The 115,343-nt window shown below is 62.1% G+C and carries 95 protein-coding genes, 1 pseudogene and 1 riboswitch (2 of these 97 cut by a window edge); of the genes and pseudogenes, 51 read left to right on the forward strand and 45 right to left on the reverse strand.

Annotation, left to right across the window (positions count from 1 at the left end):
- From PLD_RS04320 to PLD_RS04360, 9 genes are all read left to right on the forward strand, one after another.
- A protein-coding gene (locus PLD_RS04320; RefSeq protein WP_159890158.1) for an alkane 1-monooxygenase crosses the window boundary here: on the forward strand, positions 1–1,272 show its 3' portion. It extends 21 nt beyond the left edge of the window; only the last 1,272 of its 1,293 coding nucleotides appear in the window; the start codon falls outside the window, past its left edge; the stop codon is at positions 1,270–1,272.
- Between the two features lie 140 nt (positions 1,273–1,412).
- Positions 1,413–1,904: an alkane oxidation protein activator PraA gene (praA, locus tag PLD_RS04325; RefSeq protein ID WP_159890160.1), complete on the forward strand. Its 492-nt coding sequence runs from the start codon at positions 1,413–1,415 to the stop codon at positions 1,902–1,904.
- A gap of 133 nt (positions 1,905–2,037) precedes the next feature.
- Positions 2,038–2,544, forward strand: a complete 507-nt coding sequence (gene praB / locus PLD_RS04330) for an alkane oxidation protein activator PraB (RefSeq protein WP_159890162.1) — start codon at positions 2,038–2,040, stop codon at positions 2,542–2,544.
- Between the two features lie 122 nt (positions 2,545–2,666).
- A complete protein-coding gene (locus PLD_RS04335; protein ID WP_159890164.1) occupies positions 2,667–4,115 on the forward strand; it encodes an outer membrane protein transport protein in 1,449 nt (482 codons plus the stop codon).
- A gap of 279 nt (positions 4,116–4,394) precedes the next feature.
- On the forward strand, positions 4,395–6,944 hold the full coding sequence (locus PLD_RS04340) for an acyl-CoA dehydrogenase (protein WP_159890166.1): 2,550 nt from the start codon (positions 4,395–4,397) through the stop codon (positions 6,942–6,944).
- Positions 6,945–6,974: 30 nt separating this feature from the next.
- On the forward strand, positions 6,975–8,327 hold the full coding sequence (locus PLD_RS04345; protein WP_159890168.1) for a 3-oxoacyl-ACP reductase: 1,353 nt from the start codon (positions 6,975–6,977) through the stop codon (positions 8,325–8,327).
- Between the two features lie 3 nt (positions 8,328–8,330).
- Positions 8,331–9,224: a MaoC/PaaZ C-terminal domain-containing protein gene (locus PLD_RS04350; RefSeq protein ID WP_159890170.1), complete on the forward strand. Its 894-nt coding sequence runs from the start codon at positions 8,331–8,333 to the stop codon at positions 9,222–9,224.
- The gene (locus tag PLD_RS04355; protein WP_159890172.1) at positions 9,221–10,519 is read left to right on the forward strand and encodes an acetyl-CoA C-acetyltransferase; all 1,299 of its coding nucleotides are present in this window, start codon (positions 9,221–9,223) and stop codon (positions 10,517–10,519) included. Before PLD_RS04350 ends, PLD_RS04355 begins: the two co-directional genes overlap by 4 nt.
- A 19-nt stretch (positions 10,520–10,538) precedes the next feature.
- The gene (locus tag PLD_RS04360) at positions 10,539–12,242 is read left to right on the forward strand and encodes an AMP-binding protein (RefSeq protein WP_159890174.1); all 1,704 of its coding nucleotides are present in this window, start codon (positions 10,539–10,541) and stop codon (positions 12,240–12,242) included.
- 71 nt (positions 12,243–12,313) lie between these two features.
- On the opposite strand, the gene PLD_RS04365 is transcribed toward PLD_RS04360, so the two are convergent.
- Genes PLD_RS04365 through PLD_RS04380 form a run of 4 tightly spaced genes read right to left on the reverse strand, consistent with a single transcriptional unit; the run spans position 12,314 to position 16,982 of the window.
- Positions 12,314–13,609 (reverse strand): efflux RND transporter periplasmic adaptor subunit, encoded by a 1,296-nt coding sequence (locus PLD_RS04365; RefSeq protein WP_159890176.1) that lies wholly within the window; start codon positions 13,607–13,609, stop codon positions 12,314–12,316.
- Positions 13,599–15,089, reverse strand: coding sequence for a TolC family protein (locus PLD_RS04370; RefSeq protein WP_159890178.1), 1,491 nt, complete (start codon positions 15,087–15,089; stop codon positions 13,599–13,601). The genes PLD_RS04365 and PLD_RS04370 overlap by 11 nt, the downstream gene beginning before the upstream one ends.
- Positions 15,082–16,281 carry an ABC transporter permease gene (locus PLD_RS04375; RefSeq protein WP_159890180.1) on the reverse strand — a complete coding sequence of 400 codons (1,200 nt, stop codon included), beginning with the start codon at positions 16,279–16,281 and terminating at the stop codon, positions 15,082–15,084. The genes PLD_RS04370 and PLD_RS04375 overlap by 8 nt, the downstream gene beginning before the upstream one ends.
- Positions 16,278–16,982 carry an ABC transporter ATP-binding protein gene (locus PLD_RS04380; RefSeq protein WP_159890182.1) on the reverse strand — a complete coding sequence of 235 codons (705 nt, stop codon included), beginning with the start codon at positions 16,980–16,982 and terminating at the stop codon, positions 16,278–16,280. Before PLD_RS04380 ends, PLD_RS04375 begins: the two co-directional genes overlap by 4 nt.
- Positions 16,983–17,335: 353 nt before the next feature.
- Between PLD_RS04380 and PLD_RS04385 the strand changes: the two genes are divergently transcribed.
- Positions 17,336–18,070 (forward strand): TetR/AcrR family transcriptional regulator, encoded by a 735-nt coding sequence (locus tag PLD_RS04385; protein WP_159890184.1) that lies wholly within the window; start codon positions 17,336–17,338, stop codon positions 18,068–18,070.
- A gap of 224 nt (positions 18,071–18,294) precedes the next feature.
- Here PLD_RS04385 and PLD_RS04390 read toward each other — a convergent pair whose 3' ends face one another.
- Genes PLD_RS04390 through PLD_RS04400 form a run of 3 tightly spaced genes read right to left on the reverse strand, consistent with a single transcriptional unit; the run spans position 18,295 to position 22,099 of the window.
- Complete coding sequence (locus tag PLD_RS04390; RefSeq protein WP_159890186.1) at positions 18,295–19,608, reverse strand: FAD-binding oxidoreductase; 1,314 nt, start codon at positions 19,606–19,608, stop codon at positions 18,295–18,297.
- Positions 19,605–20,693: a polyamine ABC transporter substrate-binding protein gene (locus PLD_RS04395; RefSeq protein WP_159890188.1), complete on the reverse strand. Its 1,089-nt coding sequence runs from the start codon at positions 20,691–20,693 to the stop codon at positions 19,605–19,607. The genes PLD_RS04390 and PLD_RS04395 overlap by 4 nt, the downstream gene beginning before the upstream one ends.
- Positions 20,694–20,740: 47 nt before the next feature.
- Positions 20,741–22,099, reverse strand: coding sequence for a glutamine synthetase family protein (locus tag PLD_RS04400; protein WP_159890190.1), 1,359 nt, complete (start codon positions 22,097–22,099; stop codon positions 20,741–20,743).
- Between the two features lie 163 nt (positions 22,100–22,262).
- On the opposite strand from PLD_RS04400, the gene PLD_RS04405 reads away from it, so the two are divergent.
- From PLD_RS04405 to PLD_RS04415, 3 genes are all read left to right on the forward strand, one after another.
- A complete protein-coding gene (locus PLD_RS04405) occupies positions 22,263–23,168 on the forward strand; it encodes a helix-turn-helix domain-containing protein (RefSeq protein ID WP_159890192.1) in 906 nt (301 codons plus the stop codon).
- 100 nt (positions 23,169–23,268) lie between these two features.
- Complete coding sequence (locus PLD_RS04410) at positions 23,269–24,507, forward strand: DUF4010 domain-containing protein (protein WP_159890194.1); 1,239 nt, start codon at positions 23,269–23,271, stop codon at positions 24,505–24,507.
- Between the two features lie 121 nt (positions 24,508–24,628).
- A complete protein-coding gene (locus PLD_RS04415; protein WP_159890196.1) occupies positions 24,629–25,552 on the forward strand; it encodes a universal stress protein in 924 nt (307 codons plus the stop codon).
- Between the two features lie 45 nt (positions 25,553–25,597).
- Here the strand turns inward: PLD_RS04415 and PLD_RS04420 are convergent, their stop codons facing one another.
- Positions 25,598–26,161 (reverse strand): GNAT family N-acetyltransferase, encoded by a 564-nt coding sequence (locus tag PLD_RS04420; protein ID WP_159890198.1) that lies wholly within the window; start codon positions 26,159–26,161, stop codon positions 25,598–25,600.
- 256 nt (positions 26,162–26,417) lie between these two features.
- Here PLD_RS04420 and PLD_RS04425 point away from each other — a divergent pair, with 256 nt between their 5' ends.
- Positions 26,418–27,329 (forward strand): universal stress protein, encoded by a 912-nt coding sequence (locus PLD_RS04425; RefSeq protein WP_159890200.1) that lies wholly within the window; start codon positions 26,418–26,420, stop codon positions 27,327–27,329.
- Positions 27,330–27,375: 46 nt separating this feature from the next.
- The gene (locus PLD_RS04430; protein ID WP_159890202.1) at positions 27,376–28,737 is read left to right on the forward strand and encodes an MBL fold metallo-hydrolase RNA specificity domain-containing protein; all 1,362 of its coding nucleotides are present in this window, start codon (positions 27,376–27,378) and stop codon (positions 28,735–28,737) included.
- A 17-nt stretch (positions 28,738–28,754) separates the two neighbouring features.
- Here the strand turns inward: PLD_RS04430 and fnr are convergent, their stop codons facing one another.
- A complete protein-coding gene (gene fnr / locus PLD_RS04435) occupies positions 28,755–29,507 on the reverse strand; it encodes a fumarate/nitrate reduction transcriptional regulator Fnr (RefSeq protein ID WP_159890204.1) in 753 nt (250 codons plus the stop codon).
- Between the two features lie 389 nt (positions 29,508–29,896).
- Between fnr and PLD_RS04440 the strand changes: the two genes are divergently transcribed.
- Entirely contained in the window at positions 29,897–30,337 is a 441-nt protein-coding gene (locus tag PLD_RS04440) for a response regulator transcription factor (protein WP_159890206.1), read from the forward strand.
- Positions 30,338–30,711: 374 nt separating this feature from the next.
- Positions 30,712–31,461: an SDR family NAD(P)-dependent oxidoreductase gene (locus PLD_RS04445; RefSeq protein WP_159890208.1), complete on the forward strand. Its 750-nt coding sequence runs from the start codon at positions 30,712–30,714 to the stop codon at positions 31,459–31,461.
- Here the strand turns inward: PLD_RS04445 and PLD_RS04450 are convergent.
- On the reverse strand, positions 31,458–32,375 hold the full coding sequence (locus tag PLD_RS04450; RefSeq protein ID WP_159890210.1) for an AraC family transcriptional regulator: 918 nt from the start codon (positions 32,373–32,375) through the stop codon (positions 31,458–31,460). The genes PLD_RS04445 and PLD_RS04450 overlap by 4 nt on opposite strands.
- 133 nt (positions 32,376–32,508) lie before the next feature.
- On the opposite strand from PLD_RS04450, the gene PLD_RS04455 reads away from it, so the two are divergent.
- Positions 32,509–33,981, forward strand: coding sequence for an aldehyde dehydrogenase (locus PLD_RS04455; protein WP_159890212.1), 1,473 nt, complete (start codon positions 32,509–32,511; stop codon positions 33,979–33,981).
- Positions 33,982–34,346: 365 nt separating this feature from the next.
- On the forward strand, positions 34,347–35,444 hold the full coding sequence (locus PLD_RS04460) for a P1 family peptidase (protein WP_159890214.1): 1,098 nt from the start codon (positions 34,347–34,349) through the stop codon (positions 35,442–35,444).
- A 106-nt stretch (positions 35,445–35,550) separates the two neighbouring features.
- Here the strand turns inward: PLD_RS04460 and PLD_RS04465 are convergent, their stop codons facing one another.
- Positions 35,551–36,360, reverse strand: coding sequence for a helix-turn-helix transcriptional regulator (locus tag PLD_RS04465; RefSeq protein WP_159890216.1), 810 nt, complete (start codon positions 36,358–36,360; stop codon positions 35,551–35,553).
- A 115-nt stretch (positions 36,361–36,475) separates the two neighbouring features.
- On the opposite strand from PLD_RS04465, the gene PLD_RS04470 reads away from it, so the two are divergent.
- Positions 36,476–37,291: a carbon-nitrogen hydrolase family protein gene (locus tag PLD_RS04470; RefSeq protein WP_159890218.1), complete on the forward strand. Its 816-nt coding sequence runs from the start codon at positions 36,476–36,478 to the stop codon at positions 37,289–37,291.
- A 99-nt stretch (positions 37,292–37,390) separates the two neighbouring features.
- Positions 37,391–38,491, forward strand: a complete 1,101-nt coding sequence (locus PLD_RS04475) for a polyamine ABC transporter substrate-binding protein (RefSeq protein WP_159890220.1) — start codon at positions 37,391–37,393, stop codon at positions 38,489–38,491.
- A 30-nt stretch (positions 38,492–38,521) separates the two neighbouring features.
- On the opposite strand, the gene PLD_RS04480 is transcribed toward PLD_RS04475, so the two are convergent.
- The 5 genes from PLD_RS04480 to PLD_RS04500 all read right to left on the reverse strand — a co-directional run bounded on the left by PLD_RS04480 (position 38,522) and on the right by PLD_RS04500 (position 45,389).
- Positions 38,522–39,748 (reverse strand): MFS transporter, encoded by a 1,227-nt coding sequence (locus PLD_RS04480; protein ID WP_159890222.1) that lies wholly within the window; start codon positions 39,746–39,748, stop codon positions 38,522–38,524.
- Between the two features lie 304 nt (positions 39,749–40,052).
- Entirely contained in the window at positions 40,053–40,751 is a 699-nt protein-coding gene (locus PLD_RS04485; RefSeq protein WP_178116121.1) for a peptidoglycan DD-metalloendopeptidase family protein, read from the reverse strand.
- A 182-nt stretch (positions 40,752–40,933) separates the two neighbouring features.
- Positions 40,934–42,703: a sensor domain-containing phosphodiesterase gene (locus PLD_RS04490; RefSeq protein WP_159890224.1), complete on the reverse strand. Its 1,770-nt coding sequence runs from the start codon at positions 42,701–42,703 to the stop codon at positions 40,934–40,936.
- Between the two features lie 178 nt (positions 42,704–42,881).
- A complete protein-coding gene (locus PLD_RS04495; protein ID WP_159890226.1) occupies positions 42,882–44,885 on the reverse strand; it encodes a U32 family peptidase in 2,004 nt (667 codons plus the stop codon).
- Positions 44,886–45,008: 123 nt separating this feature from the next.
- Complete coding sequence (locus PLD_RS04500; RefSeq protein WP_159890228.1) at positions 45,009–45,389, reverse strand: RidA family protein; 381 nt, start codon at positions 45,387–45,389, stop codon at positions 45,009–45,011.
- Positions 45,390–45,628: 239 nt separating this feature from the next.
- Here PLD_RS04500 and PLD_RS04505 point away from each other — a divergent pair, with 239 nt between their 5' ends.
- Together PLD_RS04505 and PLD_RS04510 are read left to right on the forward strand one after the other, a co-directional pair.
- Entirely contained in the window at positions 45,629–47,752 is a 2,124-nt protein-coding gene (locus PLD_RS04505) for a hypothetical protein (RefSeq protein ID WP_159890230.1), read from the forward strand.
- Positions 47,753–47,848: 96 nt separating this feature from the next.
- The gene (locus PLD_RS04510) at positions 47,849–49,057 is read left to right on the forward strand and encodes a hypothetical protein (RefSeq protein ID WP_159890231.1); all 1,209 of its coding nucleotides are present in this window, start codon (positions 47,849–47,851) and stop codon (positions 49,055–49,057) included.
- Positions 49,058–49,085: 28 nt separating this feature from the next.
- Here PLD_RS04510 and PLD_RS04515 read toward each other — a convergent pair whose 3' ends face one another.
- Positions 49,086–49,349 carry a hypothetical protein gene (locus tag PLD_RS04515; protein WP_159890233.1) on the reverse strand — a complete coding sequence of 88 codons (264 nt, stop codon included), beginning with the start codon at positions 49,347–49,349 and terminating at the stop codon, positions 49,086–49,088.
- 193 nt (positions 49,350–49,542) lie between these two features.
- Between PLD_RS04515 and PLD_RS04520 the strand changes: the two genes are divergently transcribed.
- Positions 49,543–49,884 carry a hypothetical protein gene (locus PLD_RS04520; RefSeq protein WP_159890235.1) on the forward strand — a complete coding sequence of 114 codons (342 nt, stop codon included), beginning with the start codon at positions 49,543–49,545 and terminating at the stop codon, positions 49,882–49,884.
- Between the two features lie 12 nt (positions 49,885–49,896).
- Here PLD_RS04520 and PLD_RS04525 read toward each other — a convergent pair whose 3' ends face one another.
- The 4 genes from PLD_RS04525 to PLD_RS04540 all read right to left on the reverse strand — a co-directional run bounded on the left by PLD_RS04525 (position 49,897) and on the right by PLD_RS04540 (position 55,327).
- Positions 49,897–50,040, reverse strand: coding sequence for a DUF2256 domain-containing protein (locus PLD_RS04525; protein ID WP_159890237.1), 144 nt, complete (start codon positions 50,038–50,040; stop codon positions 49,897–49,899).
- Positions 50,037–51,584, reverse strand: coding sequence for a cryptochrome/photolyase family protein (locus PLD_RS04530; protein WP_159890239.1), 1,548 nt, complete (start codon positions 51,582–51,584; stop codon positions 50,037–50,039). Before PLD_RS04530 ends, PLD_RS04525 begins: the two co-directional genes overlap by 4 nt.
- Complete coding sequence (locus tag PLD_RS04535) at positions 51,578–52,288, reverse strand: SDR family NAD(P)-dependent oxidoreductase (RefSeq protein WP_159890241.1); 711 nt, start codon at positions 52,286–52,288, stop codon at positions 51,578–51,580. Before PLD_RS04535 ends, PLD_RS04530 begins: the two co-directional genes overlap by 7 nt.
- Before the next feature lie 774 nt (positions 52,289–53,062).
- A complete protein-coding gene (locus tag PLD_RS04540; RefSeq protein ID WP_256674542.1) occupies positions 53,063–55,327 on the reverse strand; it encodes a response regulator in 2,265 nt (754 codons plus the stop codon).
- 646 nt (positions 55,328–55,973) lie between these two features.
- Between PLD_RS04540 and PLD_RS04545 the strand changes: the two genes are divergently transcribed.
- From PLD_RS04545 to PLD_RS04590, 10 genes are all read left to right on the forward strand, one after another.
- Positions 55,974–57,461 carry an NAD(P)H-hydrate dehydratase gene (locus PLD_RS04545; protein ID WP_159890245.1) on the forward strand — a complete coding sequence of 496 codons (1,488 nt, stop codon included), beginning with the start codon at positions 55,974–55,976 and terminating at the stop codon, positions 57,459–57,461.
- Positions 57,462–57,497: 36 nt separating this feature from the next.
- On the forward strand, positions 57,498–58,526 hold the full coding sequence (locus PLD_RS04550; protein ID WP_159890247.1) for a zinc-dependent alcohol dehydrogenase family protein: 1,029 nt from the start codon (positions 57,498–57,500) through the stop codon (positions 58,524–58,526).
- The gene (locus tag PLD_RS04555) at positions 58,516–59,097 is read left to right on the forward strand and encodes a GNAT family N-acetyltransferase (RefSeq protein ID WP_159890249.1); all 582 of its coding nucleotides are present in this window, start codon (positions 58,516–58,518) and stop codon (positions 59,095–59,097) included. Before PLD_RS04550 ends, PLD_RS04555 begins: the two co-directional genes overlap by 11 nt.
- A gap of 187 nt (positions 59,098–59,284) precedes the next feature.
- Complete coding sequence (locus tag PLD_RS04560; RefSeq protein WP_256674543.1) at positions 59,285–59,905, forward strand: helix-turn-helix domain-containing protein; 621 nt, start codon at positions 59,285–59,287, stop codon at positions 59,903–59,905.
- A gap of 118 nt (positions 59,906–60,023) precedes the next feature.
- Positions 60,024–60,170 (forward strand): hypothetical protein, encoded by a 147-nt coding sequence (locus PLD_RS04565; RefSeq protein ID WP_159890253.1) that lies wholly within the window; start codon positions 60,024–60,026, stop codon positions 60,168–60,170.
- 42 nt (positions 60,171–60,212) lie between these two features.
- Entirely contained in the window at positions 60,213–60,395 is a 183-nt protein-coding gene (locus tag PLD_RS31005) for an ATP-binding protein (protein ID WP_371928930.1), read from the forward strand.
- 202 nt (positions 60,396–60,597) lie between these two features.
- Positions 60,598–60,794, forward strand: a riboswitch (cobalamin riboswitch).
- A gap of 41 nt (positions 60,795–60,835) precedes the next feature.
- A complete protein-coding gene (locus tag PLD_RS04575) occupies positions 60,836–61,483 on the forward strand; it encodes an energy-coupling factor ABC transporter permease (protein ID WP_159890255.1) in 648 nt (215 codons plus the stop codon).
- A gap of 98 nt (positions 61,484–61,581) precedes the next feature.
- On the forward strand, positions 61,582–61,965 hold the full coding sequence (locus PLD_RS04580; RefSeq protein WP_159890257.1) for a DUF2946 domain-containing protein: 384 nt from the start codon (positions 61,582–61,584) through the stop codon (positions 61,963–61,965).
- Positions 61,966–62,162: 197 nt separating this feature from the next.
- On the forward strand, positions 62,163–62,546 hold the full coding sequence (locus PLD_RS04585) for a DUF2946 family protein (RefSeq protein ID WP_256674544.1): 384 nt from the start codon (positions 62,163–62,165) through the stop codon (positions 62,544–62,546).
- A 172-nt stretch (positions 62,547–62,718) separates the two neighbouring features.
- Positions 62,719–63,294 (forward strand): putative natural product biosynthesis protein, encoded by a 576-nt coding sequence (locus tag PLD_RS04590; protein WP_159890261.1) that lies wholly within the window; start codon positions 62,719–62,721, stop codon positions 63,292–63,294.
- A gap of 812 nt (positions 63,295–64,106) precedes the next feature.
- Here the strand turns inward: PLD_RS04590 and PLD_RS04595 are convergent.
- Positions 64,107–64,397 (reverse strand): cytochrome c5 family protein, encoded by a 291-nt coding sequence (locus PLD_RS04595; protein WP_371928931.1) that lies wholly within the window; start codon positions 64,395–64,397, stop codon positions 64,107–64,109.
- 400 nt (positions 64,398–64,797) lie between these two features.
- Between PLD_RS04595 and PLD_RS04600 the strand changes: the two genes are divergently transcribed.
- From PLD_RS04600 to mbnM, 8 genes are all read left to right on the forward strand, one after another.
- Positions 64,798–65,217, forward strand: coding sequence for a DUF2946 family protein (locus PLD_RS04600; RefSeq protein ID WP_159890265.1), 420 nt, complete (start codon positions 64,798–64,800; stop codon positions 65,215–65,217).
- A gap of 182 nt (positions 65,218–65,399) precedes the next feature.
- Entirely contained in the window at positions 65,400–67,421 is a 2,022-nt protein-coding gene (locus PLD_RS04605) for a TonB-dependent hemoglobin/transferrin/lactoferrin family receptor (protein ID WP_256674545.1), read from the forward strand.
- 16 nt (positions 67,422–67,437) lie between these two features.
- Positions 67,438–68,325, forward strand: coding sequence for an MbnP family copper-binding protein (locus tag PLD_RS04610; RefSeq protein ID WP_159890269.1), 888 nt, complete (start codon positions 67,438–67,440; stop codon positions 68,323–68,325).
- Entirely contained in the window at positions 68,322–69,458 is a 1,137-nt protein-coding gene (locus tag PLD_RS04615; protein WP_159890271.1) for a methanobactin export MATE transporter MbnM, read from the forward strand. The genes PLD_RS04610 and PLD_RS04615 overlap by 4 nt, the downstream gene beginning before the upstream one ends.
- 144 nt (positions 69,459–69,602) lie before the next feature.
- Positions 69,603–69,698 (forward strand): methanobactin, encoded by a 96-nt coding sequence (gene mbnA, locus PLD_RS04620; RefSeq protein WP_016963189.1) that lies wholly within the window; start codon positions 69,603–69,605, stop codon positions 69,696–69,698.
- A gap of 62 nt (positions 69,699–69,760) precedes the next feature.
- Positions 69,761–70,573 carry a methanobactin biosynthesis protein MbnB gene (mbnB, locus tag PLD_RS04625; protein WP_159890275.1) on the forward strand — a complete coding sequence of 271 codons (813 nt, stop codon included), beginning with the start codon at positions 69,761–69,763 and terminating at the stop codon, positions 70,571–70,573.
- Positions 70,570–71,148: a methanobactin biosynthesis protein MbnC gene (gene mbnC, locus PLD_RS04630; RefSeq protein WP_159890277.1), complete on the forward strand. Its 579-nt coding sequence runs from the start codon at positions 70,570–70,572 to the stop codon at positions 71,146–71,148. The genes mbnB and mbnC overlap by 4 nt, the downstream gene beginning before the upstream one ends.
- On the forward strand, positions 71,135–72,508 hold the full coding sequence (gene mbnM, locus PLD_RS04635; RefSeq protein ID WP_159890279.1) for a multi antimicrobial extrusion protein MatE: 1,374 nt from the start codon (positions 71,135–71,137) through the stop codon (positions 72,506–72,508). Before mbnC ends, mbnM begins: the two co-directional genes overlap by 14 nt.
- Here the strand turns inward: mbnM and copC are convergent.
- The 4 genes from copC to PLD_RS04655 form a co-directional block, all read right to left on the reverse strand.
- Positions 72,484–72,858 (reverse strand): copper homeostasis periplasmic binding protein CopC, encoded by a 375-nt coding sequence (gene copC / locus PLD_RS04640; protein ID WP_159890281.1) that lies wholly within the window; start codon positions 72,856–72,858, stop codon positions 72,484–72,486. The genes mbnM and copC overlap by 25 nt on opposite strands.
- Before the next feature lie 77 nt (positions 72,859–72,935).
- Complete coding sequence (locus tag PLD_RS04645) at positions 72,936–75,026, reverse strand: TonB-dependent receptor (RefSeq protein ID WP_159890283.1); 2,091 nt, start codon at positions 75,024–75,026, stop codon at positions 72,936–72,938.
- Positions 75,027–75,136: 110 nt separating this feature from the next.
- Entirely contained in the window at positions 75,137–75,529 is a 393-nt protein-coding gene (locus PLD_RS04650) for a DUF2946 family protein (protein WP_159890285.1), read from the reverse strand.
- 119 nt (positions 75,530–75,648) lie between these two features.
- Positions 75,649–77,103, reverse strand: a complete 1,455-nt coding sequence (locus PLD_RS04655) for a TrkH family potassium uptake protein (RefSeq protein WP_159890287.1) — start codon at positions 77,101–77,103, stop codon at positions 75,649–75,651.
- A 221-nt stretch (positions 77,104–77,324) separates the two neighbouring features.
- On the opposite strand from PLD_RS04655, the gene PLD_RS04660 reads away from it, so the two are divergent.
- Positions 77,325–77,657: a hypothetical protein gene (locus PLD_RS04660; protein WP_218575851.1), complete on the forward strand. Its 333-nt coding sequence runs from the start codon at positions 77,325–77,327 to the stop codon at positions 77,655–77,657.
- A 15-nt stretch (positions 77,658–77,672) separates the two neighbouring features.
- On the opposite strand, the gene PLD_RS04665 is transcribed toward PLD_RS04660, so the two are convergent.
- From PLD_RS04665 to PLD_RS04685, 5 genes are all read right to left on the reverse strand, one after another.
- On the reverse strand, positions 77,673–83,126 hold the full coding sequence (locus tag PLD_RS04665; protein ID WP_159890289.1) for an AAA domain-containing protein: 5,454 nt from the start codon (positions 83,124–83,126) through the stop codon (positions 77,673–77,675).
- Positions 83,114–84,316, reverse strand: coding sequence for a M48 family metalloprotease (locus PLD_RS04670; protein ID WP_159890840.1), 1,203 nt, complete (start codon positions 84,314–84,316; stop codon positions 83,114–83,116). Before PLD_RS04670 ends, PLD_RS04665 begins: the two co-directional genes overlap by 13 nt.
- 303 nt (positions 84,317–84,619) lie before the next feature.
- Positions 84,620–85,372: an ABC transporter substrate-binding protein gene (locus tag PLD_RS04675; protein WP_159890291.1), complete on the reverse strand. Its 753-nt coding sequence runs from the start codon at positions 85,370–85,372 to the stop codon at positions 84,620–84,622.
- A gap of 753 nt (positions 85,373–86,125) precedes the next feature.
- Positions 86,126–86,920, reverse strand: a complete 795-nt coding sequence (locus PLD_RS04680; protein ID WP_159890293.1) for a nitrilase-related carbon-nitrogen hydrolase — start codon at positions 86,918–86,920, stop codon at positions 86,126–86,128.
- A 364-nt stretch (positions 86,921–87,284) separates the two neighbouring features.
- Positions 87,285–91,178, reverse strand: a complete 3,894-nt coding sequence (locus PLD_RS04685) for a non-ribosomal peptide synthetase (RefSeq protein ID WP_159890295.1) — start codon at positions 91,176–91,178, stop codon at positions 87,285–87,287.
- 369 nt (positions 91,179–91,547) lie between these two features.
- On the opposite strand from PLD_RS04685, the pseudogene PLD_RS30580 reads away from it, so the two are divergent.
- Positions 91,548–91,857: pseudogene (locus tag PLD_RS30580) on the forward strand (Lrp/AsnC family transcriptional regulator); the annotation flags it as partial.
- Between the two features lie 111 nt (positions 91,858–91,968).
- Here PLD_RS30580 and PLD_RS04695 read toward each other — a convergent pair.
- Positions 91,969–94,032: a bifunctional diguanylate cyclase/phosphodiesterase gene (locus tag PLD_RS04695; protein WP_159890297.1), complete on the reverse strand. Its 2,064-nt coding sequence runs from the start codon at positions 94,030–94,032 to the stop codon at positions 91,969–91,971.
- Between the two features lie 705 nt (positions 94,033–94,737).
- On the opposite strand from PLD_RS04695, the gene PLD_RS04700 reads away from it, so the two are divergent.
- Positions 94,738–96,273, forward strand: coding sequence for a diguanylate cyclase (locus tag PLD_RS04700; protein WP_159890299.1), 1,536 nt, complete (start codon positions 94,738–94,740; stop codon positions 96,271–96,273).
- 334 nt (positions 96,274–96,607) lie between these two features.
- Here the strand turns inward: PLD_RS04700 and PLD_RS04705 are convergent, their stop codons facing one another.
- The 4 genes from PLD_RS04705 to PLD_RS04720 are packed head-to-tail and all read right to left on the reverse strand — an operon-like array spanning position 96,608 to position 100,878.
- Positions 96,608–97,753, reverse strand: coding sequence for an ABC transporter ATP-binding protein (locus tag PLD_RS04705; RefSeq protein WP_159890301.1), 1,146 nt, complete (start codon positions 97,751–97,753; stop codon positions 96,608–96,610).
- A 27-nt stretch (positions 97,754–97,780) separates the two neighbouring features.
- Positions 97,781–98,623 carry a carbohydrate ABC transporter permease gene (locus PLD_RS04710; protein WP_159890303.1) on the reverse strand — a complete coding sequence of 281 codons (843 nt, stop codon included), beginning with the start codon at positions 98,621–98,623 and terminating at the stop codon, positions 97,781–97,783.
- Positions 98,620–99,582: a carbohydrate ABC transporter permease gene (locus PLD_RS04715; protein WP_159890305.1), complete on the reverse strand. Its 963-nt coding sequence runs from the start codon at positions 99,580–99,582 to the stop codon at positions 98,620–98,622. The genes PLD_RS04710 and PLD_RS04715 overlap by 4 nt, the downstream gene beginning before the upstream one ends.
- A gap of 21 nt (positions 99,583–99,603) precedes the next feature.
- Entirely contained in the window at positions 99,604–100,878 is a 1,275-nt protein-coding gene (locus PLD_RS04720; protein WP_159890307.1) for an ABC transporter substrate-binding protein, read from the reverse strand.
- Positions 100,879–101,046: 168 nt separating this feature from the next.
- Between PLD_RS04720 and PLD_RS04725 the strand changes: the two genes are divergently transcribed.
- From PLD_RS04725 to PLD_RS04745, 5 genes are all read left to right on the forward strand, one after another.
- Positions 101,047–102,612 carry a carbohydrate porin gene (locus tag PLD_RS04725; RefSeq protein WP_159890309.1) on the forward strand — a complete coding sequence of 522 codons (1,566 nt, stop codon included), beginning with the start codon at positions 101,047–101,049 and terminating at the stop codon, positions 102,610–102,612.
- A gap of 122 nt (positions 102,613–102,734) precedes the next feature.
- The gene (locus PLD_RS04730) at positions 102,735–103,643 is read left to right on the forward strand and encodes a carbohydrate kinase (protein ID WP_159890311.1); all 909 of its coding nucleotides are present in this window, start codon (positions 102,735–102,737) and stop codon (positions 103,641–103,643) included.
- Positions 103,644–104,210: 567 nt separating this feature from the next.
- Positions 104,211–104,525 carry a cytochrome c gene (locus PLD_RS04735; RefSeq protein WP_256674547.1) on the forward strand — a complete coding sequence of 105 codons (315 nt, stop codon included), beginning with the start codon at positions 104,211–104,213 and terminating at the stop codon, positions 104,523–104,525.
- A gap of 19 nt (positions 104,526–104,544) precedes the next feature.
- On the forward strand, positions 104,545–104,766 hold the full coding sequence (locus PLD_RS04740; protein WP_159890313.1) for a hypothetical protein: 222 nt from the start codon (positions 104,545–104,547) through the stop codon (positions 104,764–104,766).
- A 20-nt stretch (positions 104,767–104,786) separates the two neighbouring features.
- Entirely contained in the window at positions 104,787–105,422 is a 636-nt protein-coding gene (locus tag PLD_RS04745) for a hypothetical protein (RefSeq protein WP_159890842.1), read from the forward strand.
- Positions 105,423–105,548: 126 nt separating this feature from the next.
- On the opposite strand, the gene nhaA is transcribed toward PLD_RS04745, so the two are convergent.
- On the reverse strand, positions 105,549–106,883 hold the full coding sequence (nhaA, locus tag PLD_RS04750) for a Na+/H+ antiporter NhaA (RefSeq protein ID WP_159890315.1): 1,335 nt from the start codon (positions 106,881–106,883) through the stop codon (positions 105,549–105,551).
- 191 nt (positions 106,884–107,074) lie between these two features.
- Between nhaA and PLD_RS04755 the strand changes: the two genes are divergently transcribed.
- Entirely contained in the window at positions 107,075–108,361 is a 1,287-nt protein-coding gene (locus PLD_RS04755) for a DUF2254 domain-containing protein (protein WP_159890317.1), read from the forward strand.
- A 1-nt stretch (position 108,362) separates the two neighbouring features.
- Here PLD_RS04755 and PLD_RS04760 read toward each other — a convergent pair whose 3' ends face one another.
- The 8 genes from PLD_RS04760 to PLD_RS04795 all read right to left on the reverse strand — a co-directional run.
- Positions 108,363–109,685: a chloride channel protein gene (locus tag PLD_RS04760; protein ID WP_159890319.1), complete on the reverse strand. Its 1,323-nt coding sequence runs from the start codon at positions 109,683–109,685 to the stop codon at positions 108,363–108,365.
- A 122-nt stretch (positions 109,686–109,807) separates the two neighbouring features.
- Entirely contained in the window at positions 109,808–110,737 is a 930-nt protein-coding gene (gene arcC, locus PLD_RS04765) for a carbamate kinase (RefSeq protein ID WP_159890321.1), read from the reverse strand.
- A gap of 36 nt (positions 110,738–110,773) precedes the next feature.
- Positions 110,774–111,034 (reverse strand): hypothetical protein, encoded by a 261-nt coding sequence (locus PLD_RS04770; protein WP_159890323.1) that lies wholly within the window; start codon positions 111,032–111,034, stop codon positions 110,774–110,776.
- A 128-nt stretch (positions 111,035–111,162) separates the two neighbouring features.
- Entirely contained in the window at positions 111,163–112,074 is a 912-nt protein-coding gene (locus PLD_RS04775; RefSeq protein WP_159890325.1) for a F0F1 ATP synthase subunit gamma, read from the reverse strand.
- Positions 112,074–113,651: an alternate F1F0 ATPase, F1 subunit alpha gene (locus tag PLD_RS04780; RefSeq protein WP_159890327.1), complete on the reverse strand. Its 1,578-nt coding sequence runs from the start codon at positions 113,649–113,651 to the stop codon at positions 112,074–112,076. Before PLD_RS04780 ends, PLD_RS04775 begins: the two co-directional genes overlap by 1 nt.
- Positions 113,648–114,421: a F0F1 ATP synthase subunit B gene (locus tag PLD_RS04785; RefSeq protein ID WP_159890329.1), complete on the reverse strand. Its 774-nt coding sequence runs from the start codon at positions 114,419–114,421 to the stop codon at positions 113,648–113,650. Before PLD_RS04785 ends, PLD_RS04780 begins: the two co-directional genes overlap by 4 nt.
- A 3-nt stretch (positions 114,422–114,424) precedes the next feature.
- The gene (locus PLD_RS04790; RefSeq protein ID WP_159890331.1) at positions 114,425–114,715 is read right to left on the reverse strand and encodes a F0F1 ATP synthase subunit C; all 291 of its coding nucleotides are present in this window, start codon (positions 114,713–114,715) and stop codon (positions 114,425–114,427) included.
- Between the two features lie 42 nt (positions 114,716–114,757).
- On the reverse strand, positions 114,758–115,343 hold the 3' portion of the coding sequence (locus PLD_RS04795) for a F0F1 ATP synthase subunit A (RefSeq protein ID WP_159890333.1). It continues 116 nt past the right edge of the window; 586 of the gene's 702 nt are visible here — the last part of the coding sequence; its start codon lies off the right edge, out of view; it ends in the stop codon at positions 114,758–114,760.

The following is a 115,343-nucleotide window of genomic DNA, read 5'->3' on the forward strand; positions in this document are numbered from 1 at the left end:
CCCGGCGTTTGGACCGACAGCAAGCGTCACTTGTGGTGGCTCGGCACCTTGCCGATGATCACGCCTTTGCTGGCCGGGCTGTTCGCGCTCACCACCGGTGTCCAAGTGTTCTGGTGGAGCGGGGTGGTGGTGATTTTCGGCCTGATTCCCCTGATCGACGGCCTGCTGGGGGAGGACGCCAGCAACCCGCCGGAGTCCGCCGTACCCGATCTGGAAAAGCAACCCTACTACCGTTTTATCGTCTACACCTGCGCCATGCTGTCCGTGCTGTCGCTGGTGGTGACTGCGTGGATGGCCATCGATGGCGTCGACTGGATCATCGCCGGTGGTCTGTTGCGCCTGAGTGAGCAACTGCACCTGCAAGGCAGTCTGGCGAGTTTTGCCGCCTTTCTTACCGAGCGCGGGCAGGTGCATGGCAGCGTGGGCGGGTTCACCTACCTGGGCATGGCCATGTCCACTGGCGCGGCCACCGGCATCGCCATCAACATCGCCCATGAACTGGGGCACAAGAACCGTGGGATGGCCAAGTTCCTGGCCAAGCTGGCGTTGGCCTCGACCTGCTACGGGCACTTTTTTGTCGAACACAATCGTGGCCATCACGTTCGCGTGGCGACGCCGGAAGACCCTGCCAGTTCGCGTCTGGGCGAGTCGTTCTGGCGTTTCCTGCCGCGCACCGTGTGGTTCAGTCTGCGTTCAGCCTGGCACTTGGAAAGCGCGCGGCTACACAAGCTCGGCCTGCCAACCCTGCACTGGAAGAACGCGGTACTCAGCGCCTGGCTGTACAGCGTGGTGGTGTGGGGTGCACTGATTGTCTGGCTGGGCGCGGCGGTGATTCCGTTCCTGCTGATCCAGGCCGTCTACGGTTTCTCGCTGTTGGAAGTGGTGAACTACGTCGAGCACTACGGCTTGCTGCGCCAGAAACTGCCCAATGGCCGCTACGAGCGTTGCTCGCCACGCCACTCCTGGAACAGCAACCGCATCGTCACCAATATCTTTCTGTTCCAACTGCAGCGCCATTCCGACCATCACGCCAACCCGACTCGTTCCTACCAGGCTTTGCGGCACTTCGACGAATCGCCACAGTTGCCTTACGGCTACGCCACCATGATTGTCTGGGCCTATGTGCCGGCGCTTTGGCGGCGGATGATGGACCACCGGGTCCTGGCCCACTACTCCGGAGATGTCCGACTGGCCAACCTGCATCCGGCCAAACGCGCGGAACTGCTCAAGCAATACGGTTTTACCGACAGCCATTCAGACACCGTTCTTTAGTTGTACTGCTCACCCCTTCAAATGGCGGTGAAGCCTGCGCTCGCCTGCGATTTGCCTGCTTGAACGCTGAGCAGGGCAAGACAGAAGTCCTTGAACACGTTGACCGACAACAACAATAAGCAACTGTAAGGAAGTCTCGGATGACTATTTCACCTCTGTTTGCTGTGCGTCTGTTTGTACCCCTGGTGGGTGTGGCGTTGATGGGCGCAGCGCAAGCGGCGCGCATCGAACCGGCGAATACCGCGTTCACCGCCAAGGGCCCCATCAGCTTTGCCAAAAGCATCATCAATGCCGACTGCACCATCGAGGTCAGCGGCAAGGTCAGCCCCGATGGCAGCTTTGCCAGCGTCGAAAAAGTCGACTTCAGCGGCGGCCTCAAGTGCGGTCAGGTGGAGGCCACGCACCTGCCCTGGACGCTAACCGCCAAGGATCAAACCAGCGGTGCCATGGCAGGTATTCAAGTCACCGTGCACGCCCCCTTTGTGGGCGGCGATTGCGGGCCGAGTACCGCCGAAGGCCGCTGGAACAACAGCACCGGAAAACTCGAAGCGACCCAGGTCAGCCTCGACGGTGGGTGCACCATCAAGACCGTATCGATCCAGATGCCGCCGACCTTCCGGGTCGAGCCCTGAAACGACACGTATCCGCTCATTGGCTAGCAGATTTGGCTGGAAAGGGAAGCTCGGTCGCAGTTCTCCGTGTTGTCTCACACAAGGCCATTACCCCCGGCGAAATGAATCGCCATACATGTGAGGAAAAACAACAATGAAAGGCATCAAAACTCTCGTGTCCGCCACCGCCATCGTTGCCTGCCTGGGCGCCGCTTCCATGGCCAGTGCTGCAACCATCGCGATCGACGGCGCCAATCCAAATGGCCCATTCACCACGCCAGGCGGCACCATCACCGTGCGTTCGCCTTCGTCGTTCAACCAGCCGGTGACGTGCAATATCAACTTCAGCGGGAACATCGCCGGTGGCGTGGCCACCATCACCGGGGCGACCGTCAGTGGCAGTAATGCCCTGTGCAACCTGCCGAAGATCACCGGTTTGCCATGGGTGCTGAGCGCCTCCAGCACCACCGCCGGTACCGTGACCAACGTCGGCTACACCATTTCCTTCTTCCCTGCCACCAACTGCGGTCCGACCACCATCAACGTGGCCTGGAGCAACGCGACTCACTCCCTCAGCCTGAGCTCGCCTCAGTCGCTGGCAGGGGGCTGCTCCGTGGATGTTCTGAACGCCAAACCGTCGCCACAGGTCAGCGTGATTTAAGCCGCACCAGGAACCAAGGGCTGATCACCCGCTGAAGGACGCCGCCTCGCAAGGGGCGGTGGTCTGCGGGCAAGGACTGCCCTGCTGTGCAGGTTGCTATGAATAATAATAAGGAGTGGGGCATGAATAATAAGAAACAACAGCTACAGGTCGCGGTTGCACTGGCTATTTTGGGGAGCTTCAGCGCGATCGGTACGGTACAGGCAGGTGGCTTTAGCACGCCGACCTACGGTGCCCCCGGATGGGGGCGGGCCTTTGGTGGTGGTTCATTGTTCAAGAATGACCCCAGTGCGGCCTACAACAACCCGGCGGCGATGGCGTTCATCGATCAGAACGTGGCACAGATGACGGTCGACTATGCCCGCATCAAGATGAAGTACAAAGGCGACGCCTACGACTATCAAGGCAATCCCGCGACCACCTTGCCCGTGGACGCGTCCGGCACCCCCACCGGTGGTCCGGTTCCCCTGGACGGCAATGGTGGCCAGGGTGGTTTCACCGCGTGGCTGCCCACCGGTTTCATGGTGATACCGATCAACGATCGGTTCGCCTTCGGCCTGAGTCAGGTGGTGCCCATGGGCATGCGCAGTACCTGGGACAACGACAACTCCAAATTCCGTGATTTTTCGGTCGACACCAAGATTGAGACCGTGGGCCTGACCGGCTCGCTGTCGTTCAAGGTCACTGACGACTTTTCCCTCGGGGCCGGGCTGATCGTCCAGCACAGCAAGGGTTTCGTCAGCCAGAACCTCAACCTTACCGGCGCCGCCGCAGTCTCCCCTGGCCTGGGTGGGATTCCTCTGCCATCGGGGGTAGGGGCGAACCTGATGCGGGTCAAGGTGGACAATACCTCGGTGGGCTGGTTCACCGGCGTGGTCTGGAAACCCACCGACCGCGATACCCTGGGCTTGAACTATCACGCCAAGATCAAGAACAAGATGGAGGGCAAGTACAGCATCCGCGCCGACGCGGTAGGGCGCCAGTACATGACCCAGCCGGCCGGGCCCAATGGTGAAAGCCTGGTGGAACTGGCCTATCCCGGCCTCAAGCTGAACCCGGATGGGGCCAACGCCAGCACTCAATTGGACATTCCGGCCTCCGTCGGGCTGGACTGGGTGCACGTGTTCAATGACCGCTTTACCCTGGGCGCCAGCGTGCTCTGGACGCAATGGTCCTCGTTCAAGGACCTGACCTTGAAGTCCGATGGCAACACCCTGGTGTCCATCCCGTACAACTACAAAGACACCATGATGTATTCCCTGGGCGGCGATTACCGATTCACCGATCAGTTGACCCTGCGCGCCGGTGTCGCCTTCGACGAGACCCCAACACGCAATGCCACCCGCGACCCGCGGATTCCGGACAACGATCGCTGGTTCACCTCCCTGGGCTTTGGTTATGACATCAAGGCGATTCCGGGCTTGACCATTGACGGTGCCTATTCCCGGCAGTTCGTCAAGCAAGCCAGGATCAAGACCCAGAACGTCGATCGCCTCGGTGCCTCACGCCTGGATGGCAAGGTCGATGCCAAAGGCGAGGTGGTCAGTCTCTCCGCGACCTATCACTTCTAAGGGTAAAAGCTTTACCCACGCCTCGAAGCGACGACAGTACGAAGGGATTTCGCCACTGTCGTTGGAAGGCCGGGTCGCCTCAGGCCCTGTCTTGACTTGCCTTTCTTCCTCACCCTGGCTGACCGCGTTTCAGCCGTTGTGCGTTGCTGAAAGGGGTCAAAAAAATATTTAAAAATAAAATTTGAAACGTCTTTGTTTCCTTTGTAGGGTGATCGTCAAGGGGCCGGCATAACGCCCAGGTACCCGGAGGTTGTCTGGTTAGAACAAGAGAGGTTTTCCATGATTGTCTGGTTATTGGTGGGATTGGCCGCAGCGCTCGCACTGGCCTACAGACAGGCTCCGGCGTCCTGGTGGCTGGGCTCGGCGCTGGTCTGGTCGGGTGCGGCGTATCTGTTGAGTCTGCTGGGTTCCTTTGGCCTGAGCCTGGTTGCGCTACTGGTGCTGCTGCCGGCCGTGTTGCTCGGCATCAAGCCGCTGCGCCGCGCCTTGCTCACCCGCAGGGCCCTGGCGATGTTTCGCAAGATCATGCCGGCCATGTCCGACACCGAGCGTGCGGCCATCGAGTCCGGCACGGTCTGGTGGGACGCCGAGCTGTTCAGCGGCAAGCCGGACTGGCCGCGCCTGCTGCAGGCCGCCCCGGCCAGCCTGAGCGCCGAAGAGCAGGCGTTCATGGATCACGAAGTGGAAACCCTGTGCGACATGGCCAACGACTGGGAAACCACGCAGATCTGGCAGGACCTGTCGCCCAAGGCCTGGCAATACACCAAGGACGCCGGGTTCCTGGGGATGATCATTCCCAAGCAGTACGGCGGCAAAGGCTTCTCTCATTACGCCCACTCGCAAGTGGTGATGAAGCTCTCGACCCGCTGCTCGGCGGCGGCGATCTCGGTGATGGTGCCCAACTCCCTGGGCCCGGCCGAGCTGTTGCTGCACTACGGCACCGAGGCCCAGCGCCAGCACTACCTGCCGCGCCTGGCCCGGGGCGAAGACATTCCCTGCTTCGCCCTGACCAGCCCCTATGCCGGTTCCGACGCCGGGGCCATTCCCGACGTCGGGGTGGTCTGCAAGGGCCAGTTCGAAGGCCAGCAAGTGCTGGGCTTTCGCGTCACCTGGGACAAGCGCTACATCACCCTGGGCCCGATCGCCACGGTGCTGGGCCTGGCCTTTCGCGCCGAAGACCCGGACGGCCTGCTGGGCAGCAAAGGCAGCCTGGGGATTACCTGCGCACTGATTCCCACCACCCATCCGGGGGTCAATACCGGGCGTCGCCACTGGCCGCTGAACGCGGTGTTCCAGAACGGCCCGACCACCGGCAAGGATGTGTTCATTCCCCTGGAATGGGTGATCGGCGGTGGCGCCCAGGTGGGTAATGGCTGGCGCATGCTGATGGAATGCCTGGCCGCCGGGCGCGCTATTTCCCTGCCGTCGGCCAACGTCGGCCTGGGCAAGGTGGCGGTGCGCGGCACCACCGCCTACGCGGCGATGCGCAAGCAGTTTGGCCTGCCCATCGGCAAGTTCGAAGGGGTGCAGGCACCCCTGGCGCGCATGGCCGGGCATCTGTATGCCTGCGACGCGGTGCGCAAGGTGTCGGTGGCCTCCCTGGATGCCGGGGAGAAGCCTTCAGTGATCTCGGCCATCGCCAAGTACCACGTCACCGAGCGCGCCCGGGCCATCGTCAACGACGGCATGGACATCGTCGCCGGCAAGGGCATCTGCATGGGCCCCAACAACTTCCTGGCCCGGGCCTACCAGCAAAGCCCGATCGCCATCACCGTGGAAGGCGCGAACATCATGACCCGTTGCCTGATCATCTACGGTCAGGGCCTGATCCGTTGTCATCCTTACGTGTTCCGCGAAATGGAAGCGGCCCGGGACAGCGGGCGCAAGGGCCTGGAAGCATTCGACAGCGCGATGTTCGGCCATATCAGCTTCGTCTTTGCCAACACCGTGCGTGCCGCCGTGCATGCGCTGACCGGCGGCCGCCTGATCAAGGCCCCGGCCAATACCGACAAGGCCCTGGCTGGCTATTACCGGCAGATCCAGCGCCTGTCGGTGGTGCTAGCCCTGGCTTCGGACATTTCCATGGGCGTGCTGGGCGGTGCCCTCAAGCGCAAGGAAAGCATCACCGGACGCCTGGGGGACATTCTGTCCCAGCTGTACATCCTGTCCTGCGTGTTGAAGCGCTTCGAGGACGATGGCCAGCCCCAGGCCGATCTGCCCCTGGTGCACTGGGCGGCTCAAGACTCGCTGCTGCGGGCCCATGAAGCCCTGGCCGAGGTGCTGGACAACTATCCGTCCAGAGCGGCTGCGCGGATTATTCGTGGCCTGAGCTTCCCCCTGGGCATTGCCCAGCACAAACCCAGCGATCGCCTGCTCAGGCAAGTGGCCGAGCTGGTGCAGACCCCGGGGCCGACCCGCGACCGCCTGCTGGCCGACTCCTACATTCCCCAGCCGGACATCGACAAGCTGGCCTATGGCGAGCTGGCTTTGCGCCTGCAACCGCAAGTGGAACTGATCGAGGCCCGGCTCAAGCCGGCGATCAAGCAGGGCCTGCTGGCGCCGCTGCCGATTGCCCGCGAGGCCTTCGCCCTCTGGCGAGTCCAGGCCCTGGAGCAGCAATTGATCAGCCATGACGAGGACCAGTTGCTCGGGCGCTATGTGGAATACGCCGACCACGCGATCCAGGTCGACGACTTCCCTCAGGACTTCGGTCTGCTCGAAGCCCTGCAACAGCGTCAGGCGCACTTCGATCAAGGCGCCAGGCCGGCCTCGCGCAAACGTGCGGCCAGCAGCGAAGACGCGGTGGTCGGCAGCGATTCGGCCTATTGACCCTCTACTGGATTGGATCGGGATCTCTTTATGTCTGACGGTTATCTTGCGTTCGTCAATTCCACCTGGGGCCGCTGGCTGGCCCAACGCACCGGCCTGCCGCAACCGGTGCCGTTGCAACGCCACCGCGAGGGGCAGGGCGGCAACCTGATCAACCCGGTGATCCTCGCCGCAGCGCCCGAAGGGCGTCTGTTGGGCGAGCTGCAACGGATCTTCGCCGCCACCGACACCGTGGCGGCCCAGGCCGCGAGCATCACCGCGCCCTCGACGGTGAAGGTCCAGGGCCTGGTGTTCGACGCCAGCGGGCTGGCGGACATCGCCCAGCTCGATGAGTTGTACCGCTGTTTTCACGCCAATGTCCGGCGCCTGGGGGCCCATGGTCGGGTGCTGGTGCTGGGCACGCCACCGGAGCACTGCAAGGCACTGGAGCAGGCCGTGGCACAGCGGGCCCTGGAAGGTTTCGTGCGTTCCCTGGGCAAGGAGCTACGCCGAGCCATCACCGTACAGTTGCTGTATGTCGAGCCCGGCGCCGAAGCGGAACTGGACAGCAGCCTGCGGTTTTTCCTGTCCCGGCGCTCGGCCTACGTTTCAGGTCAGGTGGTGCGCATCGGCGAGCCGGTGGACGTGCCCCGGCACATCGACTGGGAGCGGCCCTTGAGCGGACGGCGAGCGCTGATCACGGGGGCCTGTCGCGGCATCGGTCTGGCGATTGCCCAGGTCCTGGCCCGGGACGGCGCCCAGGTGGTGTGCCTGGACATTCCCCAGGTCGAGGCTGAGTTGCAGCAGGCGGCAGCGGACCTCAAGGGCGACGCCCTGGCCCTGGACATCACCGCTGCCGGGGCCGGACAACGCTTGCTGGAGTTCGTCGGTGAGCACGGCGCCTTCGATATCGTCGTGCACAACGCCGGCATCACCCAGGACAAGACCCTGGCCAAGATGTCCGAGGCGGCATGGCGCAAGGTCATGGCGGTCAACCTGGAAGCGCCGCTGCTGCTCAGTCAGGCGTTGCTGGCGGGCCAGGGCCTGAACCCTGGAGGGCGGATCGTCTGCGTGTCGTCGATTTCCGGGATCGCCGGCAACCTTGGGCAAAGCAACTACGCCACCTCCAAGGCCGGGATCATTGGCCTGGTGCAGAGCCTGGCGCCCCTGGCGGCGCGCCAGCAGATCACCGTCAACGGCGTGGCCCCGGGCTTCATCGAAACCCAGATGACCGCGAAGATTCCGCTGCTGATCCGCGAGGCGGGACGGCGCATGAACGCCATGAACCAGGGCGGGCAGGCCGTGGACGTGGCACAAACCATCGCCTGGCTGGCGCACCCGGCGTCCGGCGGGATCAATGGGCAGGTGGTCCGCGTCTGCGGGCAAAGCCTGCTGGGGGCCTGAGCCATGAATGCCGACGCCGCCATTCGCATCATCGAACCGCCACCGTCCCGGGGCCAACTGCTCTATGACGGCATCCGCAGCCTGCGCAAGCCCAAGCCGGACGCCGCGCCAGCGCTGCCTGCCGAGCGCCTGGTGCGCCCGGCGGTGGAGTTGCAGGCCGCCGAAATCACCCGTTACGCCCAGGCCTGCGGCTTTCGCCGGGAACACGGGGTGCCGCTGGCCTTTCCCCATACCCTGGCGTTTCCCTTGCACCTGTTGCTGCTGACCGACCGCCAGTTTCCCTATCCGGCCAGCGGCATGGTCCACCTGGCTAATCGCATTCGCCAGTACCAGAGGCTGGAGGAGGGCCAGGCCCTGCGCCTGGAAGTGTTCGCCGAACGTTGGCTGGCCCATCCCAAGGGCCAGGCGCTGTCCATTGCCACCCGGGCCCACAGTGGTGGCAGCCTGGTCTGGGAAAGCCACAGCCTGTACCTGCGCCGGGGCGTGTCCAGCCCCATCGGCGAGCCTTGGGAGGGCGCGCTGAAGCAGGATGAAGCGCCGCTGATTCGCACCCAGCGCTGGACCCTGGGAGGCGACCTGGGACGGCGTTTCGCCCAGGTCAGCGGCGACTTCAACCCGATTCACACCTCCTGGCTCGGCGCCCGCCTGTTCGGTTTTCGCCGGCCCATCGCCCACGGCATGTGGACCCTGGGGCGGGCCCTGGCAGCCCAGCAACCGCCTCATCCACTGGCGGCGGCGGAGCTGGACTGCGAGTTCAAGCTGCCGATCCTGCTGCCGGCGGCAGTGACCCTGTGGAACCGTCCGCCCGACGGTCCACGCCATGCGTTCGAAGTGCGCAACAACGCGGGGGACAAACCCCACATGCGCGGCCTATTTACCTGGGGAGCTGGGCAATGACTGAATACAGTTTCAATCCGGCGCCGGTGCGCCGGGTGGCGATCATCGGCGGCAACCGGATTCCCTTCGCCCGTTCCAACACGGTGTATGCCAACGACAGCAACCAGGACCTGCTGGTGGCGGCGTTACAGGGGCTGGTGGATCGCTACGGCCTGTCCGGCCAGCGCCTGGGGGAGTTCGCCGCGGGGGCGGTGATCAAGCATTCCCGGGATTTCAACCTGGCCCGCGAGAGCCTGCTGTCCACCACGTTGTCGCCACAGACCCCGGCCTATGACGTGCAGCAGGCTTGTGGCACCGGGCTGGAGGCAGCGTTGCTGGTGGCCAACAAGATCGCCCTGGGGCAGATCGAGGTGGGCATTGCCGGTGGCGCCGACACCACCTCCGACGCACCGATCGGCATCAACGAAGGCCTGCGCCGGATCTTGCTCCAGGCCAACCGCGCCAAGGGCGCCGGCAACAAACTGCGCAGCCTGCTCAAGGTGCGCCCGGGGATGTTGTTCAAGCCGCTGCTGCCACGCAACGGCGAGCCACGCACCGGGCTGTCCATGGGCGAGCACTGTGAAGAAATGGCCAAGCGCTGGCACATCAAGCGTCTGGCCCAGGATGAGCTGGCCCTTTCCAGCCACCAGCAATTGCAGGCCGCCTATCAGCGCGGCTTCTTCGACGACCTGATCACCGCGTATCGGGGGCTGACCCGGGACAACAACCTGCGGGCCGATGCCAGCCTGGAGAAGCTCGCCGGCCTGGGCCCGGCCTACGACCGGCACAGCGGCACCCTGACCGCCGGCAACTCAACCCCGCTCACCGACGGCGCCTCGGTGGTGCTGCTGGCCAGCGAAGACTGGGCCGCGGCCAACAACCTGCCGGTGCTGGCCTATCTGCGCACCGGGGAAACCGCGGCGGTGAACTTCGTCGATGGCACCGAAGGGCTGCTGATGGCGCCGGCCTACGCGGTGCCGCGCATGCTGGCCCGGGAAGGCCTGGGCTTGCAGGATTTCGACTTCTACGAGATTCACGAGGCGTTTGCCGCCCAGGTGCTGTGCACCCTCAAGGCCTGGGAAGACCCCGACTACTGCAAGGACAAACTCGGCCTCGACGGCGCCCTGGGCAGCATCGAACGCAGCAAACTCAACGTCAACGGCGGCTCCCTGGGCTGCGGGCATCCCTTTGCCGCCACCGGCGGGCGCCTGCTGGCGACCCTGGCCAAGGCGATCCATCAGCGCGGTTCCGGCCGCGGGCTGATTTCCGTTTGTGCAGCCGGCGGGCTGGGTATCACCGCCATCGTCGAAAAATAAAATAACCAGGAGACTGCCAATGAGTGTCGTGAGCCTGCAACCCGCCGAGCGTATCTGGCTGAACGCTTACCTGCCGGGTGTGCCCAGCGATATCGAAGCCGACATCGACCGCTACCCGTCGCTGCGGGAGGTGTTCCTTGAACACGTGGACAAGTACCGCCAGCGGGTGGCCTACGTCAGCATTGGCACCGAGATGGGCTACGACCTGTGGGAGAAGCGGGTGTTTGCCTTCGCTGCCTGGCTGCAATCCAAAGGGGTGAAGAAGGGCGACCGGGTGGCCCTGATGATGCCCAACTGCCTGCAATACCCGATCTGCCTGTTCGGCACCCTGTTGGTGGGAGCGGTGGTGGTCAACGTCAACCCGCTGTACACCGCCCATGAACTGCGGCACCTGCTCAAGGACAGCGGCGCCGAAACCGTGGTGATCTTCGAGAACTTCGCCCATACCCTGGAACAGGCGATGCCAGGCAGCCGCCTGAAGAACATCGTGGTGGCCGCCATCGGCGACCTGTTGGGGACCTTCAAGGGCGCGGCGCTGAACTTCGCCCTGCGCCATGTGCAGAAGCAAGTGCCCAAGTTCAACCTGCCGGGCTCGATCCGCTTTCCGGCGCTGATGAAGCTGGCCAGCGTGCTGGAACACCGCCCGGTGGAGCTCAAGCAGGACGACATCGCCTTTTTGCAATACACCGGTGGCACCACCGGCGATGCCAAGGGCGCGATGCTCAGCCACCGCAACATCCTCGCCAACCTGATGCAGGCCAAGGCCTGGGTCGGCGATCAATTGGACGAGAACCAGCAGGAAACCAACGTCACCTTGCTGCCGCTGTATCACGTGCTGTCGCTGACGGTGAACTGCCTGATGTTCATGTGCCTGGGCGGGCGCAACATCCTGATCGCCAACCCGCGGGACGTGAAGCGGGTGCAGATGATCCTGCGCAAGGAGAAGTTCAGCGGCATCGTCGGGGTCAACACCCTGTTCAATGGCCTGCTGGAAAACGAAGAGTTTCGTGGCCGGGACTTCTCCGACCTGAAACTGGCCATCGCCGGCGGCATGGCCACCCACACCGCCGTGGCCCGGCGCTGGAAGGAAGTCACCGGGGTGCCGATCATCGAAGGCTACGGCCTCACCGAGTGCTCGCCGGTGGTGAGCATCAGCCCGATCGACATCGCGCGCATGCGCGAGGGCGATTTCACCGGGACCATCGGCGTGCCGCTGCCGTCGACCTGGGTGCGCTTCGTGCGTGAAGACGGCGAGCTGGCGGAACTGGGCGAGGAGGGCGAGCTGCAGGTCCGGGGGCCCCAGGTGATGAAGGGCTACTGGCAGCGCCCGGAAGAAACCGCCAAGGTCCTGGACCGCCACGGCTGGTTGTCCACCGGGGATATCGGGGTGATGAACGAGCAGGGCTTCATCCGCCTGGTGGACCGCAAGAAGGACATGATCCTGGTCTCTGGTTTCAACGTGTACCCCAACGAGATCGAGGACGTGGTGGCCCTGCATCCGGGCGTCGCCGAGGTGGCGGCGATTGGTGTCGAGGATGGGGTGACCGGGGAGAAGGTGAAGATCTTCGTAGTGCGCAAGGACCCGAACTTGACCCAGGAGCAGTTGCTGGCCCACTGCCGCGAGTACCTGACCGGCTACAAGGTGCCGCGCTATGTGGAGTTCCGCACCGAGGAGTTGCCCAAAACCACTGTCGGCAAGGTGCTGCGCCGGGCGTTGCGCTGAGCTGGAGCGGTTAGCGGCCGGTTGCTGGCAACGGCGCCGGCCTTTGACGCCCCTACGTTGGCAAGCCGCTGCTACAGGGCGTTGGGCAGGCGTACCTGGCCAGGTTGCAGCCCGAACACTTCCACCCCTTCAGGGGTCGATTGGCCCACCGTCACCTTCAGGTACTGGCTCGGCTGGTCGGGCGCCGCCCGGTACTCCACATGCATGCCATCGGTTCGGCGCTGGATCGCCGCCGCCGGCAGCACGATGGCCTGCTCGTTGCGGTAGGTGATGATGGTCAGGCGCGCGCTCATGCCCAGGCGGATCCGTTGCCGTTGTTCACGGCTCATCTTGGGCACCGACAGGGTCACGGGGAACTGTGCACCGGCGCCCAGAGAGTCGTTGGGCAGGGCCAGGCTGCTGACGATATCCACCACGCCTTCCAGGCGCTCACCGTCGAAGCCATCACCGAGGATTTCCACGTGCTGGCCCGGGTGCAACTGGTTGATGTCCAGTTCCGAGACCCGGCTGACGATCTTCAACTGCTCGATGTTGGCCAAGCCGAACAGCACTTGCCCCTGGCTCAGGCGTGAGCCGGTCTGCACCGGCCCGCTGGAGGCCCTGGTGGTATTCGCGCCAGGGCCTCCGCCGGTGGCCGGCACGACGATACCGGCAAAAGGCGCGCGCACCTCTTTGCCGTCCAGCAGTTTGCGCAAAGCTTCGTACTTGACCGTGGCGTTGGTCAGTTCCATCTCGGCAATCTGTCGGTACTCCCCGGTTCCTTGATTCAGTGCCTGTTGCAATTCACTCTGGGCCGCCGCCAGATCCAGGCGTTGCATCTGCGCTTGCTGTTTCTGATCGTTGAGTTCGTTGCGCGGGATGATGCCCCGCTCAAACAAGCTCTGGCTTTCGCGCAGCTTGCGCTCGGTGTTGGCCAGGGACATTTGTGAATTGCGCAAGGCACGACGGGCCCGGCTGACCATGGCGCCGTTGTTCCAGTCCTGCAGTTCCTGGACGTTGCGGCGCGCCTTGAGCAAGGTCGAGAGTGCTTCTCGCCGTTGAATTTCCACCAGCTCCGGGTCCATCTGTAACAGTACCTGGCCGGCCTCGACGCGCTGCCCCTGTTCCACCAGGGTGGCTTGCACATTGCCTTCAAACGGCGCGGTGAGGATCACCGTCTCCTGCGGTTCGATCTTGCCCACCAGACCGATCTGATGAGTCAGCAACGTGCGCTGAACCGGCACCCAGCGGGCATCGCCTGGCGGGGCGTCGGCGGAGGACTGGTAATTGACCAGGGCCGCGCCGCCCAGGGCAATCCCGACGGCCAGGGCAAGCGCTTGCAGGACAGGGCGACGGCGCTTGTCCGCCGGTGGTTTTTCAGAAGTCATTGAGCGCAATGTCCCAGCTCTCCAAAGTCATGCCCAGGGTCAGGTCCAGTTGCGTCTGGGCGTTCAGGTAGGCGATCAGTGCGTTGAGCCGGGCATTTTCGGCATTGCGCAGATCACCTTCGAAACTCAGCACCTGGAAGTTGCTGGAGCGACCGGCACTGAGCTTGTCCCGTTCGATCTGCAGCTTGCGTTTCGACAGTTCGCTGGCCCGCTGGGCGATCTCGTATTGGCGCCAGCGGGTGCCCAGGTCTCGTACCACGTTATTGACATCACGCTCCAGGACCTGCCGCGCGTCGGCGAGGATGATTTCCTGGTTCTGCACGTTGACCCGGGCATGCACCTCGGCCTGACGAGTGCTCAAGTCGCCAATGGGGATCTGCACCTGCACCCCGGCGTAGCTGTCCCAGCGCCGCTGCGAACCGTTACTGGTTTCGTTGGCATATCGGCTGCGAGTCTGGTTGGCCCCGGCGATCAGGGAGACGTCCCAGCGCCCCTGATCCTCGGCCATCACCAGGTTCAGGTCGGCTTGCTGACTGCCCAGCAGGGTGGCCAGGTATTCGGGTTGCTGGGTTTGCGCCAGGCGCAGGGCTTCGCGCTGATCGATGCTGATCTTCGATGCCTGCAAGGCTTCGCTGGCGTGAATCTGGGTGGACATGTCCAGGGCCAGCAGGCGCAGCAATGACAGGCGGTTGAGGTCCACCTGGTTGCGCGCTTCCTCGACCCCCAGTTCCTGGCTGGCGATGTCCGCCTCGGTCTGCACGATTTCGAATTCGGCCATGCGCCCGGCGGCGATCAGCGCGCGGTTGACCTCAAGCAGGGCCTTGGCGCGTTTCAGCGCATCCTGGGCAATGTTCAATTGCTCCTGGGAGCGCAACAGCTCCCGGTAGCTGGTGATGATCAAGGTGATGGTCTGAGCCACCCCGGCCTTGAGGGTCAGGCGGTTGCTCTGTTCATTGATTCGCGCCAATCGCAGTGGTGCGGTGGTCACGTCCCAACCGGCACCGCGCAGCAACGGCTGGATAATCGCCAGGTCCAGGCCGTCGCTGCGGTTGCGCCCAAGCCGATCGCCCTTGTTCAGGTCCTGGGTCCAGGCCATGCTCAGGCGCGTGCCGTATTTGCTCAGCAAGCTGGTGGCAGGCACCAGGTTGGTGTTCTGCGTGGTATCTGTGCTGCCCCTGGTGCTGCGATAGTTGCCGGAGATCAGCAGCTTGGGATTGAACACGTCCTCGGCCACCCGCAGGTCGAATTTCTGCGTTATCCGCTGCAGGTAGGCGCTGCGGATGCTGCGGTTGTTGCGCAGCCCCAGGTAGACCGCGTCGCCCAGGGTCAGGTCGGTCATTTGCTGACTCAGCAGGACACTGCGCTCCTGGTGGCTGCGTAGGCTGGGGGCTGAGGGAGGGCTCAGCAGTTCCCTGGCACTGAGCGCGGGCAGGTGCAACAGGCACAGCCCCGCCAGTATCGCCATGCGCCAGTCATTCATCGCGCAGGGCCTCCACCGGTTGCAGCCTGGAAGCCGAGATCGCCGGGTACAGCCCAAAAAACAGCCCCACCAGCAAGGTACTGCCAATGCCCAGGGGCAATGAGGCGGCCGCGAGGGAGAAATGCCAGCCGGACATCTTGGCGTAGATATAGGCCGAGGTGACTCCCAGTATCGCGCCCGACAAGGCGCCGACCGCGGTCAGGGTCACGGCTTCGAGCAGGAACAGGTTACGGATGTCCCGTTGCCGCGCGCCCAGTGCCATACGGATGCCGATTTCGCGACGGCGCTCGGCGACATTCATCAGCATCACATTCATGACCCCGACCCCGCCGCCCACCAGTGAGATCCCGCCCAGGGCCATCAGCAGATAGCCGAAGGTCCGGCTTTGCCGGGTCATGCCGTCGATGATCTGTTGCGGTACCTGAACCTCTACTTCGCGCCCGCGCAATAGCGTTTTCAGGGCCTCGGCCAGTGCCGTGGCGATCCGCTCCATGTCCTCACCGCCGGCGACTCGGGTGACCACGTTGTCGATGTGTGGCGAAGGGAAAATACGCCGCATGCTGCTTTGGGGCAGGAACAGCGAATCGTTGGCCTGGATCGGCACCAGCACCGCGCTGGGCTGGCTCTGCAGAATCCCGATGACCAGAAACAGGTAGTCGTTGATTTGCACCCGGTCGCCGATGCTCAAGGGGGCCCCCGGCACGCCCAGGGCCTCAGCAACCTGATGGCCGACCACCGCGTAGATTTCGTTCTGGTCGAAGTCCGAAAGAAAACGCCCTTCGCGCAGTTGCAGGCGCATGGCCGATGCCAGTTCGGCGGTGGCGCCCACCACGCTGGCATTGGCGGCGCGGCCATTGCGCGTGACCGTTGCACTGAGCAACGCCGTAGGGGCAATGTCGATCAGGCTGGGCACGGCCTGGCTCAGGGCCTTGGTGTCAAGGGTCGTCGGCATGGGCATGCGGCTGTCGGCGCTGGCGGGAAAACGCGCCACCAGGGTGTCGGTGCCCATGTTCTGGAAGATCGCCGCGGCGTCCTCGGCGGCGTTGTGACCGATGTTGATCAGGGCCACCACTGACGAGCTGCCGATGATGATCCCCAATAGCGCCAGGATCGAGCGCTTGCCCAGGGTGCGCAGGCTGACGAAGGCCTCGTGCAGCAATTGACTGGCGTTTTGCTCGACCTTGAGGCTCATGCCGGGCAGACCTCCTGGACCACACCGTTGCTGACGTGTATTTGCCGCTCCAGGCGCTGGGCGATATTCGGGTCGTGGGTGACGATGACCAGCGTCACCTGGCGTTCACGGTTCAGCGACAGCAGCAGGTCCATGATGTCCTGGGCGGTGTGGCTGTCGAGGTTGCCAGTGGGTTCGTCGGCGAGGATCAGCGAAGGCTCGCCCACCAGCGCCCGGGCAATCGCCACCCTCTGCCGTTGGCCGCCGGACAGATCCGCCGGACGGTGGTCGGCCCGTTGGCCCAGGCCCACCTGATCAAGCAGACGCATGGCCCGCTCCAGAGCTTCACGTCGGGCCACGCCGCGATAGCTCAAGGGCAGGGCGACGTTGTCCAGGGCGCTGAGGCGCGGCAACAGGTTGAAACTCTGGAACACGAAGCCGATCTGCTGGTTGCGGATCGCCGCCAACTGGTCGGGGCTGGCGCGGAAGATATCGTGGCCGGCGAAGCGATACTCGCCACAGTCGGGCAGGTCCAGCAGGCCGAGGATGTTCAGCAAGGTGCTCTTGCCGGAGCCGGAAGCACCGAGAATGGCGCAGCTCTCACCGGCGTTGAGAGTCAGGGATACGTGCTTGAGGATGTGGAGCGCTTGCTCCGCCAGTCGATAGCGCTTGCCTATGCCTTGCAGGGAGATAAAACCTGGGTCGATTATCGTCGCTGTCATCGCTTACCGCGCCGGCTGGCTTGGCGGGCCATCGGCAAAACCGCGCCGCAATGATCGGTGGGCGGGTTTCTCCGGGGCAACGTCAAGCTCTGGTTTTATTTATTATTTTTAAAAAATTGTTTGAATAGTAACTGCGTTCATCCTGGTGCGCCACCCGCCTGAAGTGGCTGATGGCGGGCTTTTTTCGTGAGTTTTTTGACAGGAACCCACTGGTCACAAAAGGGCCTTGGACTGCGCGGGAAGTCCCTCAAACGCTTGCTTTTAGGGAGTCTCGCGAGTATAAAAAATCAAATTTTTTTTTAAAACACTGTTCAAACGGTCAGATTTTTCATCTGCGCAAAGGTTAGTCCTACATGGTCGCCAAGAAACTCAGTGCACCCAATGTCACCAAGACCCGATTGCTGGAAGCCACCGAGGCATTGTTCATCAAGTACGGTTACGACGCGGTGCTGCTGCGGCAAATTACCGAGCGCGCCCAGGTCAACCTGGCGGCGGTCAACTATCACTTCGGCGACAAGGACTCGCTGATGAAAGCCCTGCTGATGCAGCGTCTGGGGCCACTCAACGATCAACGTCTGGAACTGTTGGCCCAGTGCGAAGCGCAGGCCGACGAGCCGCTCGATTGCGAGACGCTGCTGGGGGTGTTGTTTGCCCCGGCCATGGGCCTGGAACGCAGCGATGAAAATGGCGGTTTGGAAGGACGCTCGTTCATTCGTTTTCTCGGCCGGGTGTACAGCGACACCTCGCCGTTCATTCAGGAATACCTCAAGGAACACTACCAGCCGGTGTTCGAACGCTTCTTCAAGGCATTCGCCCTGGCCTTGCCGGACTTGCCGCGCAACGAACTGGGGGTGCGTTTGCAGTTTGCCCTCAAGGCGATTTCCGGGGTGATGGCCGGCACCGAACTGCGCCTGCTGATGCAGGCCATGAGTTTGGGCCGTCCGGCCACCGACGCGGAAGTCATGGCCAAGTTGATCAGCCTGGTATCGGCGGCGATTCGCGCCCCCATGCAAGACCCTGACGCCGAACAGGCCCTGGAAAAAGTCTTGAACACCCAGCGCCTGATTCGCCAGCAATCCCAATCCTGAGCGCCCTGATTTCAGGCCGCCGCTTGCACCAGTCTCCAGCCCCGGCGTTTTGAGGCTGGTGCAAGCGGCGCCAGCGCTCCGAGAACAGCAGGGTCATTCGATTGATCAACGGTTCTCAGTTCCGTCGCTGACAGCCGCCAGGTTCTGCTCCTGCATCTGCTTTGGGGCGTGCGCCATGACTTACGACACCCCCGCATCCTCTGGCCGTCAATGGCATTACCGGTTCAGGCCAGGATTTCGCGCATCCGGTGCCAGAGCATCCCCAGGGCCAGCAGCGGCGCGCGCAGTGCCGGGCCGCCGGGGAAGGTCATGTGCGGTACGCCGCTGAACACGTCCAGCCCCCGGCTGTGACCGGTGTGGATGGCTTCGGCCAGCAGCCGCGCGGCCCAGTGGGTGACGTTCAGGCCATGACCGGAATAGCCCTGGGCGTAGTACACGTTGGGGAACTGGCGCAGCCGTCCCACTTGGGGGAAGCGATTGGCGGTGATGCCAATCTGGCCGCCCCACTGGTGGTCGATGGCCACGTCCTGCAACTGCGGGAACACCTTGAGCAGCTTCGGCCGCATGTAGGCGCCAATGTCCGCCGGATCGCGCCCTGAATAGTGGCAGGCACCGCCGAACAGCAGGCGTCGATCCGCCGTCAGTCGGTAGTAGTCAAGGCCCACTTTCTGGTCGCACAGTGCCAGGTTCTGCGGGATCAACTGTGTCGCCAGTGTCTCAGGCAATGGCTCGGTGGTGATGATGTAGCTGCCGGCCGGCAGCACCTTGCCACTGAGGCGCGGTTCCAGTTCATCCAAGTGGGCGTTGCATCCGAGCACCAGGCTGGCGGCGCGCACAGTGCCTGTGGCGCAACGCACTTCGACGCAGTTGCCATGCACCAGCTCCAGCACCGGGCTCTGTTCGAAGAGCCTCACCCCCAGGGAGGCCGCGGCCCGCGCTTCCCCCAGCACCAGCTTGAGCGGATGCAGGTGCCCGGACCCCATGTCCAGCAGCCCTCCGGCGTACACCTCGGAGGCCACTATCTGGTGCATGTCCTTGGGCCCCACCCGGCGGGTCGGGTGCTCATAGCCCAGGTCGGCCAGGCGCGCTTGTTCGCTCTTAAAGGCGGCGAACTGCGCCGGGGTATTGGCCAGCTCGCAGAACCCCCAGCGCAGGTCGCAGTCGATGGCGTGTTCGGCGATACGCTGGCGTACCACGTCCACCGACTCGATTCCGGCGCGTTCCAGGTATTTCACGCCTTCTTCACCGACATGGCGGGCGAAGCCACTGACGTCATGGCCGATGCCACGAATCAGTTGCCCGCCATTGCGGCCGCTGGCGCCCCAACCGATTCGCCGGGCCTCCAGGAGGATCACCGACAGCCCGCGCTGGGCCAGTTCAAGGGCGGTGTTGACCCCGGTAAAGCCGCCGCCGATGACACACACATCGGCGTCCAGATCAGCATTGAGGATCGGATAGCCGGGCAGGGGGCCGGCGGAGGCAGCGTAGTAGGAGCGGGCATGCTCGCTGGCGCTGCCCGACGGTTTTGCTTGAGTCATTGGTTGGACTTCACTTTGCTCCAGGAGCGGGTCATCAAACGCATGATGGCCGGCGGCTGGGTGGTGGAAATGTACAGCTTGTCGAGGACCGCCTGGGGCGGGTAGACCTCGGGGTTGTTCACCAGTTCGGCGTCCATGTACTGCTCAGACGCCGGATTGGGGTTGGCGTAGCCGACGTAGGCGCTGATCTTGGCGATCACCTGTGGGTCCAGCAGGTAGTTGATAAAGGCATGGGCCTGCTTGACGTTACCGGCGTCGGCGGGGATCGCCAGCAGGTCGAACCACAGGTTGCTGCCTTCCTTGGGAATCGAGTAGGCGATGTTCACCCCATTCTTGGCTTCCTTGGCCCGGTTGGCGGCCTGGAACACATCCCCGGAGTAGCCGAAGGCGATGCAGATATTGCCGTTGGCCAAGTCCGAAATGTACTTGGAGGAGTGGAAGTAGGTGATGTACGGGCGCAGGGTCAACAGCTTGGCCTCGGCCTTCTTGTAGTCCTCGGGCTTTTCGCTGCGCGGGTCCAGGCCCAGGTAGTTGAGCACCGCCGGAAACACCTCATCGGGCGAGTCCATCATCGACACCCCGCATTGCTGGAGCTTCTTCAGGTTCGCAGGCTCCAGCAGCACCGCCCAGGAGTCGATGTGGTCGATGCCCAGCGCCTGTTTGACCTTGTCGACGTTATAGCCAATGCCGTTGGTGCCCCACAGGTAGGGCACCGAGTACTGGTTGCCGGGGTCGTTCTGCTCCAGCAGGGCCAGCAGCTTGGGGTCCAGGTGCTTCCAGTTGGGCAACTGCGAGCGGTCCAGCTTGAGAAACGCCCCAGCCTTTACCTGGCGCGCCAGGAAGTGATTGGAGGGCACCACCACGTCGTAGCCGGTACGTCCGGCCAGCAACTTGCCCTCCAGGGTTTCGTTGGAGTCGAACACATCGTAGATCACCTTGACCCCGGTCTTGCCCTGGAAGTCGGCGAGGGTGGTCTGGCCGATGTAGTCGGTCCAGTTGTACACGCTGACACTGGGTTGTGCCTGGACGGCGGTGCTCATCAAGGCCGCCAGTGCTACCGGGATCACTGCTTGCAAAAGACGCATATCGACACCTCTTCGAGTTGTTTTTATTGATTGCAAACGCTGGGGAATCAGACGCTGAGCAGCAGGAACTCGCGTTCCCAGGAACTGATCACGCGCTTGAAGTTTTCATGCTCGGCGCGCTTGACCGCCACGTAGCCGCGGACGAACTTGCGCCCCAGGTACTGCTCGATGGTCGGGCAATCCTCCATGTGCGCCAGGGCGTCCTCGATGGTGATCGGCAGTCGCAGGTTGCGGCGCTCATAGGCCCGGCCTTCCACCGCGGCACTGGGCTCGATGCCCTCGACCATGCCCAGGTAGCCACACAGCAGGCTGGCGGCAATCGCCAGGTAGGGGTTGGCGTCGGCGCCGGGCAGGCGGTTTTCCACGCGCATGGCGTCCGGGCTGGCGGTCGGTACGCGCAGGCCGACGGTGCGGTTTTCCTCGCCCCATTCGACATTCACCGGGGCCGAGGTGTCCGGCAAAAAGCGGCGGAACGAGTTGACGTTGGGGGCGAACATCGGCAGCACCTTGGGGATGTACTTCTGCAGGCCGCCAATGTGGTGCAGGAACAGCTGGCTCTTGTGCCCGTGTTCGTCGACGAAGATCGGCTTGCCGGTACTGATGTCCACCACGCTCTGGTGCAGGTGCATGGCGCTGCCGGGTTCGTCGGCCACCGGCTTGGCCATGAAGGTGGCGGTGACGTTGTGCTTGAGCGCCGCCTCGCGCAGGGTGCGCTTGAACACGGTGATCTGGTCCGCCAGGTCCAGGGCGTCGCCGTGGCGGAAGTTGATTTCCATCTGCGCCGGGCCGTCTTCGTGGATCAACGTGTCCAGGTCCAGGCCCTGGGCTTCGCACCAGTCATAGACGTCTTCGAACAGCGGATCGAACTCGTTGGCAGCGTCGATGGAGAACGACTGGCGGCCGCTTTCCGCGCGACCGGAGCGGCCCAGCGGGGCCTTGAGCGGCAGGTCCGGGTCGTCGCAGCGCTGGGTCAGGTAGAACTCCATTTCCGGGGCGACGATCGGCTGCCAGCCTTTGTCGGTGTACAGCTGCAAGACTTTTTTCAACACGTTGCGTGGCGACAGCTCGACCGGGTTGCCGAACTTGTCGAAGGTGTCGTGGATAACGATGGCGGTGGGCTCGATGGCCCAGGGCACCAGGTAGATCGACGACGCGTCCGGGCGGCAGACCATGTCGATGTCGGCCGGGTCCAGCAGTTCGTAGTACAGGTCGTCGTCGACAAAATCCCCGGTTACCGTTTGCAGCAGAACACTTTCCGGCAGGCGCATGCCGCGCTCGTGGAGGAACTTGTTGGTCGGTGCGATCTTGCCGCGGGCGATGCCGGTCAGGTCGCTGACCACGCACTCGACTTCGGTAATCTTGTGATCTTTCAGCCAGGAGGAAAGCTGATCGAAAGGGGCGTTCATAAAAACCTCGATGATTGTTTTTATCTGCTCCGAGGTGAGCGGGAGTATCCCGGCAAGGCTTCCCCTGCGGCGCATTGGCGACTATCTTGGGCCAGCCTTGTTGTTCCATCTATCCACTTTAAGCAGCACCAAAACGCACCAAAAGAGTGCGTAAGGTCCCCCGATGACAGCGTCCAATCCGCTTCAGGTTCAAGCGTTCAATACCTCCGATGTCGCCGAACAGATCCGTGCCACCCCCGGCTGGGTCCAGCACTACCAGCAGATGTCCCCCGGGCATTTCAACGGTCTGGTGCGCTACCTGGACTTGCAGGGCGTGGAGATCTACGAGGAATGCATGAACACCCGGGTCGAGCAGAACTTCAGCGCCCCGCAAGGCGCCCTGGCGTTCTGTTTCGACCGCAGCGACAACGCCCTCTACGTGCTCAACGGCGAGAGCCGCAACATCTGGATCACCCCGGAGAACTACCAGGAAGTGGCGGTGGTGTTCGGCCCCGAGTTCGTCCAGGGCCAGGGACTTGGGGTGGAGCGCCTGGACGGCCTGTTCATGGCGCCCTTGACCTGTCAGCAGAACGCTTTGTTCTGCGGATGGTTAAGCAGCACCCTGACTCGCCTGTCCCAGACCCTGGACCCGCCCAGTCGCGAGGCCCTGACCCAGCAACTGCTGGACGATTGCCTGTACATCCTCGACAACGCTTGTACGCGCCTGGATCGTGGCGGCCTGCAACGACGCAGCGAGGAGCGGGTGATCATGCAGCGGGTGGCGCAATGGGCCGCTGATGTGCCTGAAGAAACCCTCAACCTGCTGGAGCTGTCGCAGGTGGCCGGGGTGTCTTTGCGCCAGTTGCAGAGCGCGTTCAAGGCCTTCACCGGCATGCCCCCCAGCCAATGGCTGCGCCTGCGTCGGCTCAACAGCGCTCACCGCGAACTGCTCAGCCGCCAGCCTTGGCAAACCACCGTGGCCGAAGTGGCGATGCGCTGGTCGTTCTGGCACCTGGGGCGGTTTTCCAGCAGTTACCGGGCGCTGTTCAAGGAACTGCCCAGCCAGACCTTGAAGCGCCGCCCGCGCTGATCAAGTCGGGCTACGGCGCCGGGGCGCGCGCCGCGCTTGATTCGCCAAAGCCGCAGCGGGGCTCTATTCTCGCAGGGGTATTTTTCCTTGGGGCTCGACCATGATTGAAACCATCCACCTGACCAACGCGGCGGCCGCCCTGGGCGTCGGCATGCTGGTGGGCCTGGAACGCGAGCGACGCAAGGGAGAAGGGCGCCAGCGCAGTTGTGCCGGCCTGCGCACCTTCGCCATTACCGCGCTGCTGGGGTTCGTCAGCCAGAAGGTCGGCGGTCCGTTGCTGTTGGCGACGGTGGCGATTGCCATTGCCGCGTTGTTGATCGTGGCCTATTGGCGCACTCGGGATGATGACCCGGGGGTGACCAGCGAAGTGGCGTTGATCACGGTGCTGGTGCTCGGTGCGCTGTGTGACACGGCGCCTCAATTGGCGATCGCGGTCGCGGTGATCATGACCGGCTTGTTGGCTTATCGGCAGAAACTCCACGACTTTGTCCGCGGCCAGCTGAGCGACCGGGAAATCGCCGACGGCCTGACGCTGCTGGTGGCGGCGCTGGTGATCCTGCCCTTGGTGCCTGATCGTTTTATCGGCCCCTTTGCTGCGCTCAACCTGCGCACCATTGGTGCTTTGACGGTGCTGTTGATGGCGGTAGGGGCGTTGGGGCACGTGGCTGTACGGGCCTTGGGTGCACATTACGGTTATGCCCTGAGCGCGGTGGCGTCGGGGTTTGTGTCGAGCACCTTGACCATCGCCTCCATGGGCCAGCGGGTCGCCAATGCGCCCCAGCGCGTCAAGGCCCTTGGGGCCGCGGCGATACTCTCCAACCTGGCCACCGTGGCGCAGATCGGCCTGATTCTGACGACCGTGGATTCGACCCTGCTGGATGTCATGTGGCAGCCATTGCTCCTGGGCGGCGTCTGCACGGTGTTGTATGCGCTGTGCCTGATGTTCCCCCGCAGTGCGCCAGACACCGCCGAGCCGGTCATCGACAGAGGCGCCTTTAATCCGAAGCTGGCGTTGGTCGTCGCGTTGACCATGACCGCCATTACCGTGGCCTCGTCGGCCATGCTCAATTACTTCGGCCAGGTGGGGGTGATGTTGACCGCCGTGGTGGGCGGCTTTGCCGACGCTCACGCCTCCACAGCGTCCATTGCCTCGCTGGTCACCGCCGGGCAAATGCCGGCCTCGGAGCTTGGCAGTGCGGTGATGCTGGCCGTGAGCAGCAACTCGTTGAGCAAATGCGTGTTTGCGGCCCTCAGTGGGGGGCGTCGCTTCGCCTTGTACGTAATTCCCGGGCAGCTGTTGCTGACGCTGGCGATGTGGGGCGGTGTCTGGCTGCAGTAGCCGGTCAGGGCGCCGCGCAAAACATCGCCCGCGACTGACCCAGATCAATTCGCAGGCCTGGATAGCGCTCAGTCTTGAATCCCGCTTCCGCTGTTTTCAAGGCCAAGTGCCGAGGTGAGCCATGTACCAGACGCCGCGTTTACTCTTGATCGCGCCTCAGCAGATGCAACGCTCAGCGGCTTTCGAACGCACCACCGAACTGGCCAAGGTCTTGCAACTGCCGGTGCATATCGTCGCCCTGGATCATCTGCAACCGTTGACGCTGGTGGAGCTGTTCGAGAGCCGCCAGGCCGAGCAGTTGCAGGCGGCGTACCTGGAGCTGCACCGCCAATGGCTTGAATCACAGGCGCAACTGATGCGCGAGCAGGGCGTGCAGGTGACCTGCGAGGCCCGTTGGGTGAAACACCCTTATCAGGAAATCCAGCAGTTCGCCCGCGAGATGCCAGTGGCCCTGATCATCAAGGACGCTCATGCTGAACCTGCGATGCGACGGATCTTCTACACCCCGCTGGACTGGCGACTGCTGCGCGACTGCGCGCTGGCGGTGCATCTGGTGACCGAGGCCCGGCATCCGCGGCCGCGGCGGGTGTTGGCGATCATCGATGTCTTGCGCAGCGAAGACCAGGACCTGCAATTCAATGACGAAATCGTCGAGGCCGCGTTGAAACTGGCGCAGCAATGCGATGCCGAGTTGGATTTACTGCATGTGTACGACTGGGTGGCGGTGTACGCCAAGGACACTGGGGCAGGAGCGCTGTCCCTGGCCAGCGGTATGTACGAAGCCTTGGGGGAGGCGCAACGCGACGTCTATCGCGCTGTGGCGGAGCGCCACGGTGTACCCCCGCAACGCAGCCACTTCATCGAGGGCATGCCGTTGCAGCAAATCTGTCGTTTCGCCGAGGAGCACCAGAGCGACGTGATCGTCATGGGTACTACCCAGCACCGCGGCCTGCACAAGCGGCTGGGCAGCACCGCCGAACATCTGCTGTTGCAGGCGCCTTGCAGCATCTGGGCGGTCAAGCCACCGCGTGATCCCTTGCCATGAACCGCACCAGGCCACGCCGGCTCCGGTCCGGCGTGGCGCCGCCGGTCAGAGACGCAGGCGATGCACCACCTGATGGGCGTCGTCCGGGTCGGTGTGGGTAGTGAAACCCAGGTGCGCGGCCAGTTCGCGCATGGCCTGGTTGTTCCCGCTGTCCACCGAATACATCTGCACAAACCCATGCTGGCGGGCGGCGCGAATCAGATGAGTCATCAGCAATGATCCCAGCCCCAGATGCTGCCATTGATCGGCCACGGTGACCGCGCATTCGCATTCATCGCTGGACGTGGCGGCATAGCGGCTGACACCGATCTCGATCAACTGGCCCTGTTCATGCACCAGGGCGATATAAGCCAGGCGGTGTTTGCCGTCGACATCCATCAACTGGTCGAGCATGGCGGCGTCGGGCTCCTTGATCTGCGCCAGAAACCGCATGTGCCGCGATTGTGGGGACAAGCGCTTGATGAAGTTGTACTCGCGCTCACGGTCTTTCTCGGTCAAGGGCCGTATCAGCACATGGCGGCCGTCGTTAAGCGCCTCGATCCAGTGCAGGCCGGTCACGGCGCCATAGGCAGCGGCGGCCTGATCGTTGTGTTCCTTGATGCTGAACATGGGGCGATCCTCTGGGGACGATGAAAGGGGGGGGCCGCGACTCAGGGCCGCGTGCAGACTATCCTTTACCCCTGTTGCCCGGGGCACGCTCTGATCTGGATCAGATGCGGGCCACAGCCGCGGATATTGATGTCGACGCGGCCTTAACCCGAGGCTTTGTGACTTTTGTCAAATCGGCGGCCCGAGTGGCGCGCATCATCGGCGCATCGGTTCGGGTTGCCGGGCCGTTGCCCAGTGCGCCGATCGGGAGGTGCCCATGCCCACACTGCAACGCGTGTTGTTGATCGCACCTACGGCCCTGTCCCGCACGCCGGCTTTCGACCGAGCCAGTGCCCTGGCCCGGGCCATGGGCGCCAGTTTGCACATCGTCGCCTTCGACTTCAGCGAAGTGCTGGAGGTCGCCGGGCTGTTCGATCATCAGGCCATGGCCCAGGCCCGGGAAGGCTATCTGCAGGTGCATCGCCAGTGGCTGGAGCAACAGGCCAGCGTCGAACAGGCCAATGGCCTGCGAGTGACCACCGAAGTGCTGTGGGCCAAGGCCCCGTTGCAGGACATCCTCGATTATGTGACCGACTATCACCCGGACCTGGTGATCAAGGACGCCCAGCCAGTGCCCGTCCTGCGACGCATTTTCTACAGGCCCCTGGATTGGCTGCTGCTGCGTGACCTGCACCCGCCGCTGCACCTGGTGACCGACAGTCGGCATCCCTTGCCGTTGAAGGTACTGGCGGCCCTGGATCTGTCTCACCTGGAATACCTGAACCACGGCCTGAACCAGCGCATTTTGGAGATGGGCGCGGCCCTGTCCAGACACTGCGGCGCCTTGGTGCACCTGCTGAACGTGGTGGACTGGGCCACTGAGAGCGCCAGCGACCTGCCCATCTACAGCCCTGACAACAACCTCAGCATGCGCGATGCGGTGAACGACGCGCAGCAAGAAGCGTTCGAGACGCTGGCCGAACGCTACGCCATAGCCCCGGAGCACTGTCATCGCCTGGAGGGCGTGCCGCATCAGGTCATCACGCGCTTTGCCGCCGACAACGACTTCGACCTGATGATCCTCGGGCGCGTGCATCGCCGGGGCCTGCAACGCTTTGTCGGCGGCAGCGCCGAGCAACTGCTGTATCACGCCCCCTGCAGCCTGATGCTGGTGGAGCCCCAGGAGTGAGGAGCGGCCATGCCCCGTAACCTTGCCCGATACAAAGGAGATGGAGATGCGCCTGAGCTTTCTCGGTGCCGCCGGCACCGTCACCGGCAGCAAATACCTGTTGCAGCATGAGGACCGGCATGTGCTGGTGGACTGCGGGCTGTTCCAGGGCTACAAGCAACTGCGCCAGCACAACTGGGAAGCCTTCGGCCTGCCGCTGCGTGAACTGGATGCCATTGTCCTGACCCATGCCCACCTGGATCACAGCGGTTACCTGCCGGTGCTGGTGCGCAATGGCTATCGCGGGCCGGTGTATGCCACGGCGGCCACCTGCGAGCTGGCCAAGATTCTGCTGCGCGACAGTGCGCGCCTGCAGGAAGAGGAGGCGGCCTACGCCAACCGCCATGGCTTCTCCAAGCACTCTCCGGCATTGCCGCTGTACACCGAGCGCGATGCCGAACGGGCCCTGAAACTCATGCATCCACTGCAATTGCAGCATCGGGTGGAAGTGCTGCCGGGGCTGCACATCCAATTGCGTGGCGCCGGGCACATTCTCGGCGCCGCCACGGTTCAGGTGGACGCCGCGGGCATGAGCCTGGTGTTTTCCGGTGACCTGGGCCGCATGCAGGACCCGCTGATGTTCGCCCCCGATAGCATCGAGCAAGCCGATTACCTGCTGGTGGAGTCGACCTACGGCGACCGCCTGCATCCCCGGGACGACCCCGAGCAGCAGTTGGCCGATGTCATCAACCGCACCGCCGCGCGTGGCGGCATCACCTTGGTGCCGTCCTTTGCCGTGGGGCGCGCGCAGTTGCTGATGTACCACCTGTATCGCCTGCGCCAGCGCCAGGCGATTCCCGACCTGCCGATCTACCTCAACAGCCCCATGGCCACCGACACCACCCACCTGTACCAGCGCTTTCGCAGTGACCACCGGTTGTCCCGGGAAGAGTGCGAAGGCATGTGCCATGTCGCGCACATCGTGCGCAGCACCCAGGAGTCCATGGCCCTGGACTCGCTCAAGACCCCGGCGGTGATCATCGCCGCCAGCGGCATGGCCACCGGCGGTCGGGTGCTGTACCACCTCAAGGTACTGGCGCCCGACCCGGCCAACAGCCTGTTGTTTCCCGGGTTCCAGGCCGGCGGCACCCGTGGCGCACAGATCATCGCCGGCGCCGAGTCGGTGCGTATCCATGGCCGGGAAGTGCCGATCCGCGCCGAGGTCACGGCCATGCAGAGCCTCTCGGCCCATGCCGATGCCGACGAGATCATGCAATGGCTGCGAGGCTTCAAGCGTGCGCCGAAACACACGTATGTGGTTCACGGCGAGGCCAACGCCGCCGATACCCTGCGCCGGCGCATCAGCCTGGAACTGGGCTGGTCGGTGTCGGTACCGGAATACCGGGACAGTGTGGAGTTGCAGCCTTGAGGGGCGGGGGGGGGGGGCTATTCCCTGGCGGCGTTATGACAACCCGCTACCCACTGCTTCAGGCCTTCCAGGTCGAGGATCTGGACCTGCTTGCCGTTGATGGTCACCAAGCCCAGATCCCGCAGATGGGCGATGCCCCGGCAAATGGTTTCCAGGCGCAGGCCCAGGTAGGAGCCGATCTCCTCGCGGCGCATCCGCAGGACAAAGGCCCGCGACGAATAGCCCCGCAGGCTCAGGCGTTGCGACAGGTTGAGCAGAAAGGCCGCCAGGCGCTCGTCGGCGTTCATGTTGCCCATCTGCAGCAACATGCTGTGATCACGCACGATCTCCCGACTGAGGATCTTGTTCAGGTTGTGTTGCAGCGAAGGCAGGGCCTGGGACAGCTGTTCCAGTTGGGCAAAGGGAATCGGGCACACCTCGCCATCCTCCAGGGCAAAGGCGCTGCAGGCGTGCTGGTTGCTGCTGATGGCATCCAGCCCGAGAATCTCCCCGGCCATCTGAAACCCGGTGACTTGCTCACGGCCGTCCACCGACAGCACGCGGGTCTTGAAGAATCCCAGGCGCACCGCGTACAGCGAGTGCAAGGGGGTGCCGGCGTGATACAGCGCGTGGCCTTTCTTTACCCTTACCCGTTGCAGAATCAAGGTGTCCAAGCGTTCCACTTCGTGGTGGCTGAGTCCGATGGGCAAACACAACTCCAGAACGCTGCAATTTGAACAGGCAGCTTTGAGGTACTGCACCTGGATAGGGCGTGTCTCGAATGGCGGCATGGGGGCTCGCTGCAGTTGAGCGGACAGTCTGCTCTGTGGGCTAACTGTAGACCGATACCCGATGGTGCGTCGGGTTTGGCGTCTGCTGTTGACGCTTGTAGTAGTTTCCAGTTCCTGGCGGTCATCAATGATGATCTTGTCGAGCCTGCGCTTTGTGCATTTCAAGACAACTCCTAAAGCCCGATTCAGTCGGGTTATCTTTTCTGGCGGTGGAACGAGGAGAGCATCACCTCGGATGATGAGGTCGCTCATGATGACCCTGGCGGCCAGGTGCCGCGATGCTGGAAATTCAAGAAGACTCTGGCTGTTCGTAGAGACGCTTCTTATATATGGCCGGCGATACATCTCATTAGAGTGGTACGCACAGAATCAAACGCCTCGGAGGAACTATGTCGCGCCCCCAGAATCGGCCAATACGCATCGCGGTGCTGGACGACCACGCGCTGGTTCGCATGGCATTGCAGATGCACATGGAGGACCTGGCGGACCTGACCGTGATAGTTCTTTATGCCAGTAGCGCTGAGTTGATATCAGCCTTGCGTTACACCGAACCGGATCTATTGATACTCGACTATCAACTCGGTGAAGGTGACCTCGATGGCTTGCGCTTGATCCGGCTGCTACGTCACAAATATCCGCAATTGCAGATCCTGGTTTCATCGGCTACCGAGACGCCGTTTTTTGTCAAACAGATCATCGATACCGAAGCCAACGGTTTTCTGGGCAAGTCACAGCCCCTGGAAGACCTGGTCCCGGCCATTCGCGCAGTGATGTGCAAAGGCGTCGACCTGTCGTCGTTGATGGCTTTTGAAATGGGCGGGGCGGCGTGAAATTAACCCGTGAAACGCCCAGCTCAGGCCCAGCGCAAGGGACGGCCCCGTCAGTGCTTTCGCCTAAGGAGAGCGAAGTGCTGATGTAACGGCTGCCCGCGTGGTGGAATGGCCGGGAGGGCGACATTCGGCACCCACTGCAAAGCCTGTTGTGATCCGCAACTTTCGATCAGCCTTGTGTAGCTGCCATCATGCCGTCGCTTCACAGTGTTCCTGACGCACGCGGCGAGCGAGCCTTCCACTGCCCTGGACGCTGGAGCATGTTTCCCGGCTTTTCAGCCATTAACACGTCCGGACCTCAGGCTTAAGCTCAATCCATCGCCCGCTACCACTGGGCGAACGGATCACTGACGAGCACAGCGCAAGGTTCAAACATGAAAAGACTGGAAAAGAAAATCGCCCTGGTCACCGGCTCCTCCAAGGGCATCGGCGCCGAAATTGCACGGCAACTGGCCGCAGAGGGAGCTACGGTCATCGTCAACTACACCCGTAGCCAGGCCGACGCCGACCGGCTGGTGACGCAGATTGTCGAGCAGGGCGGCAGGGCTTTTGCGGTCCAGGCCGATGTGTCCAATGGCCTTGAGGTCAAGACGCTGTTCAAGACCATCGGCCATCAGTACGGACACCTCGATATCCTGGTGAACAATGCCGGGGTCTATTCCACCGGGGCCCTGGCCGAGGTCACCGAAGAAGCGTTTCACCGGCACTTCGACTTGAACGTGCTGGGCCTGATTCTCTGTTCCCAGGCCGCCCTTGAATACTTCAACCCGGCCGGGGGCAGCATCGTCAACATCAGCTCTAGCGTCACTTCGTTTACCCCGGCCAACTCCACGGTCTACACCGCGTCCAAAGGGGCGGTGGATGCCATTACCCGCACCCTGGCCAATGAACTGGGGGCGAGGAAGATCCGGGTCAACTCGGTGAACCCGGGGCTGGTTGAAACCGAGGGTGTGCATGCCAGTGGTTTCTTCGCCGATGAGTTCCGCAGCCAGATCGAGTCCATCACCCCACTGGGGCGGATTGGTGCACCTCGGGACATCGCGCCGGCGGTGGCCTTCCTGGCCTCGGACGATGCCGGCTGGATCACCGGTGAGACCCTGATTATCGGCGGCGGTTTGCGCTAGAGGGTTTGCTGGGCGCGCTGATAGTGCCTCGGCGCTTCACTCATGACCCGCTTGAACGCGGTACTGAAAGCGCTTTCCGACTCGTAGCCCAGGGAGAAGGCGATGCTGGAGATACTGTCCTCGCTATTGCGCAAGCGGTCGCTGGCCAACAGCATCCGCCAGCGCGTCAGGTACTCCATGGGGGCGACCCCGACAATGGTTTTGAAGCGCTGGGCGAAGGCCGAGCGCGACATGTTGGCCAGCCGCGCCAGCTCTTCCACGCTCCAGCGCCGTGCCGGCTCGCCATGCAGGGCGCTGATCGCGGCGCTCAGATGACGGTCGGCAAGGCCGGCAAACCAGCCGGTGCCTTCGCTGTCGAGGGTGTCCAAGTGCGCCCGCAGCACTTCCACGAGCATGATGTGGGCCAGGTGTTCCGTCATTAATGAGCGCCCCGGCTTGTGCTGGTGCAGCTCCGAGGTAAAGCGCTCCAGGGCCCAGCGCAGGATCGACGCCTGGGCTGAAATGCCGGTCAGGTGGACCAGGGACGGCAAGGTACTGAGCAGAACCTGCGCCGGAACCCCGGTGAACTCGAAGCGGCCGCCCACCAGCTGGGTCTCCTGGCCACCGTAGTCGAGGGTGATCTCATCCTCGGCGATGCGCCGGAAGTACTGCTCGGAATCGAGCGGAACCTGGTTCAGGTCACTGTAGAGGGCAAAGGGCGCGCCCCGGGTCATCAGGAAACAATCGCCTTGTTGCAAGCGTTGTGGCTGTTGTTCGCCCTCAACCCATAACCAGCCGCCGCCCTGAACCACGGTGGTGAACTTGATCCCGGCATTCTCGGGAAAGCTGAACGCCCAATCGCCCGCCAACTTCAAAGTTGCAGAGTGATAGTTGCGAACTCGCAATAAGGAAAGAACACCCGAAAGTGGGTCCATGGATAAGCCTTTTTTAAATATTGAGAAGCAGGAGGGGACTCTAACATCGAGATTGTTGTGCTGGATATATGAAACTTATCTCGAAGGGCATCGGCAATATGGCCTTCAATCTTTAACTTGTAGAGGCATTGATATGACTATCTTGTTTGACCCTGTTTACGGTCCGTTGATTAACGGCGCATTTGAAAACAACGACAATGCTCCCGTTCCCGCCCTCGATCCGGCCACGGGCCAATGCCTGGCACACATCCATTACTGCAACGCGGCCGATGTAGAACGTGCGGTTGACGCCGCCCAGGCGGCCTTTGCCGGCTGGAAGGCACTGGGGCAGCAGGAGCGGGGCCGGTTGATCAATGCCCTGGCCGACGCGGTGGAGGCCGACAGTGAGCGTCTGGCGCGGATCGATGCCCACGATGTCGGGCGTTGCATCAGTGAAGTGCGCAAGGACTATCAAACTGCTGTGCGTCACTACCGCTACTTTGCGGCGGTGATCATGGCCCACGAAGATCAGGGCCGGGAAATCGCCGGCGGGTACGCCTTGGGCAAGCGGGAACCCTTGGGTGTGTGCGGACAGATCATTCCCTGGAATGCGCCGGCCATCATGGCCTCGTTCAAGCTGGCACCGGCCCTGGCGGCAGGCAACACCGTGGTCCTGAAACCCGATGAAAATGCTTCGCTGTCAACCCTGGAGCTGGGCAAGCATATCGCGCGGATCTTCCCCGCCGGGGTGGTCAATATCGTGACCGGTCTGGGGGACGTGGTGGGTGCGGCCCTGAGTCATCACCCCAAGGTGCGCAAGCTGTCTTTCACCGGCAGCACTGAAGTCGGCCGGATCGTCGCCGGGGTCGCAGCCCAGCGGCTGGTGCCGGTCACACTGGAGCTGGGGGGCAAGAGTGCCAATATCGTCTTCCCGGATATCCAGGACCTGGATGCCGTGGTGGACAATGCCACCTTTGCCGCCATCCACAACAATGGCCAGTCGTGCCTGGCCGGCACGCGGTTGTTTGTCCATCGGGACATCTTCGAAGCCTTCAAGCAGAAGCTGATCGAATCCTTTCAGCGGGTCAGGGTCGGCTCGCCCCAGGACGAAAGATCGCGAGTCAGTTGCCTGGTGTCCGCCAGTCAGGGCGAAAAGGTCCTGGGGTACATCGCCGCCGGTATCGAGGAAGGGGCCGAACTGCTGGTGGGAGGCGCACGGGTCGAAGTAGCGGGTTGCGAGGCCGGCTATTTCATCCAGCCCACGGTGCTGGTGGCCCGCAACGCGATGCGCATCTGCCAGCAAGAGATCTTCGGCCCGGTGCTGTCGTTGATCCAGTGGAGCGACTACGAGGAAATGATTGCCCAGGCCAACGACACTGAGTACGGCCTGGCTGCCGGGATCTACACCAGCAACCTGAAGCACGCCATGAGCACCGCCAATCGCCTGGAAGCCGGCTCGGTCTGGATCAACCGCTACTCCAATATCAGTGACGGCACGGCCTTTGGCGGCTACAAGAACAGCGGTATCGGTCGTGAATTCTGTCGTGAAACCCTGAATGCCTACACCCAGATCAAGACGATTACGGTGCAGGCTGAAGTGCCGGCACCCTGGTTTGCTCCCTGCTAATTCCAAGCTGTTTTCGGAACGCCTGAAGATGATCTTTTTAGGGCTGATTTTGTTCGATTGAATGTCATCTCTAATACGTAAAGAGGCTGTTCGTGATGATTGAATGGTTTGTTCGAGTTGAGCGGTCTGGCTCTTTCTAAGATCAGGTCAGGCACACCAACTTGTGCTGTTCAAGGATATTGCCGGGTCTGTTTTCATGAGCTTTGTTTCGGAGGTGGTATCAACTTATTCGGCGAGGGCAGCTCGCTTTAGTTGCCCTCGTCAGGCATTACCCTGCTGGGGGTAACAAATGAGGGTTATCGTCAATGGCGTTGCAGGTTTCTACACTTCGAGCCCTTAATCGATCGAATGTGGAGAGTGCAGCAATGCGTTTACGCGACCTTGGCATCACCTTGGGTTCGGGTACCCCAGGCGTCTACAACGCTATTACCGATGTGCCCGGCGTGCGTGTCGGCCATCACACCCTCAGCCTGGAAACTGCCGGGGCTTCCATTCATACCGGGGTGACGGTGATCGAGCCTCGGGCCGGATCGGCGCACCTGGAACCCTGCTTTGCCGGGGTTCATGTGCTCAATGGCAACGGTGATGCCACGGGCCTTGAGTGGATTCGCGAAGCGGGCTTGCTGGCCTCGCCGATCGCCTACACCAACACCCACAGTGTCGGCGTGGTGCGCGATGCGCTGGTGGCGGCCGAGCGGGAGATGGCCAAGCAACACACCTACTGGTGCATGCCGGTGGTGCTGGAAACCTACGACGGCGTGCTGAGCGATATCTGGGGGCAGCATGTCACGGCCGAGCATGTAACGGCGGCCTTGAGCGAAGCCTGTTCCGGGCCTGTGGCCGAGGGCAATGTCGGTGGCGGTACCGGGATGATCTGTCACGAATTCAAGGGTGGCATCGGCACGTCATCGCGGGTCTTGAGCCAGGAGCAGGGCGGCTGGACCGTCGGCGCGCTGGTTCAGGCCAACTATGGCGTGCGCGAGGAGCTGCGCGTGGCAGGTTACCCGGTGGGTCGGGTGCTGGCTGACGTGGCCTCGCCGTTCAAGGGCGCGAGCAATGTCGGCGCGCCAGGCATGGGCTCGATCGTCATCACTATTGCCACCGATGCCCCCTTGTTGCCGCACCAGTGCACCCGGCTGGCGCAGCGGGCCAGTGTCGGCCTGGCGCGGGTCGGTGGCGGTACTGAAGATTCCAGTGGCGATATCTTCCTGGCGTTCTCGGTGGGCAACCGCAATCTGCCTGTGGCCAATCACGGGCATCCGGGGGCGCCGACCACCGCCTTGCAGATGGTCAACAACGACTACATCTCGGCGTTGTTCCTGGCGGCTGCGGACGCGGTGGAGGAGCCGATTCTCAATGCGATGCTGGCCGCCGATGACCTGAGCGGCTGTGGCAGCCAGGTCCTGGCCTTGAAGCCCGCACGCCTGCTGGCCGCCTTGGAGCAAGTGGGCTGGCGGCCCTGAAACCGATGGGACGGCAGCCGGCGGCGGGTTGATCCGCTGCGCGCCTGCTCCGTGATTTGACCTGGCGAGCGTACCTAGAGTGGTGCGCTCGTTTTTTTTGCCCCTTCTAGGGTTGCTCGCCACCTTCCTGAGCCTGCAGGAACAGGGCAAACAGCTCGGACTGGGACTTGATCCCCAGCTTGCTGTACAGGTGCTTGCGATGGACCTTCACGGTCTCGGCGGAAATCGCCAGCTTGCGAGCGATCTCCTTGTTCGAACAGCCGCTGAGCAGCAGCTGGACCACATCCATCTCCCGTGCCGAAAGTGCCGTACCCGATTGCAAGGTGGCCTGTTCCAGGCGGCTCTGCCAGCTGGGCGCGGTTTGTGGCGCATCTGCCGACTCACGCTCGAACACCAGCCGCTGGCGCATCAGCGCCGCGACCCAGGGTTGGACCAGGCCCAGCAGGGCGGTCTGCTCGGGGCTGAAGCGGCACTGGCAACCCAGGGACAGGCTGAGGGTGCGCGCGCCATCGAGCTGGACGTTGATGTGCACCTCGTCGGCCACCACGTTCAGGCGGAAATAGCGCTGGTAGTAATCGGTCTGTTCAAAGCATTCCGGCGCCACGTCCTCCAGGCGAAACAGGCCGCTGCGGGGCGTTTCCCGATTGTGGATATAGAAGGGGTCCAGCAGGTAGAGGCCCTTGATGTAGTCCTGGAACAGCGCGTCCGGCTCTCCGTCCGCCGCCGGGGACTCGGCCAGTACCTGGGGCCGGCCGGGGCTGAAGACCAGCACCACCCAATTGTCCACGGGCACATAGTGCTGCAACAGGCGCACCAGTGCGCTCCAGAAATGGTCCCGGTCCAGGGTGTCGATCAAGCGGCCTACGGCATCGTGCCAGGCCACGTCCTGCAAGGTCAGGTGTGTTTCGCTACCCATAGCGGGGTACCCCATCGAAGTGATTCTTCACCGCTGTGCGGCGCTCCATACTCTGCGGGTCCCCGGCGCCTGTAGCGGCCATCGGCGACGCATCCAACGTGTGCAAGGATCAGAGATGAAGATTGAACTGGTGCAACTGGCTGGCCGTGACGGCGACAGCGTTTATAACCTGGGGCGGGTGCTCGAAGCCATTACAACCTGCGCCGAGGACACCGATCTGCTGGTGTTTCCCGAGACGTGCCTGACCGGGTTCATCGGCGCGGAACAATTGCCCCTCTGCGCCGAACCCCTCGAAGGGCCGAGCGTGCAAGCGGTGCTGCAAGTGGTGCGCCAGCGTAATGTCGCGGCGGTCATCGGCCTGGCGGAAAGCGCTGAAGGCCACTACTACAACACGTCGTTGCTGGTGACCCCCGAAGGCATCGCGCTGCAGTACCGCAAGACCCATCTGTGGCCCTCGGAGCGGGGGGATTTTTGCCCCGGCGACCGTTACGCCACGGTGCTCTGGAAAGGCCTGCGGGTCGGCATCCTGATCTGCTACGACATCGAATTGCCGGAAAGTGCCCGGGCCCTGGCAGAACTGGGGGCCGAGCTGATCATCGTCACCAACGGCAACATGGACCCCTATGGTCCGGTGCATCGCACCGCGATCATGGCCCGAGCCCAGGAAAACCAGCTGTTCGCCGTCATGGTCAATCGGGTCGGCGAGGGCGATGACGGGCTGGTGTTCGCCGGCGGCAGCGCCGCCATCGACCCCTTTGGGCAGGTGCTGTTCGAGGCCGGGCGCGACGAATGCCGGCAACGGGTCAGTCTCGATCCGCAGCAGCTCCAGGCCGCCCGCCGCGACTACCACTACCTCAGCGACCGCCGCTTGCTGTTGCACGGCGAACGGGTCGACCACCCGGACGGTCGACGTGAACTGTTGATTCCCTGACCTGCCTTCACCGCTCTGATTCCTGCCACAACAATCCCAATATCAGCAGGCGCGGTGCCGGTCCCCAAGGGCCGGGTACTGGCGCTGTGGAGTATCCCGATGAAAACCATCCACCCCCTCCGATGGGCCCTGGCTTGTGTGTTCAGCTTCAGCCTGGCCTGTGCCGCCAATGCCGAGCCCCAGGTGCACATCTACAACTGGTACGACTTCATCGCTCCGGACACCGCCAAGGACTTCCAGGCGCAAACCTCGATCGCTGTGACCTACGACGTGTTCGATAACAGTGATGTCATGCAGAGCAAGCTCATGGCCGGGCGCAGCGGCTACGACGTGGTGGTCGCCACCGGCGACCTGCTGCCGAACCTGATCAAGGCCGGGGTGCTCAAGGAACTGGATCGCAGCCAGTTGCCCAACGGGTCCCACCTGGACCCGCAGATCCTGGCCAAGGTCCAGGGCAACGATCCGGGCAATCGCTACGCCGTGCCCTACCTGTGGGGCACCACCGGCATCGGCTATGACGCCGACAAGGTCAAGACCATCCTCGGGGCCGATGCGCCGGTGGACTCCTGGGACCTGATCTTCAAGGAAGACAACCTGGCCAAGCTCAGCCAGTGCGGCGTGGCCATGCTCGATGCCCCCGGCGAGGTCATTCCCATCGCCTTGCACTACCTGGGCTTGCCCTACAACAGCCAGAACCCCGAGGACTATCGCAAGGCCGAGGCCCTGTTGCTGAAATTGCGCCCCCATGTGCGCTACTTCGATTCCTCGAAGTTCATCACTGACCTGGCCAATGGCAACATCTGCGTGGTGCTGGGCTGGGCCGGCGGCGTGCTGGACGCCAGGACTGCCTCGCAAGCCGCCGGCAATGGCCGCCATATCGAATACCGCATCCCTCGGGAAGGCGCACCGATCTGGGTGGAAAGCCTGGTGCTGCTCAACGATGCGCCCAATCCGCAACAGGGGCTGCAGTTCATCGACTACATGCTGCGCCCGCCAGTGATCGCCCAGACCACCAACTACCTGAAGTACCCCAATGGCAACCTGGCCGCGAAGGCGCTGATCGACCAGAAGATTCGCGACAACCCCAGCGTCTACCCCAGCCAGTCGGTACTCGACACCCTGTTCCCGCTGGAGCCGCTGCCGTTGAAACTGGAGCGGGTCCGCACCCGGGCCTGGAGCAAGGTCAAGAGCGGCAGCTAGCGCCGAGAGGGTCTGCCCCCAGCGTTGGCACTAAGGCCGCGCCGGGGCAAGGCGGACCTTGTACGCCATCAGCCACAGCGCGCTGCCGACCATGAGAAACAGCATGAGCGCACTGTGGACGGCCTGGGCCATGCCTGATGCATCCAGCACAAACCCGAGGGGAATCGGCACGGCGTTGAACACGTAGATCGTCATGTAGAAGTAGGCGATGAGCTTGCCGTGTCCAGGGCCCGCGGCCAGTTGGTTGATCAGCCGGGCACTGCCGACAAAGATCGCGCCGTAGGCATAGCCGCCGACGATCAGAGCCAGCACTGCCAGGAGCAAAGAGCCTTGGTAGAAGGTCATCAGCAACATGACGAAGGCGAGGTTCTGGCACAGCAGGCCACTCAGCAGGGCGCGCCGGGCCGAGAGGCGCTGGCAGAACAGCTGGCTGGCCCCGGCGATCAGCAGATAGGCCGATAGGCCGTAGCCGAATGCTCCGTGATCATGCAACCCCAATAACTGCTCCGCAGCGCCGGGACCGATCACGAACACACAGGCGGCAAACGACCAGCTGAAAAACACCGCCCAGGCGCACAGGTGATAGGGCACGCCAATGCCTTTCAGGCTCTGGAGCAGGCCCGGCGCCTTGATCGGCGGCGTGTTGGCAACGGCCGTCGGGACGGTCGGCGATGACGGCCAGCATCCCAGCACCCCCAGGATGGCCACCAGGCCCAGGAACATGATCAGCCAGAACGGCAGCGCCCTGGGATAGACGTCCAGTTGCAAGGCGGCACCGCTGAGCAGCGGCCCCAAGGCCAGCCCCACGACCATCGCCAGGGTGGCCAGCAGCGCCGCGAGCTTGCCGTTGTCGGCTGGACCGAAGCGCACCAGCGCCATGTTGATGCCGGCGGTCATCGCCCCGGAACCTACACCAGCGATCAGGCGCCCCGTACCCAATTGCCATAAGGAACTGCCCTGGGAAAAAAGCCAGGCGCCAAGCACCACAAGGGCGGCGGAGGGCACCAAGAGTCTGCGCAGATCCTGCAGGCGCCCTGCGAACCCGGCCAGGGTCAGCAGCGACAGCAGGACGCCCGCGCCGTAGACGCCGAAGATCAATGTCAGCTCCACGGAACTCAACTGCAGCTGTTGTTTATAGAGGGGGTACAGCGGCGTCGGCACGCTGCTGTTCATCAAGGACACCATCAGTGACAGCGTCAGAAAGAGTAGAAAGACCGGCGATGGCGCTTTATTGCAGGCGTGCGGATTCGTGGACATGACTTATCCAGGCCAATGGCTGTATGTGCATGGCTGTAAAGGAGGTGGACGAAGCGAAGAGACGAATGGCGGGCAGGTTATCGGATGATCGACAACCGAGGTGCTTTGCCGGACAACTCTCGGGGCAGGGAAAGAGAGTGGCGTAGAGGTAAAAAAGCGCCTCTCAAACCCTGATGCAAATGATAGCGCCCGGCCCGGCCACCACCATGCTTGAAACCCCTGAGTTCATTTTCCTGCGTCCAGGGCGGCGAAGCAGTGCGGGCAAGCAGGCGGCTCAAGCGTCATCTCCGGCGAGCGCCTCGACTCAACCCGGCGGCAGCAACCGCAACGGGTCCACTGGTACGCCATTGGCGCGGATCTCGAAATACAACTGGGCACGGTCGGTGTCCTGGGCCCCGGCTTCGGCAATCTTCTGACCCTTGATCACCATCTGGCCTTCCTTGACCACCAAGCGGCTGTTGTAGGCGTAGGTGCTGGTGTAGGAGGGGCCGTGCTGGAGGATCATCAGATTGCCGTAGCCGCGCATGTAGCCGGCGAATGCCACTTTGCCGCCCAGGGTGGCATGGATCGGCTGACCCTGGGTGGTGGCGATGCGAATGCCCTGGTTGAGTTTACCGGTGGGCGAGAAACGCCCGATCAGCACTCCGCGCAGTGGCCAGCTCCAGCCTTTCAGGGTGACCTTGGGCATGGGCGGCGCGGTTGTGCGGTTGCGGCTTGAGGCACGGGTTTTGCGGCTGGCGACCCGGGTCGCCTTGCCCGAGCCGTTGAAGCGCAGGACCTGGCCCACTTCCAGGGCATAGGGCGCGCGAAGGCGGTTGACCCGAGCCAGCTCCTTCCAGTTCCAACCCTTGCTTCGGGCAATCGAGTACAAGGTGTCGCCACGCTTGACCCGATATTCACCGCGCACGACCTTGTTGGCCGAGGCGCCGTTGGGGCCCGTGGAGTGGGAGCTGCAGCCCGAGAGGCTCAGCAGCAGCGCGATGAATATGAGTCTGACGAACACACGACATCCATTAGAATCTGATACCGCCAGGCAATCCGCGCGTTTCGCGGGCGTGGCGCTGAGTAGCCTTTGATACGTCAGGCGAGCCGGCAACTATACCGGTTTGCCGCTCATGAGGCGCGCAGTAGACCGCTTGGCCAGCGGTTAAATTCAATCCGCCCAGGCAAAAAATCCACGCTCGCCTAGCCTGCCGGCCGGCTGTCGAGCCAAGCGGGCAGAGCACTGGCGAGCATGGGCCTGGCGAACAGATAGCCTTGTACCTCGGTGCATCCCCATTGTTGGATCAGGGCCAGCGTCGTTTGACTTTCAATGCCTTCTGCAACCACCCGATACCCCAGGCGCTGAGCCAATTCGATCAGCGTCTTGACCAGGCGCTGATCTTTAGCGTCGGTCGCCAGCTTTTTCATCAGCGACTGGTCGAGCTTGACGGTGGTCACCGGCAGTTGACTGAAGTAGCTCCAGTTGCTGTAGCCCGTGCCGAAGTCGTCAATCGCTACCTCCATCCCCGCGTCTCGCACACGCTGCAGTTGCTGCTGCACTTGCGGCGGGTTTTCCATCAACACGCTTTCGGTGAATTCAATTTCCAGGTGCTCGGGGGGAATCTGCTGCAACCGAGCCGATTTGAGCAACTGGTCGACAAATCCCGGGTCTTCCAGGTCGTTGACCGTCACGTTCATGGAAATTCGCAGGTTGATTCCCACTTCGCGCCAGGCCACGGATTGGCGGATGATCGCATCCAGCACCCACAGGCTGAGCGGGCGCATGAGGGCGGTTTTTTCCACCAGAGGAATGAATTCCGCGGGCGATATCGGGCCCAGCAGCGGATGATCCCAGCGCAGCAGTGCCTCGACCGACTGGCAGGTTCCTGTCAGCAGGTGCACTTGGGGCTGGAACATCAGATACAGTTGGTCGCTTGTCCGGACCGCCTCCGACAGCGAACTGAGGAGCGTGAAGGCTCGCCGCTGCGCAGCGTCGAACTTGGGCTCGTAGCGGGCCCAACCGACATTGCGGTCGCGGGCATCATCCGCGGCACTGACCGCCAGGCGCAGCCAATCCTGATCGCCTTGAGCAGAATCGATGGGCAAGACCCCTAAGCCGACTTGCATCTGCACGGGAATGCCCTGGCACTCCACGGGCAACTTGAAGTCTTCGAGGATGTGCCTGCACAGTGCTTCGGTGGGCGCATCGTCAGGCACGATGAAGCCGAAGCGCGTGGGGCTGACCTTATACAGCACGCAGCCGGCAGGCAGCAGCGCCTGCAGCCGGGACTTGATCGCCAGGATCAGCTCCTGGGAGAAGCTGTAACCCAGCGCCTTGACCACATCGTTGAGGAACTTTGGCGAAAGCATGTCCACGACAAACAGCTGTGAACCCAGGTGGTTGATCTGCGAGTGGCGCACGTCCTCTTCAAGGCGCAAGCGATTGAACAGCCCCGTTGGCTGATCGACGAAGCTTCTGGAGCGCAGCCCCAGAATCCGTTGCATCACCAATTCAGCGAAGTGCTTGAGTATCGACCTGTCCCGCGCGCTCATCGGCGCCCGGGGTTGGCCATCGATGATGCACAGGCTGCCCAGCGCCAAGCCGTCATCGGTCAGCAGCGGCGCCCCGGCGTAGTAACGGATATAAGGCGGCCCGGTCACCAGCGGATTGTCCTTGAAGCGCTCATCTTGCGTCGCGTCGAGGATCTCCATCGGTTCGTTGGCCAATATGGCGTAGCCGCAGAACGACAGCTCGCGAGGCGTTTGCGTGGCATCCATGCCGACCCTTGCCCGGAACCATTGCCGATGCTGGTCAACGATCGAGATCAGCGAAATGGGGGCGTCATAGTACAGGGCTGTCATCGCAACGACGCGCTCAAACACCTCATCAACGTTGCTTTCAACCACGCACAGTTCGGACAAGCGCTGAAGACGCTGTAATTCGTTGACCGGGTGAGGTGCGCCTCTTTCCATGACAGCCTCCAGCAGCGAGAAATAGACGTGGGGGACTCTAGCAGACAGGCAGGTTGAGCCTCCTTGATCAGGGCATGGTCGTCGTCAATGGATTATTGGCCGCTGGACGCTGTGCCATGGAAGGCGCGGTGGGCCAGGCAACGCGGCGCGGCCCCGGAAGGCCGCGCCAGCGCATCACTCAGTGCGGAGCGCGGGGAATGGTCTTGAGCAGGTCTTCGGGGCTGATGTGGCCGACGACGGCTTCGGCGGCGGCGCTGCCCGGCAGCGGCAGGTCGAGAATGTGGCCCTTGATCTTGCCCACCACGTGCATCTCGCAGGGCTTGCAATCGAACTTCAGGGTCAGCACTTCGTCACCGTGCACCAGTTGCATCGGCGCCACCTTGGTGCGCACGCCGGTTACGCCCTTGGCCTGCTTGGGGCACAGGTTGAAGGAAAAGCGCAGGCAGTGCTTGGTGATCATCACCGGCACGTCGCCGTGCTCTTCGTGGGCCTCGAACGCAGCATCGATCAGTTGCACGCCGTGGCGGTGGTAGAAGTCCCGGGCCTTCTGGTTGTAGACGTTGGCCAAAAACGACAGGTGCGACTCCGGGTACACCGGCGGCGGGTTGCTTTCGGCCTTGCGCGCGCCTCGCGGATGGGCGGCGATGCGCGCGGCGTCCAGGGCTTCGATGACTTCCCGGCGCAGGGCCTTGAGCTGGGAATTGGGGATGAAGTACGCCTGGGGCGCATCCAGCTTGATGTCCGTGGCGTGGTAGAGGGTGGTGCCCAGTTGTCCCAGCAGGTCCTGCAACTGCCCCAGGGCCTGCTCCGGCTTGTTGGCCACGCCGAACGGGCCGTCCAGGGCGATGCTGGCGCTGATGCCTTCTTCGCTGGTGGCGGTCAGTTGCAGGCGTTCTTCCCGCAGGGTGGCCAGCCACGACAGGCCGATGCGCCGCTCGGCGGAGGTACGGGTCAGGGCCTGTTGCCAGTTGTGGTCGAGGTTGCGGCTCAGCGGATGGTTGGGCCGCAGGCGCTGCAGGGCTTCGGGCATTTCGTTGGGCTCGACCCGGTAGCGGTAGCGCTTCTGGCCGTCTTCTTCGAACTCGCCGCGGGCTTCGGCGATGTTGGCGCGAAAACCCACCACTTCGCGCTTGACCAGTAGGTTGAGGCCGTCACCATTGGACAGCGGCTCGAAGGTCACCACTTGCAGGTCGCGCTTGCCGACTTTTTCCACGCTGCCCACCGGCAGGCCGGTGAAGGTCGGCGAGTCGAAGGCGCCGATGTCGATCTTGCGCTCGCTGACGAAGTAGTCGGTGCTGCCACGGTGGAAGGTCTTGTCCGGATCGGGGACGAAGAAGTGCGCGGTGCGGCCGCTGGAGGCGCGGGCCAGGTCCGGGCGGTCTTCGAGGACGTCGTCCAGGCGCTGGCGGTAGTAGGCCGTGATGTTCTTCACATAGGCCATGTCCTTGTAGCGCCCCTCGATCTTGAACGAGCGTACGCCGGCTTCCACCAGGGCGCGGATGTTGGCGCTCTGGTTGTTGTCCTTCATCGATAGCAGGTGCTTCTCGTAGGCGATCACGCCGCCGTGCTCGTCCTTGAGGGTGTAGGGCAGGCGGCAGGCCTGGGAACAGTCGCCGCGGTTGGCGCTGCGCCCGGTCTGGGCGTGGGAGATGTTGCACTGTCCGGAAAACGCCACGCACAAGGCGCCGTGAATGAAGAACTCGATGGCCGCGTCGGTTTCGGCGGCGATGGCGCTGATTTCCTTGAGGTTCAGTTCACGGGCCAGCACCAGCTGGGAGAAACCGGCCTGGTCGAGGAACCTGGCCCGCTCCAGGGTGCGGATATCGGTCTGGGTGCTGGCATGCAGCTCGATGGGCGGAATATCCAGCTCCATCACCCCCAGGTCCTGGACGATCAGCGCATCGACACCCGCGTCGTACAACTGGTGGATCAGTTGGCGCGCCGGTTCCAGTTCGTTGTCGTGGAGGATGGTGTTGAGGGTGGTGAACACCCGGGCGTGATAGCGACGGGCGAACTCCACCAACTGGGCGATCTCGCCCACCTCGTTGCTGGCGTTGTGACGGGCGCCGAAGCTCGGGCCACCGATGTACACCGCGTCGGCGCCGTGCAGGATGGCTTCGCGGGCAATGGCCACGTCGCGGGCAGGGCTGAGCAGTTCCAGGTGATGTTTGGGCAAGGACATGTTTTTTTAGTCAGGCTTATCAGGGTCAAGGCGCGCATTGTAGCGGCGAAACGCGTGCCCGGCACCCGTGTCCTGTCAGGTGGCGGCCACGCGGAGTGCGGGCCGCCGGATAGGGCGAGTGACTCAGGCTTTGGCGGCCATCGCGGTGACTTCCACGCGCATGCCTTCCACCGCCAGAGCGGCCACGCCAATGGCGGCGCGCACCGGCCAGGGCTTGGCGAAGAAACGCTGATAGACCTGGTTGAACGCGGCGCGATCGGCCATGTCGGTGAGGTAGATGGTCAGGTGCATGACCCGATCCATGGAACTGCCGGCCCGTTCCAGGGCGACTTTCAGCGCCTGCAGGGTGCATTCGCTCTGCAGGGTGATGTCCCCCAGTTCCAGGCTGCCGTCGGCACGGGTCGGGATCTGGGTCGAGACCAGGATGCCGTTGAACGCGGCGACGTCGGAGGAAATGGAGTCGGCGTCCGGATCGGGGGTGAAGATGAGGTCTGGCTGGGTCATGGGGAACTCTGGTGTCCAAGGGTTCAGAAAACCATGGAGTATAGGGGCGGCCCTCCGCCCTTGTCAGCGCCGCTGCGTGGCTTGCGGGAACGGCGGCGCTGAAGGCCGTGCGCTGGATCGGGTTACATTGCAGCGACTTGCGGCTACTCTTTGCAGCCCCGCCGCAGGCTGGCCAGTACCGCGCCCGAGGTCAGCCCCGGCGGCGCTCTCAACGTTTTTTTTCAGGTAAGGAACAGGCTTTGACTGATCGCATGGTCTTGACGGCTGATGGCAGCGTTGCTGCGTTTTCCACCTTTGAGTCCGTGACCTGCCTGGTGCTGCTGGGTGATCCCGGAGCCGGCAAGAGTCACTTGTTCGACCACTGTGACGCGCATGCGGGCGGCCGGGCCCTGTCGCTGCGCAGCTTCCTGTTGCGCGATCCAGCGCTGATCGACGAGGGCAGCACCTTGTTCATCGACGCCCTGGATGAGCATCGTGCGCAGCATGGCGACGGGCCCGCCTTCGACAACCTGATTCGCCACCTCGGGCGCTTGCCGCCGTGCCGGGTACGGATTGCCTGTCGCAGTGCCGACTGGGCGGGGCTCAGTGACCTGAAGCTGTTGTCCAACTGCTTTCCGGGAAAGGACCAGGTGCAAGAGCTGCACTTGCTGGCGCTCAGTGAAGAGGAACAGCAGCAGGTACTGGAGCAGCATGGCAGCGCGCCAAAGGACTTTCTGCAGCAGGCGCGGCAGCGCGGTCTGGAAGAGATGCTCGGCAACCCGCTGACCTTGCTGATGCTGGCCCAGGTGGTTGCCCAGGATCACTGGCCCCTGACCCGCAGGGAACTGTTCGAGCGTTCCAGCGTGCTGCTGCTGGACGAGTTCAATGCGGCGCATCGCGATGACCGTCAGCCCCATGGGCAACTCTCGGAGCAGCAGATGCTGGAGGCGGCGGGCCTGTTGTGTGCCTTGCGCCTGTTGGCCGATATCGACGGTTTCAGCACGGATGAGCGCTACGACCGGCGCTATCCGCCCCTGCGCAAGTTGCATGCATTCGGCACTGCCGCGCTGCGGGCGGCCCTGGCCAGCCGGGTCTTTACCTCGACCCGCGAGCCTGGGGTGTTCGATTACGGCCACAAGGCCAGCGCCGAGTACCTGGCGGCGCGTTATCTTGCCGGGCAGTTCCATGCCGGGTTGCCGCTGAGCAGAATTCGCCTGTTGCTCGGTGTCGAAGGCAAGCCGGCCTCGTACCTGCGGGGCGTACATGCCTGGCTGGCGGTCTTTCTGGGGGGCCATGTCAACGGGTTCATCGCGGCGGACCCCTATGGCATCCTGGTCTATGGCGACGCTGCTTCGTTGAGTGTCCAGAGCAAGATCCAACTGCTGCAGGCGCTGGCCGATCTGGCGACGGCCGATCCCTGGTTCCGGGGCCAGGAACCTCCCGCCTCGAACCTGGCGGGCTTCACCGAGCCAGGGCTGGTGCCCTGTTTTCAACGCCTGTTGTCCGACCCGGGCCAGCCCCATGAACTGCGTTTGCTGCTCTTGGACCTGTTACGCGCCGGCCAGCCGCTACCGGCGATGTTGCAGCCGTTGACGCAGCGGCTGGCCGGCTCGGGCATCCATCTGAGCGAGCGTGCCCACGCCGCGCAAGCGTTATCGCGCTTGGGGGAGCCCGGGACTCACGCCGTGCGGCAGGTTTACCGAAAACTGGTGGGCGACAACGACACCAGAAGCCTGTGTGGCTATCTCCTCAGTCAGCGCCTGGCTGGTCAGCCCCACTATGGCGAGCTGCTGGAGCTGTATCGACAGGCTGCCGACGGCCCTCACACCGCCTACAACTCGCTGACGCGTTGGGGGCTGCATGAGGTGGTGGCCGAGTCCGAGATTGCCGTTTGCCTGGACGGTATGGTCGAGCTGTGGCACCAAACCGCGGATGAAGCCGCCAGGGCCGAGATGCTCAGGTTTGTCCTGTGCTTGCTGGTGCGTTATCTCAACACCGTGGCCGCGTTGGACGAGACGCGACTGTTTCCATGGCTGGGGTTTATCAATCTCGGCATCGTCGACCCGCATCCGTGGCTGTTCAATGGGCTGCGCACGGCGCTGCAGCAACGTCCGGAGACGGCCCGGGGCCTGTTGGACAGGGCCGCCAGCCATCCGGGACTGGTGGGTTGCGGTTTTCTTGAGCAAGAGCTGCCAGGCGCGGACGAGCAGCAGGCCGAGGCGCAGGAAAGCGACTATCTGTGCCCCGAGCCCTATCAACCTGCGGTTGCAGCGCTGCGCCAGCAACTGGAAGGCACTGTGGCACCGCTCACCTGCGACAGTTATCTGCTGGGGTTGGTGATCTTCGACGCTATCGAACGGGAGACCCTGGCCGGGCAGGCCTAGTTCTCAGCCTTTCGCCAAGCGCAGTACGCGGACTATATCGACTGCATCGTCCTGCACTTTCTGGCGCTGCCGGACCGTTTCAGGCAGCGCAGTTGCATGTCCTGGAAAGCCACCCGGCAGATTGCCTTGGCGGACAAGCTCGATGTGGCGTTCAAGGTCCTCAATGGCGCCGAATTTCTGGACAAGACGGCTTTGTACGATGTGGTACGACCATTCTGCCGTGACCTCGACCCGCAACGCTTTGGCCCCTGCATCAGTCAACTGCTGAGCAGCGCTGCTGGCCAGGAACATCAGGCCTTCATCCTCACCCTGGGGCTGTTGCTGTCGCTGGAGCCGTTCGCTCCTGTGCTGGAAGCCTGCGATACCACCACCCGCAATGAGGTGGTTTGGTACCTGCGTGACCTGACCGGGCTGGTGCGCGGATTTGACGGACCCATGGACCTGTCCGCTGAGCAGGTGTTCTGTTTCTGTCGCCTGGTCGCTGACCAATACCCGGCCACGCCGCTGGCTTTCGATTGGTTTGCTCCCAGTAACACTGGGGCCGAGGACGCCGATGAGTTCATGGCCGGACTGATCAGTTACCTGGCCACCAAGACGTGTGACGACTCCCGGCGCCATTTGCGCACCTTGCAAGGTCATCCGCGACTGGCCTCGTGGCACCCCTACCTGAACCACGCGCTGCTGCTCAACGACGCCCGGCGGCGTGACGCTCGGCACACCCGACATGGCTGGGAGCAGGTGGCCCAGGTCCTGAATAACGGCGTGCCCGGCACTATCGAGCAGATGCAGGCGCTGGTGCTGGATGAGCTGCAAGGGATTGCCGGCCTGCTGCATAACAACCTCGACGTGCACGAGTTTTTCTGGAACGAGGTCAAGGGCCGGATCAGCACCCCCAAATGGGAGGAAAGCTGCCGTGACGTGCTGTTGAGCCTGCTGCGTCCGCGACTGGAGGCACGCCACATCACGGCCGAGCCCGAGGCGCACATGGCCGATGAAAAACGCGTGGATATCGCCGTGCAAAGCGGGTCCATCAAGCTGGTGATCGAGCTCAAGCGCAGTTCACACAAGGACGTCTGGAGCGCGATCCAGGACCAGTTGATCGCACTCTATACCCCCGATCCCGGGGCCCGTGGCCACGGCATCTATGGTGTGTTCTGGCATGGACCACGGGCCAAGGTCCGCGCCGGCCCCGGGGGCGTGGTGCCGCAGACCGCTGAGCAGATGCTGAGCCTGCTCGAGGCCTGCGTCCCCGAGCCGCAGCGCCCGTACATCAAGCTCTTCGTGCTGGATGTCTCAGGCGCCTGAGGGCTTGAGCAACGCGGCGGGCGGGCTCTCAATCGGCTTCGGCAGCGTCCTGAACAGGGGACAACCAGGTCGTCAGCACCCGCCGGTCCAGCTCTTCCCACTCGGCCATGCCCAGCACCCGGGTGGTGTTCAGGCCGCGCAGGTAGCCGCGCAGTTGGTAGGCCACGGCCCGCAGCGACTGCGGATCGGTGCTGGGCTCGCCCAGCACGCTTTCGTACTCGATCAGGTAGTCGGCCACCCGGTCGCGAAATTCGGGCAGGACGGCATCACGGATAAGGTCAAAAGTTCGCACGCAAGAATCCCTTTTAGTTGTAGTTGGACGCTCGGGCAGTCTGCACGGCGGGCAACTATCGGTTCAAGTGATAGTGACCATCAATAAATGCAGGTTCTGCTTTGTTGCCTCAGCAGGGAAAATCTCCGGCGTTGATCATTTGCTGACGCCAGAGACGGCGTCATGACCTCGTTTTTATCCCAGGACTTCACTGATGTACCGTTTGCTTATCCCCGCCATGACGTTTACCGGGCTGCTGCTGGCCGGCTGTGCTTCTGCGCCGAATGATCCGACCTTGGTCATGCAGACCCGGAAACCCCCCGCCGAATACGCCGACTGCGTGCTTCCCAAGCTGCAGCGCAGCGCCCAGAACGCAAGTGTGGCGCAATCACAGCGCGGCTACCGCATCGTGGTCACCAGCAAAGTTGTCGCCGATAACGTGCTGGAGGTCTACAAAACGTCCAGCGGCGGCAAGGTGTTCCTCTATGAGCGGCACTTGCTGGCGTCGAGCTTTGCGCCGTCGAGCTTCGAGCAAGCAGCGCAGGACTGCCTGTAATCCGCAGCGTTTTCAGCCTGGGTTCGAGCGCGCTGTGCGGCGGCAACGTTCCGAGCAAAAGCGTACTTGATCCCAGCAACGGGTCCAGCGCTTGCGCCAACTGAATGGCAGGCCGCAGAACGCACAGTCCTTGCGTGGCAATTCGGATTTCTTCATAGGGCTTGTCCTGCATCCAGACGCGTCAGCAGCTCCTCGCCGCGTTGCCAGAGGGCTTCCCGGCGGGCTTCGTCCATGCGCTGCAGGTTGCGATAGGTCAGGGCCAGCCGCGGATTGCCGCCCAGTTGCCTTTGGTGACGCATCAGGAAATGCCAATACAGGGCGTTGAACGGGCAGGCATCGTTGCCGGTGGCCTGGTCCACCCGATAGCGACAGCCACCACAGTAGTCGGACATCCGCTGAATGTAGCGGCCGCTGGCGCAATAGGGCTTGGAGCCCAGGTAGCCGCCGTCGGCGTGCATCACCATGCCCAGGGTGTTGGGCAGTTCGACCCAGTCGAAGGCGTCCAGGTAGACCGCCAGGTACCAGTCGCAGATGGCTTTGGGCGCAATCCCGGCCAGCAGCGCGAAGTTGCCGGTGACCATCAGTCGCTGGATATGGTGTGCGTAGCCCAGTTCCAGGGTTTGCCCGATGACCTGGGACATGCAACGCATGTCGGTGGCGCCGCTCCAGTAGAACGCCGGCAGTGCCCGATCATTGGCAAAGCCGTTGAGCTCGGCATATTCAGGCATGCGCAACCAGTAGATGCCGCGCACATATTCGCGCCAGCCGATCAGTTGGCGGATAAACCCCTCCGCGGCATTGAGTGCAACCCTTTTCTCGCGGTAGGCGCGCTCGACGTCGTCACACAACTGCCGCAGATCCAGCAGCCCGATGTTCAGGGCCGCACTGATCCGTGCATGAAACAGAAACGGCTCGCCGTCGGCCATGGCGTCCTGGTAGTCACCAAAGGCGGGCAGGGCAAAGTCGAGAAAATGCTGCCACAGCAACTGCGCTTGCTCGTGCGTCACCGGGTAGTCAAAGGCATCGAGGCTGCCGTAATGGTCGCTAAAGCACCGAGCCACCAGCGCCAACACCTCGCGGGTGATGCTGTCGTGGCCGAAGCGCGCCTGGAACGGGCCACGCAGGCCCTTGGGCAGGGCTTTGCGATTGTCGGCGTCGAGGTTCCAGGTGCCACCGCACGGGCTGGCGTCCGGCTCTAGCAACAGGCCGCTCTTCTTGCGCATCTCGCGGTAGAAAAACTCCATGCGTAACGAGCGGCGACCCGCCGCCCAGGCGCGAAATTGCTCGCGCGAACACAGAAAGCGCCGATCGGCATGCCAAATCAGCGCCAGGCCACCCTCGCGCAGGGCCTGTTCCAGGCGCCACTCGCCGCATTCGGTGACGTGCACCTGATCGGCATTCAAGGCCGCCTGCCAGCGTCGTAACTCGCCGGGGATGCTGCCGCTGTTGTCAGCGTCGTCCAAAGCCACATAGATCACCCGCCAGCCGCGTTGGCGAAGGCGGGCGGCGAAGTGGCGCATGGCGCTGAAGATCAGGACGATTTTTTGCGGATGATGCCGGACATAACGCGCCTCGCTGTGCACCTCGGCCATCAGCAACGCGTCGCGCGCAGGGTCCAGCGCCTTGAACAGGTCCAGATCGAATGACAGCTGGTCACCCAGCACCAGGCCCAGTCGCCTGGCAGGCGTTGGGCTCACCATGCCAGCCGCTCACCGTCATAGGCGAAGAATTCGCCGCTGTCGGCCGGCGTCAGGCGGTCGATCAGGTTTAACAGTTCACCGGCCGCGAGCGATGCCGGCCGCGCCGCAACGGCGCCCCGAAAGGGTTGCGACAATCGCGAAATGACCGTGCCTGGGTGCAGGCTCAACAGCCGTGCCCTGGGTTGAGTGCGTGCCAGTTCGATTGCCGCGGTTTTCACCAGCATGTTCAGCGCCGCCTTGGAGGCGCGATAGGCGTACCAGCCGCCCAGACGGTTATCACCGATGCTGCCGACCTTGGCGCTGAGCATTGCCATCGCCCCTTCGGGGCCGAGCAACGGTAGAAAGTGCCGCAGCACCAACGCCGGCCCCAGAGCATTGACCTGAAACACCGCCTTCAGCGCGTGGTCCTCAATGGCCGCATAGCTTTTCTCCGGCCCTATAGCACCGCGATGGAGCAGGCCGGCGGCGTGCACGATCAGTTGATACGGCGCTTGGGCGGCTAACGCGGCGGCGGCCTCGGCGATGCTCTCGGGCTGCTCCAGGTCCAGCATGGGCAGTGTTCCTCGGCCCAGGGTACGTACGCCGGCGCAGCGTGGGTCTTGTTCGAGCCATTGACAAAACGCGGCGCCCAGCCCGCCGCTGGCGCCTATCACCAAGGCGCGATAGCCATTACCCAGCGAGTTCATGCTCAGGGCTGTGTTCATTCAGTGTCTCCTGTGGATGGGCATCGGCGGCCCCAACGGACGGGAGTGCCGGTCTGTCGCGCGAGGGATCGATCCCTGTGCAAGTTCGTCTCGATATTTGTACATAAAAATTTACTTTGTACATGTTTTTTTGCCGTGCTTGCGGCTATCAGTGCTTGCCGCGACCTGGATGTATCGGTGTCCAGCAACCGGGGACAGGCAGGGGGAGGGTGGATGGTTCGCTCGCTCGGGGGCTGTTCAGCAACGCGTTGATTACCGTTGGCCCATGCCGTGCCAAGATTCGCCGCGCCCGCCAGGCCCGCCGCTCGCCGCTTGTATCGGGGCAGAAGAGCGTTACTGGTGCCCTGATGGGGGCCGCGATGCTGTTCCAGGCTGGCTTTGACAGGCCGTAATCGTGTTGCTGATTCAACCTGGAGCAGCCGCGCCGGCGCCTCGCCTTGACGCAAGAAGCACACTGCCCGGACGCGAAGCGGCCATTGACCATCGAAATACAGCGTCAGTGGCCATCGCTCTGAGTTGTACGCCTTTCAGGTTTGTGTATAGGTTTTGCGCGAGATTAACCGAAAAAAAACACTGACAATCCATGATTCGCCCCTTGGGCGCAGGCAGGGCCGGTGTCTGCGGCCCATCCTGCCAGCCTCGGCGTCACGGTTGTCGGCTTGAATGGCAATGGCCTTGGTGCCGGTGACCGTGATCTTGCCAACCCGCTGTTGCGCCTGTGGAGCAGGCCTGAGTAGCCGACCTTGCAGCGCGGCGGGGTAATGGTGCGGGGGATTAACTCAACCCCCGCGAGCTGGCCGCCAGGGCGACACGGGCCAAGGCGGGAATGGATTTGCAATGAGTGCGGTTCATGATCGAGGCGCGGTGGTTTTCCACCGTGCGCTGGCTGATCCCCAGTTCAGCGGCGATGTTTTTACTGGGGTGGCCCGCTAGCACCAGCTCCATGATTTGTCGTTGCCGCTGGGTCAGGCCTTCAATGCACTGCACCGCCTGCTCGGTCCAGGCCCGGCGCTTGTTGGCGTCGTGTGAGTGTTCCAGGGCGCGGGCCACGCTGTGCAGCAATTGGCAACGAACCAATGGCTTTTCGATGAAATCCGCGGCACCGGCCTTCATCGCTTCCACGGCAATGCTCACCTCGCCACTGTTGCTGGTGATGATGAGCGCAAGCGGGTCGTCGTTGGCTTTGAATCGATGCAACAGCTCAAGGCCGTTGTGCGCACCCACCAGCAGGCAGGCGAGTTGCCCGGGGAGGTAGTCCTGCAGAAAGGCCTTGACCTTGGGATAGTCCAGAACGGCGTAGCCGTACGGTTCCAGCACACAGCGTACGGTGGCGCGAAACAGCGGGTCCTCGTCAATCACGAACACTCGCGCTGCGTCTGCGACGGGAGTGATCAGGGGGCTGTTGTGCACCTGCTGCCTGGCCAGCAACGATGCGACGACGAAGGAGATTTCATTGAGCTTTGCCGGCTTGTTGAGCTTGATACAGCCCTCAAAGGCCACATCGTGGGACAGTTGTCGCGAAATGTCGCCGGTCAGGATGACGGCGGGAATACGCCGATGCAGTTGCTCGCGCAGTTGAACAATGACCTGTAGGCCATTGATCGGGCCGGGCAGGTTGTAGTCGGCGAATATCAGGTCCGGCTGCACGCCGCCCTGGCGAATGCTTTGGAACGCGTGCTCGGCGTCGCTGGCCATGACCACTTGGTAGCCTTGGGACTTGAGTTGCGTGCCCAGCAAGTCGAGCACTTCAAGGTCATCTTCCACCAGCAGGATCAGGCCGCTGTGCGGTTGTTCGTGGTTCGTTTGCAGGGCATGCGCGGGTGCCTCCTGCGGCGTGGCAATCTCCGGGGCCAAGGCCACATCGACAAACAATGCCGTGCCTTTGGCCACCTGCGAATGGCCACGCAATTGATGGCCGAGCAAAGCGCACAGGTATTGGACGATGGGCAGTCCCTGACCCGGCTCCTGCCCCGGGTTGAGCGACGGGTCTGTGCCGTTCAGACGCAATTGCAGGGCGGCCGGCTCCATACCGACGCCGGTGTCCCAGACTCCAATGCTGAGCCAGCCGCCGTGGCGCCTGCAGCCCAGGAGTATGCGGCCTTCATGGGTGTGGTTCAGGGCGTTGCTCAGCAAGTTGCGCAACACTTGTTCAAGCAAGCGTGGATCGCTTTCCACCGACAGCCGGCAGGGCACCAGCTTCAGCTTCAGGCCTTTGGCCCCCGCCTTGTAGCTGAATTCATCGGCGAGCCGGTCCAGCAGATCGCTCATTCTGAAACTGACCGGATTGACCCTGATCTCGCCGGTTTCGATGTGATTGATGTCCAAAATGGCGTTCAACAACCCCGACATTGCGCCCACGGTTTCGCCAATCCTCACGGTCAGTCGGCGCGGTTGCTCTTCGTCGAGCATGCCGAGCAGCAAACCTTGTAGAAGCTTGAGGGTCTGCAGGGGCTGGCGCAGATCATGGCTGGTGGAGGCCAGAAAGCGTGACTGACGCACAGCAGCCAACTCAGCCTTTTGCGTCTCGGCCTGCAACGCCTGGGCGAGCTGTTTTTTCTCACCGATCGCGATAAAGGTGATGAGCACGCCATCTACCGCACCGTCTTCGTCGAGGTAGGCGCTGATCTGTCGCAGGAAACTCTCCCCGGTGCGGGATTCGACCTCGCGTTCCGCGGGCGTACCGGTGTGCATGACGGTATCGGCATCGTCCAGCAGGTCGGGATCGGTCGGTAACGGCCGGAGGTCGGCCATGGGCCGCCCGATGTCAGTGCTGCGCAGGTTGAACAAGGGCTGGCAGGCCGGGGTGAACAGCCGGAGGTTGAGTTGCGCGTCGAGCAAGAGGGTGGCGATGGGCAGGCGAGACAGCACGTTCAGCACCATCTTTGAAGCGGCACTTTGCTGCTCAAGCCTAGCTTGCAAGGCTTCATTCATTGCGCTCAGTTGCTGATTGAGCGAGCGCAGTTGCTCAAGGGTTTGCGGTGAACTGGCGGGAACCAGGCATGGGGCCTGGCTTGGTGTTGCAGCGTCAACCGAGGACATTGGAGTCATCACCTTGGTCTTGGCCGTTCCGGAACTGAGTGGAAGGCGAATGGGCATTGTGAGAGTCCGCAGGGGCGTGCTCCAAACGTGCACGCTTCTCGATCCTACTCCTCTTTGCACAATCGGCGCGGTCCGCCTGGAGGCGATCTTGAGTCTGCGACCAACGGTTGTCCGGTAATCCAGGGTCATGCCCGGGGCGCCCGGGCCTAGGTAATTTCCGAACCTTCCGCTGCCACGCCCTGCGCGCCGCTGTGGAAGCCAGGCAGGCATTGGATCAGGCCCATGGGCGAGGGCCGCGATCGCTCCCATTGTCTGTTCGCGCCCGGTAACGGCGGATTCGGGGCGCGCGCCTGCTCACAGGCTAGGTAGTTTCCGAGGCTGGTCAGGTGCAACCAAGGCGCCTAGGTTGAAGGCCTCAGCAGCGCGACGCCGAGCGTCTCGCCCCTGGGGCGCTACCCGGTACCCACTGATTCGGAATCGATCCGATGAAAACGGATAAGCCACAAAAACAACATGTCCTCGTACGGCCGCGCTTTGCGCCTGGGGTCAAGGCGCCTGCGAGCGGGGGCGGCTGGATGCGCCTGGTGGGCAGCGTGCCTGCGCGAGTGGTCATCGATTTCGCTGCGGTTTGAACGAGTGTCAGCCCATGAACAGATTCAACGGCCAAGCCTTGCTCAACAAACACCAGGGCGCGTTATTGACGGTCGAGCAGATGGCACAAGCCGACCGCCTGGCGGTGGCTGCCGGGGTGCCGGCGTTTGAGCTGATGGCCAATGCTGGTACTGCGGTGGCGCTTGAAATTCAACGGCGCTGGACCCCCAGGCCGGTGGTGGTGCTGTGTGGCCCGGGCAACAACGGTGGCGATGGGTTTGTGACCGCGAGTTGGCTGCGCGATGCCGGCTGGGCGGTAAAGGTCGCCCTGCTGGGCAGTCGCTTCAGCCTCAAGGATGAGGCCCGGCAACATGCGCAGCGTTGGGGCGATGAGGTCGACAGTCTGAGTCCGCAGGTCATCGAAGGCGCCGAACTGATCGTCGATGCGTTGTTCGGTGCCGGCCTGAGCCGGCCCTTGCAAGGCCTTGCCCTGGAGACGTTGCGGGCGGCCAGCCGGGCCCAGGTGCCGATCGTTGCCATCGATACCCCCAGCGGAGTGATGGGCGATACCGGCGAAGGGCTGGGGGCGGTGGCGGCGCAACTGACGGTGACGTTTCTGCGTAAAAAGCCGGGGCACGTGTTGCTACCCGGGCGCGAGCTGTGCGGTGAAGTGGTGGTGGCCGACATCGGTACGCCGGCGACGGTGCTCGACGTCATCCAGCCCCGGACCTTTGAAAATCACCCCGGGTTGTGGCTGGCCACGTTGCCACGGGCCGGCGCCGCCGCCAACAAGCACAGCCGTGGGCATGCGCTGGTGTTTGGCGGCTATCCGATGACGGGCGCGGCCCGCATGGCGGCCCGCAGCGCCGCGCGGATCGGCGCGGGGCTGACCACCATCGCGGTGCCGGAAGTGGCGCTGCCGATTTACGCCGGGGCCTTGAACAGCATCATGGTGCGCCCCTGGGTGACGCCGGAAGACTTCGGTCATCTGCTCAATGGCAGCCGTTTTTCCGCGTGGCTGATCGGGCCCGGCGCCGGGGTGGCCAAACACACCTTCGGTCACGTCCTGGCGATGCTGGCCAGTGCCCGGCCCACGGTGCTCGACGCCGATGCGCTGACGGTTTTTCAAGATGACCCCGGGGTGCTGGACCGGGCGATTCATGGCCCTTGCGTGCTGACCCCTCACGATGGCGAGTTCCGACGGATATTCGATCCTGCGGGCGACAAACTCAGCCGCACCCGGGCCGCGGCCCGTCGTTGCGGCGCGGTGGTGGTGCTCAAAGGCAGCGACACGGTGATTGCCGCCCCCGAGGGGCATGCCGTGATCAACAGCAATGCGCCTTCGACCTTGGCCACCGCCGGCGCGGGGGATGTCTTGAGCGGCATGATCCTTGGCCTGCTCGCCCAGGGCGTGTCGGCGTTCGACAGTGCCATTGCCGCGGTCTGGTTGCATGGCGCCGCGGCCGCCAGCTTCGGCCCCGGGTTGCTGGCCGAAGACCTGCCGGACCTGCTGCCGGCGGTATTGCGCCAGTTGTACGGTTGAGACCCTTTCATTTACCGAGTGTTGCTGGAGGTTGGCATGCACGCGATGGTGTTGAACAAGACAGGCAGTCCGTTGCAGTGGACCGAGTTGCCCGATCGCCATCCTGGGCCGGGAGAGGTGCGGGTGCGGGTGACCGCATGCGGTGTGTGCCGGACTGATCTGCATGTGGTGGACGGCGAACTGGCCCATCCGCAGGTGCCGATCATTCCCGGACATGAAGTGGTTGGACGTATCGATGCCCTCGGGACTGGTGTCCTCGGACTGGCCTTGGGCGAGCGGGTGGGAATCCCGTGGCTGGGCCACACCTGCGGCGTGTGCCGGTACTGCCGTCAGCACCAAGAGAACCTCTGCGATCACCCGCTGTTCACCGGCTACACCCGTGACGGCGGCTTTGCCACGGCGCTGATTGCCGATGCCGCTTATGTGTTTGCCCTGGGCGAGGAGGGCAGTGATGCCTCGCTGGCCCCTTTGCTGTGCGCCGGATTAATTGGTTGGCGGGCGCTACTGATCGGTGGCGAAGGTAAAAAGCTTGGGCTCTACGGTTTCGGTGCTGCCGCGCATATCGTGGCCCAGGTGGCGGCTTGGCAGGGCAAGTCGGTGTTTGCCTTTACCCGTCCGACGGACATCGCCACGCAAGCCTTTGCTCGGCAGATGGGGGCGATCTGGGCGGGTGACTCGGATCAGCCGGCGCCGGAGTCGCTGGACGTGGCGATCATCTTCGCCCCAGACGGCGCGCTGGTGCCAACGGCCCTGCGTGCCGTGCGCAAGGGCGGCAGGGTGGTGTGTGCCGGTATTCACATGAGCGAGATTCCTGCATTTGCCTACGACTTGTTGTGGGGGGAGCGCTCACTGGTATCGGTGGCGAACCTGACGCGTCAGGACGGCGTCGACTTTTTACGCCTGGCGGCGCAGATCGGCGTCGTCACGCGCACCACCCTGTACCCGCTGACCCAGGCCAATCAGGCCCTTGAAGATTTGCGCAAGGGTGCATTCGAGGGGGCGGCGGTACTGGTGCCCGAGGTCATCCAAGCAACCCCTGATACAGGTATTGAACATGTTCACTGACCATACAGTGGCGGCGATCCTTGCGGCGTTGGGTGATCAGGCACCCAATGAGCACTGGATCGAGGCCTTGAACAATGGCACCCACGTGCTGATCCGGCCATTGCATCGGCAAGACCGCCAGTTGGCGTTCGCGTTTCTCGGGCAGTTGTCCGCCGAGTCGCTGCGCAGCCGCTTTTTTGCGCAGGTCGAGCAAAGCGCGCGGTCGATGCTCGATTATTTGATGGACGTGGATTATCAACAACGCATGGCTTACATCGCGATGATTCATGAGCGGGGGCAATTAACCGAGGTCGGGATCAGTCGCTATGCCGCCTGCATCGACCCTGGGCAATGCGAATGCTCGGTGGTCGTCGCTGATCGCTGGCAACGCCGGGGCCTGGGCACGCTCCTGATGCGGCACTTGATCAGCGCGGCCCAACGCAACGGTTTCAAGACCATGGTGTCGATTCACCAGGCTAACAACTTTGCCATGCATAGCCTGTCGCGTAGCCAGGGCTTTCACAGCCGCTATCCGGCGACCGGCGAAGACGAAATCATTCATGAACTCGATCTGACACCGCGCAGGGGGTAAGGGCGCGGCAATTGGGTTTTACGGCTGGGTGACCGATAGAGACTGGAGCACGACGATGTTCATGAACACTGAGTACAGCACACCGCCTGCACCAGCACGCCCCTATTCGCGGGTGGGAAGCCTTGATCCGTCAGCCTTGCACAAATGGCTTCTGTCGCCGAATTCATCCCAGCAAGAACGAGAGCGAATGGATGAACTCATCGTCTGCAACCTGCGTATCGGCCGGGGCGCAGCGCTTTATCACGCGGGAACGGCCTCGCGCCACCTGTACTTCATCCGCTTGGGCAGCTTCAAAACCCTCTATTGCTGCGAGCAAGGGCACCAGTTGGTGACTGGGTTCGCGATGTCCAACCAGGCCCTGGGCCTGGAGGCAATCACCGGCGAGTGCCACGCCTGCAGCGCCTTGGCCCTAGAAGACAGTGAAGTGATGTCAATTTCATACTCGGGTCTAGAGCGTTTGGCGCAAGACATGCCTGCGCTGCAAGCAAACCTGAACAGGTTGCTGAGCCGGGAAATCAGGCGCAGCCAGCACATGCTCATTACCTGGGGACACTACAGCGCACAAGAACGTCTGGCGATTTTCGTGCTGGGGCTCTCCAGGCGCTTTGCCGCCAGGGGCTACTCTGCGCACCACTTCGTACTGCGAATGTCACGCGAGGACATTGCGTCTTTTATTGGTGTCAGGTCTGAAACCATTTGCCGATCCATTACCCAGTTGCGCGAGCTGCAACTGGTGAATATCGAAGGCCGCAACGTCGAGATCATCCACTTGGCGCAGCTCGAGGCATTTTGTCAGCGTGGCTATTGACCCCGGGCCCTTCAGGCCCGTAGCGGGCAACGCGCGCAGCCCGGCCCGCACAGCGCCGTGACCAACTTGCTACAGGTGTACTAGCAGACCTTGCCCAGCCACTTACGATCAGCCCGCCATGTCCACGCCAAGCGACGAAAGCCGCCAGATCGTTGCTTCAATGGCGCACAGTGTTGGCCCCAATGCTGACAGCGCCAGCATCGCCGAGGCGATTGTCGCCACCTTGCACGCCATGAATCGCGCGCTCACGCCGATCGTCGGCTAGCAAGGCATCGCCGCGCTGTGCCGCCGAAGCCTTAACAACCTACTGGGTAACGCCGCCAAATACCCCCCGACGCAGGGCAGGGTGACGCTCTCGGTCACCACCCAGGGCCACGTAGTGCAACTGACGCTAAGCGACAACGGCATCGGTATCCCCGCGAAGGCGCTGCTGTTCATCTTCAAGCTGTTCAGGACGACCAGGCGACCGGCTTCAACGGCACCGGCCTGACTGTCGTGCGGGAGCGGGTTCAAGCCCGGTACGGCGACCGGGATGAGCGAGGGCCGCGGCCAAGCAGCCTGTTTGTGGTGACGCGGCCCTTAGTGGAGCGCTGACAGCCCTCGGGCGTCACTGGGGCGATGCCCTGGTTGGCCTTTTGCCAAGGCGGCGCTGCGGATGCAGGTAGAGCGTGCGCAGGCCTTGAAAAGCCCTTAATCTAGCGCCGCTTTGTGGTTCCACCCTGGGGTGGAGAATAGGGAAGCAGGTGCGCCTTATGGCCAGTCCTGCGCTGCCCCCGCAACTGTGAAAGGTTAGCGCTTATGCATTTGCCACTGGCCGAGTCTGGCCGGGAAGGCGCACCAGCGTGTCGAGCCTTGAGCCAGGAGACCTGCCACAAGTGCTGCCGATGCCGTCGGCAGCTTCCATACTCGCATCCCTCGGAGGGAGAACCGATGCATATCGAACCCGGCGTGCTCAATGCCGCCAAAGTGCTGTACGCCAATGCTGCTGCGATCGCCACCCTGGCGGCGTTTGCCCCCAAGCTGCTACGCCCCGATAACCTGATCAAGAGCGTGCTCGCCGCGGCGTTCTTCTCGGTGTTCATGGAAGTCTTTCATCTGCCGGTGGGGGCCTCGGAGTTGCACTTTGTCGGTGCGTCCGCGGTGTACATCATCTTCGGCTTCATCCCTACCTTGTTTGGCTTTGCCATCGGCTTGTTGCTTCAGGGGTTGCTGTTCGAGCCTCAAGACCTGATGCACCTGGGGGTCAACTCGTTGTCGCTGATGTTGCCGCTGATTGCCGCCCACGGCCTGCTCGGTCGACGTTTCTTCGATGTCAGTGGACGGCGTATTCGCTGGGCCGAAGTGGTCAAGTTCGACGCGCTGTATTACACCGGTGTGGTAGCGATGGTGGGTTTCTGGCTGGCGCTGGGCGAGGAGCCAACGCCGCTGAGCAATTGGGCCTGGTTCGCGTTGTCCTATCTGCCGCTGGTGGTGTGTGAGCCGCTGTTCACTTGCCTAGTGGCGCGTACCCTCAAGCGCTACGCCGACCACACGCTGGTGGCGCGCTTTACCTGTGTAAAGGCACTCAGAGTCGCCTGACCGCATCAGTACCTGCCGTCCCGAGGTGTCTGGGCGGCAGGTGACGCCACTTAAGTCGAGCTTCATCCATGGGGCTGTCCGGTGTTAAAGTCGCCGCCATGAAATTGTCCCGTCCCGACCGTTCGCTCATTGCCTGGACCCTGTATTTTTGCGTCCTGTTCAATGTGTTCGCCTGCGGTTTGGGGCACGGTCAGATGATGGGCTTTGCCCTCAACGGTGTTGGCGGGCAGTTCTGTTCGTCCCTGGGCAGCAAGGCACCGGTGCAGAAGTCCGACTTCAGCGAGCAGACCGCCAGCACCTGGGCTGGGAGCTTTTCCTGCCCGGTGTGTTCGGGCGCCGCCCTAAATCTGGTCTTGCTGTTCTGCCTGAGTTGGCTGCTGCGCATCGGGCAGGTCCGGCGGCGCACGCTTGAACCGCGCTGCAAGGCGCCCCCTCGCTATTGCTGGCCCTCAGCCAATCCTCGCGCCTCCCCTCTGATTTGAGCCCGCAAGTGGCCCGTCGCCTTGGCGGCTGACCGCCGGTAGGCCTGTACCCGTCATCTCTCTGGCTGCCACGGGCAGCGGGTGCTGTGTGGCGCAATACGGGTCGTTGAATTCCAACGATTTCGAGTGTGTGGCATGAATGGCTTCCAACGCTTGCCCCTTAGCCTGAGCGCGCGGGCCTGATGGTCTGGTGCGGCATGCGCAATGCCAGCCATCAGAACGCCTGGGTAGCGGCGTTCTTGGCGATCCTGTTGAAGGTCATGGCGCTGCCCATGGCCAGTGCCTTGGGCACCCTGAGCCTGGAACAATGGCTGGCGGGCAGTTTTTGCTCGTCCGGCGGCGTCCAGCCCATACTCGTGACCCTCGACAAAGACCCCTCCAGCTCCACAGTCCAGGGCGAGCAGGGCCATTGCTGCTGCGCCCAATCGATTGGCGCCGCGCCTCTGGGATCATCTTCCCTGGCGCTGGTGGATGCTCTCGGCGTGGCGCTGCGCTTGCCCACGACCTTGTTGTTTTTACCGGCCGTGCGTGACCGCTGGCCGTCGCTCAACCCCCGAGCCTCTCCTGCTCGTTGCAACTGACCGCAGTTATCCGCGCACCCACAGACCTAGGGCCTGGGGTGTGTATTCACGGTTATTGGTGAGATTGGAAGGAGCAGACCATGGCTCAGATTATTGAACGCCGGCTTCAGCGAACGACGCCCCCGCCACCGGGCGTTGTCGACACCCCCCTCAATGGATGCGGGAGGCTGACATGCGCGCTTTAGCGATTCCGGCCGGTGCTTCACGACTGGTCAGCCGCAGCAGCCGATTGCGCAATAGCGGCGACTTTTTGCTGCCGTTTCCCGACTACCCGAGCAACGCTCGCAGCTTTGTGCACCTGGATGCGCGCCTGTTGCCGTACTGGCACACCCTGTTCGATGTGTGTCCGGGGCTACTCAAGCTTGATCCGCCGGATGGCCTGAACATCTTCCGTGGTTTCATGACCTGGGCTTATCGCAATCACCCGCCACTGAACTGGACCTATTACCTGAGTGTGTGCCGCTGGTTGCTGGGTTCGCGCTATCAGGGGCAGATCAATGAGGATCACATAGAGGCCTTTATGAGCGCGGCGGCGGCGCGCTGGATCAACACCGACGACAGTCAGGCCCGTGGTCTGGTACTGGCCTGGCGTGAGTCGCCGGGCTGGGTGTTCGACTGGAAGGTGGCACCGCGGCCGCTGCCCGATGGCGATCCAGAGGAGTTTCCGCCGGTGCCCTGGGATTTCGCCTGGTGTCCGTTGAGCGGCACGGGCGGGGCAGGGTTCCGCCGTTGGTTACCGATCCCCTGAGGACGAGGCAGGTCCTGGGGCCCCGGCTGACTCAACCCACCGCCCTTTGTGGCAGCAGGCGCGCGATCAGGCGTGCGCCCGTTCGGTGTGCAAAGGGGGATTGGGTAGCCAGCTTTTAAGCAGTGCTTGCAGTTCCGCCTCTTCGATCAAGCCGGCTGGGTAACGGCGCAAGAGCGCGGCCCTGTATTCAGCTGTCTGCAACAGCACTAGCTCGCACGGGGCTTTGTTGGGCTGTTTCCCTGAGTCGAAAGGTCGAATGTTGACTCGGCACGCTGCGCTCATGGCATCACCTATGGCTTGTTGGCGTGGGAAAGCTACGGAGGTTATATGACGAAACGATGACAGTTGGGGCGCGCGCTGCTGCCATCACACAGGGGCCTCGCTGCGCTCTGGTGGGAGGTGCACAGGATCTGCGACAGAGCGCCACAGCGGCTGGCGCCTTGTTCTTGGGCCACGGCAGGCGCGCGATGCCCGAAATACTGCGCCTGCTGTGCCCGATTGTCGCAGTTGTTGCTGCGCGCCAGCCCTCATACAGTGTGTGGGCGTTGAGCGGAGGCAGACACTTCCACGGTTAGCTCAATGCGCAACATTGGCAACTGCGCTAGCGCTGGTTGCCCGCCCTCTGTCCCAGAGGGCTTTTTTGTCTGCTGACACCAGGTCATCGCATCACCGCTTGATCCCCGGCCCTCGTGAAATGACCGGCTTGCCTTGTCCGGTCTGTCCTGCGTTGTCCTGCCTGGCAGGGGCCGATGCTTTGGCCTGCCTGCGGCTCGCTGGCGAGCGCAGGTCAGGTGTCGAGGGGGCGCTGAGCCTTACTTGGACATCCAACTGATCACCGTCTGGTAATCCTCGGCGCTGCAATCCATGCACAAGCCACGTGGCGGCATGGCGTTGAAACCTTCGGTCACGTGCTTGATCAGCACCTCATTGCCCTTTGCCAGGCGCGGTTTCCAAGCGTCTTGATCGCCTTTTTTCGGCGCCATGGGCAATTGCCCGCTGTGGCAGGCGGTGCAGGCTCGGTTGAACACGGCTTCAGGGTCCTGGGCGGCGTGAGCGCTGGTAAAGGCGAGTAAACAGGCAGCGGCCAATAGCGTCTTCATGATGCTCCTCATCGTTTTCTTATCATCAGGTTGTCCCGCGTCCACGCGGTCGCAGCAGTGTAGTGAGGGGTGTTTGTCGACCCTATTGCGACAGCCTGCCGCACCCTCGGCTGGCAGCCGCTTGGCTGGCCGGCCGGCAGCGAACTAGTCGCGCCGCCTGTGGCAGGCGGTCGCAGGCGGGGCGGGCCAAGGCTGCGTGCTACATTGCCGACCGGCGGCATGCTTTCTCTTGGCAGGGTTACATGCCGTCACTGAGTGCCAGAGGCTCGCGAGGGGTCCTGGTGCTCTTTCCTGGTTTCATCGGGCGCCCCGGGCGTCCGTCCCTTAGCGATCAGGCACTCAAGCACGGAACATGTCCATTGACTGGGCATTGCTGATACACCCAAACAGCAGGGACTCTTGCATGATCCTCAACCAGCACCGGCGACACGCTCGGCCCACCCTCGACCTGCTGCTCTGCTTGTTCGCCCTGGTGCTGCAAGCCTTGGCCTGGGCCAGCATGCCGTTGCCCCGGTCCAGCGCCAGCGTAGGGGGTGAGTGGCTGCTGGTCTGCAGCGCCGAGGGCGTGCAGCGTCTGTCCCTGGCCGAGTTCAAGGCCCGCGCCGGCCAGAATCCGGATCAACAAGACCCGCCAGGGCAGGGCGGCGGCCATGGTTGCGCGCTGTGCCCGTTGGTCACGGGGTTGGCGCTGCAACCGGCCTGGCCCCGGCTGCCCGAGGGGGCGCCGGGTCAAGCGTTTTGCCGCCGCGCAGCGACCCGCGATCTGCGGATCACCGGCACCTTCGACACCTCACAGGCTCGGGCACCGCCGGCCATTGGCTGATCGTGCCTCATCACGCTGAGCCTGAACGTTCTGGGCACAGCGCTTTTATTGATCACCTGTGGATGCCTGCCATGCCTGTCATGTCTGCGGTCGCCTTGTGCGTTGCCGAACCTTTTACCTTGTACCGTTGCGATCCGAGCGTTGTTGGCGCCCCTCCGAGGCCGACGTTACTCGGGTGGCCGTTGTCATTGCTGACCGTGTCCTGCGCGCTGGTGGTCAGTCCGGCTTATGCCCAGCCCAGCCAGGCGCATGAACCAGCGTCGCCGTACGCCCTGGACACCACCACGATCACCGCGACCCGCACCGCCAACAACAGTTTTGAGTTGCCGGCGTCGGTGTCCACCGTCGAGCGTCAGCAGCTCGATGACGTCCAGGCCAATACGCTGTCTACGGTGCTGCGTGGCTTGCCCAACGTGAATTACGGCGGCGGCCCTCGGGCCGCTTCACAAAGCCCGGCGATTCGCGGCCTGCAGGGGCCACGGATCATCCTCACGGTGGATGGTGCGCGACGTAACAATGACGGCGGGGTCAATACTCCGCTGCTGATCGATCCGGACCTGATCAAGCAGATCGATGTGGTCCGTGGGCCAATGTCCGCCGCTTATGGCAGCGGCGGGTTGGGCGGGGTGATGGCCATCGAGACGCTCAATGCCGACGACATTCTTGACCCGGGCCAAAGCAGTGGTGGCCGGATCAAGGCCGGTTATCGCAGCGCCAATCGCGAGTCGTCGAGCAACCTGACCCTGGCCGCGCGCGGGGATCGGGCGGATGTTCTGGCCAGCGGTACCTACCGTGACTACGGCACCATTCATACCGGGGCCAGCGGCGCCGACGCCCAGTACCCCAATGACGGCCAGCTCAAGAGTGGCCTGCTCAAGACCCGATTCTCGCCCAACGAGCTGAACCATTTCGAGCTGGGCTACCAGCGCTTTGCCGACGAGATGGTCGGCCCGACCAACCCTGGCGGCAACCTGCTGTTTCCGTTCTCGCAGAAACTCCAGCGTGAACAGGAGCAGTACCACGCCAGTTGGGCCTTCGAGGATGCCGAGCAGCGATTGCTGGATGGCAAACTGGCGGTTTACCAGACGCGCTTCACCCTCGACGGCGACAGCCGTTCGGTGCCACGTCAACCCACCACCGCGACCCAGACCAAGACCCTGGGCGCCAGCTTGCAGAACAGCAGCCGGATCGAGGTGGGGAGCGGTTCGCACCATCGTGTGACCTACGGCGTGGACGGTTACCGCGACAGCAACGAAAACGCCTCCAACGGTCAGTCCAACAGCGTGTTGCCCAATGGCCAGATGCGCGCCTTGGGTGGCTTTGTTCAGGATGAGATGGCCTTTCTCGACGACTGGACCCTGATTGCCGCCCTGCGCCATGACGACTATCGCCTGACATCCCCCGGCCAGGACGACTCCAGCCACAGCCGGCTGTCGCCCAAGGTGGCGCTCAAGTATCAGCCCTGGGCATTCCTCGGGGTGTTCGTCAGCTACGGCGAGGCGTTCCGCGCGCCCACCATGACCGAGATGTTCGGCAACCTGAACACTCGCCGGGCGCTGTTCAATTTTCGCCCCAATCCCGGCCTCAAGCCGGAAACCAGCAAGACCCGTGAGGTCGGCGCCACGCTGGCGTTCAATGATCTGCTGGCCGGGGGTGACAGCCTGCAGGCCAAGCTCACCTACTTTCGCGAGGACGTCGACGACCTGATCGATCAGCAGGTGGTCGGCCGCTATGCGCGGCAGGCGCCGTTTGCCGGCACCGGGATGATTTTTCAGCGGGTCAACGTGGCCCAGGCCGAGCGCCATGGCGGCGAGGCGCAACTGAGCTACCAATGGCAGCGCCTGTCCCTGGGCGCTGGCTATTCACGGTTGCGGTCACGCAACGCCGAGACCGGCGCCCAATTGTATGCACCGCCGGACAAGTTCGTGCTCGGCGGCCAGTACCGCCTGGATGAGCACTGGTCGCTGAACTACCAGGGCCAGTACGTCTGGGCCCAGGACTACGACGCCACCGAGCTGCGGCGGCGCCAGGGCTACGTGATCCACGACATCGGAGGTGCGTTCGAGTACCGCCAATACCGCGCCGACCTGGGCGTCAGCAACCTGTTCGACAAGGCCTACAGCACCTATCAGCAGTCGTTGGCCAACACCTTCACCTATGAAGAAGGGCGCAGCGTGAACCTCACGCTGAGCGCGCGTTTCTGACCTCGGGAGTTTCACGATGGGTTATTTGACTTCACGCCTTACCCTGATTGCTCTGGTCGGCCTGGCCGGGTGCGTCGCGAACCAATCAGCGCCCCCCGCCGAGCAGACGGTCACCGTGGATTTCGCCTTGGTGGCCGGCGCTCAGCCGGTGAACTGCGGCGTGCCCTTTGGCCCGTTGGGCCGCGACCGCAAGATGCTGTCGCTGCACGATGCGCGCTTCTATGTGCAGGATGTGGCGTTGATCGATACGGCAGGCCAGCGGGTGCCGCTGCGCTTGCAGATCAATGACTGGCAGGACGCCCAGGTGGCCTTGCTCGACTTCGAAGACGGCAGTGGGCATTGCCAGGGCGGCACGCCAGGCACCCGCACCCAGGTAGCCGGCCAGGTACCGCCCGGGCACTACCGGGGGTTGAGCCTGACCTTGGGTGTGCCGCCAGCGTTGAACCACACCAGCACCGAACTGCAGGGCGCGCCGCTGGACCTGGCCGCCATGGGCTGGAGCTGGCAGGCCGGGCGCAAGTTCATCAAGGTCGAGGTCGACCCTGTCGGTGGCGTAAGCAAGGTCGATGGCGCCAGGGCCAGCACTTGGTATCTGCACCTGGGCGCCACTGGCTGCAGCGGCAACCCGGTGAGCGGTGAGACGGTGGCGTGCCAGCGCGCCAACCGCATTGCCCTGACGCTGCCGGACTTCGATCCGGGCAGACAGCGGGTGGCCCTGGATCTGGCGGCGTTGTTCCAGGACAGCACGCTAGGCGAAGACCGAGGCGCGGCAGTGGGCTGCATGAGCGGCCCCAGCGATCCCGAGTGCGTGACGCTGTTTCCGCGCCTGGGCTTGGAATTGAACAGTGGCCAGCCGGTGCAACCTGGGCATTCGCCGGTCTTCGCCGCGCGCGCCAAGCCATGACCGGCCTGAGGCTGTTGCGGGCCGCAGGGCTGTTACTGAGTGCTGTTCTGGCCGGGCCAGCGGTGGCTCAGGCGTGGAGCTGGCAGTTGCCGTCCCATGTGCCGGAGCCGCGAGTACCAGCGAATAACCCGATGTCGGCGGTCAAGGTCGAACTGGGCCAGCGGCTGTTCTATGACCCGCGGCTGTCGGCCACGGGCAACCGCTCCTGCAGCGCTTGCCACCTGCAGGAGCGGGCCTTCAGCGACGGTCGCGCGCTGTCGGTGGGCGGCACCGGGGAACTGACCCACCGTAACGCCCCCGGACTGGCCAACAGCGCCTGGAACGCCACCTATAACTGGGCGGCGCCGGCCATCGTCAGCCTGGAGCGGCAGATGGAGGTGCCGCTGTTCGGCGACGACCCGATCGAGATGGGGGTCAATGACGGCAATCGCCAGCAGATCCTCGCACGGCTGGCGGCCGATCCGCTGTACCCGCCGCTGTTCCGCCAGGCCTTCGCCGATCAGCCGCAGCCGTTGAGCATGGCCTCGGTGATCCGGGCGATCTCGGCCTTCGAGCGTTCCATCGTCTCGGTGGACAGCCGTTATGACCGCTACCTGCAGGGCCGCGAGCAACTGAGCGAAAGCGAGCAGCGGGGCATGGCGCTGTTCTTTGGCGAGCGCGCCGAGTGCCATCACTGTCACGGCAGCTTCAATTTCAACGATCAGGTGGTGCATGCCCGCAGCCGGGTGGTGGACACCCCGTTTCACAACACCGGGCTGTACAACATCGACGGCGCCGGTGGCTTTCCCTTCCCTAACCGCGGGCTCTATGAAAGCACCGGCAAGCCCGAGGACATGGGGGCCTTCCGCGCCCCGAGCCTGCGCAATGTCGAGGTCACCGGGCCCTACATGCACGACGGCAGCCTGGCCACGCTGGAAGCGGTGATCGACTTCTACTCCGAGGGCGGCCGCGTGATCGCCAGCGGCCCGCGCCAGGGCGATGGGCGCTTGAACCCGTACAAGAGCGGGCTGATTGCGCGCATCGATTTCACCGCTCAAGAGAAGCGCGACCTGCTGGCCTTTCTCAAGGCCCTGACCGACGACACGCTGCTCCACGACCCGCGCTGGCAAGACCCGTGGAAGCGCCACCCTTGATCCGATCCCCATCACCACGCGCGTTCCCGCCGGGAGCAAGGAGGCTGCTCGTAAGAAAACACCCGTTGCACCGCGTTACCTCAACGGCGAAATCGCCACACCGCGGGCGCTTGTGCCCGCTCATTCATGCAAGGAGCAATACCCATGAGCATCAAGATCGCTAAAAAACACACCCTGCACATCGCCGGTCGCGCCGGGGCCTGCTGCGCCTCGTGCTGTGCCCCGGTAGGCGTTAACTAAACGCCTTCCCGCCACGGGCGCCCGGCGTGCGTGGCGGGTCTTGAGCAAGGAGGTGCAAGACCATGCGTATCGGCTTCAACTACACCCTGGGAGACACCGCGCCCCTGGTGCGAAAGCTTTTGGCGGACGGGCACATCGACTATGTCGAGCTGCTGATCGACAACTTTCTGGCGGTGCCCATCGACGAACTGGAGGCAGGCTTTGCCGCGCCGGTGGGCTTTCACATCATGTTTTCCAAATTCATTGAAAACGACACGCCGGCCCTTGAAAGCCTGGCCCGGCGTCTGCGCGAGCTGATTCGGCGCTTGCGGCCGCTGTATGTGTCCGATCACGTGGCGCGGTTCAGTCACGACGGGCGTCAGCTGTATCACCTGGCGGAAATCGACTATGTCGGCGATTACCGGCAGGTGCGCGAGCGTGTCGACTGGTGGCAGCAGCAACTGGGTTGTCAACTGCTGCTGGAGAACTACCCGTCGATCATGGACGGTGGCCACGACGCCCCGGCCTTTCATGAGCGGCTCTATCGCGATACCGGTGCCGGGGTGCTGTTCGACGCCTCCAACGCAGTCTGTGCCCACCTCAATTGCGGCGTGCCCCTGGAGGCCTGGGAGGGCGTGATTGAACACTCATCGCACTTTCATACCGCCGGCTACAACCTGTCGATCCTGCAGCCGCATTTGATTCTCGACACCCATGATCAGGTGCTTTCCGAGGCCACGCTGGGGTTCTTGCAACGCTATCGCGCACTGTTCGACGGTCCCGAGGCAACGCTGACCTACGAACGCGACGGTCGTTTCGACGAGGCCGAAATCATCGGCGACCTGCAACGGCTGCGGGGCATTTTTCCCTCGTCGCCCATGGAGCCACAGAGATGAAGACCGAGCACCCATTGCCCAGAACCGACAGCCAATTGCTGCATGCCTTGAGCGTGCCGCAACGCCAAGGCGACTACCCTCGTGACTCCCGGGCCTTCGTGCGCATCGACAGCAGCCTGCGGGTCTACTGGCACACCCTGTTCGATATCTGTCCGGGCTTGCTGGAGCTGTCCGGGCCGGACGGGCTGGCGATCTTTCGCCCATTCATGAGCTGGGCGGCGCAGCAGCGGCTGTCGCTGAACTGGACCTATTACCTGTGGCTGGATGTCTGGCTGCAGCAATCGAGCTTTGCCCGGCAAGTGACTCCGGCCTTGCGCTACCAGCTGATGGGCGCCTCGGCGGCGCGCTGGGCCACCGGTGACCGCTCCGAGTCCAACGGCATCCTCCTTGCCGCTGCGGACCTTTCGGATCTGGTCTGTGGCTGGAAAACCCAATCGCTGGAAGGCGCCAGGGACATCGAGCAGATCGAGTTGGCCGAACCACTGCCGGCACCAGAGGCAGCCTTTGGCTATTTCACGGTGCACAGCCGGCATCTGGAACACGGCTTTCCCGGTTGGACCGATGTCCCGCGTTGAACAGCGGTACACGCCGCCGCTGACGGTGCGCGGCCGGGCGTTCTGGGTCGGCTTTCCGGCTCTGGTGCTGGCCTTTGCGGTGGCGCAGATGCTGGCCCAGATCGACCTGGCCATGTTGGCGCACCAGGCCCCGGGCATGCCGGCGGCCTACGTGATGCTGGCACGTCTGGCGCTGCTCGATCTGCTGGCCAGCATGGCGCTGGGATCGGTGGTTTCGGTCAGGGTCGCCCGAGCGCTCCGCGAGGGGCAGCCGGGGCCGGTGATGCGTGGCGCGCTGACGCTGGCGGCGATCCTCGGGCTGTTGCTCAGCGCTGTTGCGTTGCTGGCCTATCCGCCGCTGGCGGCGGGCCTCAGCGCTGACGATGCCGCACTGCGAGCACTGCTGCTCAGCGCCATTCCCTGGTTCGCGGCGACGGCGCCGTTGCGCCTGCTCAATGGCTGCGCGGCGTTCATCCTGCATGCCTCGCAACAGGGGCCGCTGGTGGTGCGCTGGAAACTCTGGGAACTGCTGGCCAAGGTTGGGCTCAACCTGCTGTTCATCGAGTGTCTGGGGTTTGGCTTTGTCGGTTGCTTCATGGCATCGCTGCTGATGCACCTGGGTTCCTGCGCTTGGGTGCTACGACGCTTGCAGCCGCAGATGGGCCGGGGACGCTGGCTGCCCGCAGTGGACTGGGCCAGAGCGGTACTGCGCCAGAGTGCATGGGAAGGGCTGCGACTGCTGTCTCTGCAACTGTTGGGGCTGATGACCCTGGTGCTGTTCGCGGCGCCGCAGATTGCCCCGGTCGATACTCAGCGTCTGGATGCCTTCGCGGCCGCCAGCCTTCTGGCCCTGTTGGTGTTTGCGCCGCTGGTGGCGCTGATCCGCTTTCTGGCCATGCGCTTTGCCGGCCTGGCCCCGCACGAGGTGTTGCGGCTGCTCAAACAGTTGTTGCGCCTGGGCGTGGCGGGCACGGCGTTGCTGGGTGGGCTACTGATTGTGCTCGGTCCCTGGTTGGGGCAATGGGTGTATGCCCAGCAAGGCAGGTGGTGGAGCAGCTTTGTGCTGATGCTGGGGGTGTCGCTACCGCTGCGTCTGGCCGGCAATGCCATGCGCGCGGCTTTGCAGAGCCTGGGGGAGTTCGTCGCCATCGCCAAGGTGGATGCGTTGCTGGGATGGGCGGTTGGCCTGCCGCTCCTGGTGCTCGGGTTGCGCCTGGACTTGCCGCTGGTTGCCTACGGTTATGTGCTGTTACCCGAAGCCGCGGCCGTGCTGTGGCTGGCCCGGCGCATTCAGCGCATCCGCGCAACGAACCCGCAACCGGGCGGGCTCTGTGGCGCAATGGGTGACGACAACGCTCAGTTGCCGACGGTGAAACCGTAGGTGCCATCACTCTTGTGGGTGTCCACCGACACCGCATGCCACTGCACCTTGTACTCGCCGGGCGCCAGCGGTTGTTGCGGGGTGACGATCAGGGTTTGCTGATCGCCCGCGGCATTGGCAATGCTCTTGATTGGCACGTCCGCGCCCCCCGTGCTGAGCTTGACCTGGGTGAACAGGGCTTCGACACCTTCGGAAAATACCAGGCGCAGTTCCTTCGGCGCGCTGACGGTAGAGTCCGCGGCCGGGGTTTCACCCTTCAGATGGGCGTGGGCGAACGCCGAACCGGCGCTGGCCAGGGAGGCCAGCAGGGCCAGGGTAGTGAGAATTTTTTTTGAACCGTAGGCGGTCATGGGCAGTGCCTCTTATCTGGGGTGGGTACAGATGCGTGGGGCAACCCGGACGACTGGCGCCCGGGCGGTGTGGTTGATCAGAGGTCCAGGGTGATACCGGCATAAAGTGCGCGACCGTCGCCTGGTGAGTGCAGCGAAGCCTTGGCACCGTCCGGGTCGTACCAGACGTATTCGTAGTAGCGGTTGCTGAGGTTTTTCAACTGCAGGTCGACACTCACCGATTCGCTGACTTTGTAAGTGGCGCCGAGGTTCATCAGCACGTAACCGCCATAGGTGCCCTGGGTGTTTTCCCGCTCCAGGTAGTAGTGGGTCTGGCCGTTCATCCAGGCGCTCAGTTGCAGGGCAGGGGTCAGGTGGTAGCTGGCCCCCACGTTGTACAGATGGTGGGGGATGTGATCGATTTCCTGGCCCTGGCTGTTGGGCAGGGCGGCGCTGGGTTTGAGGATTTTCGAGTACTGCCAGGAGTACGCCAGCCACAGGTCGGTACGTTCGTCGGGGTGCAGGTTGAGTTGCAGGTCGTAGCCCCAGCGCCGGGTTTCGCCGACGTTGTCCGACTCGCCGCTGGGGTCGTTGAGCCGGCGGCTGACTTCGCCGCTGGCATCTTGCCGCCAGTAGGCCACCCGGCCATCGAGCCAGTCTGTGGGGGTGAACTTGACCCCGGTTTCCCAGCCTTCGTTGATCGACGGCGCCAAGTCGGTGTCGCGGGGCGGGATCTTGTAAGCCGCCGCGCCGGTGCCGACCTGAAAGGTGCGGCCCCAGTTGGCGTACAGACTGGCCACGGTCCAGGGTGAATACACCACACTGAGCTTGGGTTGCTTGATCAGCCCATAGTCGTTGATGTCGTAGTCCAGGCCGGTCATTTGGTTGGTGAAGTCGCCCTGGATCTTGTCTACCCGGTAGGCCGGCACGATCTTCAACGACTCGAACGGCTTGATCTCGGCCTGCACGTAAGCACCGTAGGTGTCGAAATCGAACTGCTGATCCCGGGTCTGGGCCAGGCGTGCGCGGTTCAGGGTGCGGTAACGCTCGCTGCGGTTTTGTTGCTGTTGCACATCGGCGCCGCCTTCCAGCGCAAAGGCGTAGAGCCAGTTGACTTGCGGGCGCCAGGTCAGGGAAGTGAGCGCGCCGTACTGGGTTTCGTAGGTGTCGCGCTCCTGCTGGGAGCTGGTGCGCCAGTACTGGGTCCAGCGCCGGTCATCAAAGGTATTGACGTAGGTTTTGGCCGACCAGGCCAGGGTGTCGGCCAGATCCGTGTCCAGATGCAGGCTGAGCTGGTTCATGCGCCGCGTGCCTTTGTCCGTGGCGTTGTAGCGGTTGCTCATGGTCGGGTGCTGGCGAGCATCGCTCTGGCTCAGGTAACCCGGCTCCTGAGCCTCGGTTTCGTAGTGCCGGGCAATCAGGCCGAGGCGGTAGCTGCCGTCGTCCGGTGTGTAGAACCATTTGCCAGACAGGGAGAATTTGTCCGCTTGGGCGTGGTCGCGATAGCCATCGGACTTCTGGTAGGCGAAGACGTAGTTCTGCGTCCAATTGCTGCCTTCAATGCCCTTGGCCAGCTGGGTTTCCTGAGTATTGAAACTGCCGTAGCGCAGGCGTGCCTTGGTGTAGTCGCCGCCGCTGCGGGTGAGTATGTTCACATTGCCGGCGATGTTGTTCAGGCCGTAGCGGGCATCGCTGGTGCCGCGCACCACTTCGATGCTGTCCAGCTCCATGGGGAAGATCATGTCCATGAACGGCATGTTGCCGTCGTTGCTGTTGCTCGGAATCCCGTCGATCAGCAGCTTGACCGCGTTGACCTCACCCTCGCCGTTGAAGCCGCGAAAGGAGATCTTGCCGGACGTCGTGCCCTGGTTGAACTCGGTGAGCATCACTCCCGGCGCGCGGCTGAACAGCTCCCAGCTGTAGTTGACCGGCATCTTTTCCAAAATGTCGCCGCCCAGGATATCGACCGAACTGAGCACGCTGCTGGTGCTTAAGGGGCCGCTGCTGCCGGCATCGCCGCCCTGGACGGTGACAGTGCCCAGGGTCAGGGTCGAGTTCTCGACCTTGGCCGTTTCAGCCAGGGCGGCGGACGGCGGACTCAGGGCGAGCAGACCGCAACTCAGCAGCGGCCAGAGGGCGGGGGACAGGGGCACAATCTTTGCCCGAGGCGAAGTAATAAAAGTGGGCATAACGCGTTTCCAGATAGCCAGGGTTTTCCCGGGACAGGGGGGACACAGACACGTATCGGCAGTCCGGGACTTGAAGAGCACGCCGTAAAACAGCGCATGGGCGTGGGCCATCAGGCGTTGGGGGACGCGCGGGGCATCAGGCTGGGCCAGCGTTGCCGGGGGGACAAGGTGGGCCGCGATGGGTGGTTAACGCGGATATTCGCGGTGTCGCGAGGCAAGCTGTGCCGATAGTCGTCAGCGGGCACCGCCACCAGAGCGGCCTGCCCAACACAGCAGCAGTCACCATGGGCCATGACGCTTTGGCTCGGGCGGGTGGGCAGATCGAGCAGCACCTTGGCAATCGTTGGCGACACGGTCTGGGCACTCTTGCCCGAGCAGAAGCCGCCCCACAGCAGCATGCGTACATCCGGCGTCTGCATCGCCCGGCTCAGGGGCATCGCCAGCATGTTGAGCAGCAGTGCCACGCAGGCTATCCAGGGACTGACGCGTTTCAACGAATGCATGGACGGACTCGGCGCGGGAAGGGCGCTATTTAGCCGTATTCAGTGAACAGCTGTAAAAGTTCCGGGGTGCGGCATTTTGCCATGCGACCGGCTGTCAGCAGGGGTTCATCCAGGGTCGCTCAGTAACGCCAGAACACTGGGGTGATCAATACCAGCACGGTAAGGATTTCCAGTCGGCCCAGCAGCATGCCGATGGTCAACAGCCACTTCGCTGAATCGGGCAGCGAGGCGAAGTTACCCGCCGGCCCGATAATCGTGCCCAGCCCGGGCCCGACGTTACACACCGAGGTCGCAGCGCCGCTCAGCGCGGTGGTCCAGTCCAGGCCAATCAAGGCCAGCCCCAGGGCGATCAGGGCGATGGTGATGGTGAAGAAAAACGAGAAGGTCAGCAGCGAGCGCAGGATCTCTTCGTCGATGGGGTGGCCGTTGTACTTCTTCTGGATCACCGCCCGGGGATGGATCAGTTGCTTGAGGCTGCTGACCAGCAAGGTCGCGGCCACCTGGAAGCGGAAGATCTTCAGGCCGCCCGCGGTCGAGCCTGAGCATCCACCGACAAAGGTCAGGTAGAAGAACAACAGCACGGCAAAACTGCCCCACAAGGTGTAGTCGCCCACCGCAACCCCGGTGGTGGTAACGATCGAGGTCACGTTGACGGCGACGATCCTGAAGGCTTCCCACCATCCGTAATCGCTGTGAAAGCACAACCAGGTGCCGACGGCCAGCCAGGTGACCAACAAGAACCCGAGAAAACCGCGCACCTGGTGGTCCTTGTACAAGGCCCGTCGATTGCCGCGCAATGTCGCCACATAGAGGGTAAATGGCAGGCTGCCGACGATCATGATGACCACCGCGACCCAGTGTATGGCTGGCTGGGTCCAGTGCCCCAATGACGAGTCCGAGGTCGAGAAGCCCCCGGTGGAGATCAACGACATGGCGTGGTTAATCGCTTCGAATGGGGTCATGCCGGCGATCCACAGCGCCAGGGTTGCCGCGCCGGTGAGGCCCAGATACAGCAGGAGGATGTACTTGGCGGCCACGTGGGAGCGTGGGGTGACTTTCTCCGACCAGTCCGAAGATTCGGTCTGGAACAGGCGCATGCCACCCACACGCAGCAGCGGCAGCACGGCCACCGCCATGCCGATGAAACCGATGCCGCCGAGCCAGTGCAGCATGGAGCGCCAGATCAACAGCCCAGGCGAGGCGCTGTCCAATCCGGTCAGGACGGTGGAGCCGGTGGTGGTGATGCCCGACATGGTTTCAAAAAAAGCGTCGGTGTAGCTGATGTGACGAATAAAAACCATCGGTAACGCGGCGAAGATACACACCACCAGCCAACTGCCAGTGGTCAGCAGGTACATGTCCCTTGGGCGCAACTGAGGGACTTCGGTGCTGCGCTGCACAATCAACAAAAGACCGCAGACAAAAGTAATCAGGCTCGACCAGAGAAAGGCCGACAAGTCTTCACTGCGCTCATAAACCACCAGCGTGATCATCGGAATCGCCATGCTGATGGCCAGCGTGATCAGGAAAATACCCACAATGAAACTGATAAGCCGCATTGCTGCGATGGACATAGAAATCGCCTGTTGATTGAAAGCCACGCAGTATAAGCTTGTTACAGAATTTTTCTGCTGTTGCACGAAGCAATGTTCGCCGGCGCACGGGCTGCGCCGCGTAACGCCGATGAACATGGGGAGCGACGCACAACGCCTGCTCTGCGCGTCGAACCGATACACCTTGCTGCCGGTGCTCCAGGCGATGGCCACCGCCCCTGAAGACGGGCAATCGGCCTGTGATGTCTGGCGTTAACCGGCAAGGCTGCCAAGTGTTCAGCTTCCAGCCCCCCAGCCCCCGCGAGCTGCAACACGAGTTTCTCTGGCGCGCCACCCGCGACTTGCCCGAACGCAGGCACATCGGTCTTTTCAACCGTTCCTACCACGCGAAGGTGCTGAGCGTTCGGGTGCGCCGCGCCATGCTGCACAGCGAGGCGATTCTCCAACCTGATGGCGACGCCTCGGTGTGGCTGGATCGCTTGCGTTCGATCCTCGACCTAGAACGGCACCGCAACACGCCATGGGCTGCTGCCTTTGCCCAGTCCAGGCAAAACACGCAGCCCATGGCGCGGTAGCCGCATCGCTGGCGGCTACGGCGAACCGGGCGCCTGATCCAGCGGTTGTTCCTGATAACCCTTGCGCAGTTTCTCGGCGATCAGTTTTTCAACTTCGCGCAGTGCGCGCTCAGGGCTGTCCAGTGTTTTGATCAGGGTCTGGCCCTGGCTGCCCACGCGGCCGAAATTCACCACCACATCGGCCTGCGTGGCCGCGATGCGCCAGAACTTGTTGGAGCGACCTTCGCCAAAGGTGAACTCACGCACGGGCAGGCTGGCTGGCGCCGGCGGCAGGGGGGGCTGATCGTCGTCAAGGGCCGGCAGCGCGAGCTCAGGCTCGGGCTCTGGCAGCGCTGGCGCCTCTTCACCGCGTAGCAAGGCTTCGATCCAGTTGAGCACCTCTTCGGGGGCGCGTAGCCAGTCATGGCTGAGCACGTCAACGATCTTCCAGCCAAAACTGCGTAGCACCGTGGGCCGGAAAATGTAGCGCTCGCGCACGTTGACCGTGGCCGCCTCGGTGTCGAGCAAGATGCCCAGGCTGAACTGCTTGCCCTGGGCGTCGCAGATCGCCAGGTCGCAACGCAGTTGCGAACGCCCGACATATTCCCGCACCTGATGCCCGCGTTTGCGCAGCGCGTCGGCCAGGGCCGTGCGCAGGCTGTCCTTGGGCAGGGTCACGGCAAAGGATTGCTTGGCCCCTGGGTTGAGGTTGGCCAGGATGCCCTGGGAGCGCGGAGCGTCGCCGCTGGCGCTGGCCTGGGCAAACTGCAGGAAGGCGCGCAGGGCCGCGGCGCCGTCGTTGTGGGTGTTGGTGATGGCTTCAGCCTCAATGCTGGAGATGATCGCCATGCGCTTGCGTGCGCGGCTGAAAATCACATTGAGGCGCTTTTCCCCGCCGCGCTGGTTGATCGGGCCGAAGTTCATCAGCATTTTGCCGCTGGGCCCCGGGGCATAGCAGATGCTCAGGATGATCACGTCGCGTTCGTCACCCTGGACGTTCTCCAGATTTTTCACGAACAGGCCGTTGAACTGTCCGGCGTCCTCGCGCACGTATTCATTCTCAAGGCGCGTGGCAAAGGCTGAGTCACTGGCCGCAAGGTGCTCCAGGGCCTGCTCGATTTCCCCTTGCTGGGCCTCGGAAAACGCCACGATACCCAGGGTCAGGCCAGTTTCGCGCTGGAGCAGTTCACGCACCAGGTTGGCGATGTAACGCGCCTCGGCCACGTTGCTGCGGCTCTGGTATACGCCATCGCTCATCTTCAGGAAGCTGATGGGGTTGTCGAGCACGCTGTCGACGCCGACGATCGCCGCGTGTTCATCGCTGGACTGCAGTGGCGCATGGGCCGGGGCCGGGCGCTCGATTCGCCGGTCGGGAATGGTGATCAGCCGTCCTTCATAGAAGGCCGCGTTGGAGAAGCTGATCAAGGCTTCATGCCGACTGCGGTAGTGCCAGGCCAACAGGGTCGCCGGCAGGTTGCGCGCGGCCTGACTCAACAGGCTGTCGGCGTCGAGGTTGATCGCAATCTGCTCACCGTCCTCCATGGCAATCAGCTCGTTGTCGTCCTGCTCGCCGCCGCTGGAGAAGAAGTTGCTCGGCGGCAACTGCATCTCATCCCCCACCACAATCACCTGCTGTGCCCGGCTCATGGCCGGCACCGCTTCTTCACTGGGGATCTGGCTGGCCTCGTCAAAAATCACCACGTCGAACAGGTCCGGGGTCAGCGGTAGGGTGTCGGACACCGACAGCGGACTCATCAGCCAGATCGGCTTGAGGTCGTTGATCACCCGGCCGCTGTCGCCACTGGCCAGTTCGCGAATGGAGCGATAGCGCATGGTCTTGCCCAGCTCATGCTCAAGTTCGCGCCGACCTTTGGCGTAGCTTTTCTTGAATTCACGGGCTTGGCTGTCCAGTTGGCTCACCGACATCGCCGATTGCTTCACATGTTCGAGAAAGCGCTGATGCACGGTGGCGTTGAGTACCTGGGCGTTGTGCTTGAGCAGGCTGCTTTCGGCCTGGCTGACCTGACGTGTCGCCAGGCTCAGGGCCGGGCCGTCGAAGCGTTCCAACTGCGGGTTGGCCCGATACAGGCGGGTCAGGTTCTCTTCGGCGATCAACGCATCAAACCCGCTGAGGGGCAGGGCGTGCTGCTGCAAGGCCGACAGGCAAACCGGATCGGCCTGATGCAGCTCATTGAGCAAGGGCAGGGAGTCGGGTAATTCGTCGAGTTCTTCGCGCAGGTCACGTAAATACTCGGCCAAGGCTCCCAGGCTCGGGGCCGGCTGGAAAACACAGTACTGCCCCACGAGTTCGGCCAGACGCGCCACTGGCTGGTGCAGGCCGGCTTCCTGGCGCACTCCGGGCAACGTTTCCGGGTCGCTGCGCAGGCGCTCAAGCCATTGGCGCAACAACGCCGAGGCATTGAGCTGATTGAGCAGGGCTTGCAGGCTCTGGACAAAAACCTCGACGTCCTGGACACCGTAGAGCCCTTGCAGACGCTGCAGCTCGGCCTGCAGTTCGGCGTTGGCCCGATGTTCGGCGGCGAGGGTGTCGAGCACGCTGGCATAGCTCGGCGCGATGGCGTGCTGACTGAAGTCGTAGCGCCGCTTCAGTTCGCCGCGCAGACGCCACCAGGACGGTTGCAGCCAACGCAGCGGCGACGTCTGCAAACGTTGCACCAGGTCTTGAGCGGCCTGGGTGTCTTGCGCGCTGAGCTTGTCGCGCCAGTGGCCGGTGGCCTGGCTGGCGCTGTGTTGCTGGATCACCCGCGTCTGCAGCGCTGTCTGTTCGGCGCGCAGTGCCTGGGAGGCGGGGGAGTCGGCGTCCAGCAGGTCGAGGTGCGCTGCCAGGTTGGCGCGGGTCATCTGTTCCGCGGCCTGGGTCAAGAGCTGCGCATCCACCAGCCCGGTCTCGCTGGACAACAGCCCCGTCGATGACGCCAGCAACGGCTCGACACTGTCCATCAGGCCGCTGGCCTCATCCAGGAACGCCTTGAGCTGGCCGTAGGCATGTTCGTGGGTGATCAGGCCTGTGGCCAGGCGACTGAACGGGTGCCGGGCCAGGCAGTCGAGGCCGAACCGTTCGCTGATGGCCTGATACAAGCGTGCGGTCAGGTCACGTTGTTGCTGCCAGGCGCCCCAGTCCGGCAGGCGTTCCAGGGCTTCGGGAGGCAGTTCCAGCGTCGCCGCGGGCAGTTCGATCAAGTGTCGCACCAGCTCGCGCACCGAGCACGCCAGGGCGTCCGGCACCTGCGTCATGGCCTCTTCGAAACGCTCGATCAGCGCTAACTGCTGGCTCATGGTTGCCAGAGCAGCACCGCGTTGTGCTTGCAGTTGCGCCAATTGGGCATGACTGGTGATCCAACCTTCATAGCATTCGCGCAGGTTACCGACGAAGGCCTTCTTGTCGGTCTGGGAGTCGTGGATCAGGCAGCACAATTCACCCAGTCCACTTTGTTGCAGGCGGTGGAACACTACGTCCAGGGCCGCGCGCTTTTCGCAGACGAACAGCACCCGCAGGCCACGCCCGGCGTAATCGGCGATCAGATTGGTGATGGTCTGCGACTTGCCGGTCCCCGGCGGGCCTTGAATGATGAAGTTACGCCCGGTTCGCGCCAGGCTGACGGCGGCGTTCTGGGTGGCGTCCCCGGCCACCACGTTCCATTGCTCGGCCAACGGGATCGGGTCGGGGGATTGAACTTCGATTTCCCGGGGGTCGATGGAGAACATCCGGTCGAAGGCGTCGTTCTTGGCCGGCTCTTCAATCAATTGTGCGTAGTCGCGTACCAGCGACATCTTGCGGTAGTTGAAGTTGGCCAGGGTCACTTGCGTCAGGTCGATGTCCCAGGCGTAGCGGTGGCCTTGATCCAGGGGCAGCGCGAAGGTGTTGCTTTCGGTGGTGTGGCCGACCATCTGCGGCGGCTGGCTGTGAAAGCCGACCGCATCGCGCAAGGGCAGCGCACTGGGCAGCACCCAGTGCTCGAACAGTTGCAGCCCCAGGGGGCGGTAGTCTTCGCGGTCGTAGCTGAAATCCGGCTTGATCAGCGGCGAGTGAGCGCGCTTGCGGGCTCGGCGGCGCTGGAAATGATGCTGGTGCTGGACCGCTTTCTGATGGATCAGCTCGATTTGCGGCTTGCTTTGCAGGCGCAGCTCGACGCCCGGTTCGGTCAGTTTGATCTGGCGGGCGATGTCGGCATGAATCTGCTCCAGGGAGGTCTTTTGCAGGTCCACGGTTTCCGGCAGCTGTAGGTCGTAGAGCTGACGCAATTGATGGCGCAGCACCGGGTTGAACTCGGCCTCGGTTTCATCGCACTGCAGCACGAACTGGTCGCGAACGCCTTTTTTCCGGCTCAGTTCCACCGGCAACCACAACAGCGGAGTGACGATGCGCTCATCCGGCGTGTCCTTGAGGTTGTGCCAGCGCATGAACGCCACCACCAAGCGCAGGTTGCTGAAACCGAACTCGGCGCGGTCGCGGCGGGTTTCCTGAATGATCCGTTCCAGAGATACCTGTAGCCAGCCTTGCTCTTCAAAACGCAGCCATTGCTGCAGGCTCACGGCTTTGCCGCTCAGCAGTTGCTCGGAAAAACCACCGAAGCTGGCTTGCCAGGTGCACAAGTCTTCCGCGCGGATGCTTTCAATGCGCATCACCAGCGGCACGCTGGCCACGGTCAGGTTGATGTTGGCCTGGGTCGAGCGAAAGTGCAGCAGGCGGTTGCGCCGCGACAGATCGAACAAGCGGTTGCGCAGGTGCTCCAGCACCACGGTGCGCCGTGAGGCCGGACCTTGGGCCTGGGCCAGTACGCGTTCAACGTCGAGCCCGATCGGTTGTTCGCGCCAGGTTTCCAGGCGCCGCGCCAGTGAGCTGACGTCGGTGGCGCGTTCATGGCGGTTCAGCTCGGTCATTTCAACGATCAGATTGGCCAGTACCGGATTGAGCCGGTCGTTGAGCAGGAACAAGTTGCGCCGGTGGCTGGCGAACGATTTAAGGTCGTTGATATCGGCAAAATCCAGCCCGCACGCCAGGCTCGCCAGCAACTGACCCAGCTGGAAGATGTCGGTGATTTCGTCGTGATGCCCCAGTCGGTGCTCCCAACTCTGCAGCTCGCTGAGAAAAACCGGATGAGTAATGGCCTGATGCGGGTCTTCCTGCACTTGCAGATCGGCAACGGCCACGCCGTTTTGCGAATCGCGGGTCAGGCGCCTGTTGCCGATGATGCTCAGCGCCGACTCCGGGCTGGGCTGTACCTGTTTGATCGAGTCCAGCGCCAGGCGCGGCGGCAAGCCTTCAGGGGCACGCAGTTGCAGGCGGCGGTCGGGCCCTTGCAGAACATCGAGGTAACCCAACTGGGCAACGCGCCCCTGATCATGCAGCCGAGCCACTTCGCGCAGCAGCGGCAGCACCAGAAACAGCACATCGTCGATGGGTAGGGCGAGGCCGTCATGGCTTAGCAACAACTGCTCGAAGGTGACGGGTTGGGTTACTGGGTCCATGTTTCGACCTCCGTTTTCAACGTGCGCGTGAGCAGGTCCAGCTCGCGTTTGCGCAGTTTGATGTCGCGCTTGAGCAGCTTGATGAAGTCATCCTCGCTGCCAAGCTTGTTCGCGGTCCGGGCTGCGTGCAGCAACGCCTCATCCCGCACTTCGCGGTCCACCAGGCACAGATCGAGCATGATGAAATGCAGGTATTCGTGGACGCTGGGATCAATGCGCTCGGCGTCCAGGACGCTCAGGTCCAGAGGCGTTTCGTGATCTGTCCAGTCGGCAAAGAACCCACGGACCTGGTTGATCACCCGCTCCGACTGCAAGGCCTGGGCACTGATGAAGGTGGCGATAAAGCCGCGGGTGAGGGCGGTCAGGTCCACCTGATCGATTACATCCAGACGATTCATGGACAGTGGGCCGCGCAGGCGGCGGTGCAACCAGGCCTGCGTGTCGGGATCCTGTTGCCACCAGTTGTCCAGCGCCTGGGAGCGCAGAAAGGTCTCCGGATGAGATAGCCCCTGGGACACCTGCGCGTCCTTGCCATCGAGCTCGCGGGCCTGCTGCAGATAACTGGCGGCATCGACCGTGACAATCCCGGTGTGCACCTTCACCAGCGAAGTGATTGCCGACGCCGGCCCGCCGGCCACCAAGGCTGCGCCGCGGTCAGCATAGATTTCAGTGTGCAGGCTGTATAAGCGGGCAGTCTGCTCCAGGCTCGGCGGGGTGAAGGCATCCGCCAGTACGTGATTGAGAATGCGGTCAGCCACCAGATAGTCGCCATGGTCCTCGGACCACAAACGGTAATGAGCCAACTCATGCCCCAGCAGTGCAAGCAGCTCCTGCGCGTCGAGGCGTTCGAGGATCGGCCCGTAAAACACCACATGCACTTCACCGTCCAGGTAATACAAGCTGGCATTCATGGCACCATCGCCGGCCTGGTAGAGCGTGGCCGGCGCCTCGATCCGCAGACGCTCAAGCGCCGTCTCACAGGCTTGATAGGCTTCGGGGTGACTGTGTGGATTGAGCCGATAAGTGTCGCGCAGCAACTGGGCTCGCACATCTTGCGCATGTTCCTGCTGAACCCCCTGCGATGAAGCCCAGCTCCATACGCGCGGCTCGTGGGTTTTCAGGTAATTCACCACGTGCTGGTGATAGGGCAGAGGTGTCAGGCTGCTGATGTCCAGCGCTGGGGTACTCATCATTCAAACGTCCTTGAGGATACAGCTCCGTAGGCGGCGCCTGGGCAGCAGAGGGTTGGGCTGACATCGCGGGTTTCAGTGATCGGCTTTGAGGGCGCAGGATACCTAGGCCGTGGCCAAGATACGAACGTTTATGTGTGCGTCGCAGGGCTGCGCGGCGTTGTTGGCCGGCATCTGCGATGCCCAGGCGTTGCCGTGGCGTCCGTCACCGAGGTGCCACCGTGCGCGCCGTTGGCCGAGCGGTGGCGCGGGGGAGGTGATCCGCCAGTGCCGGGGCGGCCCGGGCCAAGGCGCGGCGGCCTGTCAGGGGGCTTTCAGGTAAGCGTTTTTTATGCGCTCCAGCGTGCCGTCCTTTCGCAGTGCCGCGACTGCCGCGCGCAACTTGCGCACCAGCACCGCATTGCAGCGTTTAGAACAGGCCAGATACAGATCGGTTCTCATCAATGGTGGACTGACCTGCAACGGCTGATTTGACACTTTGCGCCAGATATTCTGCGTTTCAGGAATGCCGTTGAACCAGGCATCGACACGCCCCATCAGTAGCAGTTGCGCCGGATTCTCGCCGATTTCAAACGGATAGATCTGGGTTTCGCTAAAGCCTTCTGCCCGTAGTTTCTGCTCTTGGGCGCTGCCTCGACCAACGGCAATACGGGCAAAGGTTTCGCGCGCCTGTTGCAGTGTCTCGACGCGCTTATCGAGACTGAAAAACGCCCTGTCCATGGTCATGATTGGCGCGATCCAGGTGTAATCCGCTTCTCTTTCCGGCGTCCGCGACAGGGGAATGATCAGCATGTCGACTCCCTTGCGCACGCTTTGCTGGGCGCGCGCCCAAGGCACCGAGATCAAGTGCAACTGATAACCGGCCAGGGCCGCAGCCCCAAACGTTGCGTCACCGACGATGCCATGCAGCCCGTCCTCGTCCGCCATCGACAAAGGCGGGGCTTCGACGAAGTACAGATCGATTTCAGGGGCGTGCGCGAGGGACACCGCTGGCGCGATAAACGCCAGAAAGCACAGTACCCACATATGGCGTAGCGATTGACTCAGGTAACCCATGGCAGTAACTCAATCAAGACAGTGGCAATTGGCTGTTTAGCACCAATCTCGCTTTTTAAGGTTGCACGGCGGCGGGGTCCATCATTCGAACGCGACGCCCACCAAACCCAACGCAAATATAGTGGCACCCTCGTTTCGCTCCTGCCCACAAGCTATACCAATCCAGCGACGAGGCTTGGGTGGCGGCGTTCAACGCCTGCGCGGCATCCAGCACAGTCCGGGGCCCAAGCCATCGCCTCAGCCCACTTGCGTATCTGCGCGGCGAGCCAAATTTCAGGACTCATACTGACTCGAAAACCGACTTTCATACTTGCGTTTGCGCAATCAGACATGAACAACCAGCCCGGTCGTGCAATGAGAGCGGCCAACCAGGGAAGCACACGCTTACCACAGCCGAACGACGAAAGCCGCCATCTAGTCAATGGCCCCGCCGGACAGCACTGGCAGAATCGCGCTAGCGCCATGATGAGAATTGACAATCAGCAAACCTGGTACAAGAAATCCGCCCCCTCGCGCCTTGCACTAGAGCGAGGTCGTCCTGGCTTCACGACCAGGCACGGCCAGAGCGAATGCAGCGTCGAGCAACAACCCCGAATCAACCAATTCAAGGCTCGGCCAGAGCCGAGCAAAGACGTTAGACGGCGGGCGGATGACGGCGAGTCAGAGTCCTATCTATAGCGCTACCGCAATTTCGGCGCAGGCATCAACTTCCGCTGGTTCAGATGGCTGGCGGTGCCGTCAGACGTGGCGTGTTCATTTTAGATGTGGGCCTGATAAAGCGTAGCGACGTGCCTCTTCCATCAAGTCATCGCACATAGGATTCGCCTTGAGAACGTGCGCCGCTGGGTCGATTATCGACACGCCAAGCGACGTCTCCTCTGTAGCCGATATGCAGACGTCTCCCATAGGCCCGACAATCTGGCTTTCACCTCTGAATGTCTCCTCTGCGCCTGCATACACTTCCATGCCAGTACGATTGGCGCAGATTAGCGGAGTGGCGTTTTCCATTGCGCGAATGCGCGCAAGCCGGGTTGTCCAAGGGCCACCATAGTTGGCCGGGCAACACAATAACTGTGCACCTTGGCGCACTAACAGCCGAGCGGCTTCTGGCATCCAAAGGTCAAAACAAGTAAGAACGCCAAAACGGCAGATTCCGTCATCGAAACAGGCCAATGAATCGCCTGGGGTGAAGAGAGGCTTTTCTATGCGTGTCAGGTGGCACTTGCGTTGTTTCCCCAGCCAGCGTCCTCGCGATACGACAATCGCCGTGTTGTAGATGTGATCGCCATCACGCTCTGCGATGCCAGCAATTAGCGTTGCATTCTTGTCTGCTGATAGTTGCAGTAAGAACTGCGCCGTTGTCCCATCGAACGCCGACTCAGCATGAAGAAACAATGCCTCACGCGAGTCGTGAAAATAGCCGATGGTGCAAAGCTCGGGCATGACTAAGAGATCAAATCGCGCCGGGTCTAAAACATCGCGAATCTTCTTAAAATTTGCCGCTGGATCGCCAAATGAAACGGGATACTGCAAAAAAGCGCTCAGCATGAAGATGTCCAACCATTGTCGAGGTTTTCCAGGCCCGGGCTTATCATCCCTTGGGCGGCTTCAATCTGAACTATACCCTTGCCGGATGTCGGGCAGGCCACCCGCGCTGCGTCAGAGCAGGGCTGCTTTTTGCATTGTCCGACGCCTCGGCGTCAACCACTAGGGCCTCAACCTGAGCGCGCGCTTCGCACCTACCGATCTGTGCGAAGCGCGGGTAACCGCTGTCTCTGCCGCGTCCGTTCTGCTCTGCGCCGCCACCTTATGCCCAGACTTACAGCCAGTCAGATGCGCAACTGCGCCAGGTCGTGGATGTGGAGGGGACGGTCACAGGCTTTAAGCTGTGCAGCCGTTTTTACGAAGCGGTTCAGGTTTGGCTCGCCTGCTCCCTCGACTGTTGACTGAGCGCTTGTCGCTTGAGCAACTCTTCGACAAAGCGCCGGCCGAACAGATCGAGGTACTGGCGTTGCAACAGGCACTCATGCGGGGCGTCGACGTCGTACTGAATCAGCTTGCCGCTGATGTACGGCGACCACAAAGTGGGCTGTTGTTCGTCCTGACGCAGGATGTCGGTGGTGGCGCGGATGAACAACAGATCACCTTCATAAGGCGTGTATTGGCAACGTCCCAGCAGTTCGAGCATCCGCTTGGAGTCGTCCACCAACCGGGTGAGAAAGTCATCACCGACCTGTTGGCTGCCGAGCACTTCCTCCATAGCACTTTTAAGCCCCTTCAACCCGGCCCGTGGCGTACCCACGATGGCGCGGGTCATGCGGCTGATGATCATCGCGTCATCCAGTTTCAGCGAGGCCGCTCCGCCCTGGAGCGGGTAGCTGTCAAACATGCACAGGAAACTCACCTCCCGTCCCTGTGCCTGCAACATCGCCGCCATGCGCAATGCCAGGTTGCCACCCACTGACCAGCCGGCCAGTTGATAGGGGCCGCGGGGTTGCAGGGTGATGATGCGTTGCAGATATTCTCGGGCCAATTCATCCAGCGAGTCGATCACGCGTTCCGGGTCTTGCAGGATCGGTGATTGCAAGGCGTACAGCGGCTGGTCCTCAGGCAGGTAGGGCAGCAAGCCAGCGTAAGGCCAAGCAATGCCGCCACCAGGGTGGATACAGAACAACGGGGGGCGCTGGCCTTCGCTGCGCAGCGCGAGCACGGCGTCGAACGGCTCGCTGTAACCGGTGTTGCGTTGCAGGCGTTGAGCCAGTTGGCGCGGCGTCGGCGCGGCCAAGAAGTCGGCGATGCCGAGGGCGACACCGAACTGCTCCTTGATCCGGTTGACCAGTTGCAACCCCAGCAGCGAATGGCCGCCCAGGTCGAAGAAACTCTGGTTGGCAAACACTTCGGAGCAACCGAGCGCTTCGGCGAACAGCGTACACATGGCTTGTTCTTCAGGGGTTTCAGGCGGGGACAGTTCGGCGATGTTGAAAAACGTCGGGGCGGGCAAGCGATCCACCGCGAGCTTGCCGTTTGGCGTCAATGGAAATTCATCGACGCGCATGATCACGCTCGGAATCATGTGCTGTGGCAGGTGCCGTCCAAGTGCCTGTTTCAGGTGCTGGCTGTCGAGGCTGGCGTCCTTGCTGGCCACGTAGCCGACGATGGCCGGGCCGTGGGCCAGGTCGCGCAGCAGGACGGTGGCATCGTCCACCCCATTGCAGCCCAGCAGAACGTTTTTGATCTCGTCCAGTTCGATGCGCAGGCCACGCAACTTGATCTGGTTGTCCTGACGCCCGAGGTAATGTATGCGCCCGGCATGGTCGAAGAACACCCGGTCGCCGGCGCGGTACATGGTGCCTTGAGGATCGAGCAAGTCGCTGACAAAGCCTTTGGCAGTGAGATCCGGACGGTTGCGGTAACCGCGGGCGACACCGGGGCCACCAATGAACAGCTCACCCCAGCTCCCCGGTGGAAGCAGGCGCTGCTGGCTGTCCACGACATACAGGCGAGTGTTGGCGGTGGCCGGCCCGATCGACAGATCGCCCGTGCCATAGCAGGCGTTGATGGAGGTGGCGAACGAGGTTTCAGTGGGACCATACACGTTGAGCAGGCGGCAGTGAGCAAAGCGCGCGAGCAAGGCGGGCGTACAAGGTTCGCCACCCAACAGCAGGATGGTGTCCTGTGGAAAGTCCTCGGTCTGATGGCAGGCCAACAGGCTAGGGGTCATCACCAGCAGGTTGATGGATTCATGTTTGACCAGCTTCGCCAGTGCCTTGCCGGGGGCACTGGCGACTTTGTCGGTAATGACCAGTTCGGCCCCGGCCAACAAGGTCATCATGATTTCCAACACCGACATGTCAAAACCGGCTGCAATGAATTGCAGGACTCGCGCCGCCGGTTGCAGCCGGGCCGCTTCGATGGCCGTGTGCGCAATGGGCACCAGATTACGCTGGGTGACCTCGACCCCTTTCGGCTTGCCAGTGGAACCGGAGGTGTAGATCAGGTAGGCCGGCAGATCGGCATCGAACGACCCCAGCGGTCGCTCGACCGACGGCAACTGCGCCAGCGCCTCGGGGGTGAGCCACAGCAGTTTGTCGGCGGCAATGCTGGCTTTGACCTGGCTTCCTGGTGCCACGATGACCATCGCAGGCTCGGCATCCGTGAAAATGTGTTCGATGCGTGCCTCCGGCAGATCCGGGTCCACAGGCACATAGCACGCGCCCAGCTTGAACAACGCGACGGCGGCTACCACCCATTCCAGGCTGCGCGAGAACACCACCACCACACAATCGCCGGCCTTTACCCCGCGCTCACGCAAATGCGCGGCCAGGCGCGTGGCGTCAGCATCAAGGCGAGCGTAAGACAGTTGCCGCCCACCCGCGCTCAGGGCCGGGCGCTCGGCATGTTCGCGCACCGCTGTGGCAAAAGCCTCGGCAAACACCGGCAGCGTCGAGCCGAGCGCTGGCAGAGCGTAGAAATGCTGATGTTCGTCCGTAAGGAACAGGTCGTAATCGGCGGTGAGGGTGGCGGGTGCATTGGCGAAACGTTCGAACAGGGTAACCAGGCGCTGGTAATGCAGTTCCAGTGCGGCGCTCGGGTACAGGTCGGCGTTGGCATTGAAACCGATCTCCAGCCGACCATCGCCGTTACGGTCGAAGATGTCGATGCCTAAATGTTCCGCCGGCCCGTTGGCGGTGTTCTGGATGGTGCTTTCGCAGCCATCAAACCCCGGCCCCTGATCGTAGGCAACGATGTTGAGCAAGGTGTTGAACAGCGGCTTGTTACCGCGCTCGGCACGCAGGTCGCGGATCATGCTTTCGCTGCGGTAGGTTTGATGCAGCAGATGATGACGCAGTTGCCGCTGAATGTTCGCGGCCAAGGACAGTACGGTGCTCTCGGCATCGAATGACAGATGCAACGGCAGGATGTTGGCGACCATCGACGGTACGTTGCGCAGTGCCTTGAGTTGCCGCGCCGCGACGGGTATGCCAATCGCCAGTTCAGCCTGTCCGGTCATGCGATGCAGATAAGTGGCGCACAACGCCAGCAGAATGCTCGACAGACGCAGCGAATGCTCGCCAGCGACGCTGCGCAGTTGCAGCAGGGTCGGGCCATTGAACACCTTGCGCAGGCGATTGAGCTTGACCAATGGCGCGTCGCCGGGCACCAGTTGTGTCGGCTCGGGCATTTTCAGGCAGTACTGGCGCCAGTAACTGCGATCCTTGTTGTACAGCTCACTGTGGCGATAGTCCTCTTCGGCAGCGAACACGCTGGCGAGCGCTACAGGCTCCTGCGGCGCCACGGGTTCACCACGGCACAGGGCGTTGTAATGAGCGGTGATGTAGCTGAACAGAATGGCGTGACTGAAGCCGTCCGCCACCAGGTGCGAGGCCAGTTCGATCAGGCGGTAGTGATGTTCGGCCAGGCGGACCAGTACGTAGCGCGCCAGCGGTCCGTGTTGCAGGTGCATATCGTGTTGCAGCAGGTGATCCAGGAGGTCGTTGTAGGCCTGTTCCGGATCGGCCCGATCACCGAGGTCATGTGTTTCTAGGATCTTGGTCGGCAACCTGTCGCTGCCATGGATGAGCTGCACAAAGTTGCCAGTGTGCGGGTCGGTTTCGAACGTGGTACGCACGGCATCGGTTTGCAGGAATTGCGCACGGACGGCCACTTCCAGATGCGCCAGGTTCAGGTCCCCACGTAACTCGATGACGTCGCACAAGTGGTAGTTGAGGTTGCTGCCGCTGTGGCTGATGGCCAGGCAGACTTCCTGTTGAGCGGTACTGAGCGGGCACGAGTGTGCTTCACGCATAAGAATCTTCCTTTATTCTGTTGCGTTTGGGGGGTCGGCAGGCAGCACCGTGCCCATCCCGGTTGCAGCGTCAGCCACAACGACGGAATTGACGGCGAGCGCCGTAATCGGATTTTTTAAGGTGCGCGAAAGAGAGGATCAGGCGGCTTGAAACCGATACATGACGCCAATCCTTGGCGGTGTTTCTTGTTGTAATGCGAGGCACTTTGTAATAGTGCCGGCGCACTCTAGATGCTGTAAGAAACGCTGTCAACTTAGCTTGACGGATTTTTCCTGAGGCTCTTGAGTAGAGCATGATCGGTTAAAAAGAACCTTATGCTTGAGTGGCTAGTGGCTGTTCACTACCGACTCAAGCATCGTTCACCACTCATCGATCGCCGCATGCTGGGCCTGGATATCATGGCGTTGGCGCACATCCGTTTTGCCACTTATGTCGATCATGCTGCAGGTGCCTTTGAAGCGGTGATTGCGCAATTGCCCGAAGTGCCGTCCTGTCACAAGATCACCGGCAATGCCGATTATGTGGTGCAAGTGCTGGCAGAGGATCTTGATAGCTACTGCGACTTTATCGAGCAGGGACTTAGGCGCCAGACGGGTAGTGCTTCCATGCAGTCCAGCCTGGCATTACCCGAGGTCAAGACCAGTAGTCGTCGCGATACCCAAATCGACCAGGGCGTGAGTTGCAAGCGCTCCAAGGGCTCCAGCGGCCTCACCCGAGCGTCCCTGGCCAGTTGCCTTGGCCAAGAGAGCCCATGGCCGTATCTGATGCAAGCGCCTGTAGCTTGCAGAATCACGCTTGAGTCTGTGAGGCGGTAAAGCGTTCCAGCATCTTTTGTGCGCTCATCGGTTTGCCCAGTAGGTAGCCCTGCAAGATGTCGCACCCCAGATCGGTAAGCATCTCTTGTTGTTCAGCGGTTTCCACACCCTCGGCGACCACCCTCATGCCCAGCGTCTTGCCCAGCGCGACGATCGACGAAACAATGGCCGCATCGTCGCTGTTCTTAGCCAACTCGGTGATGAAGCCTCGGTCGATCTTCAGCTCATTGGCGGGTAGGCGCTTGAGGTAAAGCAGGCTGGAATATCCGGTACCGAAGTCGTCGATGGAAATACTCACCCCCAGCGCTGACAACTGATCGAGGACGATCAGCGCGGCTTCCGCATCGAGCATGGCCGTAGACTCGGTGACCTCCAGGGTCAGAAAGCGAGGTGGCAGGCCATTGTTTTGCAGTGCACTACGCACGACGTCGACCAGCTCTGCACTGGCCAATTGTACGGTCGATAGATTGACTGCAATGCTCCATTCTCCTTGATCTAGGGCATGCCATTCGGCCATCTGCCGACAGGCTTCATTTATTACCCAGTTGCCGATTGGCACGATCAGCCCGGTTCGTTCGGCGAGGGGTAGAAAGCGGTCGGGGGACACTAAGCCCAGGTTTGGACTGTTCCATCGCAACAGGGCCTCAACACCCGTCATAGGGCCGTTGGGGGCAATCATTTTCGGTTGGTAGTGCAGGATTAACTCATTCTGGTCGAGGGCCTTGCGCAGATCCTGCTGCAACTGAAGTTGCTGCTGGGCATCGATATTCATGGCTTTTTCGAAGAAATAGTAGCCGTTTCGACCCTGTTCTTTGGCGTGATACATGGCCGCATCAGCATTTACCATCAGCTCATGGCTGGTATGGCCATCGGCTGGGAAAATGGCAATACCAATGCTTGTGGAAACATGTACGGTCTGGCGTCCGAAGACAAATGGAACCTTGATACCTTGCACCAGGCGTTGGGCGAGAGCCGCCGCATCATCCGGCTCGGCGAGGTCGACCAGCAGTACGAATTCGTCGCCGCCTAAGCGCGCCCCGGTGTCTTCGCCGCGCTTGGCATTATTGATACGCGCCGCCACTTCCACCAGCAGTTGGTCGCCGATGTGATGGCCGTAGGTATCGTTCACCATCTTGAATCCGTCCAAGTCCATGAACAGCACCGCAAACTGGCTCTTTTGCCGGCCGGCTTTCTGGATCGCCTGTTCAAGGCGGTCGTTGAGCAGGATGCGATTAGGCAAGCGTGTCAAGTTGTCGTGCAGGGCCAGTTGCACTAGTTCGCTGTTGGCGCGATCAAGAGAGTTGGCCAATAGGCTGGTACGAACATCGAGCATCGAGGTAATCAGGGCAATAGCACAGACAGCCGAGGTGACCAGGATCACCAGCACCACCAGCCATTTACTATCGATACCGGTGTTGACCGCACCGCATACGCTACCAAGCGGGAATTGTGCCGCTGACATGCCGGTGTAGTGCATTCCGACGATGGCGCACCCCATCACTAGGGAGGCGCAGAGGCGCGCGCGATGGATGTACTTGCCTTCTCCACGTAGGCGGAAGGCGATCCATAGCGCCGCTCCTGAGGCGAGGATGGCGATCAGCACCGACAGTGCAAACAGCGCCGGAATGTACTCCACCACGGGATTCATCAGCATTGCTGCCATGCCGGTATAGTGCATGGCAGCAATGCCTATACCCATCAACACCGCACCCACCAGCAGCCAAGGCAGCGGCATTTCCTTTTGGCACACCAGCCACAGGGCGAAGGCCGAGGAAGCGATGGCAATCACCAGCGATAGACCCGTGAGGGTCAAGTCATATCCCAATTTGATGGGCAGTTGGAAGGCCAGCATGCCGATGAAGTGCATTGACCAGATGCCGGTGCCCATGGCAAATGAACCGCCAGCCAACCAAAGTGCAGAGGCTTTTCCTTGGGTTCGCGTGACACGACCGGCCATGTTCAGCGCGGTATAGGAAGCTAAGATCGCGACAATCAGGGATAGCAGGACATACAGGCCGTTATAACTGCTTACAAGCATCGAAGCTCCAGGGTGTAGTCCAACTCTGTTGTTTATCGGCGATACGGAACATTTCTGAAGAGATGAGTTTCGACGTAGTGGTCTGGCAAAGTTGCCTGCGTAAACAATCAAGGAGTTCAGTGAGCCGATAGAGATGGCCCCGCCGCGCAAACACTTACTATCGGCTTAGATAGCGGATTTTCTGTGAAGATAGCCCGATTTTTTGCGATGAAAAGAACAACGCGAGTTCGACAGGGACAAGAAGCTTTTTTCTTGAGCGGTCACCGTGATTTGTCATGCCGCAGGGTTGAAAAGCATAAAGCCTAAATGCACCGCTTTTGACCGGCGCCGCCACAAATGCTCTGGATCGGTTTTATGCGCGAACCGTCCATGGACAGATTGCGGGCGGTGCAGGTCGCCACGAGCCGGGGATCTGCCTCTTTCATGCTGTCGAATTGTTCACAACTTGAGGTTGTCATGGATACACCGGGTCGCCCGGATGTGAACACCATCTGTCCAACGCTCCTGTTGCAAGCTCGGGCTGGCTCAAGTATCAGCCCTATATGCCGGCACAATGCTAGATGCGAACCATTAACGGGCTGGACTTCTTAATACAAGTCCCTTGCTCTTACGCCTGATTGATAAAGCTAATGACAAGTGTGCCGATACTCCAAAGTACTTCAGGTCACTGCACGCTGTTTTTGGCGATGAGCAAGGAACACAATAATGATGTCTATTCGTCAGAACGCGCTCAAAACACCAGACGTGGTTCTTTGCGCTCTGGTGTGCCTAGCTGGGGTGGCCGTCACGTTCTTGGTACTGATTCTGTTCATAGGGTCAGAGCAACGTACCGTTAGTGTTGCTTTTCAACTGGAGGTCGACGAAAGATTCAGTCGCCTGCAACGACGCTTTAACACTCAGGTCTTGAAACTAGACGTTGTGAGGCGTTTCTTTATCAACGCCGACGATGTCACGGAAAAGGAGTTTCTGGGATTTGTTACACCTCTGGCTGGGGAGGATGAGGCCTATGGCTGGGTACCAAGGATTCTCGAAAAGGATCTAAAAGCATTTCGCGCTAAGACGCTCCTAAAAGGTACCAGTGTTTTTTCATACCATGAAATCAATCCCGTCACCGCTGAAAGAGTTCCCCTCAGCAGCCGGCCGGAACACTGGATATTGCTCTACTTATTGAAGCGCGATGACGTAAAGATCATGCCCGGCATGGATATTCTAGCTCGCCCGAGTCACCAAGCCTTGATGAGCAAAGCACGAGATACACGTCAAATAGTTGTTTCGGAACCGCTGAAAATGACCAATGGGCAGTCGGGGGTTTTCTTTGTTGCACCGGTGTTCAAGACGCCCCCTGAGGCTCAACTGAACAATGATGATTTGCAGGGGTTCGTGGTCTCCAGCGTACGCTTGGCATCTATGATGGAACAAGGTATTCCATTACCCAGTCTGCAACGACTGAACGTGACACTTTCATTGATAGACCGGCAGCAGCAAGGGGAAAACATCTATCAGAGCCTGGCCCCCGCGGTCCCATCAGCGCTGTACGAACAGCGGCTGCTGAAAGTAGCCGACCAGAATTACTTGATGCAGTTTCGACCCAGTTCAACCTTTATGCTCGCCAACAGCTACACGCTGTCCATCAGCCTCATTGTCGTGTTCGGAGCAGGGTTGTCGCTGCTGCTGACCTTGATGGTGTACTTGCTGATTACCCAGCGCGCCCGGGCCCTGTCGCTGGTCGATGAACGCACGCAAGACTTGCGCATGTTGAACATCACCGATCACCTGACCGGAGTCTATAACCGCCGCTACTTCGAAGAGTTGATGGAGCATTTGCTCATCGAGGCTAACGCGCAATATCGTCCGCTGTCGCTGATCATGTTTGACGTCGATCACTTCAAACAGATCAACGACCGCTGGGGCCATCAGCGTGGTGATAACGTTCTGAAGTCGTTGTGCACTCGAATAGATTCGGCGACACGCAAAACCGATCTGCTGTGCAGAACCGGCGGAGAAGAGTTTGCATTGATCTGCCCGGATAGCGAACTGATCGATACAAGGCTACTGGCAGAAAAGCTTCGAACGCTAATAAACACCCTGCCATTTGATGAGATTGGACAGGCGACTTGTAGCTTTGGTGTTGCTACATGGATTCCATCAGAGTCGTTCGATGCCTTCATTCGGCGTGCCGATACCGCGATGTACAGTGCAAAAGCAAAGGGTAGAGACCAAGTCCAACTGGCCGATAGGTAGAAAATCGGCTGCCCGGATGTCATTGCGTATCGGCAAGTGGTCGCGCTAACGGCCCAGGGAAACAGTTCAGCGATACCGGTCATGTTGTCATCGCCGAGCACCACGACACCCACTCCCGCCCGAGCGGCTAGGGTCAAGCACCAGACGCTGCAGCGACCCATCATCGTAGAACAGGGTTGCTTCATGACCGGCGTCACTGCAGCGCAAGGCGCTCAGCCTGCCGCTGGGGCAGTATGATCGCCGGGGCGATATGCGTGGATGACGCGAGACACGCCGTCACTCAGAGCGCGCTGCGCAAGGTCCAGGGAAAAAGACATCAGCTCGCTCATGACCGTCATAGGGCGCCTGCTCGGACAGAGTGCAGAGAGACGTCATTCGGCAGGGTCTCAATGGCTTGTGGGGACGGCTGCAAGGCGGTGCCGTCGGTGTCGAACAGATGCAGGTTGTCGACTTCCAGCTGCAGCTCGACTCGATCACCCGCTTGCCATCCGGCGTTGACCTGGCAACGACAGACCAGCGGCTCGTCCTGATCGGCTTCGAGGTGAACGTAGGTTTCGCTCCCCAGGTATTCGACCCCGGTCACGACGATGCCGCCGGCACCTTCAGCCGCTTTGAGCGAAATGTGCTCCGGACGAACCCCTAAGCTCAGCGACGTGCCTACGGTCAGGTTCGAGCTGTCGAAGGGCAGGGCGGTCATACCCAGAACGCTGGTGTCGACCAGGCTGGTTTGGCCTGGGGCGTGCAGGCGCGCCGCCACGAAGTTCATTCTGGGTGAGCCGAGAAAGCCGGCGACAAAGCGGCTGGCCGGGCGTTCGTAGAGCTCGCGTGGCGAGCCGACCTGCTCTACGCGACCGCCATTGAGCACGACAATTTTGTCGGCCAGGGTCATGGCTTCCACCTGGTCGTGGGTGACGTAGATGATGGTCGAGCCCAGTCGAGCATGCAGCCGGGCGATTTCGTTGCGCATCTGCACCCGCAAGGACGCGTCCAGGTTGGACAGCGGCTCATCGAACAACAAGATGTCCGGCTCCCGCGCCATGGCCCTGCCCATGGCCACACGCTGACGCTGCCCTCCGGACAGCTCCTTTGGTTTGCGTTGCAGCAATTTGTCCAACTGCAGGATTTGCGCCGTTTTCAGCACCCGCTCGCGCAGGCTGCCCTTATCAGTCTTGGCCAGTTTGAGACCAAAACCGATGTTGTCGTAGACGCTCATGTGCGGGTACAGCGCATAGGACTGAAACACCATGCCGACGCCACGCTCGCGCGGCTCCAGGTCATTGACCCGTCGCCCATCGATCAACAGGTCGCCGGCGCAGATCGAATCCAGTCCTGCGATCAGTCGCAGCAGGGTCGACTTTCCGCAGCCCGAAGGGCCAACGAACACCACGAATTCGCCCGCAGCAATCTCCAGGCTGACGTCGCGAAGAATCCGCGCGCCGCCCAATTGTTTGTTCACCTTATCTAGCTTCAGTTTGATCACGATGCTGTTCCTTGTAGTTGTTGGGCATCAACCCTTTAACGCGCCGGCGGTGAGACCGGAAACGATTCGGCGCTGGAAGATCAGCACCAGAATCACCAAGGGCACGGTGACCAGCACCGATGCCGCCATCAACAGCCCCCAAGGCAGCTCATGGGGACTCCCGCCGGAAATCAGGGCGATGGCCACCGGCACCGTGCGCTGGGTGTCGGTGAGGGTGAAGGTCAGGGCAAACAGGAACTCGTTCCACGCGGCGATGAAGGCCAATAAGCCAGTGGTGACCAGGGCGGGCCAGAGCAGCGGCAACAGCACGCGGGTCAGCGTGAACCAGGGCGAAGCGCCATCCATGATTGCCGCTTCTTCCAGTTCGTGAGGGAGCTGCCCCATGAAAGTGGTCAGCACCCAGACCGTGAAGGGCAGGGTGAAAATGGTGTAGCTCAGGATCAACGCCCAAGAGGTGTTGTACAGGCCCAGGACGCGGATCACTTCGAACAGCCCCGACAGCACAGCAACCTGGGGAAACATCGAGACGCCGAGCACCATCATCAATACCGTGCCGCGCCCACGGAACTTCACCCTTCCCAAGGCATAGGCGGCCGTCACACTGAGAAACAGCGCCAGCATTACCACGCACAGTGCGACCAGCAGCGAGTTGCCCATAGCCCGCAGAAATGAAGCTTGGTGGAGCACTGTCGCGTAGTGGGAAAAGTCGGGACTGTCGATCCAGTAGCTGACTTCGAATAAGGCACTGGACGGCTTGAGCGAAGTCACGATGGCGTAATAGAAAGGGAAGACTGCATACAGCAACACAACCCCGATCAGGCACCAGAATCCGCAGCGCAACAGCGCTTTTTTGAGGAGGTGCGGGCTCATGCTCGAGCCTCCATCTGACGGCGTCCGAGGTAAAGGTAAAGCATGGCGATGACCGCAACGACCAGAAACAGCAGGGTCGAGGCCGCGCTGCCATAGCCGACATCCTGGAATTCCACCAGGTGTTGGCGGGCATAGACCGACATGCTCATGGTGCTGGACGAATTCGAGGTCAGCACATAGATGACGTCGAACACCCGCAGGGAGTCGAGGATGCGGAAGATCGCGGCCACCCACAATGCCGGCATCAACAGTGGCAGCGTGACCCGCCAGAACACTTTAAGCGGATGAATCCCATCGACCCTGGCGGCTTCGTAGCAATCGCTCGGCAACATCTGCAAGGCCGCCAGCATCAGCAGCGTGACAAAGGGCAAAGTCTTCCAGACGTCGACGATGATCACCGCCCACATCGACAGATCCGCATCTGCGGTCCAGGCCAGAGGCGCGTCTATCAGCCCGAGGCTCAGCATCAGGTGATTGATGATGCCGAACTGGTCATTGAGCATCCATGACCAGATCTTGGCCGAGACAATGGTCGGAATAGCCCACGGAATCAGAATCAGCGCACGCACCAGGGAGCGCCCCGTGAACTGGATGTTCAGCAGCAACGCCACCAGCAGCCCGAGGACGACTTCCAGGCCCACCGACACCAGGGTGAAATACAGCGTGTTGCGCACAGCGTTCCACCATTGTGGATCGACCAGGATGCCCGACCAGTGGGAACCGTCGTGGAACAGATAATTGCTCAAGCCGACAAAGGCGCCGCCAGCGGTGTCCGCCAGGTTGGCGTCGGTCAGGCTGAACCAGAATGTGCGCAGTAGCGGCCAGGCCGCCACCAGGGCCAGGCACAGCAGCATTGGCGTCAGAAACAGCCAGGCGGCGCGTACTCGGCGCTGATGTATGGGGGATTCCCGGGTGAGCAGGGGCTCGTCGCAGGAGGCATGGGCAGTCGAGACAGACATGGTGATTTCCTTCCTTGGGGCTTACCAGTTCCGGCGTTTGATGCGCGTGAGTTCGCTTTCCAGTTCGGCCAGTGCCTGATCGACAGACAACTCGCCCGCCAGCACGCCATGCACTCGGTCGAAGAACGCGTTGGAGACCCGTGGATAACGATCGGCGGTTATTGCGGCAGGGCGCATGACCCCATCGTTGAGGATGCTGTGCAGCTGAGCGTAGTAAGGCATGGCCGCGAGCAGTTCGGGGTCCTGATACAGCGACTCGATCACCGGGTTATAGGCGCCGATCAGGGCGCGGTGTTTTTGCTGCTGGGCGCTGGTCAGGTAGCTCACCAGCTCTGCGGCCAGTTCTGGATGGGCGCTATAACGCGATACCGCCAGGCCCCACCCACCGAGGGTGGATGCATGGTTGCCGGTCTCGCCGCCACGGGGCAGGGCAGCGACGCCAACCTGGTCTTTCACGGCACTGTCCTGGCTCTGCACCAAGGCCCAGACATAAGGCCAGTTGCGCATGAACAGCGCATTTCCCGACTGGAATACGCCACGACCTTCTTCCTCGGTGTAATTGAGCACGCCACGGGGGGAGATGTCTCCTACCCAGCTTTTGGCCAGGGTCAACGCTGCTCTTGAGGCTGGACTGTTTACGACGATGTCGCCTTGTGGATTGACCAGGCCGCCTTGCGCTTGGCTGCTGATCCACTCCAGCGCATTACAGGTCAGCCCCTCGTAGGCGCGGCCCTGAAATATGTAACCCCACAGATTGGGATGACCGGCGCTGCGTTCGGCCTGTTGCACATCCCTGGCGGTCGCGGTCATTTCCTCCCACGTCTGGGGCACCGGCTTGTTGTACTTCTCAAGCAAGTTCTTGCGGTAATACAGCAGGCCCGAGTCGGTGAACCACGGCATCGTCACCAGCCGTCCGTTGACCGTGGCGTTATCAATCTGGGCCTGGAAGTAGCCTTGGGTCGCGTCGGCTGGAAGCCCCTCGCGCAGATCCATCAGATGTTTGGCCAGCATTCCCGGCCACACCATGTCGATCTGGATGATGTCGATATCAGTGGACTGTGCACTGAGGATCTGTTGGTAGAACGACAACCTCTCGGTCGCCGAGTTGGGCGTGGAAACCACCTCGACGTGATTGCCGGTCTGTTTCGACCAGGCCTCGACGGCCTCTTTGCACAGTTGCAACTCGGCACCCACCGCACCGCAGGAGATCGTCAGATCGGCTGCGCTGGAGACCGATGGAAGTCCGGCACAGAGGGTGAACAGCGCTGCAGGGAGGAGGGATTTCAGCTGTTTCATATGGGTCTCTTTATTTTTGTTTTTAGAGAAGTTAACGTTAACACGGTAAATGTAACAGCGCATTTTCGATAAGGCATCTTTTTTTGTAGGGGGGGGGCAGTGCACCACTCGCGAAAAAAGCGGCCTGTCGCAGGAACACAACAATAAAAATAAAACAGGGAAATCCACATGCAGAAAGCATCAAGATGGCTACTGGCAGGCGTGCTCAGCAGCTCGGCGGCGACCTCTCAGGCCGCGACTCTGGAAGAGCGCATGGCCGCGTTTGAGGCCCGCGCCAGCGCCGCAGAAAAACGCGCCGCCGCAGCCGAACAGCAAACCCAGGCACTCGCCAGGGAGTTGCAGCAGCTCAAACTCGCCACTTCCGCTTTGCAGCCCGCTGCATCCACTGCATCCCAGGCAAGCAATCGCGTTGTGGACACCCGGCTGGCCAAACTCGAAGCCCGCCAGGAAAGCATGGAAAAGCAGGCCAGCACTGTAAACCTCGCCGATGGATTCAGCTTCAACGGCTACGCCCGCTCCGGATTGCTGATCGACGAGGGGCTGGGGGGTGGCCGTGGCGGCCCTTATACAACCCCGGCCGGTTCGGTGGGTGGGGCAGTGGGGCGACTGGGCAACGAAGACGACACCTACATGCGGATAGACCTGTCGAAAGAAATCTATGCGCAGAATGGCACCCGTTCCAAATTCACGGTCTCCATCGCCGACGGTGTGGAAAGCGCCAATGACTGGACCGCCGACGAAAGCAAACTGAACGTGCGCCAGGTATTCACCGCGCTCGACCATATCGCTGCGTTCAAGGGCAATCCGGTGTTCGAGAACGCCACCCTGTGGGCCGGCAAGCGATTTGACCGGGATAACTTCGATATCCACTGGCTGGACTCGGACGTCATCTACCTGGCCGGTACCGGCGGTGGAATCTACGATGTGCAGATGAACAAGAACTGGCGCTCGAACTACTCCTTGATTGGGCGTAGCTACGGCGATTTCAGCCAAGCAGGCCTTGATGCCGATGTGGCGAGCTACATCCTGACCTCCAACCAGTTCTTCGAGGATGGCCAGTGGCAGTGGATGTTCAATGGCATCGGCGCGAAGAAAAACGATTTCGGCATCCGCACCAATAAAGCCGGTTTGACGCCTGCAGATTCCGGCTTGCACAGCATGCTGGCCAATCACCAGAAGAACTTCTTCGGCAGAGAAGGCTTCTTCAAAACGGCGCTGCTCTATGGGCAAGGTCTGGGCGCGGAGGTCAAGAACGTCGGCGCGGATGGCGAACTGATCGACGAGGCCCGGGCTCTGCGTCTGGCGCTTTACGGCGAGACCCCCATAGCGCCTGACTGGCGCATCGGCCCCAGCTTACTGGCCGAGCAGAGCACGGACAGATACGTCAAGGGAGACGACTACCGCTGGCTGACCCTGAACGTGCGCTTGGCCAACACCATCAACAGCAACTTCGAGATGGCCTACGAACTGAGCTGGCAAACCATGAGCCTCGATCCCAAGGGCTATCTACAACGTAATGCGGTCGACGGTAACTTCTGGAAATTCACGGTCGCCCCGACATTCAAACTTGACGTTGGAGAGCTTCTGACACGTCCCGAATTGCGAGTGTTTGCAAGCTACATGAATTGGTCGTCCGATCTGGACAACTACAGCCGTTCAGACGCCTTCGGCAAAACGGACTTCAACGCCGGAGGTGTATGGCAATACGGTATACAAATGGAAACCTGGTTTTAATAGTTGAATGCGCCGGCAAACACGCCTTCAGTGCGCCAGCCGGCTGTTGTTGCATTGAGTGATTACCGGTCGGCACTGATCAACCAGCAGTTATCCCGATAGCAAAAAACTGAGGAAATGAGATGGTATTGCCTCGCGCGGTGATATTTGGCGAAGCCCTGACCGACCTTGTCCAAGGCGTTCCCGGTCAGTGGAAGGGTTACCCAGGTGGTGCTCCCTGGAACGTTGCACGAGCGTTGAGTCGCTTGGGGGTTGGCAGCGCTTTTGCCGGGTCGGTGAGCCTGGACTCACTGGGTGACGAGATCGTCTCGCAGTCGGCAGCGGCGGGGCTGGACATGAGCTTTATCCAACGCGTAGATCGAGACCCTTTGGTCGCCATCGTTCCATCGAGCCGCCCTCCAAGGTACTTTTTTGCCGGAGATGCCGATCTGTTCTTTGATCCAGGTCTGATGCCCGAAGGATGGCTCAACCAAGCACAGCTGTGTCATTTCAGCTGCATCAGTTTAGCTCGACAGCCATTGGCGGATAAGCTGGTCAACATTGCTCAGCAGGCCAAACAAGCCGGTAAGCGCATTAGCTACGATCCGAACTGGCGCAATGTAATGGACAGTCATTATCGGGAGCAGACCTTCCCGACCATGACCGCCCTGGCTGAGATGATTAAGCTGTCCGACGAAGACCTGCGGCACATTTATCCAGGGCTGAGCGAACACCAGGCAATGGATGAGCTACGTGCGCTTAATCCTCAGGCGCAGATACTGTTGACCCGAGGGCAACACGGGATGACTCTCCACACCCCGGACAGCCAATTCGATCAGCCGGCTATTGCCGTGGACGTGGAAGACACGGTTGGCGCAGGGGACGCTTGCATGGCCGGTTGGCTGGCTGCAGAGTTGCTTGGAATCGCGGGCCTGAGAGAGCGCCTGCGATTTTCAGCGGCTTGCGCATCCATATCCTGCCGCCATGCCGGAGCCCATGCGCCTGCGCTCGCGGATGTGGAAGGCTTGCTGAAGCTGCTCATAGATACCTGAGCATGACAATGAGCAGCCTGCGCGCAGCGCCTTGAATCGTCGCTCGTCGAAGGCGTTCAGGCGCTTGGCAGCCGAGCGCCTATTCACCCCAGGGAAGCCCCCATGCTTTGCGTGCGCTAGAAACGCCCAGATCTTGCGGCGTTTGCACGGTGTAAACGCGATCTGAGAGTGTTAATGCATGCAAGAGGCTGATTTTTCACCGATCGGGGGTTTGTGCAAAACCGACCGGGTTGATGCAGGCATTTGGGGGCCATGAAAAAACCATACGGATCAATTTGAATCAGAGAGATCAATCAAGAGTAGCTTCATTCCATGCTGACGGGGTGGGTATGAGTCCGATCAGCCACATACAGATGGTGGGCTGAGGCGAGGGAACTTCAAAGTTGAGCATTTTGGGGCGAGGTTGTTCTAAGTTTTCACGCACTCGATGGGGTTGGCTAAGAGTTTCGTGGGAAAAGTACCGATGTTCCGCAGCCGCGAGATTGGCGCATTAGTGGAAGTGGACAACGGCTCATGAACATTTCTGACATCGCACATCATTTAACATAATATACATTATGCGTAGCCATGGATTACATCTTTGCCGTGTTGGCACACGCATCTCTGCAGACCGCTACTGCACTCGGCCGCTCCAATGGGCCGACACGCCATGGCGAGTCTTTCATGTATTCCACGCCTGATCTCACAACATCAGCCTTCAGAAAACGGCTGAATGATTACCCGGGTGTCATTGTTTCATCGGTGATACTTCGTCCCAATGGGGACTTGATTCCAAGAACCTTGCAAGAAAACGGTGTAAAGCTGCCTTCGCACGCCTGGAGCGTTAAGGACTTTCGCGATTTGAATCAATACGTGGTGGGTGTGATTTCAAAGAGTCGATAATTTCGAACGGAGCTCCTTCATGACCATGCCCTCAAGTGGTGACGAAAACCTCATCGTCAACAAGGTTGATGACGGCTACCGAGTAGTTTCCAAACGTGGTCTGGAGGACTCGGATGGTCAGATTGAATACAGCGCTTCTCAAAAAAAAGTGCCCTGTTTTCAGTTGCATTGCTCACGGCTGATCGCATCTAATCCGTCTCCGGCATTCACTGGGTACTCAGTCGAATGGCGTTCGTATTAAGCAATCAAGGACGTAACATGATGGACAGGAAGATTGTATCTCTGACAATTCTGCTCGCAGCGCTGACCGGCTGCTCCGACCCCAAAAAAGCCAACGAAGAAAACTTCGAAAAAGCTGCTCAGAGTTATTTGGACACTCAGTACCCTCACTGCTTCGTGGTCACTGAGTTCCCGACTGAAACCAAGGACTTTGACATTACCGGCAATAACAAGGCCCTGCATGCACTGGCCCAGGTCGGCATCATCAAAGAAGTTGAATTGTCTCGCAAAGAGATTCCCAAGAGCCTCTGGCAAGAACAACGAACCGACATTCGTTACTCGTTCGATCTAACTGATGAAGGTCGCAAGTTCTACAAGAACGACGCGAAAAAGCTCATGAACGGAACCACCGCAGGCGGACTCTGTGTGGGTAAGGCTCAGATTGTCAGTGTTGATCAATTTAGCGAGCCTGGGGATATGATGGGTCAGAAGATCTCTCGGGTGACTTATTCCTATAAGGTCCGTGATCTACCGGATTGGGCTCATAACGAGGCGGTCGTGGCTAACATTCGTGGCCTGGCGCCAGTGGTTGCCAGCGAGAAGACTCCCATCAAGGAAACGCGAGCCATGATTCTGACCAACAAAGGTTGGGTTCATGAGCGTCTTTTCGGTAAATGATTGAGTTTGAGGGAACCTATTAGCTGTTCCCTGCTCTCTTTTTTATAGCCCTAAACTATAACTAAACTAAATAACTATTTAGTTTAGTTATAAAAATACCTACCCCAGCAACCCATCAACTTCTCCTCAAAACCTGATTTTTCCCCAGATCAATCCAATGATTGCCGCCAAGGCCGATGCGGCAAGCACGCTGAGTTTTGCAGCGGATAATAATGTTGGGTCTGAAAACGCTAATGACGAAATGAAAATCGACATGGTGAACCCGATTCCAGCCAGCAGCCCTACCAGCCCCACGCCGCTCCAGGTCACTGAGTCCGGTAGTTTGCAGATGTTGAGTTTGACCAGAATCAGGCTCGCTAGAACGACTCCCAGTGGTTTGCCAAGAACTAACGCGCAGATCACACCCAGGAAGATGCTCGGGGAAAGACCAGCGTTCAGGTTGACCCCTTCCAGGCTGACGCCGGCGTTAGCCAGTGCGAACAATGGCATTACGCCGAAGGCGACCCAGGGGTGCAGCCCAACTTGAACCCGTTGGACTGGCGGCAGTATTTCGCGCTGGGCTTGTTGCAGTTGTTTGAGCGGTTCGGCCACTTCTTGTGGGGTGCTGGAAGATTGCGCGAAGCGCTCCAGCAGTTCATGAAACGTACGTCCAATGGTATCCAGTGGACGCTCCGTCGCAGGTTTTGAGTGTATCGGGGTCATCAGCCCGAGGATGACCCCGGCCAGCGTTGGATGAACTCCGGTTTTCAACAGGCCAAACCACACAATGGCGCCGGGCAGCAAGTACGCATAAGCCTTGCCAAGCCCCATGCGCTGGAAAACCAGCACCAGCCCGACCCCGCTCACGGCGACCAGCAAACCCAGGTAGTCCAGGCTCGTGGTGTAGAAGACGGCAATGATCAGGATCGCGACGATGTCGTCGATGATGGCCAGGGCCAGCAGCAACACGCGGATAGCGCTGGGGATCGACTTGCCTAGCAGTGCGAGCACCCCCACCGCGAAGGCAATGTCGGTGGCGGTGGGTATCGCCCATCCGCGACTGGCATCGGTGCCCTGGTTGAAGGCCATGTAGATGATCGCCGGGATGATTACTCCACCCAGCGCTGCGCCAAGAGGCAGCGCCGCCAACTTGATGCTGGCCAGCGCGCCGTCGTTGATCTCCTGACGTATTTCGGCGCCGACCACCAAAAAAAACACGGCCATCAATCCGTCATTGACCAGAAAGTGCAGCGAGCAAGACGCCGTAAAGTCGCCTAGACCCAAGGTGAGCTCGGTGTTCCAGAAGTGCTCGTAAGCGTTCGCAACCGGGCTGTTGGCCCAGACAAGAGCAATCATCGCCGCCAGTAACAGGACAATGCCGCTCACCGCTTCGATATGCGAATAGCGCTCTATGGCGCTGATCGCTTGTGCGGTCAGGACTTGAGGACGGGGAATGGAAGAAACGGGATTCTTATCAGTCACAGGTACGCTCCGCAGTGGGCTCGACCAAGGTTTGAGCTGTAGCGTGCGCGGTGCCGCGTGTATCGCGCTCGCTCATCAGTGGCCGGCCAAATGGCTGAATGAACCTTCGATCATCAACACGACTCCAGTCCTTGGTTGAGCCTAACCTGAAACCACTGGCTGATCGCGTCATTCATCAAAAGGAATAAAAAATGATCGCTCGTTGGCGCTGGCTGTTGCAGCAAATGACCAAGAAACTGTGGTTCAGAGCCACGCTGTTTTCCCTGTTGGGGGTTGCAACGGCCTTACTCGCGGTGGTGTTCAAGGACTACATTCCAGCGTCACTGCCCGCGCGCGTCGGTGCTGATGCGGTTGACAAGATCTTGGGCATCATTGCTTCAAGCATGTTGGCGGTGACCACGTTTTCGTTAAGCATCATGGTGACGGCCTACGGTGCCGCCAGCAGTGGCGTAACGCCCCGCGCCACCACTTTGGTGATGGAAGACTCCACGACTCAAAACGCCCTCGCGACCTTCATCGGCTCTTTCCTGTTCAGCCTGGTGGGGATCATTGCATTGAGTACCGGAGCCTACGGCCAGCAAGGACGGGTGCTGCTGTTCGCGGTAACTATTGTCGTGGTGATTTTGATTGTCTCCACCCTTCTGCGCTGGATCGATCATCTGTCGAAACTGGGCCGGGTCGGCGAAACCATTGATCGTGTCGAGCGTGCAACCATCAGTGCAATAAACCATCGGGTGCAATGGCCGCATCTGGGGGCCTCGCCCTACCCTTGCGCGTCGGCTATCCCCTCCTCGGCTCATCGCCTGCAAAGCCGACAAACCGGCTACGTCCAGCACATCGACGTAAACGCCTTGGGGGCCGTTGCCAGCGAATGTGAAATACAGATCTTCCTGGATGTGCTCCCCGGCAGTTTCGTGCACCTGGGCATGCCTCTGGCGCACGTGGTGAGTTTGAATGCGCAGCGTATCGATGACCTGCACTCCAGCGGCTCAAAGATTCTCGCCGCCCTGACCATCGGTACCCACCGGACCTTTGAGCACGACCCTCGGTTCTGCCTCTCGGTGTTGTCGGAGATCGCCTCGCGGGCCCTGTCACCGGCTGTCAATGACCCCGGGACGGCGATTGACGTGATCGGCCGCGGGCTCCGAAGTCTCACCTGCTGGGGCGCGCCACAAGACCCGGTGACGAAAGTCAGTGCCCAGTGCCAGCAGGTTTACCTGCATGGCCTGATGGTCGATGACTTGTTCGATGACTTCTTTGCGCCGATTGCCCGAGACGGCGCGGCCTTGCTTGAAGTGGACCTGCGCCTGATGAAGACCCTGGTCAGCCTCGCGCGGATCAATCCGGTTCTGTTCAAACAGCCGTCCACCCGGCACGCACGCCTGTTGCTCAAACGCGCAGACCAGGCACTCACGTTGAAGGAAGACCAGGCGTTGCTCAGTACCGCCGCTGACCATCTGCTGCACGAGCACCGCTGATCTATTGACGGCTAGTGCCTGCGGCAGGCTTCGGCGCCGGTGAGTGCAAGAAGCCCCGCGCCAGTTGCTGATACAGCTCGGGGCCCATCCTTGCGCTCACTGCCTTGGCAATCAACGCGACCGCCATCAGGCTGATGACCATTCCATGGCTGTCGATCATCTCCATGACGATGATGGCGGAGGTAATCGGCGACTGGGTGACCGCCGCCAGAAAACCCACCATGCACAGGGCAATGATCGGTTGCGCGCCCAGGTGAAAGAACTCGGCGGCGTTAGCCCCAACGGCCGCTCCTACCGCCAGGGATGGCGCAAAAATCCCGCCAGGGATGCCAGAGAAGTAGGTCACCACGGTCGCCAGGAACCGCGTGATCGGCGCGTGCCACGGCAGACCAACGTCAGACACGATGATCTGCGAGGTGATGCCATACCCACTGCCAAAGGACATCCCACCGCTGAACCAGCCGAGCAGAGCCACGATCAAGCCACATCCCCCGGCGAACCAGACTGGGTGCATGCGGCGCCACTCCCAGACAACAAACCGCTGGTGGCGTTGCGGCCACAGCAGCATGCGGCTGAACAAGCCGCCCAAAAGACCGCAACCAATGCCGCTTACCAGCACCGGCATGACGATATCGAGATGGATGTCTGTAACGTCGAGGTGGCCGAAGTAGTTGTAATTGCCCTGCAAGGCAATCGCGACCATCCCCGACAGAATAATCGTGCTGAGCAACACCCCGCTGGTACGGGTCTCCAGCTTGCGGCCCAACTCTTCCACGGCAAAAGCCACACCAGCCAAGGGGGTATTGAAGGCGGCGGCGATGCCGGCCGCGCCGCCGGCAAGGATCAGGTCTTCGCTGCGGATGATGCGTGCATTGGGCAGGTAGCGATGAAAGAAATGCATGATCGAGGCGGCAACTTGCACCGAAGGGCCTTCACGTCCGGCGGAAAAACCGCCCGTCAGCGCCAGGGTGCCAAGGCTTATCTTGGCAACGGCAATACGCAGCGACACCAGATGAGCGACCGGTTTGCCTTGATGCGCCAACCGAGTGGCGGCGATCACCTGCGGGATGCCACTGCCCTGCGAGCCGGCGAAAAACCGCGAGGTCAGCCATACCACAAGCATGCCGATCAGCGGCGTATAAACGAAGGGCAGCCAGGGGCGCTCGGCGGTTTGCAGTGAAAACTGCGTGAGTGCCAGGTCGGCCAGCCGGGCGAACATCACCACCAGCAGGCCTGCGAGGGTGGCAGCCGTCCAGAGTGTGACTCGGGTGCGCCAGCGGATCGAGGTAAAACGACGACGTATCAGCAGTAACGGTTTGATCACCCGAGCGGATTCCAATTGAGGTCTGGCACTGTTGTGACGGCAAGACTAACCGGATAACCGATGGCCTCCAACCCGCGCTAGCCAAAAGTCTACACACCGGGTGCCCGCCGCCCAGGGTTGGATCAATTGCCACTGACCTCCGGGCGGACCTGGGTGCCGGCGGTGCCAGCGAGCATCTGTTCGATCTGCTCGAGCGACCCGATCACCGCTCGGTTGCCCGTCCCCCGGACAAAACCGCACGCGGCCTCGACCTTGGGTCCCATAGAGCCCTCAGCGAAAGCATAACGGGCCAGCGCTTGCGGCGTCACCTCCGCCAGCGCGCGCTGGGTGGGCAAACCCCAGTCAAGGTAGACCGCAGGTACATCGGTTGCGATCACCAGAACGTCGGCCTGCAGTTCACGGGCCAGCAGGCTGGTGCACAGATCCTTGTCGATGACCGCAGATACACCGTGCAGCCCTGTATCGCCCTGGCCGCCGGTGGCCGCCACCGGAATACCACCGCCCCCGGCGGCGATCACCAGCGCACCACGCTCCAGCAGCCAACGGATCGCCTGCAACCCCAGCACCCGCAACGGTGCCGGCGATGGCACGACCCGCCGGAACGCCGCACCATCGGCCGCCATGACCCAGTGCTTTTCCTCGGCGATACGTTCGGACTCGGCTTGCGTGTACATCGGTCCGATCGGCTTGCTGGGATGTGCGAATGCCGGGTCCTGCGGGTCGACCTCGACTCGGGTGATGAGGGTTGTCACCGTGCGCGTGGCGGGCAGCAGGTTGGCCAATTCCTGCTCCAGTAGGTAGCCGAGCATGCCGTCGGTCTGCGCGCCCAGCACGTCCAGCGGATAGGCTTGCACCTTGGCGTAGGCGGCAGCCTGTAGCGCCAGCAATCCCACCTGTGGGCCATTGCCATGGGTCAGCAACAGATCATGAGCGGCCGCCACCCGTGCCAGTTGCACGGCGGCGGCGCGGATGTTCTGCAGCTGGTTGTCCGCCGTTGGCGGCTGGTCACGCCGCAACAAGGCATTGCCGCCCAAGGCAACCACGACCTTCATCAGCGGGCACCGAAACAAGTCATCCAAGGGCCGCCACTATTTGATCGCTGCGTCAGATGAGGCGGTCAGGTGGAACAGGCCTTTGACCTTGCTCTGCAGCATGGCCGCGATGTCCTGCGCCTCCTCAAGAGTGGTGCCCGCTTCAAGGTGCAGGATGATCGTGCCGTGGCCGCTCGGGCTCGCGGTTTTATCCAGTGGTTCACAAACGATGGAAACCGGGGCTTCATCGGGCGCGTGCTCGGTGGGAGCAAGTTCCCTGGCGATGTATCGGTAAATGGCGGATTGCGGTCGGCTCATAGCGAATACCTCAGCACGTTCAGTCTTGGCCCACGCGGCTCGCGCAGGCGCTTTGTCTACACTTTGTGCGCTGTGCCCGCGCCTGTCTGTTCGGCAACACACACAAAGGCGTTGGCCGCGTGGGCGGGTCAAGGCGATTTGCCGGTCACCTCGGGCGACAACGCGTCGAAGCCGGAGATCACGTCAAACAACTCTTCGTCGATGCTGGCCTGGCGCAACCGGTGGAAATTCGCCGAAAGCACTTGCAGCAACTCGCCAATGTTGCGGTCAGCGCGCTGCATGGCGGCGAGACGGCTGGCATTCTCACTGGCCAGCGACTCGGCGCTGGCCCGAAACAGCGAGACAAACAGGTGTTCACGAATGAACGCGCGCAGGGTCTGCACGTTATTGCTCAGGGTTTCCGGACGCTGCGCCGTGGGCCAAGGGGTGTCGACCAGTTGCTGTTGCCAGTGCTCATCCAGAGGCAGCAGGCGCTGGCTCACCGGTGTATAGCCAGTATCGCTGGGCCGGTTATAGAGCAGGATCAGCGTGGTGCTCTGCGACTCGCCGCTGGAGGCGCTGTCCGAGATCGGCACCTGTTGCAGCATTTGCCCAACCAGACCGGTGATTTGCTCCACCGACCCGGGCACGGCAAACAATCCCTGCACGGGCAAACCTTCATCCAGAAGCCGCTCATGCACCCGCTCACCCACCGCCCACAGCTTTACCGGGGCGCCTGCCAGCCGGCTCAGGGCATAGTCGATCACCACCTCATTGAAACGCCCCACCAACCCTTGGTCGGAGCCAAATACCACGGCGTGCACCAGGTTTTCTGTCGTGCGCCTTGGCCGCATCAATGGCCGAGTCGCACTTGACTCAACCGAGCGCAGGCACACCCCGAGCCCCAACTCGACGGTGCGTGAGTAGTCGGCCAGTGCGGCCACTGAACGTTCGTACTGGCCGATGGCCGAGGCCGCCGAGGCTTTCATCACCCGCACCACGGACTTGAGATCCGCCGCGCTGGCGATCTGACGACGTAACGCGGTCATGGTGGCGGCCATCAGCGGTCCTCGGTGTCAGGTGGTGCCGAGCTTGGCTGCCGCGGCAGAAACCCGGCAATGGCCTGGCGTGCGGTGTCGGTGAGCCGTTGACGATCGGCGTCGCTCAACTGCGCCGCCGTCGTCAGGCGTTGGCCCAGGTCGTCGGGCAACTGATTGGCGGCGTCTTCCACCGCCTGCTGGGCCTGCGTCATGTGCTCAAGCGGCACCAGGTCGAACAAGGCTGCATTCAAGGCCAGCAAGATGGCGATCTGCGCCGGCATGGTCACTGGAGCGAGCTCCGACTGGCCCAGGCAGGCACGGATACGCTTGCCATGGACGATGGACTGGCGGGTGTCCTCGTCCAGCCGGGCACCGAAGCGGGCGAAGGTCTCCAGTTCCTCGAATTGCGCATACGCCAGCTTGAGGTCCCCCGCCACCGCTCGGTAAGCCGCGCGCTGCGCTTTCCCACCGACCCGCGAGACCGATTGGCCGACATCGATGGCCGGTAGCACCCCCAGGCCGAACAGCGAGGGCGACAGCACGATCTGCCCGTCGGTGATGGAGATCAGATTGGTCGGGATGTACGCCGATATGTTCTGTGCTTGGGTCTCGATGATCGGCAGCGCGGTCATCGAGCCGCCACCGCGTGCCGGGCTCAAGTGGGTAGCGCGCTCCAACATGCGCGAGTGGATGTAGAAAATATCCCCCGGAAACGCCTCGCGTCCCGGTGGCCGGCGCAGTAGCAGCGACAGTTCTCGGTAAGCACGGGCGTGATGGGTCAGATCGTCGTAGACGATCAGCACGTCGCGCCCGGCTTCCATGAAGTACTCGGCAATGCTGGTGGCGGCGTAAGGGGCAATGTAGGACAGCCCCGGCGCCTCATTGCCTTCGGCGACCACCACCACGGTATAGGCCATCGCGCCCTTCTTGCGCAGGTTGGCCACCGCCTTGGCCACGGCTGACGCCCGCTGACCGATGGCGCAATACACGCACAGCACGTTTTTATCGCGCTGATTGAAGATGGTGTCGATGGCGATCGCTGTCTTGCCAGTCTGACGGTCGCCGAGGATCAACTCGCGCTGGCCACGACCGATGGGAATCAGAGCATCGATGACCTTAAGCCCGCTTTGCAACGGTTCTGTCACCGGTGCCCGGTCCATGATCGGGGCCGCTGGCCGCTCGATGGGCAGGCGCTCCTCGGTCGCCACTGGCGCTCCGCCGTCGAGGGGCCGTCCCAGCGGATCGATCACCCGCCCCAGCAATGCCTCGCCCACCGCGACGTCCATCACCCGGCCCGTGCGCTGCACTTGCTGGCCGGCGCGCAAATGCGCGTAATCCCCCAGCAGCACCACATCGACGCCCTCCTCGTCGAGGTTGAAGGCAATCCCCGACAAACCGCCAGGAAACACCACCCGCTCCTCGAACCCCAAGTGCATCAAGCCTTGGACCCGGGCAATGCCGGTGGCGACGCTGACCACCGTGCCCACCTCATGCACTTGCAACTGCGGGGTGAACCCCCGCAGGCGCTGGCTGATGCCCGCAAACGCGTCGTCCAAAGCGTTTTGCAGCGTGGCGTCGGGCGACTCGGGCACGGTCATGGGCGCTCCGTTCCAGGCTGCGGGGCTGGCGGGCTGGCAGCCAGCGCATCAAGGTACTGGGCGATGCTCCAGGCCAGCTTCACCCCCTTGGCGCTCAGTTCAATGCCACTGACCAGTTCAGGGGCGGTTTCGAAACGCAGACGGAGCGCCTGAGCGGCCGCGGCCTCCAGTGCCGCCTGAATCGCCGCGCGCTGGGCCGCCGGTAGCTCGAACGCGCTGCGCAACAGCACCGGTTCGTCAGCAGTACTGGCCTTCAGCGCAATGACCAACGCCTCCTGCGCGGTGGGGTCCAGGGCCCGCAGGCGCTGGATGAACACCTCGCACGCCTGCTGTTCAAGGCAACTGCCGGCCAGATCGGCGAGCACCTGGCGGCTGATCTGGTACACCTGCTGTTGTGTGCGCTGGACGATCTGCGTGTGCAAGTGCTGGTGTTCGCTGAGCAAGGCCTTGGCTCTCATGGCGCTGGCCGCTTCGGCGGCCTGGCGGGCTTGGGCGAGCAAGCGAGCGCGCTCGGCGTTGGCCGCCTCGGTGGCCTGGCTCAACAACGCGGCTCGCTGTTCATCGAAGGCTTGGTTCTTGGCCTCGAACTGGCTTTGCTGCTGATGAGCACGGGCCTTGGTTTCAGCAGCGTCTTTGAGTTCGGCGGCAATCTTCGCCTCGCGTGCGGCGATGGCGTTGAGCACCGGTTGGTACAAAAAGCGCTTCATCAACCACACCAGGATGAGGAAGTTCAGGACCTGGGCGCTGACGGTGAACCAGTCGATGAGCACGGGCTATTTTCCTGCTGCCTGGGCAGCCGTGGTGAGCGCGGCATTCCAGAACGGGTTGGCGAAAATCAGGATCATCGACACCACGAAGCAGTAAATGGCCGTCGATTCGATCATTGCCAGACCAACGAACAGGGTGCGGGTGATGGTGGCCGAAGCATCCGGCTGCTGGGCCAGCGAACTGAGGGCCAGGGACACGGCCCTGCCTTCGGCCAGGGCCGGGGCCATGGTGCCAAAACCGGTGGTTAGGCCCGCCATGACGATGGAGGCGACGGCGATCCAAGTGAGAGAGTCCATAAAGTGCCTTTATGTGAGGTGGCTGGAAAAAAACGCCAGGGTTCAGGTGTCGGGCTCCGGCGTTGGTGGGGGGGCGACTTTGCTGCTGCGGGTGGCGGCGGCGATGTACACCGCCGCCAGAATCGTAAAGATGTAGGCCTGCACCATGCCGGTGAGCAGGCCCAGCAAGGTCATCACGATGGGGAACACAAACGGCGTGATGGACAACAGGATGCCGATGATCATCGCGCCACTCATCATGTTGCCGAACAGCCGCACCGCCAGCGCCAGGGTCCGCGAGAGCTCGCTGATGAGGTTGAAAGGCAGCATGATCGGCGTCGGCTGCACATAGGATTTGAGGTAGCCCGGCAGGCCCTGTCCGGAGATGCCAAACAGCGGCACGGCCACCAGTACGCACAATGCCAGGGCCACGGTGGTCGACAGCGACGCGGTGGGCGGCTCGTAGCCGGGGATCACCGTGGCCAACGCCGCCGCCGCGATAAACAGGAACAAGGTGCCGAGAAAATCCAGGTAGCGCCGCGGGTGCTTCAGGCCGACATCGCTGATCTGCCCGACGATCGCGGTCACCACGATCTCCAGCAGGTTCTGCCAGCGTGAACGCTCATGACCGGTGGCCAGGCGCCGAGTG

The organism is Pseudomonas sp. LD120, assembly GCF_009861525.1.
In the GTDB taxonomy this organism is placed as follows: Bacteria; Pseudomonadota; Gammaproteobacteria; order Pseudomonadales; family Pseudomonadaceae; genus Aquipseudomonas.

What these genes read in the sequence shown, in the direction of transcription:
- PLD_RS04375 (WP_159890180.1), bottom strand. Translation starts at nt 16,281, where the DNA reads ATGAGCCTCAAGGTCGAGCAAAACGCCAGTCAATTGCTGCACGAGGCC.
- PLD_RS04715 (WP_159890305.1), bottom strand. Translation starts at nt 99,582, where the DNA reads ATGTCTGTCTCGACTGCCCATGCCTCCTGCGACGAGCCCCTGCTCACC.
- PLD_RS04380 (WP_159890182.1), bottom strand. Translation starts at nt 16,982, where the DNA reads ATGACAGCGACGATAATCGACCCAGGTTTTATCTCCCTGCAAGGCATA.
- PLD_RS04665 (WP_159890289.1), bottom strand. Translation starts at nt 83,126, where the DNA reads ATGGACCCAGTAACCCAACCCGTCACCTTCGAGCAGTTGTTGCTAAGC.
- PLD_RS04440 (WP_159890206.1), top strand. Translation starts at nt 29,897, where the DNA reads ATGTCGCGCCCCCAGAATCGGCCAATACGCATCGCGGTGCTGGACGAC.
- arcC (WP_159890321.1), bottom strand. Translation starts at nt 110,737, where the DNA reads ATGAAGGTCGTGGTTGCCTTGGGCGGCAATGCCTTGTTGCGGCGTGAC.
- PLD_RS04400 (WP_159890190.1), bottom strand. Translation starts at nt 22,099, where the DNA reads ATGAACGCCCCTTTCGATCAGCTTTCCTCCTGGCTGAAAGATCACAAG.
- PLD_RS04535 (WP_159890241.1), bottom strand. Translation starts at nt 52,288, where the DNA reads ATGAACACAGCCCTGAGCATGAACTCGCTGGGTAATGGCTATCGCGCC.
- PLD_RS04555 (WP_159890249.1), top strand. Translation starts at nt 58,516, where the DNA reads ATGTTCACTGACCATACAGTGGCGGCGATCCTTGCGGCGTTGGGTGAT.
- mbnA (WP_016963189.1), top strand. Translation starts at nt 69,603, where the DNA reads ATGAGCATCAAGATCGCTAAAAAACACACCCTGCACATCGCCGGTCGC.
- PLD_RS04370 (WP_159890178.1), bottom strand. Translation starts at nt 15,089, where the DNA reads ATGAATGACTGGCGCATGGCGATACTGGCGGGGCTGTGCCTGTTGCAC.
- PLD_RS04575 (WP_159890255.1), top strand. Translation starts at nt 60,836, where the DNA reads ATGCATATCGAACCCGGCGTGCTCAATGCCGCCAAAGTGCTGTACGCC.
- praB (WP_159890162.1), top strand. Translation starts at nt 2,038, where the DNA reads ATGAAAGGCATCAAAACTCTCGTGTCCGCCACCGCCATCGTTGCCTGC.
- PLD_RS04730 (WP_159890311.1), top strand. Translation starts at nt 102,735, where the DNA reads ATGGTATTGCCTCGCGCGGTGATATTTGGCGAAGCCCTGACCGACCTT.
- PLD_RS04445 (WP_159890208.1), top strand. Translation starts at nt 30,712, where the DNA reads ATGAAAAGACTGGAAAAGAAAATCGCCCTGGTCACCGGCTCCTCCAAG.
- PLD_RS04645 (WP_159890283.1), bottom strand. Translation starts at nt 75,026, where the DNA reads ATGCCCACTTTTATTACTTCGCCTCGGGCAAAGATTGTGCCCCTGTCC.
- PLD_RS04560 (WP_256674543.1), top strand. Translation starts at nt 59,285, where the DNA reads ATGGATGAACTCATCGTCTGCAACCTGCGTATCGGCCGGGGCGCAGCG.
- PLD_RS04745 (WP_159890842.1), top strand. Translation starts at nt 104,787, where the DNA reads ATGGACAGGAAGATTGTATCTCTGACAATTCTGCTCGCAGCGCTGACC.
- PLD_RS04600 (WP_159890265.1), top strand. Translation starts at nt 64,798, where the DNA reads ATGATCCTCAACCAGCACCGGCGACACGCTCGGCCCACCCTCGACCTG.
- PLD_RS04590 (WP_159890261.1), top strand. Translation starts at nt 62,719, where the DNA reads ATGCGCGCTTTAGCGATTCCGGCCGGTGCTTCACGACTGGTCAGCCGC.
- PLD_RS04350 (WP_159890170.1), top strand. Translation starts at nt 8,331, where the DNA reads ATGAATGCCGACGCCGCCATTCGCATCATCGAACCGCCACCGTCCCGG.
- PLD_RS04660 (WP_218575851.1), top strand. Translation starts at nt 77,325, where the DNA reads ATGTCTGGCGTTAACCGGCAAGGCTGCCAAGTGTTCAGCTTCCAGCCC.
- PLD_RS04345 (WP_159890168.1), top strand. Translation starts at nt 6,975, where the DNA reads ATGTCTGACGGTTATCTTGCGTTCGTCAATTCCACCTGGGGCCGCTGG.
- mbnB (WP_159890275.1), top strand. Translation starts at nt 69,761, where the DNA reads ATGCGTATCGGCTTCAACTACACCCTGGGAGACACCGCGCCCCTGGTG.
- PLD_RS04585 (WP_256674544.1), top strand. Translation starts at nt 62,163, where the DNA reads ATGCGCAATGCCAGCCATCAGAACGCCTGGGTAGCGGCGTTCTTGGCG.
- PLD_RS04530 (WP_159890239.1), bottom strand. Translation starts at nt 51,584, where the DNA reads ATGGTGAGCCCAACGCCTGCCAGGCGACTGGGCCTGGTGCTGGGTGAC.
- PLD_RS04430 (WP_159890202.1), top strand. Translation starts at nt 27,376, where the DNA reads ATGCGCCTGAGCTTTCTCGGTGCCGCCGGCACCGTCACCGGCAGCAAA.
- PLD_RS04460 (WP_159890214.1), top strand. Translation starts at nt 34,347, where the DNA reads ATGCGTTTACGCGACCTTGGCATCACCTTGGGTTCGGGTACCCCAGGC.
- PLD_RS04390 (WP_159890186.1), bottom strand. Translation starts at nt 19,608, where the DNA reads ATGACTCAAGCAAAACCGTCGGGCAGCGCCAGCGAGCATGCCCGCTCC.
- PLD_RS04740 (WP_159890313.1), top strand. Translation starts at nt 104,545, where the DNA reads ATGACCATGCCCTCAAGTGGTGACGAAAACCTCATCGTCAACAAGGTT.
- PLD_RS04520 (WP_159890235.1), top strand. Translation starts at nt 49,543, where the DNA reads ATGTACCGTTTGCTTATCCCCGCCATGACGTTTACCGGGCTGCTGCTG.
- PLD_RS04780 (WP_159890327.1), bottom strand. Translation starts at nt 113,651, where the DNA reads ATGACCGTGCCCGAGTCGCCCGACGCCACGCTGCAAAACGCTTTGGAC.
- PLD_RS04650 (WP_159890285.1), bottom strand. Translation starts at nt 75,529, where the DNA reads ATGCATTCGTTGAAACGCGTCAGTCCCTGGATAGCCTGCGTGGCACTG.
- PLD_RS04365 (WP_159890176.1), bottom strand. Translation starts at nt 13,609, where the DNA reads ATGACTTCTGAAAAACCACCGGCGGACAAGCGCCGTCGCCCTGTCCTG.
- PLD_RS04420 (WP_159890198.1), bottom strand. Translation starts at nt 26,161, where the DNA reads ATGTTCAGCATCAAGGAACACAACGATCAGGCCGCCGCTGCCTATGGC.
- PLD_RS04510 (WP_159890231.1), top strand. Translation starts at nt 47,849, where the DNA reads ATGTCCTGGAAAGCCACCCGGCAGATTGCCTTGGCGGACAAGCTCGAT.
- PLD_RS04720 (WP_159890307.1), bottom strand. Translation starts at nt 100,878, where the DNA reads ATGAAACAGCTGAAATCCCTCCTCCCTGCAGCGCTGTTCACCCTCTGT.
- PLD_RS04480 (WP_159890222.1), bottom strand. Translation starts at nt 39,748, where the DNA reads ATGTCCACGAATCCGCACGCCTGCAATAAAGCGCCATCGCCGGTCTTT.
- PLD_RS04405 (WP_159890192.1), top strand. Translation starts at nt 22,263, where the DNA reads ATGACAGCGTCCAATCCGCTTCAGGTTCAAGCGTTCAATACCTCCGAT.
- PLD_RS04675 (WP_159890291.1), bottom strand. Translation starts at nt 85,372, where the DNA reads ATGGGTTACCTGAGTCAATCGCTACGCCATATGTGGGTACTGTGCTTT.
- PLD_RS04735 (WP_256674547.1), top strand. Translation starts at nt 104,211, where the DNA reads ATGGATTACATCTTTGCCGTGTTGGCACACGCATCTCTGCAGACCGCT.
- PLD_RS04415 (WP_159890196.1), top strand. Translation starts at nt 24,629, where the DNA reads ATGTACCAGACGCCGCGTTTACTCTTGATCGCGCCTCAGCAGATGCAA.
- PLD_RS04525 (WP_159890237.1), bottom strand. Translation starts at nt 50,040, where the DNA reads ATGAAGAAATCCGAATTGCCACGCAAGGACTGTGCGTTCTGCGGCCTG.
- PLD_RS04790 (WP_159890331.1), bottom strand. Translation starts at nt 114,715, where the DNA reads ATGGACTCTCTCACTTGGATCGCCGTCGCCTCCATCGTCATGGCGGGC.
- PLD_RS04685 (WP_159890295.1), bottom strand. Translation starts at nt 91,178, where the DNA reads ATGCGTGAAGCACACTCGTGCCCGCTCAGTACCGCTCAACAGGAAGTC.
- PLD_RS04355 (WP_159890172.1), top strand. Translation starts at nt 9,221, where the DNA reads ATGACTGAATACAGTTTCAATCCGGCGCCGGTGCGCCGGGTGGCGATC.
- PLD_RS04615 (WP_159890271.1), top strand. Translation starts at nt 68,322, where the DNA reads ATGACCGGCCTGAGGCTGTTGCGGGCCGCAGGGCTGTTACTGAGTGCT.
- PLD_RS04700 (WP_159890299.1), top strand. Translation starts at nt 94,738, where the DNA reads ATGATGTCTATTCGTCAGAACGCGCTCAAAACACCAGACGTGGTTCTT.
- PLD_RS04610 (WP_159890269.1), top strand. Translation starts at nt 67,438, where the DNA reads ATGGGTTATTTGACTTCACGCCTTACCCTGATTGCTCTGGTCGGCCTG.
- PLD_RS04770 (WP_159890323.1), bottom strand. Translation starts at nt 111,034, where the DNA reads ATGAGCCGACCGCAATCCGCCATTTACCGATACATCGCCAGGGAACTT.
- PLD_RS04340 (WP_159890166.1), top strand. Translation starts at nt 4,395, where the DNA reads ATGATTGTCTGGTTATTGGTGGGATTGGCCGCAGCGCTCGCACTGGCC.
- PLD_RS04465 (WP_159890216.1), bottom strand. Translation starts at nt 36,360, where the DNA reads ATGGGTAGCGAAACACACCTGACCTTGCAGGACGTGGCCTGGCACGAT.
- PLD_RS04755 (WP_159890317.1), top strand. Translation starts at nt 107,075, where the DNA reads ATGATCGCTCGTTGGCGCTGGCTGTTGCAGCAAATGACCAAGAAACTG.
- PLD_RS04565 (WP_159890253.1), top strand. Translation starts at nt 60,024, where the DNA reads ATGTCCACGCCAAGCGACGAAAGCCGCCAGATCGTTGCTTCAATGGCG.
- praA (WP_159890160.1), top strand. Translation starts at nt 1,413, where the DNA reads ATGACTATTTCACCTCTGTTTGCTGTGCGTCTGTTTGTACCCCTGGTG.
- PLD_RS04775 (WP_159890325.1), bottom strand. Translation starts at nt 112,074, where the DNA reads ATGGCCGCCACCATGACCGCGTTACGTCGTCAGATCGCCAGCGCGGCG.
- copC (WP_159890281.1), bottom strand. Translation starts at nt 72,858, where the DNA reads ATGACCGCCTACGGTTCAAAAAAAATTCTCACTACCCTGGCCCTGCTG.
- PLD_RS04550 (WP_159890247.1), top strand. Translation starts at nt 57,498, where the DNA reads ATGCACGCGATGGTGTTGAACAAGACAGGCAGTCCGTTGCAGTGGACC.
- PLD_RS04335 (WP_159890164.1), top strand. Translation starts at nt 2,667, where the DNA reads ATGAATAATAAGAAACAACAGCTACAGGTCGCGGTTGCACTGGCTATT.
- PLD_RS04470 (WP_159890218.1), top strand. Translation starts at nt 36,476, where the DNA reads ATGAAGATTGAACTGGTGCAACTGGCTGGCCGTGACGGCGACAGCGTT.
- PLD_RS04710 (WP_159890303.1), bottom strand. Translation starts at nt 98,623, where the DNA reads ATGAGCCCGCACCTCCTCAAAAAAGCGCTGTTGCGCTGCGGATTCTGG.
- PLD_RS04410 (WP_159890194.1), top strand. Translation starts at nt 23,269, where the DNA reads ATGATTGAAACCATCCACCTGACCAACGCGGCGGCCGCCCTGGGCGTC.
- PLD_RS04425 (WP_159890200.1), top strand. Translation starts at nt 26,418, where the DNA reads ATGCCCACACTGCAACGCGTGTTGTTGATCGCACCTACGGCCCTGTCC.
- PLD_RS04500 (WP_159890228.1), bottom strand. Translation starts at nt 45,389, where the DNA reads ATGACCCAGCCAGACCTCATCTTCACCCCCGATCCGGACGCCGACTCC.
- PLD_RS04655 (WP_159890287.1), bottom strand. Translation starts at nt 77,103, where the DNA reads ATGTCCATCGCAGCAATGCGGCTTATCAGTTTCATTGTGGGTATTTTC.
- mbnM (WP_159890279.1), top strand. Translation starts at nt 71,135, where the DNA reads ATGTCCCGCGTTGAACAGCGGTACACGCCGCCGCTGACGGTGCGCGGC.
- PLD_RS04455 (WP_159890212.1), top strand. Translation starts at nt 32,509, where the DNA reads ATGACTATCTTGTTTGACCCTGTTTACGGTCCGTTGATTAACGGCGCA.
- PLD_RS04545 (WP_159890245.1), top strand. Translation starts at nt 55,974, where the DNA reads ATGAACAGATTCAACGGCCAAGCCTTGCTCAACAAACACCAGGGCGCG.
- PLD_RS04540 (WP_256674542.1), bottom strand. Translation starts at nt 55,327, where the DNA reads ATGTCCTCGGTTGACGCTGCAACACCAAGCCAGGCCCCATGCCTGGTT.
- PLD_RS04695 (WP_159890297.1), bottom strand. Translation starts at nt 94,032, where the DNA reads ATGCTTGTAAGCAGTTATAACGGCCTGTATGTCCTGCTATCCCTGATT.
- PLD_RS04725 (WP_159890309.1), top strand. Translation starts at nt 101,047, where the DNA reads ATGCAGAAAGCATCAAGATGGCTACTGGCAGGCGTGCTCAGCAGCTCG.
- PLD_RS04495 (WP_159890226.1), bottom strand. Translation starts at nt 44,885, where the DNA reads ATGTCCTTGCCCAAACATCACCTGGAACTGCTCAGCCCTGCCCGCGAC.
- PLD_RS04475 (WP_159890220.1), top strand. Translation starts at nt 37,391, where the DNA reads ATGAAAACCATCCACCCCCTCCGATGGGCCCTGGCTTGTGTGTTCAGC.
- mbnC (WP_159890277.1), top strand. Translation starts at nt 70,570, where the DNA reads ATGAAGACCGAGCACCCATTGCCCAGAACCGACAGCCAATTGCTGCAT.
- PLD_RS04580 (WP_159890257.1), top strand. Translation starts at nt 61,582, where the DNA reads ATGAAATTGTCCCGTCCCGACCGTTCGCTCATTGCCTGGACCCTGTAT.
- PLD_RS04395 (WP_159890188.1), bottom strand. Translation starts at nt 20,693, where the DNA reads ATGCGTCTTTTGCAAGCAGTGATCCCGGTAGCACTGGCGGCCTTGATG.
- PLD_RS04360 (WP_159890174.1), top strand. Translation starts at nt 10,539, where the DNA reads ATGAGTGTCGTGAGCCTGCAACCCGCCGAGCGTATCTGGCTGAACGCT.
- fnr (WP_159890204.1), bottom strand. Translation starts at nt 29,507, where the DNA reads ATGCCGCCATTCGAGACACGCCCTATCCAGGTGCAGTACCTCAAAGCT.
- PLD_RS04450 (WP_159890210.1), bottom strand. Translation starts at nt 32,375, where the DNA reads ATGGACCCACTTTCGGGTGTTCTTTCCTTATTGCGAGTTCGCAACTAT.
- PLD_RS04680 (WP_159890293.1), bottom strand. Translation starts at nt 86,920, where the DNA reads ATGCTGAGCGCTTTTTTGCAGTATCCCGTTTCATTTGGCGATCCAGCG.
- PLD_RS04385 (WP_159890184.1), top strand. Translation starts at nt 17,336, where the DNA reads ATGGTCGCCAAGAAACTCAGTGCACCCAATGTCACCAAGACCCGATTG.
- PLD_RS04670 (WP_159890840.1), bottom strand. Translation starts at nt 84,316, where the DNA reads ATGAGTACCCCAGCGCTGGACATCAGCAGCCTGACACCTCTGCCCTAT.
- PLD_RS04490 (WP_159890224.1), bottom strand. Translation starts at nt 42,703, where the DNA reads ATGGAAAGAGGCGCACCTCACCCGGTCAACGAATTACAGCGTCTTCAG.